Source organism: Pseudomonadota bacterium, from assembly GCA_041395565.1.
In the GTDB taxonomy this organism is placed as follows: Bacteria; Pseudomonadota; Gammaproteobacteria; order UBA9214; family UBA9214; genus UBA9214.
Window position 1 is genome coordinate 57,672 of sequence record JAWLAI010000006.1, and the last position, 115,343, is coordinate 173,014.

Here is a 115,343-nt window from a genome sequence, read left to right on the forward strand (position 1 = left end):
CGGCCTGCTTCGAACGGCTGGCGCAGCTGCGCGGTAGCGCGGCATGCGAGTTCCATGGTAGCACGCAGGCAGGGGCGCAGCGGCTGGCCGCCGGCGCCATCTATCACGACATGGCCGGACTGTTCGGATACGAAAAACGGGACACGCCCTTTCCCTATCGCTGTCCGCTGCAGGGGGAGCACGACCATGGCGCCTGTCTGCGCACGCTTGCGCGCCGGCTCGCCGCCTTCTTCTTCGGTGAACACCTGACCCGCAGGACGCTGTTCGCCTATGGCACCGGGTTTGCGGCGCTGACTCCCGCGCGCACCATCTATCCGGGCAATACCATCGCCAACTACGCGGGCCTGAAATACATCATCCCCTTCGGCCACCTGCGCCTGCGCATGTCCGGCCCCACCGCCGGGCGCCTGATCGCCGCGGAGATCCATGACCGTTTCGCCGCCGCCAACCTGCCCCACCTGCACCGGCGCACGAACGAAGCCGGCCTGGAAAGGGCCTTTCGCCCCGGCGTGGAACTGGCGGAGCACAGCGGCCGGGAGCGCATCGACCTCTCGAGCGAATTCGAACGCCAGTTCTTCGGCGACCTGATGCTGTTCACCACCGAGGCACTGGTCAACGCGGCCGCTATCGACCGGGCCTTTGCCGAGGATGACATCACGCGCGTCATGGCACGCAAGGAGCAGGAGTTACTGGAACTGTATCAACAGCAGCACGGGGCCATTCTGGCGCAGGCGCGGCGACTCGATAAACTCGTGTTCCACGCGGGTCACTGGTGGGTGGCCGACCCGTCCCTCGCCAGCGCGCTGCAACAGGTCCGGACCTTCATCGACAACATTCACCACAACTTCGGCGCAGACTCGCCCGCCTGGCGACAGCTCCGGTCGGACGAACACCGCGCCGAACGCAAGCAGCAGCTGGCGCGGGCATTGCTGGATTACCGCAGCGAGCGCGCCGCCTGGGACAGCCTGTTTGCCTGAAGCCCGCGTGCGCAGACGCGGGCTGCTGCCGCCGGAATCACCACCCATTGCGGACTATCCCCACTGACGCGGCTGCCGGCGTCGGCGCGCAACGCCTGCGCGAATCGGCGTCTGGCTCAGCGCCGTGCGCTGCCGTTTTCGCCCAGAACCAATGCGTCCGCCGCATGGGCAATGATGCGCGCACGGCATGCGGCATAGACCGCCCGCGCCCGCCCCAGGGCCGCCTCGGGAACGTGGACATGGGAATAGTCGGCCCGGACCCGCTCGATCCTGCCGCTGTGGATCAATGGCGATGAATCGCCCCGGCCGGGCCTGCCTGTCTGGCTGAAGATCTGGTATTGCGCCTGCAACGGCGTATCCAGTTCCAGCCACCGGGCCAGCCGTTCCAGCAATGCTTCCGGATCCGCCAGGAACAGCGCCGCGTCGTAATAGGTGTAAGGCCGGGTAAGCGAGGCACAGAATGCCGCCAGCCATTCGAGGCGCTCGATATAGTAGCCGGCCGCCGCTGCCGGGGAGGCATAACGCGCATCCGTCCCCTTCCGCGCAAACAGGTCGACGATGCTCCTGATCGTCTGCTCCGGTTCCAGCAGCGCGACCAGGATCTTGATTGCGGCCGTCCCGAGCCGCTCGACATCCAGCGGGTAATCGTTGTGCAGCAGCTTGTCGAACAGATAGCGACTATCGGGTTTGAGTGTTTCGTAGGCACGGTACACCTCGAGTTGCCGCTCCAGCGCGGCGGCATTCTCGTAACCGAGGTGCAGCTCGAAATAGCCATTGATCGCGGGGTGCGAGCCGAGGATGTGCCCCGCCAGGCTGGTATAGGCCCGCATGTGGCTCAGCAGGAAGATTCTTGCGAAATGTTCTGGCATAGCGTCAGCACCGGGGGCGCGACGGCCGACGCAGGGTGCTCCGGTGATTCCGCGCCAGCGGACGGTGTACGCGACGGCCTGCCGCAGGGTCTAGTGTATGACAAAAGGGCGCCGCGAGCGCCAGCCCCGTGATCCTGCGCAGCCGGATCCTGACTGTCTAGCGCATGTCGTCTGCAGTGCGCGGGATGGTCCAGTGCCCGGATCGCGCCGGAATACCCCAGCGTTTGCTGACCGACGGTATCGTCCAGTGTGGCGTCGGTGCCGGTCTGTCCCACGGCCGGCTGAAGGACGGGATCGTCCAGAAGGCGTTAGCGGTGTCCTGCCCACCTGCATCAGCGGGATACGCAGGCGCCGCCTCTGCCGCGCTGGCGGCAGACGGCAGCAGGGACGACGCGGTCAGGAGACAGCCGAGCAACACGAGCACGAAATAGTTGTTCTTCATTTTTCCACCGTTTTTGTTGTTGTTCTCCACCACGCAACCGGCGTAATGGCTGGTGCAGTTTGCTTGATAGGCTACGGTAACGCGCAGCAGCTGAATATTGGCCGGAAGTACGATCCGGTCGAGGCCGGGTTGCCAATGGCGACCCGGCCGGCTCGTGCACGGTATTCCGAACGCGACCTCGCTTCCCCGGAGACTTGACGCCATCCTTTACGCGGGTGTAGCGTGGCCGGCACTGCGGATCAGACATCAATCCGATACGATGGTCCCTGGGTTATCCGGCTTGCCCGCTGTTCCTGCGGATCCGGAACGGGCGCGGATTCTGGCATTCTGTCCTAATGGGTGTCGCACATGTTCGAAACCGGTCGCATCGATAAGGGCAATCCGCCGTCGAGGTACCGGAACGGGCCGTGCTGTTTTGCGGCAATCGGAACACCGTCGCTTGCGCTTCACCGCCCTGCGCCCGATTCCCAGCAACGTCTGCCTGCATCACGCCCTGACGCCGAAATCGACAGCACCCTGAGCTGGATGTCCTTGCGCCTGTAGCGCCTGTCACGATCTTGCCACTCACGGTGCCAGCCTGCCCGGGCTGCGCACCCGCCACCTGCAACGAACACCCCGCCCCGAGCATGGCGGATATACGCTTGCATACCGTCCTGCCGCAGGCAGGCGCCCAATCACGGAGGAAGAACATGAACAGAATTTCGCTGCAGCGGTTGCGTCCTTTCCTGGCGCTAGCGGGTATATTGAGCGCGGGTTCGGCAAACGCCGCCATCATCACGGGCGCAGGCGTCGACACCACGACCACACACTACGTCATCGATGCCGCGAGCAGTGCGGTGACCCATGACCCGGGCCTGTTCGCCGGGACTGGCCCCGTGGCGGAAACCTATCCGGTATCCGGCGGGTTCGACGCGAATCTTTCGCGTTACTGGTGGAGTTATTATCTCGACGGCGATCCGAGCGGACTCCAGGGAGAATATCTCTTCGAATCCACCTGGCTGACGTTCAGCAATGCACACGTCGCAGGACCGACTGCGCTGGCAGGCTTCGTGTTCCCTGACTATTTCGTCCTGGTCAACGGCGATCAACTCTCAGGCGGCGGCGCCTGCAACATTCCGCTCGGCCCCAACGATTTCTGTTCCGGCGGTACGCTGGCGGGCGCGGCCTCCCTCACCGGGGAGTTCGCCGGCGGCGGGATTTCGCTGCACGGTTGGGACCCGGTCGTCGGTGGCGCCCTGTTCGAGGGATACAGTTACAGTATCGCCGCCAGCGCGGTGCCGCTGCCGGGCGCGTTCTGGCTGTTTTTGTCCGCTAGCGGTCTGCTCGGTATTTTGTCGCGCGGCAAAGGTGCGGGAACATGCCATCGCTGCGCGGCTGGATAGAGCGGGAAGCTATCTCAAGATTTGACAGTCCGGCATCGCCGAACCTGGCGTCATTCCGGCGCAGGCCGGAATCCGTATGTTACGGGTTTTCCGGATGCCCGCCTGCGCGGGCATGACGATGTTAGGCCACCTTAGGCCATTTTTAGCCCGGCTCTAGGACCTGGCGCATCATGCCCTGCGGCCGCGACCATTTGCGGTGTGCTTGCCTGGCGCACTACCAAGGGATCGGCTTGCCATCGCGGAAGAAACCGCCGCTGGGACCGTCGTCGGCAAGGCACGCCGCCCAGACGATACCGGCGGCACCTTCCTCGACGCTGCGCTCGGCATGCTCCCCGCCCATGTCGGTGCGCACCCAGCCGGGACAGACGGCATTGACCTTGATGGCCGTGTCCTTGAGTTCATCGGCGAGGATGCGGGTGACCGCGTTCAGCGCCGTCTTCGACAGCCGGTAACCGGGGCAGCAGCCGTTCATGTCCGACAGTTGGCCCATACCCGAGGAGACGTTGACCACCGCGCCACGCCCCTGCATCAGGGGAATCAACCCACGTGCAACACGCAGCGCGCCATAGGCATTGGTCTCCATCGATTGCCGTATCCGCTCGAAATCGGCATCGAACACGCTGGAACCGGCTGCGGGTGGGTAGGCATCGACGAAAATGCCGGCGTTGTTCACCAGGATGTCCAGCCGCCCGTAGGCTTCCCCGAGGTGGCGCGCCAGGGCAGCCACGGCAGCGCCGTCGGTGACGTCGAGCACGTGCGGGTGGACATCGAGTCCCTGCGCCTGCAAGGCACGCGCGGACGCAGCGGCCTTGTCGGCCGCACGCGCGGTCAGGATGACCCGCATACCCTTGCCGGCGAGCTGCCGGCAGGTCTCCAGTCCGAGCCCGCGCCAGGCGCCGGTGACGACGGCGAGACGTGACGTATCTGTCATGGCATACCCCCTACCGATTGATATCGAAAGCTGATCTAACGCGCATGCCCGTTAGGGAAACGCCGAACACACCAGAAATCCCCGTCGTAGCGCGCAGCGAAGCAATCTCATGCCATGCATCAGTCAGGCAGTGATTGCTGCGTCACCGTGTTCCTCGCGATGGCGAGGTCGTCAGCGGTTCGCTAACTGTAAACAGGGTCCGGCGCTGTCTGCAGACGGATCATACCCGTTTGCCGGGGGGGCGGTCCGGGTCAGCGAATTTCCGGAGACACAAGGTCGGGGCAGCATAGCCTCCGCCCGCAGCGCATCCGGTATCCCCCCGCTCATTGCCGTAACCGATATCCGGTTTTGAACATCCACCACACGACGAGCAGGCAGGCACCGAGGAACACCAGCACCATGGCAAGACTCAGGCCCACGCTGACGTCGGCGACTTCGAAGAAGCTCCAGCGAAAACCGCTGATCAGGTACACGACCGGGTTGAACAGCGTGACCGTCTGCCAGGCCGGCGGCAGCATGCTGACCGAGTAGAAACTGCCGCCGAGGAATACCAGCGGCGTGATCACCAGCATCGGGATGAGCTGCAGTTTTTCGAAATTGGTCGCCCACAGGCCGATAATCATGCCGAACAGGCTGAACGTTATGCAGGTGAGCACCAGGAAACCCAGCATCCAGACGGGGTGCGCGATATGCAGCGGCACGAAGAACCCCGCCGTCGCCAGGATGATCAGGCCGATGATGAACGACTTGGTCGCGGCCGCCCCCACGTAACCGATGACGATTTCGACAAACGAGATCGGCGCGGACAAGAGCTCGTAAATGGTGCCGGTGAACTTGGGGAAGAAAATGCCGAAGGAGGCATTGGCGATGCTCTGCGTCAACAGCGCGAGCATCATCAGGCCGGGTACGATGAAGGCGCCGTAGGTGACACCCTCCACGGATTCGATGCGCGAGCCGATCGCGGACCCGAACACCACGAAGTACAGCGCCGTGGAAATCACCGGCGAAGCGAAACTCTGGGCGATGGTTTCGAAGGCGCGCAGCATTTCAAATTTGTAGATGACGCGTATCGCGTAAATATTCATGACTTTGGTTTCACCAGGCTGACGAATATCTCTTCCAGCGATGTCTTGGTCGTATGCACGTCCTTGATCGCGAGCGCCGCATCCCGCAGGGCCTGCAGCAGATCGTTGATACCCGTATGGTTTTTATGCGGATCGTAGGTATAGGTCAGCGTGCAGCCATCCGCCGACAACTCCAGTGCCATCGGCACTAACGCCTCCGGCAAGGCAGCAAGGGGGGTCTCGAGCTCGATGATCAGCTGGCGCTTGCCGAGCTTGTGCATCAACGCCGCCTTGTCATCGACCAGCAGCAGCTCGCCATGGTTGATGACGCCGACTCGGTCCGCGATCGCCTCCGCCTCCTCGATATAGTGCGTGGTGAGAATGATGGTGACGCCAGACTCGCGCAGCCGCCGCACCAGTGCCCACATGTCCTTGCGCAACTCCACGTCGACACCCGCGGTCGGTTCGTCCAGAAACAGCACCACGGGTTCATGCGCGAGCGCCTTGCCGATCAGCACCCGCCGCTTCATGCCGCCCGACAGGGCCATGAGCATCGTGTTTCTCTTGTCCCACAGCGACAGGTCCTTCAGCACCTGCTCGAGGTAGGCAGGGTCCGGCTTCCTGCCGAACATGCCGCGGCTGAAACACAGGGTATTCCACACCTTGTCGAAGGCACCGAGCGTGAGTTCCTGAGGCACCAGTCCGATCATGCCGCGCGTGATGCGGTAGTCCCGGACGGTGTCATAGCCGCCGACGGTGACCGCTCCGCCGCTGGCGTTGACGATGCCGCAGATGATGGAGATGAGCGTGGTCTTGCCCGCGCCATTGGGACCGAGCAGGGCCAGGATCTCCCCGCGCCGGATGTCCAGGCTGACGTTCTTCAGCGCCTGGTAACCCGAGGCATAGGTCTTGGACAGGTTCGATACGGAAACGATGGGTTGCAATTCGCTATCCCGGGTCTGCTCGACATCAGGGGGCGCAGGAACAATGCCTGTCCCGGTTCAGGGTCAAGGCACAGTGTACTCAAATATTCCGAATGCGCACCTGGCGCGTTGTCCCCCCGGGATCACAATCCTATGTAGGAGCGGACGGCGTCCGCGTATCACCAACACACATGCCACCGAGGCGATAGCCAATAACTGAGACTAGAACTCCATCGAAAACATCGGCTTCACGGTAAAACCCTAGCCCGCATTCCGCTCAGCGGCGGCACCGCAATAGGCGACCGGGTCCTCAACACCGCCATCGACGCCCTGGATGCCGCAAGCAGCATTGAAACGGTGATAGCGACAGGCCTGTTACTAGACGCACTGAACAAGAAATATGGAAGCAATCTCCAACGGGCTGATTCTAGGGCATGAGATTGCTTCGCTGAATTACTATGACCAATATTTCAGTTTTATCCTGGTATCCGCTAATATAATCTAATCTTTTCCCGTTAATTCGCTTTCGTTATTGATCCCCTGCCAACAACTCCACAAATTCGGTCTTCTTATCACACGTCATTAACAGCTTGTCGGTAGAGCGCGTCATAGCAACGTAGAGCAGCTTGGCCTCTGCTGCAAGATCATGCTGTTTACCAGGCATATAACCGATACCTGAGATAGCGACCAAAGGAAATTCAAGACCCTTGCTACTGTGCATTGTCATCAATTTGACGCTGTCTTCGCCTGGTCTGAAGGATTTCTTTTCCTGCTGGGAATCCAGCCATTGTGTGGGAATACCTTGGGCATACAACGCCTGCTGCAGCTTCTCCCCCATCCAGCGTTGCGGATAGAGTACGCACATATCCAACCATGGCTTACCCTCATCGTGGATGCGTTTGATATTTTTAGCTACATACCGCGCCTCTTCGTTGAAGGATGAAAGTTGCTTTAAAAATGGCCTGTAGCCATGACGACCCGCCGACTGTGGCTCGATCAGTGGGATGTGATCCTCATCGGAATCGGCTGGCATTAGGTAATGCTTGGCAAAGTTGTAGGCATAACTAAGGATTTCATCGGTATTTCGATAGTTCAATCTTAGAATTGTGGTCCGCCCTCTCGCTTGAACACCGACGCTCGACAGACTGAAGTCCAATGCATTGCCTTTTTTGTAGATCGATTGCGCATCATCATAAAGCAGCAATAATGAATTAGTTTCCGGGTCAACCATTTGCACGATCAGCTGTAACCATTCGGCTTCAAAATCATGCCCTTCGTCTACTAATAACGCACCATACTGACCCTTGGGAATATAACCATCTTTAACAGCCTGAATGACTTGTGCAACTAGCCTGTCAATATAGCCAGGCCCCGATTCTGGTTTCTTGATGTGGTAGCGTTTAAGCATCTCACCGCACCAGTCATGAAAATGGTATACATGCACACGGTCATTGATCTCCTTATCCTGCATCAATGCTCTCAATCGCGCAGCCAGTGTAATATTGAAACACAGCACCAAAATCGGTTGAGGCAAAATGTTGGCGAGATAAAGACAACGATACCCAAGAATTAGCGTTTTCCCCGAGCCTGCCACACCATGAATGATGCGATGCCCCTCTCCCAGACTACGCGCCAGCTGTTCTTGCTGTATATCCATTACCTTGATGAGATCTGGCAGCATTCCTGATTCTGGCTGTACTTTATCAGCCTCCTCAAAGAGTGATATCTGCCCATTCCCAATACGCACCTCAGGGAACAGATGCCAACGTATCCGGTCGATTTGCGGCAAGGTCAGTTGACAGTTAAATCCAACATTGAACATATCCCACAGGCGTTTCTGAAATTCCTCCGCTTCAGCGGATTCAGTCATCTCGTCGCGGCAGATGACCTGATGCCAGGGCAATACGTCTACCAGACCATGAGCTTCAAATTGGCTACGGGTAATATTTGACAGTACAACTCCGTATCCGTATGGAAAGATAAGCCTGCCCTTGTAACTTCCACTATGCCTGACAAGCTGTGAATCTTGTTTCAACTGATTGACCAGTTGTTGAGTACACTGACGTGCCTGTTCAAGGGGGTTGCTAGAAGTGACAATTCCTTTGCTCGTATGTAACGTGACCGATACCGGGTCGATGCTTTGGATGGTGTCGAGCTTCCAGTCCTTCACCTCAAGCAGTAGCAGGCCTCTACCGGGATGAAGAATTACGAAATCTGTATAACGTTGCCGCTTGCCGACAGGCAGCTCGTACCAACAAAGGTAATCATCTTCCAGCAAGGCTTCCAGGCGACGCGCGAAGCGTTTCTCACCAGCCTGCATTTTTCCGAGACAACTATTAAGTGATGGAACAAGCGTAGCCATATCAATCTGAAATCTAGTTCCGTGAGAGACAAGTCATTGCTCAAAGCAGCGCAGGCCTGCATCTCGTACATGATGTACGTATATCGGACGGATTTTAATTTACTGAATACAATTAGTTATGCCAATCAAGCAAGAATAGATACTTAGGATCTGAGATGATTAAGATCAGGCCTCTACGCGCCTGCTGGAAAAACTCTGAATAATTGGGTAATTCCCGTCATTGCGAGCGGATTAACGCAATCTCTCCCTATCGAATCAGTCGGATGTAGATTGCAACGTCACTACGTTCATCGCAGTGACAAGTTTGTAGATGCGCCTGAGTAATTGGATTATTTAGCAACCCCTCCTTAACTTGCATATCCAGGTTGGCTCATCAAGCAGGCCTGATACAAGTAGAAATGCGCTCAAATCTACTGGCACACACGGTATGGGAATATGGGCAACTCACGGAAAGGGTATTGGGGTGCACCTGGAGGAGCAGGTCTAGTCCGTGAATAGAGTGACATAACTCGACTTGTTCACGGACGCCCTCCACTGCTACAAGAGTTGTACACAATTTTGGAAATGACGAATTCTGAAAGTCTGAGATAAATAATTCGGATTCGGATGCGCCGCCATTGCCCAGCAAATAACGGCGCTACAACAACACCCGCTCCACGCCGCCGTTTTTCACACGCTCGACGAAATCCCGCTGCCACTGCTCGCCGAGCAGGCGGCTGGCCAGTTCCACCACGATGTAATCGGTCTCCAGGCCGGTATCGTCGGCGTAGCGCGCCAGGCCCTGCTGGCAGGCCGGGCAGCTGGTGAGCAGCTTCACCTTGCCGGCGCCGACGGCGCGGTCGGCGCCGGTGAGATCCCGTATCCCCTGCCGCAACTCCTCCTGCTTGCGGAAGCGCACCTGCGTCGAGATGTCCGGCCGCGACACCGCCAGGGTGCCGGCCTCGCCGCAGCAACGGTCCGACAGCGTCACCGGCTGGCCGAGCAGTTTCGCCGCCACCCCGGTGGGACTGTAGGTCTTCATGGGCGAATGGCAGGGATCGTGATAGAGGTACTGCACCCCGTCCGCGCCGGCGCTGCTGATACCCTTCTCCATCAGGTATTCGTGGATGTCGAGCAGCCGGCAACCGGGAAAGATCCGGTGGAACTCGTAATCCATCAGTTGATCCATGCACGTGCCGCAGGAGACGATCACGGTCTTGATGTCCATGTAATTGAGCGTGTTCGCCACCCGGTGGAACAGCACCCGGTTGTCGGTGCTCATCCGGCGGCCACGCTCGGCATCACCGCCGGAGGTCTGCGGATAGCCGCAGCACAGATAACCCGGCGGCAGCACGGTCTGGGCGCCCGCCTCGTAGAGCATGGCCAGCGTCGCCAGGCCGATCTGGCTGAACAGCCGCTCCGAGCCGCAGCCGGGGAAATAGAACACCGCATCGGATTCATCGGTCACCCGGGCCGGGTCGCGCAGGATCGGCACCAGCTTGCTGTCCTCTATTCCCAGCAGGGCGCGCATGGTCTGCCGCGGCACGCCGGCGGGCATCGGCTTGGCTATGAAATTGACGACCTGCGCCCGCACGGGCATGGCGCCGGTGGTGGCGCGGGGCACGCCGCCGCGGCTGCGGCCACCGAGACGCCGGGCCAGCCCATAGGCGAGCCGCTGCCCCCGGTAGCCCCATTCGATCATCGCCTTGCGCATCAGCTTGATGGTGCGCGGATCGGTGATGTTGAGAAAGGCCATGGCCGCCCAGGTCATGGGGCTGGAACGCTTCTGGCCGCGTGCGCGCAGGATATTGCGCATGCGGATGGAAACGTCACCGAAGTCGATGTTGACCGGGCAGGGACTGAGGCACTTGTGGCAGACCGTGCAGTGATCGGCCACGTCGTTCATTTCATCGAAATGGCGTATGGAGACGCCGCGGCGGGTCTGCTCCTCGTAGAGGAAGGCCTCGATGATCAGACCGGTGGCGAGAATCTTGTTGCGCGGCGAGTACAGCAGGTTCGCGCGCGGAATATGGGTGTTGCACACCGGTTTGCATTTGCCGCAGCGCAGGCAGTTGCGGATGTCGTCGTTGAGCCCGCCCAGCTCGCTCTCCTCCAGCAGCAACGCCTCCTGCTGCACCAGGCGCAGCGAGGGGGTGTAGGCATTCTCCAGGCCGGCGCCGGCCAGCAGCTTGCCGGCATTGAAGCGATGCTGCGGATCGACCCGCTGCTTGTAGGCGGCGAAGGCGTCGATGACCGCCGTATCCAGGTAGCGGAGCTTGGTGATGCCGATACCGTGTTCGCCGGAGATCACCCCGCCGAGCGCGGTGGCCAGCGCCATTACGCGGTCGACGATCTGTTCCGCCTCGCGCAGCATCTGGTAATCGTTGGAGTTGACCGGGATATTGCTATGCACGTTGCCGTCGCCGGCGTGCATGTGCGTGGCCACGAACAGGCGGCTGGAACGGATACGTCCGTGGATCGCGGCCAGCCTGGCCGTGACACCGTCCCATTCGCGCCCGGCGAAGATTTCCTGCAGGGGGCGCTCCACCTCGCGGCGGTAGGAAATCCGGAGTTCGCGACGCAGCAGCAGGGCCAGCAGGGTATCCCCGGCCCGCACCTGTTCGAGCAGGCCCTCCGGCAGCAGCGGCGCATGCGTCGCCGCCGGCGCGTCCAGTTGCTCCAGCAGCGCGCGCCAGCGCGCCGCGACAGCGTGCAGGTGGCGACGCGCGGCTTCGATCTTGGCGCTGGCGATGGCACGGTTCTCCGCGCTGTCCTCGGCGTCCGTGGCGGCGTGGAGCTCCGGCAGTTCACCGCCGAGATAGTCGAGCACCGCGTCGATCACCGCCAGCTTGTTGCGCGTCGACTGCTCGATATTGATGCGCTCGATGCCCTCCGCGTATTCCGCGAGACGCTCCAGCGGGATCACCACGTCCTCGTTGATCTTGAACGCATTGGTATGCGCCGCGATGGCCGCGGTCCTGGCACGGTCCAGCCAGAAGCGCCGCCGCGCCTCCGGGCTGACGGCGACGAAGCCCTCGGCACCGCGCGCATTGGCCATGCGCACGACCACCGAGCAGGCATCGGCCACGGCGTCCTCGTCGTCGCCCGACACGTCGACCAGCAACAGCATCTTCGGCAACTCGCGCCGCGGCGCCTTGGTGCTGTAGCTCACCGCCCGGATATAGCGCTCGTCGAGGTGCTCCAGCCCGGATAGCAGGACATCGCCACGCGCGTCCAGGTAATCCTTGGTTTCAATGATCGCCGGGACCGCGCGGCGCAGGTCGCTGCCGAAGAATTCCAGGCACAGGGTGCGGGTGAACGCCGGCATGCGGTGCAGCAGGAACACCGCCGAGGTTATCAGGCCATCGCAGCCTTCCTTCTGGATGCCGGGCAGGCCGCCGAGGAACTTGTCGGTGACGTCCTTGCCCAGACCCTGCTTGCGCAGTGCGGTGCCCGGCATGCTGATCAGCTCGGGCGCGCCGACGGGCGTGCGACCGTCGCAGGCGTAGCGGGTGACCCGGAAGGTCACCTGTTCCTGCTCGTGGATCTTGCCGAGGTTGTGCCCGAGGCGCTCGACCTCCAGCCACTCTGCCTGCGGCGTGACCATGCGCCAGGACACCAGGTTGTCGAGCGTGGTGCCCCACAATACGGCCTTCTTGCCGCCGGCGTTCATGGAGATATTGCCGCCGATGGTCGAGGCATCCTGCGAGGTCGGATCGACCGCGAACACGTAGCCGGCCGCCTCGGCCCGCTCCGCGACACGGCGGGTCACCACCCCCGCGCCGGTACGCACGGTAGCGACCTCGCGCTCGATACCCTCGATACGGCGCAGCTCCACCCGGCCCAGGCTGTCGAGCTTCTCGGTGTTGATCACCGCACTCGTGCCGGACAGCGGTACGGCACTGCCGGTATAGCCGGTGCCGCCGCCGCGCGGGATGATGGTCAGCTCCAGCTCGATGCAGGCGGCGACCACGGCACAGACCTCGTCCTCCGTATCCGGACTGACCACGACGAACGGCATTTCGACACGCCAGTCGGTGGCATCGGTCGCATGCGACACCCGCGCCAGGCCGCCGAAGTCGATGTTGTCGGCACGGGTGACCCGCCCCAGGCGCCGGCGGATCCGCCGGCGCAACTCGTGCGCCCGCGGGAACCACGCCTCGAAACGCTGGACCACCGCGCGCGCCCGCGCGACCAGCGCGAGCGCCTGGGCATTGCCCTCGGCGCGCGCGACGATCTGGTCCAGCCGGTGATGCAGCGCGTGCACCAGCGAGCCCCAGCGCTTCCTGTTGTCGAGCAGATCGTCCTGGATATAGGGATTGCGGTCGATCACCCACATGTCGCCCAGCACCTCGAACAGCATGCGCGCCGAGCGGCCCGTCTTGCGCGAACCGCGCAACGCGTTGAGCACGTCCCACATATCCACACCGAGATAGCGGATCACGATCTCGCGATCCGAGAAGGAGGTGTAGTTATAGGGGATTTCGCGGATGCGAACGGGTTGCTGGGTCATGCGCATCGAACTGGCATCGGTTACGGGGTACCGCGCAACTCGTCAAGGGAAGCAGGCGGCCATTCTAGCACTGCTCGGCAGCCACTACCTGACGTCCGCCTGCAATATTCAAACCCCTTGATTACTAAGGAACCAGCTGCATCCAGCGCTCGGTTTGCGGAGTCGACCGTAGCGCCGGGCTGCGCACTGGCGCTGAATGTGTATCCGGTCCGATCTGCCCACCCATGCGGGACGCAGCGTCAAGCGACCAGACACGCGTGTACCGAACCGCCAGCTGGCCACAACCGCCCGGCCGCCGTCAGAATTCGAGGCGCAGGCTCAGCCAGCCCCGGGTGTCGAATTCGTTGCGCTTTTGCGGGTCGGTCTCCCGGTACAGGAAATCGCGATAATCACCGAACAGGTTCTGTACCACGCCGGATAACTCGGCGCTCTTGCCGCCGAGCCTGAATGCATAGGCCAGCCGCAGGTCGACCCGGTGATAGGCGGGTATCCGGTCGCCGTCGCCGAGCCACAGCTGATCATCGGTATAATACCAGGCGGCGCTGCCGCTGCAGCGCTCGTTGAAGCGGTGGCTGCCCAGCAGGCTCAGGGTATGCCGGGGGCTACTGGCCTTCAGCTCGGGTGAGTCGCTGTTCACGTCGGCCCAGGCGTAGCTGACCATCAGCAGGTTGCCCGGAGCAGGCCGCCACTGCAGTTCGGATTCGAACCCCGTGACGATGGCCGAGTCGTAATTGATGAAGGTCTGGGTGGTCGGCAGCGGGGACGGCAGCGCGCCCGGATAGTCAGCCTGGGTGATCAGATTGTCCATCGAATCGCGGTACAGACGCAGATCCAGGGTCAGGTGGGTCGCAGGAAACTCGCCGATGTAGCCGAGCTCCACGGATCGAATGCGCTCCGGGTCCAGGTTGCCCAGGCCCTTGAAACCCTGAAAAAGGGTACCCGGTGGCGCGGGAGGCGCCAGCGGAACAAGCAGGTCGGCATCCTGCTCGAAGAAGACCGGCGTGCGATAGGCCTGGGAGACGGCGCTGCGCAGGGTCTGTGTCGGACTCAGCCGATAGTTCAGCGCCAGTCGCGGAGACAGCGTGTCCCCGCTGATATCGGTGTATTCCCACATGGCGCCCAGATTCAGCAAGAGGGGCGTCGCCAGTCGCCACTCCAGGTTGCCGAACATCCGGTAGGTGCCGTTACTCCGCGTGTCAGCGTTACCGAAATAGAACGTACTGGTAATCTCGTCGCGCCGGGCGCCCAGCCCCCAGACCGCACGCAGATCCTTGCCATGCCGCCGCGTCCGATACAGTTCCAGGTCGAAGCGTTCGGGTGTGCCGTTCGCATTGACGGGCAGGATCATTGTACCAGCACGGGTCTCGATCAGCTTGTCATAATTGTGGGAGAACTGTAGCGACCACTCGTCATCGGACGTCGCTATCCGGCGCCAGCGGAGCTGTTCGAAGTGACTGCGCTTGCGGGTGGTGTTGAGCTCCTGGAATGGATCGTTGCTGAAGCCTTCCGCGCGCGGTCCCGCGCTGTAACCGAGCTGCACTTCCAGGCGGTCCTGCAGGTTAAGCTGGTGATTGGCCGCCAGGTTGACCATGCGCACGATCTTCGAATCGTGGCGGTCGTCGAAACCGTCGTCTGCCATGTAATCCAGGGTGAGGCGGTAATCGAGCTGCTCCCCGCTGCTGCCGTGGCGGTACAACGCGTCCTCGATGCCGTTGCTGCCCTTGCTGATCCGTAGGGTGTGGTCCGGGACCACGATCGGGTCCTGGGTGATGATGTTGATGACCCCGAGGAAGGAGTTGGACCCGTGAGTGGCGGCATTCGGGCCGCGTATCACCTCGATGCGATCGATATCATCGATGGCCAATGGCAGGTCGGTCCATTCCACGCCGCCGATGGCGGTATTGTAGACCGAGCGCCGTCCACCAGCACCTGCATGCGCCGCGAGAACTGGTCACTCAGGCCATGACTGGTCACTGAGTGGGTATGGCCGCTGGGTGAGCCGACCTGGAAACCGGGAACGAGTCGCAGCAGCTCATAGACTTCACGGGCACCGCTGGCCTCGATCATCTCGCGGTCGATTACCGTAATCGCCGCCGGAGCGTCATGCAGTGACTGGTGCAACCGGGTGCCGGACAACACGACTGGAATTTCGGAAAAGAAATCCGCCTCGTCCTGCGACCACGCCACGGCTGCCGGCGTCAATAGGCAGCACACGGTAAGTACCGCGTGCTGGAACAGGAAAGACCAAATCCGCAAGCTGATTTGCCTCATCGCTCTTATCGGCTAATGGCTGACGAGCGATCTATGGTAGCGCACAGGGAAAAGAAAAGCCCATATCCTGGCGGCGGTGAGCTAACGCACAGCAAGTCCTATCTTGAATACCTCTTGGGCTTTAGCCCAGGCATCCGGGCTTCCTCCTAAGGGTTCTACTTCAACCATTCGCGCGCGGTCGCGGTGACCGCCGATACGGCCGGATGTGAGATCCGGCGCTCGGTCGAGATCGCGTAGTACTGCTCGCGCACCGCCTCCGTACTGCCGATGAGACGCACGCCGTACTGCTTCGCCACCTCCGCCGCGATCGGGGTGGATATGATGAAGATCCCGGTTCCCGCCTGGCCGAATACCTTCATCAGGGCACTGTCGTCGAATTCCCCGACGATGCGCGGGTAGATACGCAACCCGTCCAGCCACGCCAGCAGTTTCGCCTGCACCAGGTTGGTCTCGCTCGGTATCAGCAGTGGCGCGCCATCGAGGCTGCGTGGAAAATCCTTGCGCATGGTCTGCGCCAGTTGCGGCACGGCGAGGAAACTGATGCCGCACTCGCCGAGCACGTGGCTGAACCCGCGCACGTTGATACCCGGCGGAATCGGACCGTCCGCGATCACCATATCCACCCGGTGCAGTGCCAGTTCCGCCAGCAGGCTAGCCAGGTTGTTCTCGCGGCAGATGATCCGCACCGGTTCGGACAGGGACAGGGCGGGCGCGAGCAGTCGATAGGCGATGGTCTTGGGCACGACATCGGCGATGCCGACCTTGAAAATCATCTGCCGTTCCGTTGGCAGATGGCGCAACGTGTCCTCGAGTTCGCCACCGAGCGAAAATATCTCGTCGGCATACCGCAGCACCAGGCGACCGGTCTCGGTCAGTTCCAGGCCGCGCCCCGCCTTGCTGAACAGCGCCTCCCCGATGCTTTGCTCCAGCTGGCCGATCTGGCCGCTGATGGTCTGGGGCGTAAGGTGCAGGCGTTCGCTGGCGCGCGCGATGCCGCCCTGCTTGGCCACCACCCAGAAGTAATGCAAGTGCTTGTAGTTGATCATGGCCCGTCGATAGTTCGTTTTTTTCGAATATTTAACAAATTATATTCGACTTTTTCTGGGCTTCAACCGACGCTACGCTGTGCAACGTACCCACTGACGAACGCCACCTGGAGGTGACCATGCAGATCGAGATACAGGCCCGGGATTTTCCCCTGACCCCTGCCCTGCGCACACACACGGAACGGCGGTTGGCCTTCGCGCTGAGCAAGTGCTACCGCCACGTCAGGCGCATCCTGGTGCGTCTGTCCGATATCAACGGACCGCGCGGCGGCGACGACAAGCGCTGCCAGCTGGAGGTGCAGTTGCCGGGCCAGGCGGTGGTGGTCGTGGACACCGGGTCCGACCTTTACCGCGCCATCAGCCGCGCCGCATCCCGCGCCGGGCAGACGGTGGTGCGCCGGCTCGGACGTCGGCGCGACAGCAAGCGGCTGCGGCTGCCTGCGCCGCGCGCGGTACCGGAACACGGCGACTGAACCTCAAGCAACTACCATTAACTGATCTGGAGAAGGATATGAACGCGAATACACCGATCATGCAATCGGCCAGCGCGATCCGCACGGATGTGCTGGCCACCAACCGGGTGCTGCGCAACACCTATGCCCTGCTCGCCATGACCCTGCTGTTCAGCGCGGGCACGGCGGGCGCGGCGCTGGCCCTGCAGCTGCCACACCCCGGTCTGCTGCTGACGCTGGCCGGCTATTTCGGCCTGCTGTTCGCAACGGTAAGATTCCGCAACAGCGGCCTTGGCCTGGTGTTTGTTTTTGCGCTGACCGGCTTCATGGGCTACACGCTGGGCCCGCTCCTGAGCGCCTACCTCGGCCTCGCCAATGGCGGCCGGATCGTGCTGACCGCCATGGGCGGCACGGGCATCATCTTCCTCGGCCTGTCGGCCTATGCGCTCACCAGCCGCAGGGACTTCAGCTTCATGGGCGGCATGCTCATGGCCGGCGTCCTGGTGGCGTTCCTCGGCGGGCTTGCCGCGCTGTTCCTGGAACTGCCCGCCCTGTCCCTCGCCGTGTCCGCGCTGTTCGTGCTGCTGATGGCCGGCATGATCCTGTTCGAGACCGGCAACATCGTGCACGGCGGCGAGACCAACTACATCATGGCGACTGTGAGCCTGTACGTTTCTATCTTCAACCTCTTCACCAGCCTGTTGCACCTGTTAGGCGCCACGGGCGGGGATGAATGATCGCGGGCTTGCACCGAGTCGCCGTGAGCCGCAGCTGCGGGTTCACGACGTGACCCCTGTCGCTGAAGGGGCAGATTCTGGTTCCTGCAGTCTGACGGCCGGCCTGCCACGCCGGCTACCAGAGCGGACCTGATCGGTTTCCTCGGCCAGTGTGCAGTAAAATCCCGGCACACTGGCCGACGGCACGACGGACCGCAACAAAGTTTTAGGCACGCCAGGAACACGAATCCGCAGGTCCCGGGGTATGGCAAAACCATCCAGCCGCACAGGCCGGCAGCACCGGATCTTGCAGAATCTCTCGGCAGTCGCAGTAATGACACCGGCCGTTGCATGACGACGTGCAGGCGCGATTCGCTCGTGCTTGCCGGAGGTGCGGCGCAGCGGCTGCAGGATACACCGCAGAGTAACCCGACGTAGCGGTCATGACTGACCCGCTGCCGCAACTCTATATCTCGCGCAGACCCTCGGAGGGTTCGATACGCGCCGAGCGTGTACCCGCCAGCCCCGCCGCAATCACCGCGGCACCGCAGGTCAGCGCCAGGGCGATGATATAGTGGATGTCCAGCAGCCGGCAGACCTGCTGGCCCGCCTCCAGCTGGTCGGACATCATGCCGTTGATGACCACCGCGGTTGCATAGTAGATGGCCACGGCCAGCGCCCAGCCCAGGATGGCGGTAAAGAGCGACTGCACCATCGGGAACCAGATGATGTCGCGGGTGCGGAACCCCACCAGCCGCAGGATCGACAGCTGCTTGCGCTTGCGCTCGACATTCGCCCACAGACTCGCACCCAGCGACAGCGAGAATCCCACCATGCCGATCGCCGCGATGGCCCAGTAGATGGCGGTCAGGTTACGGTCCATGCGTTGCACCGTTTCGATTTCCGCCGCACGGGTATGCACCTCGACGCCGATGGCCGCGAAGGCATCGCGCAGGCCCGCCACGTCATGGATGGAACGCGCGTAGAGCCGGAAGCCGGGGTAGCTGCGCTGGGCGTCTGCCGGCTGGCCGCCCCAGTCGAGTTCGGGCACCGCCCGCCCGTCGCGGAAATCCTCCAGCGCCTCCAGCAGCTTGACCGAGACGAAGGCACCGTCGCGCTCGAACACCCCGTCCGGGGCAATGGCCGCGACCTTCAGCTGCAGGTGCACGCGCTCGAGCTCGCCCTGGAAACGCCGCGCCAGACTGCCATCCAGCACGTCGCCCGCGCGGACGGCCAGCTTCTCGGCGCTGCCGCGCGTGAGCACCACCTGCTCGTAGCCCTCCGGCAACGGCGCGCCCGGCGCCAGCAGCGGATCACCCTGACCTGACGCGATCAGTTCCACCGGCAGGATGCGGGAGACCCGCGGGCCGGTGAGTTCGATGGTCGCCGCGATGCTGCGGGTACGCGGCACCAGGAACACGACCTCGGGCTTGCGGCGAACATCGTCCAGCCATGCCTGCTCGAAACGCCCGCTGCCCACGGGACGGATTTCGCGGTTGATCGGGTCTTCGATCAGGCGCTCGGTCATCGCGCCGACGATCCCGAACTTGAGTCCGAACAACACCAGCATGGGGCCGAGCACCGCCGCCAGTCCGAGCACGAAGCACACCGACATCTGCCACTCGTGCAGATAGTCCCGGCTTGCCAGCCGCAGGATCCTGAACTTGTTCCTGATCATGATTCGGCGCGGCTATCCGGCCGGGACGCGGCCTTGCCTGCACATGGGTTTGCATCTCGCGTATTCATCTCTGCCGCACCTGTCCCTGCCCTTGCATCGCTGCCCGCTGGTCCGCACGCCTCGCGGTCTAGCCGCTGACCACCGTCTCGGTCGTCTTGCCATCCTTCGAACGGGTGGTGCGGTGGGACAGACGCCGCAATCCGAGCTGCTTGACGTTGCGCCAGGCATGGCTGGCGAGGATGACCGTCGAATTGAACTCCTGCGCCACCGAGAGAAACAGCGTCATGACCTTCTCCGCGGCGAACGGATCCAGTGAGGCGGTCGGCTCGTCGGCGATCACGATCGCGGGGCGGTGCGCGAGCGCACGGCCGATGGCCACGCGCTGGCGCTCGCCTGTGGACAGGTCGGATGGCAGCTTGCGCAGATGGCCGGCGATGCCCAGCATCTCGGCGAGGTGTTCCACCGTGCCGTCACGCTTCATGCCGAGCACGTTGCGGCTGAGTCCGATATTGTCGCGGACCGTCAGGAACGGCAGCAGACCGCCGGTCTGCATCACGTAGCCGATATGGCGCTTGCGCAGGTCACCCAGCAGGTTCTGCCTGCCGTGCTGCCAGCACTCGACGACATCGATGGGATTCCCGGCTTCCTGCGGGCGGAACCGGAAGGCACCCGCCTCGGACGGCTGCAGCACGAAGGCCAGCATGTCCAGCAGGGTCGACTTGCCGCTGCCCGATTCGCCGATCAGGGCGATCTGCTCGCCCTGGTTGATCCGTAGGCTGGGTACCCGGAGGCGGAAGCCCACGCCCCGGGACGCGCGCTCCTTCACCACGTCGTGCAAGAGATAGATGGTGGTGTGCTGGGGTTCAGTTACCGGCTCTCGCACCTTCTTTAACCCCGTCAGCGGCCACGGCATCAGGGCAGCTGTTCCAGTTTGATCGGGTAGACCGAATCGCCGTTGACCGGCCCGCCGTCCAGACTGATCCAGAGATCGGTGTGGTCGTGCAGGGCGCGGTAGTAGCTGACCTTGTCCTCCAGGCGATTGAGGAAGGCGATCTGATCCTGTGTCGACCAGCTCTGCCAGTCGTCCAGCGACATGCCCATCACCTCGCCGGTGTAGGGCAGGTCCTCGATGTATTCGCGCATGAATCCGAGATCCGCGAGACTGTCGCCCGTGCCCGCCGTCGTCGCCGTGGTCGAGCCCAGGCGCTCGGGATCGCGCGCGGCGGTCGCGGCGAGGCTCTGCAGCTCGCTGAGGAAGTTCTGCGGCGACAGCAGGCCCTCCTCCGCCGCCTCGAGCACCTGCATGAGCACATCGCTCAGGTCCGAGAGCTGGTCGCGGCTGAGCAGTACCCGCACGTCCAGGGCGCTGCGCTGCGGATCGCGGAAGTCGCGGTCGAGCAGCCAGGCATCGAACATGGTGGGCAGCTTGCCGTCGGTGCTCTTGCGCAGGTAGCGCATGCGCAGCGCATAGCCCAGCTTGGCCACCCGCGCCTGCAGTGCGGCGAGCTGCGCGTCGTCGCTGGCCGGCACCGGGGCAGGCGCCGGGCGGTGCGTGGCGGCCATCCGCACCTGTTCGGTGATCTGGCCGGCCAGCGCATCCAGCACCCGGCCGAATTCGTCGACATCGCCGGTGGGCACGCCGTAGTAGAGGCTGCCGACACCCGGGAAGTCCGCCAGCTGCCGGTACTGCGCAGCATCCGCCGCGTGATCCGCCATGGTGGCGTCGGTCAGCAGGTGCAGCACGAAGATGGCGATCCCCTGTTCCTGCGCCAGTTGCCGCAGGCGTTCGGCATCCAGCCCGGTGCTGGAGAGCGGGTCATCGGCATCGCGTGCGCCGGCGTCGGTCACCAGCACGATGTAGCGGGCATCGTGCCCCGCCCAGTCGATCCCCTCGATCGCCTGTTTCACGCCGGCATAGGCATCCTCGGTGAAATCGCGGCTCGACACCCTGGCATCGCGCAGCGTTTTCAGGCGCGAGAGAAAACCCTTGGCATCGCGCCCCTCGTCGAGATCGACATAGGTCCGCACCAGGTAGTCCAGCCCGGGTGCCGCGGCGAGGTTGTCGCGGTAGGCCACCAGGCCGAAATTCATCTGTCCGAGCAGGTCGGCCGAGCGCAGGGTGTCGAATATGGTGCTGACCGCCGCGCGGGTGCGCTCGAGGTAGGGCTGCATCGACAGGGTGGAGTCGATGACGAACACCAGGCCCGCCGTGTAGCCCCGCTTCGCCTTGCCGTTGCCGGCGCCGCTGCCGGCGTCGGCGCTGGCCAACGGCACGCTGGAGACCTCCAGCATGCGCGCCTTCACCCCGCCGAGATAGACGTCCTCATAACGGTGAATGGGCACGAGGTAGAAATCCTTGCGGATATCGATGTGCCCGGCCGGCTGGATGGCGACCACGGGGGAATCGTCGGCGATCGCGCCCCGCACCGCGTCGTCGTACAGCCGCTGGTAGGCGGCGAGGTCGTTCTGCTCCGCGAGCCGGCGCAGGGAATCGCTGTCCCGGAACAGCAGCACCCGGTCGTGTCCCGCCGGGTCCTCGAACGCGGCGGTGAGGCCGTGGTTCCACTCGATGGTCTCGGCAGCGGGCAACCAGCCCGCGCGATCGCCGAAGCGGTTCGTACCGACCTCGAGCCATTCCCGCTCGCCCTGCTGCGCGCGGGCATAGACGTAGAAGGCGGTGAACGGCACGACCGGCTTGTCCGCCGTGCCGCCCGGACTGCCCGCGAGCCGGGCGCCCGGCACTGCGAGCACGCGCTGGTACAGGCTGTGTTTACCCGCAATCAGCAGCGGCCGGTCGGCGCCCCCCTCGGCCGCGGCGGTCACCGCCTGGCAGGCCAGCATGGCCATCACGAGCACAAGCAATGCGTTCCTCATCGTCACCTTCTCCCGGCAGCTCAGCGCCACTGTAGCAGCAGGCGCGCCGCCTGCTCATCCCCGGCGGCGGCGGCCCGCTCCAGACGTCCATGCAGATCTTCCAGGCGCTGATCGGCTTCCGTGTTGCCGGCGGCAGCGGCCATGCTGTACCACTTGCGCGCCTGGCCGGGATCCGGCTCCGGCAGGTAACTGGTGGCTGCCGAGTGGAAGGCCGGATCGGCCGCCGTGCCGAGCAGCATGGCCGCCTGCGCGTGGCCATGACGGGCCGCGTAGCGATACAGCAGGTAGGCATCTTCCAGTTCACCCCCACCCTGCAGGCGTTCGGCCTCGGCGAAGACCACCGCCGGGTCGGGCTGTCCGCCGCTGGCGCGCAGCTTATAGAGGAAGGTACGTGCACCCTCGCCGCCCTCGGTGACGGTGGCGACCCCGCCCGGCGGCAACGGCAGGTCGAGCGCCACGGATTCACCCGTGTCAGACGACGACTCCATGGCGGTCGCAGATGCGGGTGATTCAGACAGGCCAGGTGACTGCTGCGACGTTTCCTTGACTCCCGGGAGCGATGGCAGGGACGTCGGTGCCTCCTTGTCGTCCACCGGCACCAGCCAGACGGCGATGATGGTGATGATAGCGACCAGTGCCATCAAACCCCAGGTGCCGGGCCCCGGCCCGTGCCGTCTGGTCTCGCCTGCACTCTCTTCTTCGTAGTCCATGCAGTTCCCGTGTCCCCTGTTCGATTTATGGGAACGGGATTATCCCGAAACTCCGGTCCGGTTTAAACCTCACCGATGCTTCGCCGGAAGCCCTTGCCATACGCAGCGCTTGCTGCTAAAGACGGGCGCGAACAGCAAACGTCATGACAGGCCGAACCCGCTATTGACAAACCGGAACTGAAAGGCGCTACGGTGAACACGCTACGGCCGGCGCCACACGACGGGCGGCAAGCTGTGGGATGCGAGCATGTCCATTCAGCTTTACCAAGGTACCCTCGACCAGTTTGAGCAAGGTCTGCTGTACACCCTTGCCCGATACATCACGCGTGGCATGGGCCAGCTCGCACGCGCGGGCCAGCGTGCCGGCGTCCGCCCGCAGACGCTTGTAAAGGTTGTATTCCGCGACCGCCAGGGTCTGCTTTGCCGCGTCCTGCCCGATCACATACGCGTCGAGCTGCCGCTTGATCTCGTGCGGCACGGGCAGGATCTTGAGCGGTTCGAGCACCGAGCGACGGCTGCCCCAGCTGTCTATCACCCGCGCCGCCAGCCGCACGCAGCTCTCGCAGAGGCGCTCGTCCATGCCCGCTATCAGCGGAGTTTCACCGGATCGCGGTTCCCGGCAGAACGAACACCGCACCGTTTCGTCCGAGACATGCGACCGCCTGTGGCGAGTTCCTGCCAGATCCGTTTCAGCCATGCCTTCTACCGTGTGAACCGCGCCGCAGCCTGCAGGATGCGCCTGGCGCCCGCAGGGCGGTGGCACCGCTATCCCGGCGCCTGCGCCCTGTCGCGAACCGGGGCTTGTCGATAGAATCGGGTTTTGCCAACAACTGCCACATGGGTGTAACTGCAGGGCAACGGTTGCCGGGCGCGCATTCAATGGACAAGTCACTGCTGCGAATTTCCCTGCTGGGCGCACTCACCGGCCTGATGGCCGGGGTTCTGGTCACCGTCTTCAGGTTCTGCATCGAGTGGAGCCAGCAGTGGCTGCTGCCCAGCGGACGGATCGGTGACTACGAGGCGCTGCCTGGCTGGCTGCGTTTCCTGTTTCCCGTTACCGGGGCGCTGGCGCTGGCCTTGATCTTCGAGCGCCTGCCGCCGGGCCGCCAGACCGTCGGGATCGTGCACATGCTGGATTACCTGCGCTTCCGCAAGCAGGCGCTGCCGGTTTCCAACGCGGTGGTGCAGTTCTGTTGCGGCCTGCTGGCGATCGTTTCCGGCAACTCGGTCGATCGTGAAGGGCCGGGCGTGCACCTCGGCGCGGCGACCTCCAGCCTGCTCGGAATGCGGATCAGGCTGAGCGAGGATGACAGCTATCTGCTGGCGGCTGCCGGGGGCGCCGCGGCCATTGCAGCCGCTTTCAACACCCCGCTGGCCGGGGTGATATTCGTCATCGAGGTGCTGCGGTTACGCTATGCCATAAACAATATCGTGCCGACCATCGTCGCCGCGGTCGTCGGCGCGATAATCAGCCACATCGTCTACGGTCCAAGCCCGGCATTCGATATGCCGCCGGTGTCGATCGGTTCGTTACTTGAATTACCGGTGATGACGGTGATGGGTGTATTGACCGGCCTGCTGGCCGCCGGCTTCATACTGGCCGTGGAGTACACGGCAAGAATGACCGTCAGCTGGCGCCCTTTTCAGGCCTTTGTTACAGCCGGAGTCCTGACCGGCCTGCTGGCACAATGGGCCCCGGAGATCATGGGCCTGAGCTATGACGCTCTGAGCCGGATCTTCAAGAACGAGCTGGGTATGCAGACATTGCTGATACTCGTGCTTGCCAAACTTGTCGCCACGGCGTGCTCCATCGGCATGCGTCTTCCCGGCGGCCTGATCGGGCCGTCTCTGGTCATGGGCGGGTGTGTCGGCGGGTTTACCGAGCTGGTGCTGTCCGAGCTTCATACCCAGCAAGCCGGGTCCACCGGCTTCTACTCCATCATCGGCATGGTGGCGATGATGGGCGCTGTCCTGCGTGCGCCGTTGGCCGCACTGGTCGCATTGATCGAGTTGACCGGCAATCTGAATATCATCCTTCCCGGGATGATTGCAGTGGTATCCGGCGAGATTGCCGCGCGCGCGCTGATAGGCGATGCCTCTGCCTTTACCGCGATGCTGAAGGTCTTGCATGCACGCGAGGCGACCCAGGCGCAGCCTGCCGAGCAACTGCCAGCGGGGGATGATGACACGTATGCTGCGTCGGCAAAATGAACCGGAATGCTGCCAATGGCTGCGCCAGCCAGGCGTATTGCAAGCACCCGCCCAGTCAGGTGCGACGTGCGCCGTACGGGATAAACCAGCAGGCGGCCATCACTCCTCGGGCCCAAAGTACGCGCCATAGTCGGTGCATACCTGGCAGGTGGGCGCGCGGCAAGTGTAGACACCCTCGGTCATGCTGAGCTGCTTGTACAGGAACTTCTTCCACTTCAAGTCGTGCACGTTTTTTTGCCACCAGCGCCGCTCGACCAGGCGGCGACCGCCTGATCGGCCTAACGGAGGTCAGCGACGATGAATATCGGTGTCGCCTATGCGGACAAGTTCAGGCAGGTGTGGGTGAAACTGGATGTTCCGGAAGGCAGTACGGTGCGGGAAGCCATCGAACGCTCGGGGCTGCTCGCGCAGTTCCCGGAAATCGACCTGGAAAGGCAGAAAATCGGCATCTTCGGCAAGCTCACCAAGCTCGATGCCGTGCTCGAGGAAGGCACCCGCGTGGAGATCTACCGGCCCATCACGGCGGACCCGGAAACCGTGGAACGCCGGGACAGGGAGTAACTGCCGGATGTATCCAGACCGGCCAGCGTGTGGCTGGAAGCGCCGGGCGCGCGAGCGGTAGCGCGGCCCGCTGCTTCAAATCGAACGCCATCCCCGGGCAGCCGCGCAGGATCGGCGCAGGAAGGATCTGCTTCATCCCTGTATCTGTAATTCAGTTTTACCGCCACGCCGGCGCATATTTCTGTAGGTATAACAACGCCTTGAATCTGACCCGCGCGGCATGGATGCCATGACCCGGAAAGTTATGGTAAATAATTAAACTGATTTGAACGATGGCGCTTCACTGATGTTTCCCCAGCCCCACGGCAGACCCGGTGCAACTTCACAACCGCAGGGCGTCAAAGGCGCAGCCGACGTGACGGTACCGACAGGCAGGAACGCAGGCGACGGAGAGCAGCAAGACGGCATGATCTAACCGTACCTTCCCGAAGGGATCGAGTGCGTACGATCCTGCAAGGAATACGCTGGTATACAGAAGCAGTATGAAGTCCGATAGCCCGCAAGCCCCCGGTATCAGTCCGACACCCGCCCCGGTCCGTCTCCAACCCCGCACGGTTCGCCCCGCGACAGCCAATCCCGGCACGCGGCAGGTGCCGGCACAGCGCACGGCGCTGCTGGTGGCCGGGATGCATCGTTCCGGCACGTCTGCAACGACCCGGGTGATCAGCCTGCTGGGTGCCGATCTGCCGTCCAATCTCATGCCCAGCATGGCCTGCGTCAACGAAACAGGATTCTGGGAGTCACTCGATTTCTACGATCTCAATGAGCGGATCCTCGCCACGCTGGACTCCGGCTGGGATGACTGGCGCCGACTCGATCCGCAGACATCCCTGCCCGGGCTGAAGGCGCAGGCCAGGGAAATCCTCGAGCGGAATTTCGCGGAATCCGAACTGTTCGTGTTCAAGGATCCGAGAGTCTGCCGGTTGCTGCCCTTCTGGCTCGAAAGCCTCAGGCAGTTCGGTGCCGAGACGAAATGCATCCTGCCGTTCAGAAACCCGGTCGAGGTCGCGTCCTCGCTCGAGCAGCGTGATGGCTTCAGTCCGACCAAGTCCTACATGCTCTGGCTGCGCCATGTGCTCGATGCGGAACTGGGCTCGCGTGGCATACCACGCGCCTTCCTGAGCTATGCCGAACTGCTCGATGACTGGCGCGGCACCGCTGGCCGTATCGCCGAGCAGCTCGGCTTGTCATGGCCGGGTCGTCATGCGGACGCCGAGGGCGGGATCGACCGCTTCCTGGAGCATCGGCTACGCCACCATGTGACGGACGCAGCCAGCCTGCTGCGCAACGCCGGGATCATGGCCTGGATCAAGGACACCTTCAGGCTGCTGCAGGACCTCGTGCGCGATCCGGACTCGGCGACGGTCCAGGCGGCACTGGACCGGATCCGTAACGAATTCGACCAGGTTGACACTGCGTTGGTCGAGGCCCTGCAGAGCAGGGACACGGCCCTGCAGGAGGCGCGGCAAGCGCTCGTGCAACGCACCGCCGCTGCGGACGCGGCAACGGCACGACTCCAGGCGCAGGACCAGCGCATGGGCGAGCTGGAAGAGACTGCCAGCACACAGTCGGCCAGGATACGGGCCCTGGAGGCGGCGGTCGAACGCATGGAGGCCCGCAACGCCGAACTGGTGCGCAGGCACGACGCTACGGCACTGGAAATAAAGGAATACACGACGCGGCTCAGCCGGCACGACCGGCGCATCGCTGAACTGAACCGCTCCCTGAGCGAGCTCCAGGCCGACACGGCGCGGCAGGCGCAGGTGGCGCTGCGCTACCGGGACAGGTACGCGGCCCTGGAACAACTGAGCAACGGACTCCTGCAGCGTCTCAATGCCCTGCAGACAGCGCGTGCCTGGCGTTGCGGCCCGCTCGTCGTGACGCGACAGCAGCACGCGCATTCCACCGCATGGCGCGCGCGCGGCATGCCGCCCCGTCTCTGTGCCGGCAGGAGCCTGCAGCCCGCCATGCGGCGCCGCTTGCAGCGGGAAGCCGACAGGGTGCTCGCTGCCGGGCTGTTCGACGAACGCTGGTACATCGAGAACAACCCCGCTGTCGTCCTCGCCGGAGACGACCCCCTCTGGCACTGGCTCGTGTCCGGATGGCGGGAAGGCAGGAGCCCCAATCCCGTCTTCGATACCGGCTGGTACCAGCGGAAGTATCCGGATGTCTCCGCAGCGGACCTCAATCCGCTGCTGCACTACCTGGATTACGGGGCGGCCGAGGGCCGCGATCCCGGCCCGCTGTTCGACAGCGACTGGTACCTGGCGCAAAACCCCGATGTCCGCGCTGCCGGGGTCAATCCGCTGGTGCATTATCTGAACTTCGGCAAAACCGAGGGACGCGATCCCGGCCCGCTGTTCGACGCGGCCTGGTACCGGGAGCAGTACCCGCAGGTCGCCAGCTCGGGCGCAGACCCGCTGCAACACTACCTGCAGTGCGGCGCTGCCGAGGGCTGCAACCCCAACCCCCTGTTCGACAGTGCCTGGTACCTGCAACGGTATCCGGATGTGGCCATGGCGGGACTCAACCCGCTGGCGCACTACCTGAGCAGCGGGGCAGCCGAGGGCCGGGACCCGGGCCCGCGCTTCGCTACCACCTGGTATCAGTCGCGCTACGACGATGTCGGTCCGTCCGGACTGAACCCGCTGCATCACTACCTGCAGTACGGCTGCAGGGAAGGACGCATGCCACAGCCGCCGGCGTTCGACCCCGCCAGGGCCTGGCCGTCCGGCGCCATGGGTCTCCTGCTCATGGCCGCCTATCACAGTGACCCGGCCTGCGCCGCCCGGAGCTGGCAACGCTGGCGCGACGAACACCCGGACCTGGCCAGCATCGACTGGCAGTCGGCCCGGGTCATCGCGCAGGCGTCAGCCGCGCTGTCCAGGCACGAGACGGCAGCGGTCGATATCACGTCATGCAGCGGCATCAGTCAGTTTGACTGGACGCGCTTCGACCATCATGTCGACAATGCCGGCCCCTTGCTGCTGGCCCTGGAACAGGCGGGCATCCGGGTCATGCTGAGCAAGGGGGCTGCGATCCACCTGTCCGGCGTCGCGCCTGGCAGCGTCCGCCGGATGACGGATATCGATATCCTCATCGATCCGGAACAGATCGACCCGTTCATGGATGTAGCGGAAGCCTGCGGATGGAACAGCAAATGGCCGCTCGCGCGCAGCGAACTCAGGGCGTGCCTGCGCTCGTCCCGCCACTCGGTGCCGCTGAGCAACGGGGAGCGGCTGGAGGTCGACCTGCACACCTCCGCACTCCTGCTCAACCGCTGCCCCGATCACGACGCACCGATGTGGCAACGCGGCACGGAGGCCCGCTTTGGCGCCGCGTCCGTATTCCTGCCAAGCGTGACCGACATGCTGGTGCTGACACTCGGGCACGGCCTGCTCTACACGCCCCGCCCCATGGGCATCTGGGTCGGCGACGCCATCGCACTGATCGAGAGCGGCGCCGTGGACTGGGACGTCTTCCTGGATGAAATCGAACGCCGCGACATCGCGGTGTTCGCCTACACCGGCCTCGAATACCTCCGCGCCGCCCTGGCGCGGCCGGTACCGGCCTACGTGCTGGATCGTCTCGCCGGCCTGCTGCGCGAACCGTTCATCGGCGAGTTCCTCGGCCATGTCATCGCACCGCATCCGACGTCGCGGACGATCCGCCAGGACTGGGGGGCGGCGGCCTGCGCCCGCGCCGGCAAGTGGCGGTCACGGACGGATCCAGCGCGACAGGCGCAGGCTGCGGCGCCCCCCGGTCAGGCGGCGTGCCGGGAATGGCAGGACGCGGCGCGCCGCGCCAACGGCCGTTTTACGATCACGATCCCGGAGGATCTGCAGCAGGCGGGTGGGCAGGCGACCCTCGAGATCGGCCTGCCCACCGGGCTGATACCGCCGGAACAACCGGTCAGCGTCGCACTCACCTGCTTCGATTATCACGTATGCGAACTCGACCATTGGGAAGCGTCGGCCGACTTGCCGGCGCACGGCGCCGCGTTGCCCGACGGGCAGATCTGCCTGCGCGTCGACACGGCGCTGCTAGCGGCGTATTCGCTGCGCGAACTCGGCATTGAATGGCTCGTGCCGGGTTCCCTGGATGCGGCACCCGCCGGTGCCGCCACCGTCGCATACCGCTGGCGTGCCGCCAGCGATCGTCCGGCGTGCGCTGGGCAGGCGCGGACCTTGTCATCCGCGCCGCGCGCCGCGCGCACGACCGAACCCGGCAGGACCGGCTTCGACCTGGTCATGACCCTGCTGGTTCGGGACGAGGAAGATATCATCGCCGCCAATATCGACTATCACCGCGCGCAGGGGGTCGATTTTTTCATCGTGATGGACAACCTGTCCACGGATGCCACGCCGGCAATCCTGAAAGCCTATGAACGCGAGGGCATCCTCCATTACATCCCGCAAACGCGCGACGACTACAGCCAGGGCAAATGGGTCACCACCATGGCGCGACTGGCGTATCTTCGCTACGGCGCAAAATGGGTGATCAACAGCGATGCCGACGAATTCTGGTGGCCGTTGACGGCGACTTCCCTGGGCGAGCTGTTCCGGGGCCTGCCGGAGCACTGCAATATCGTGGAGGCCAGGCGCCACAATTTCGTAACGGTCGCGGGATCGGCGCGGGAATTCTATGACAGGATGATCTACCGCGAACGGGATTCGCTGAATCCGCTCGGGCAGCCGCTGCTTCCCAAGCACTGCCACAGAGGCCTGGAAGACATCGTCGTGGCCCAGGGAAACCACGCGGTCAGCGGTTTCGCGGCACCGCATGTCGCGCACCGGGAAATCGAGATCCTGCATTTCCCGTTCCGGAGCCTGCCGCAATTTCAAAACAAGATCGTCAAAGGCGGTGCAGCCTATCGGCGCAACACGGAGCTGCCGCCGGAAATCGGCAGCACCTGGCGCAATCTGCACGCAATGCTCAGCAACGATGGCCGCCTTCCGGACCAGGTGACAGCGCAGGTAAAGCATGCCGGCGAGATCGAGACGGGCCTGCGCCAGGGAGGCATCGTCGAGGACAGGCGCTTGAGCGAATACATGGCAGGCATCAGGTCGGCGCTGTCCCCGTCCTCACCCGGCAGCGGGAACGACGCCGCCACGCCTCGCCCGCGTCGCACCCCCGGCGGGTGAACCGGGCCAGCGCCGGGCGTCAATCCTCCCGCGGCTGCGCTGCCGTCACCCAGCGCGCGCCGGCCGGCGTAGCCTCCTGCTTCCAGAACGGTGCCCGCTGCTTGAGTTCATCGATCAGATAGGCGCAGGCCTGGAACGCGGCCTGGCGATGCGCACTGGCCACGGCAACGAACACGATGCGCTCGTTCGGCTTGAGCGGCCCGACACGGTGGATGATCACGCTCCCGACCAGTGACCACTGCGCGGTGGCGTACGCGGCCAGTTCTGCGAGCACCTTTTCCGTCATGCCGGGATAGTGTTCCAGGCGCAGTTCCGACACCCGCGCACCGTCGTTGAGATCGCGCACCAGGCCGGTAAAGCTGACCAGCGCACCGGCCCGCCCGCCACAGTCACGCCGCAGCCGTTCCAGCTCCGCGCCCGGGTCGAAGTCCACGGTCTGCACGCGCACCGCGTCCATCTCAGCCTCCCGTCACCGGCGGAAACCAGGCGATCTCGTCGCCGTCCTGCACGATCGTGTCGCGCGCAACCAGCGCATGGTTGCGCGCGGTCAGCAGCTTCGGCACGGCCAGCGCGTCGCTCCAGCGCGGCCCGCGCGCGCGCAGCCACTCGGTCAGTTGCGCTATCGTCGCAACCCCTGCCGGCAGCTCGATCCGTTCATCGGCAAGGCCGAGTTCCTCGCGCAGGCTGGCGAAGTAGCGCAGCTGCAGCATCAGGCAATCTCCGCATCCCACGCGCCGCTGCGCCCGCCGGACTTGTGCAGCAGCCGCACCTCCCCGATCACCATGCCGCGATCCACCGCCTTGCACATGTCGTACACGGTCAGCGCGGCGACGGCCGCGGCGGTCAGCGCCTCCATCTCGACCCCGGTCTCCGCGCTGACACGGCACTCGCTGTCGATGCGGACGCGGTTGCGCTCCGGCTCCAGCACCAGCTCGACCTCGATGCCGGTCAGCGGCAGCGGATGGCACAGCGGGATCAGCTCCGCGCAGCGCTTCGCAGCCTGGATGCCCGCGATGCGTGCCACGGTGAGCACGTCGCCCTTGGCATGAGCGCCGGCCGCGATCAATGCCAGCGTGTCCGGCTGCATGGTGACGCAGGCCCGGGCGCGGGCCACGCGCCGGCTGGCGGGTTTGTCGCTGACATCGACCATCCGTGCCCGGCCCTCCGCGTCGAGATGGGTCAGCCGGCTCATTGCTGCCACTGTGCAAACGGCAGGTAGCGCACGCTGTCACCGGGCTGCACGGTGGCGTTTTCGGCGATCTCCACCAGACCATCGGCCCAGGCCACCGAACTGAGGACGTCGGAGCCCTGGCGCGGGTAGGCCTGCGCCACCGGACCCTCGGCCGAGGCGCGCACCTGCACGCGCACGTATTCGCGCCGCCCTTTCGCGCGGCAGGAGAAATCCGCCCGCACCGGATAGCTCACCGGCACGGTATCGCTGCGCCCCTGCAGCCGGCGGATGACCGGCAGCGCGAACAGCAGGAAGGTCACGAACACGGAAACCGGGTTGCCGGGCAGACCGATGAAGGCCGACTTGTGTACGCGGCCGAAGGCAAGCGGCTTGCCGGGCTTCATGCGGATGCGCCAGAGCGTCATTTCGCCGAGCGCCTGCAGCGCGGCCTTGACGTGATCCTCCTCGCCGACCGACACGCCCCCGCTGGAAATGATCAGGTCGGCGCGCGCCGCGGCGCGCGTGAGCGCCGTGCGCGTCGCGGCGGGTGCGTCCGGTACGGTGCCAAGATCGATCACCTTGCAGCCCTGCGTGATCAGCAGCTCGTGCAGGAGATAGCGGTTGCTGTTGTAGATCCGGCCGGGCGCGAGCTTGTGGCCGGGCTCCACCAGCTCGTCGCCGGTGGAAAACACCGCCACGCGCAGCTTGCGGTAGATGCGCAGGCGGTCGACACCGACGGCGGCAACCAGGCCTATGTGCGCGGCACGCAGCACGCAACCGGGCTCCAGCAGGGTGTCGCCGGTCGCGATATCGTTGCCGCGCGGGCGGATGTTGGCTCCGGCCGACACCGCTGCGTCTGCGTCGAGCACCATGCGCGCGTCCTGTTCACGACAAACCTCCTGCATCACCACCGTGTCGGCGCCTGCCGGCACGGGGGCGCCGGTGAAGATGCGCGCGCACGTGCCGGCGATGAGCGGCACGCCCGGCATGCCCGCAGTGATGCGCTGGCTGACCGGCAGACCGCCGGCACGCGCCGTGGCGAGGTCCGCGCTGTTCAGCGCGTAGCCGTCCATGGCGCTGTTGTCGAAGCCCGGCACGTCCAGCGGCGCCGTCAGCGCCTCGGCCAGGATGCGCCCGCCCGCATCGGCCAGCATCGCCTTGCGCGTGCGGACGACCGTGCCGGTCTGTGCGAGCATGCGCTCGATGGCCTCCTCGACCCCGAGCAGCGGGACGGCTGGTGCGAAACAGGGATCGGCGGATGTGTTCATATCAACGCTCGCGCAGACGCGGCAGCAGCTCGGTCAGGTTGCAGGGACGGTTGCGTGCATCGAGTTGCGGCCCGATCAGCCGCGACCAGCCGGTCCTGCAGGCATTGGTCGAGCCTGGCAGACAGAAGATGAAGGTGGCATTGGCGATGCCGGCTACCGCGCGCGAGGCGATGGTCGAGGTGCCGACCTCGTCGTAGGACAGCCAGCGGAACAGCTCCCCGAAACCCTCGATGGTGCGGTCGAACAGCGCGCTGGCCGCCTCGGGCGTACCGTCGCGGCCGGTCAGTCCGGTGCCGCCCGTGGTGATGATCGCCTGCACGTCTGCATCCGCGATCCAGCGCGACAGCTCGCGGCGTATCAGGTAGATGTCGTCCGGCACGATCTGCCTTTCCGCCAGCGCATGTCCGGCAGCGGTGAGACTCTCGATCAGCGCCTGCCCGGAGGTGTCGTTCTGCTCGGTGCGCGTGTCGGAGACCGTCAGTACGGCGATACGCAGCGGCCTGAACAGGGCCCCGTTCTCGTGTGTTTTCATATGTTCGCTTGCCTGTTGCGGAATATCGGCGCCCGGGATCACTCACCCGCCCGTCTGGGCCATGAAGCGTACCACCTGTTGCGGCCGCTCGCTGAATTCATGGCGCTCGGGCTTGAGTGCGATGGCGCTGTGGACCGCCGCGCGCAACCCGGCGTCGCTGACACCGCCCCGCAGCAGGCCGCGGAAATCGAAGCTGTGTTCCTGCCCCAGGCACAGGTGCAGGCGGCCGTCCACGGCCAGCCGCACCCGGTTGCAGCTGGCGCAGAAATGCTGCGACAGCGGCGTGATGAAACCGATGCGCAGGTCGGTACCGGCGACCTGCACGTAACGCGCCGGGCCGCCGCCCGGCATGACGCCCGGCAGCAGCGTGTATTCCCGCTCGAGGCGGGCGCGCACCTGCTGCAGGCTGAGGTAATGATCCGTGGCGGCCTGGCCGGTGGTGCCGACCGGCATGGTCTCGATGAAGCGCAGGGTGAAACCGTGCGCGATGCAGAAGCGCACCATGGCGACGGTCTCGTCGTCATTGACGCCGCGCATGACCACCATGTTGATCTTGATCGGGTCGAATCCGGCGGCCTGCGCCGCCGCCAGGCCGTCCAGCACCTTGTCGAGCCGGCCGCGCGTGATGTCCCGGAAACGCGCCGGTTGCAGCGTGTCGAGACTGACGTTGATGCGCGTGATGCCGGCCGTGCGCAGCGCGACGGCCTGGCGCGCCAGTGCCACGGCATTGGTTCTGAGCGAAAGGTCCGCGATGCCCGGCAGCCGGGCCAGGCGCGCCACCAGCCGCGGCAGCTCCCGGCGGACCAGCGGCTCGCCGCCGGTGATGCGCACGCGTCGCACACCCAGCGCAGCGAACGCGCCGACCACGCGCTCGATCTCGCCGAAATCGAGCCAGTCCGCCGGTTCGCTCACGCCGCGGTAGCCGTCCGGGAGGCAGTAGCGGCAGCGCAGGTCGCAGCGGTCCGTGACCGACAGCCGCAGGTAGTCGATACGGCGTCCGTAGGGATCGGTCAGTACGGGGGCCATGGTTACAGGTCGCGCAACCGCTGGAACGGCTGGCGCAGGCTGCGATGCTCCGACACGGTCGGGTGCCGCTCGCGGCAATCGCGCAGACGACCCGCGTCAGCGCCTGCGGGGATGACCGGGTTCATGTGATGTCCTCCTCAGAGCCCCATTCAAACTAGCAAATCGAGTGCGCCCCCACCCTCCCCCGTTCGGGCAGGCCGGCATCAATCCCCTGAGAACCTTGGGGATGAGCGGCCGGCGGTACTCGCAGCCCCGCGCGGTTCGGCAGCGTCCAACCAGCCGACGATGAAGTCCGCGACCCCGGCCGGATGGTTGATGTCCAGCACGGGCAGAGCGCCGCATTCAGGCGCCGCGTCGCTGGCCACGGCGATGATGCTGCGGTCCTCGCGGCACAGCAGCGGGTGACCCAGTGCCGGGCGGTGCAGCTCGATCTTGGGAAACGGCAGATGCCGGAAGCCCTCGACCAGCACCAGATCGAGCGTATCCTGGTCGAGCGCCGCGACCAGTTCAGCCAGGGCCGGTTCGCGCGGCGGGCTGCATTCCGAGATCAGTGCGCGCCGCCGGTCGGAGGCGACCAGCACCTGGCGTGCGCCGGCCCGGCGCAGCTCGTAGCTGTCCTTGCCGGGAATATCGATGTCGAAGTCGTGGTGCGCATGCTTGATCATGGCGATGCGCAGGCCGCGCCGTGCGAGCAGCGGAATCAGCCGGATCAGCAGGGTGGTCTTGCCGGTCCCGCTGCAGGCTGCGAAGCCGAGGACCGGGACAGGACTGCCAAGCATGCGATCTGACGGGTCTGTATTCATTGATATCGGATTCAGCCGGAAAGGGGGGACAGACCACGTTTTCGCCCGGGTGTGTGCTTCAGGTGGCATCCAATGACGCAAACGTGGTCTGTCCCTAATTACCCTTCATACCCCTACTCAATGCCCCTCCGGCAGCACACCCACCTGCGGCAGTTCGGCCAGGCCGGTCTCGCGGGCATGCGCCTCGAAGGCGCGGTTGCGCCAGAAGAACGCGCCCGGCATGGTGGTGGGTATGACCAGCACATAGAACAGCGCACGTCCGAGTATCGCCGCGACCACGGCCAGCGGTGCCAGCAGCAACAGCGGCAGCGTACTCCCGGTTACCGACAGCCACAGCGCCAGCAGCAGGCTGGCGGCCAGCAGGCCGTTGCGCAACCGGTAGGGCCAGCCGTAGCGGGTGGTCTGCTGAAAGTGGGAAACGACACCCTCGTGTTCGGCGCAACCCATGTCGCGCGCGTGCACGAACAGACCGACTCCTTCCACCGTAAAACCGGCGGCCATGACGCTCCCCAGCGTCGCTGCCAACGCCGGGGACAGCAGGCCCTGCGCGAGCGCCAGCAGCCCCAGCAGCAGGCCGCCGAGGGCCAGGCCGGCGCCGATGAAGGCGGCGCCCGTGTGCCAGTGATCCCAGAACGGGCGCGCCTTGATGCGGTACAGCCGGTACATGTAGTAACCGCCCACGGCCAGCCCCAGCAGTCCTGCCGCCATGCTGGCGGACTTGAGCAGCCCGGCAAACGGGAACGTCGGCAACAGGGTGAAGCACGCATACCCGGACAGTCCGGCAAAAAACAGCGAGACACCGGCGATTTCCCGGCTCACCGGCGACAGGCGCCAGTTGTTGAAGCCGCGGTAGAAGCGGTGCGGCTTGCCCAGATGCATGTTGAGCCGGAACAGCCCGAAGCCGATCAGCACCAGCATGACGGTCAGGCTGGCCAGGGTGTCGAGCACGGCAAGGCCGGGCAGCGTGACCAGCAACGCGAACGCGCCCATGACCGCCTGCGTCGAGAGGGTGAACGCGACATGGGCGTTTTCATGCGAACCGAGCAATGACTTCAGGTTCCACGCGCACGCGGCACCCTGCTCGGGATCCAGCTGCGGCACGAACGTGTCGCTTGCATCATCCTTGTGATATTTCAGCGGCATGCTGTCCACGCGCCGCATATCCCGCTGCGTCACCCGGGTCTGCTGGAAGCGGATGTTCGGATGGGTGATGTCGGTACGCGGAAAACCGGGGATGCTGGTCTTCGCCTGGCAACGGCCCTCCGGGATGTTCTCGATCACGCCGAAATCGAGCGCCTTGCCGAGGCAGGCCGTCACGCAGGCCGGTTTCAGTCCCGCCTCCAGCCGGTCCACGCACATATTGCACTTCGTGACCTGGCCCTTGACGGGATCCAGCTGCGGCGCGTTGTACGGGCAGACCCAGGTGCAGTAGCCACAGCCGAAGCAGATGTCCGGGTCCTGCAGCACGGCGCCGTACTCGGCGAACTTGGTATAGGCCCGGGTCGGGCAACCTTTCAGGCACACCGGGTTGTCGCAATGGTTGCAGGCCATCGAGATGTTGATGCGCTGGTAGTCGGGATAGGTGCCCCCCTCGACGAAACCCACCGAGCGGAAGGCGATGTGCGCCGGGTTGTCGTTCTTCTCCGAGCAGGCGGCCTCGCAGGCATGGCAGGCGATGCAGTTGTCGGCGTTGAAGAAGAAACCGTGCTGCCGGTAGCGGTTGGGATTGTCGCCGATGCCGTCGTCGCCGTTGATGGCGAGGCTCTGATTGCGCAGCGCATGGCCTTCCGGCACCGTCTCGATCGGCTTGCCGTAACGGTTGGCACTCTGGCTGGTCGGATCGTGCAGCCGGGCGTAGGCAGGTTCGTCGGGGCGTACGGGGAACATCGCTGCGCGCTCAGAAAGTGCGCCGTTCCATCGACAGGCGTGCCGCCGCCCACTGGTCGGCAAGCTTCTCGATGCGCACGGCAGACTGCTTGAAGGCCGGCTGACGCGAATAGGGATCGAGCAGGCCGAGGGTCAGCCGGTTGGCGCAGTCATGGTAGTGGAACGGCAGGAACACCATGTTCCGCGGCACCCGCTGGGTCGGCTGCACCATGGCCACCGCATCACCGCGGCGCGACACGAGGCGCACGTACTCGCCGCGCCGGATATCCAGCTCGGAGGCCAGGTCGGGATTGATCTCGATGAAAGGGATCGGACTGAACTTGTTGTTGTTGGCGATCTTGCCGGTCTTGGAGCGGCCATGCCAGTGTTCGATGAGACGACCCGTGTTGAGCCATACCGGATATTCGGCGTCGGGCACCTCGTTGTTGTCGACGAAGGGCAGCGGGATCAGCCGGGCGCGGCCGTCCGGGTAGCTGAAGGTCGCAGCCTCGGTATAGAGGCGTTTGCCCCCCCGCGGCGGCGCCTCGCCCTGTGCGCGCTGCGCGGCGGTATACGGCCACTGGATGCCGCGGTTGCGCTCGATCAGGTCATGGTCCATGCCCGAGATGTCCGCGAGCCGGCCGCGCGAGATCTGGCCCATTTCCAGGAAGATCTCTGCAGCGGTTTCCGGGAATTTCACCCTGCCGTCCCGGTTGAAGCGCTCCGCCACCCGGTTGAAGATCCACAGGTCCGGCTTTGCCTCCCCCGGCGGGCGGGTGACGGGCCTGACGCGGTTGATGCGCCGTTCGGTGTTGGTCATCACGCCGTCCTTTTCCGCCCAGGTGCCTGCCGGCAGGTAGACATGCGCATACTGGGCACTCTCCGTGTCCTGATAGCAGTCCTGCACGCAGCAGAATTCGAGCTGCTCCATCGCGCGGCGGATGCGGGCGGTGTTCGGCAGCGAGGACATGGGGTTGGTCGCGATCAGCCACAGCCCCTTGATCTGCCCCGCCTCCATCGCCTGATAGATGTCGGTCTGGAACATGCCGCGTTGCTTGGGGAAGAATTCCGGGTCGATATTCCAGAACCGGGCGATCTCCTCGCGGTGCTCGGGCACCTCGAGGTAGCGGTAGTTCGGCAGACCGGAACAGGACGACCATTCGCGCGTGCCCATGGCATTGCACTGGCCGGTGATCGACAGGCTCGTGCCGCCCGGCTTGCCGATGTTGCCGGTGATCAGGGCCAGGTTGTTGATGCCCACCACACCGTCCGAGCCGTGCGTCGACTGGTTGATGCCCATGGTCCAGATCTGCATGGCAGCACCGGCCCTGGCGAAGGTGCGCGCGACGACGCGAATGGTGTCCTCGTCGATGCCGCAGATCCTGGCGGCGGTCACCGGGTCGTACTTTTCCACCTCGGTGCGCAGCGCCTCGATGCCCGTCGTATTGGCGTCGATATAGCGCTGGTCCTGCAGGCCTTCCCGCAGGATCACGTGCATCATGGCGTTCATCAGCACGACATCGGTGCCCGGCGTGATCGGCAGGTGGATGTTGGCGTTCTGCGCCAGCATGGTCACGCGCGGGTCGACCACGATCAGCGGGAAGCCGCGCTGTTCCTGGGCTTCCTTCAGCCGCCAGTAGATGATCGGGTGCTGTTCCGGGAGATTGGAGCCCCAGGCGATCAGGCAATCGGTGTGTTCGAAGTCCTCGTAACAGCCGGGCGGACCGTCCGAGCCGAAGGAGCGCTTGTAGCCGGATACCGCCGAGGCCATGCACAGCGTGGTGTTGCCATCGTAGTTGTTGGTGCCGATCAGGCCGCGGGTGAGCTTGCCCAGCGTGTAGAACTCCTCGGTCAGCATCTGGCCCGTGGAGATGATGGCGAATGAATCAGGGCCGTGCCGTTCCTGTACCCCACGGATCCCGTCGTGCAGCCGGTCCAGCGCGGTATCCCAGGCGGCCGGCTGCCACGCCTCATGCCACCGGTCCCGCAGCAGGGGTTGCAGGCCCCGCCCGGCGGAGTCGAACAGTTCGTGTTCGAAGATTCCCTTCAGGCACAGCTTGCCGCGGTTGACGTCGGCATCCGCAACGCCGCGCGAACTGACGGGAACGCCCTCAGCGTTCAGCCCCACCTCGATCGAACAGCCGGTGGAACAGTAACCGCAGGTGGCATAGCGCCACTCCTGCACACCCTTGTCGGCGATCCGGATGGGGTTCTTGTTACCGCGCCCGAACAGCATGCGCTAGCACGTCGCGTGCCGGTTCATGGGACCGGCCGTCATGCAGCGGGCTGCCGTGCTGCCCACTGGCCACACCGGGATGCAGCACAGCACTTCAGTGCACGCGCCGGGTGGCAACCGCCGCGGGGCCGGCAGGCCTGGGTTCGTGCAAGCCGGGCAATGCCGTCTGCTGCAGGCGCAGGGGAATCTCCGGCTGCCGCTTGCCGGTCTGCTCCGTGACGAATTCCTGCAGGCCCAGTTCCAGGTTGAGCTCGACTCTGATCTTCATCGCTGTATCCTCTGTGCGTTCAACAAGCCCTGATCGGCGCTACACCGGCACGGCCAGGCTGCCTTAAGCGCTGCAATCTCTGTACCAGAACCGGTCCACCACCGGGGATGCCTCTAAGCTGCTGAATTGCAGCGGTCGTCATGCCGGATCGCACGCGTGTTGCGGATCCGGCTGCGCGGCGCGCGCACCATGTCGGCGCAAGATACGGGTCGACGCACCGCTTTGAATCCAGCCGGCGCTCCGGCCCCGCGACCGCCGCCACACGGCTGCATCATTAGAGTCGGGCACTGCGTACCGGACCGCGAGCACGCGCCCGGTTCGCAGCCGGGCGTCCGCACCGCACGGGTGCGGGACGATGGCGCGCCGGCGCGCTGCAGGTTCGCGTCGGCCGCGGGTCGCCCCGACCATGCGCGGGTACCCCTGCCCGCGCGCAGCCGCCGCCGCTGGCGGCACGGACGCGATCGCAGCGTGCCGCGCTGCGGACGTCGCTCGCTGTTGCGTACGCCGGCATGCGCAGCGCCGTCGCGCACGCTGTCTGACTGTCATCCCGGGTGTCATCCGCAGTCGAACAGCCGCACTGTTCCCGTGCGCTCGCGCGACCATGCGGCACCAAACCAGCACAACAAGCGGTGGTGAGCTGGCGTCGTGCAATGCCATCTGCCTGTAATACTGGAATTAAATTTCCTGGCATGTTTCGTGCTAGCCAGGCAAGCGACAGGCTGCATCCGGCCAATGCCGGTCGGGTGCAATGAGGCGGCGTAACTGCCGGCTATCGAACAATGGCGTTCTGCGCAGCGGTTCCAACCGCTGCGAAGTGCGCCATTTTTTTTGGCCATGACGCGGACGGAGACACCAGGCAGCAGGACCGGGACGGATACCGTGCAAGGGACACCTGCAGAGCCGCCACCCGGTCGACCGCCACCCGCCTGTCACGCGACACCGTACCAACACCACACTCAGAGAGAGATGATCATGCACACCCCGCTATGCACACGCCACACGCCGGTACTGACCGGCATCATTTGTACGGCACTGACCTGCCCGGCCGGCGCCGCCACGTTCACCGAGGCCCTGGTCTCCGGCAAGCCGGAACTCGACCTGCGCCTGCGCTACGAGAACGTCGACCAGGACAATCCCCTTGAGAATGCGGACGCGTTCACCCTGCGGACACGGCTGGGATACCGGACCGGGACCTTCCGCGACTTCGCTGCCTTCGTGGAAATGGAAAACACCACCGCCATCCTGGGCGACGACTACAACAGCACGCGTAACGGCAAGGTGCAGTACTCCACCGTCGCCGACCCCGAAGTCACGGAGGTGAACCAGTCCTATCTCGACTATTCGGGTTTGCGCGACACGCTGATACGTGCCGGGCGGCAGCGCATCGTGCTGGACAATGCGCGTTTCGTGGGCAACGTCGGCTGGCGCCAGAACGAGCAGACCTACACCGGCGCCCTGCTCAGCAACCAGTCGCTGCCGGACACCGTGCTCACCTATGCCTACCTCGACGAGATCAAGGACATCTCGGGCAACGCGACCGACGTCCACGCCCACCTGCTCAACGCCAGCTATGCCGGCCTCGGCTTCGGCACGCTGACCGGCTACGGCTATCTGATCGAGTTCCGCGACAGCCCGCTGCTGTCCCAGCAGACGTGGGGCCTGCGCCTGGCGGGGGCCACGGAGCTCTCCGGCTTCAAACTGCTGTACACCGCCGAATTCGCGCGGCAGTCCGACTACAAGGACGGCAACGATGCCATCGACGCCGACTACCGCCTGCTGGAAATCGGCGCCGAAGTCTCCGGCATCACCGGCAAGGTCGGTTACGAACTGCTGGGCGCCGACAACGCCTTCTCCTTCGAAACGCCGCTGGCCACCAAGCATGCCTTCAACGGCTGGGCCGACGTCTTTCTCAACACCCCTGACGGACAGGGGCTGGAAGATATCTACGTGCTGGCCAGCGGCGGCATCGCGGGGGTGAAGCTGACCGCCGTGTACCATGATTTCCAGGCCGACACCGGCGGCGCCGACTTCGGCACGGAACTCGACCTGCTGGCGGCGAAGAAGTTCGGCAAGCACTACGCGGCCGGCATCAAATACGCGAGCTATGACGCGGACACGTTCGCGGTGGACACCGACAAATTCTGGCTGTGGGGCGAAGTCAGCTTCTGAACGCGCCCTGCCTGGTACCGGCGCGGCCGTGGTGCGGGCGGCAAGCGGTCAGCGTGTGCCGCCCGCGCACTGCACCGACAGGATGCACGGAATGCACGGGCGGCGCCTGTTCATGCACTGTCCATGTGCAAATACACGGCGCATACGCTCCCGGCTATGGTGATTGTCGCTGTAAATCAGCGCATTGCCGTTATGGCACGGAAACTGCAAATTAACGAGTCGATACCGGCCGCAATGTCGCTGCCACGGGTATCACAGACTGAACAGTTTCAAATTGGAGGCAGCCAATGGCGGCTGCCGCGGACAACGGAGTCCACAGGATCGCACCCCGGGCGGCGGGGCGGGTCATGTGGGCTTTTTTTTTGATCAGAGCACGACAAGGAGCGAGCATGAAACACAGCAATCCCTTCCGGCGGCTGGCCGGTGCAGTCCGGTCATTGCAGCGTATCGGGACATATTGCATGGCGGGCGCCATGCTCGCCGCGGCGACGGCCACCCCGCTGTCCGCCGCTGCCGGCAAGCTGGAGAAGGAGGACCTGAAATTCGGCTTCATCAAGCTGACCGACATGGCACCGCTGGCCATCGCCTACGAGAAGGGATTCTTCGAGGACGAGGGGCTGTACGTCACGCTGGAACCGCAGGCCAACTGGAAGGTGCTGCTGGACCGGGTCATCGACGGCGAGCTCGACGGCGCGCACATGCTGGCCGGCCAGCCGCTCGGCGCCACCATCGGCTTCGGCACCAAGGCACACATCATCACCGCGTTCAGCATGGACCTGAACGGCAACGGCATCACCGTCTCCAATGACATCTGGGAACAGATGAAGGCGCATGTCCCGCACGAGAACGGCAAGCCGGTACACCCGATCAAGGCCGACTACCTGAAACCGGTGGTGGAGAAGTACATCAAGGAGGGCAAGCCCTTCAACATGGGCATGGTCTTCCCGGTTTCCACGCACAACTACGAGCTGCGCTACTGGCTCGCGGCGGGCGGCATCCACCCCGGCTTCTACGCACCCGAGAAGGGCGACATCACCGGCCAGATCCAGGCCCAGGCACTGCTGTCGGTCACGCCGCCGCCGCAGATGCCGGCGACGCTGGAAGCCGGCACCATCTACGGCTACTGCGTGGGCGAGCCGTGGAACCAGCAGGCCGTGTTCAAGGGCATCGGCGTGCCGGTGATCACGGACTACGAAATCTGGAAGGACAATCCCGAGAAGGTGTTCGGCGTCTCCAGCGAATGGGCGCAGCAGAACCCGAACACCCACAAGGCGGTGCTCAAGGCGCTGATCCGCGCCGCCATGTGGCTCGACTCGGGCGGCCTGGCCAACCGCAAGGAAGCGGCGAAGATCATGTCCCGTCCGGAGTATGTCGGTGCGGACTACGAGGTGATCGCCAACAGCATGACCGGCACCTTCGAGTACGAGAAGGGCGACAAGCGCTCGGTACCGGATTTCAACGTGTTCTTCCGCTACAACGCGACCTATCCCTATTACTCCGATGCGGTGTGGTACCTGACCCAGATGCGGCGCTGGGGCCAGATCGCCGAGTACAAGCCGGATGCCTGGTACATGGAAACCGCGAAGCAGGTCTACCGCCCCGACCTGTACGCCGAGGCGGCCAAGGAGCTGATCGCCGAGGGCAAGGCGAAAGCCGAGGATTTCCCCGATTTCGCCACGGAAACCGGCTTCCGCCCGCCGCAGACCGAGTTCATCGACGGCATCACCTACGACGGCACCAAGCCGAACGCGTATCTCGCGCAATTCCCGATCGGCCTGAAGGGCAAGGACAAGGTGAACTGAAACGGACGGTGCGTGACCGGCCGTACACAGACGAGGTAATAACCATGACGACGATTACACTGAAGACCTTCCGCAGGGAGGACTACCAGGAGGCCGTGCGGATGTTCGTGCTGCCACTCATCGCTTTCGCGCTGTTCCTGGCACTCTGGGGTGCCGCCGCGGCACGCATCGAGACCTCGCTGGGCCAGGTGCCGGGCCCGGTCGAGGTCTGGCGGCAGGCGCTAAACCTGGTCGACGAACATCGCGCGGAGCGGGCCAAGGAAGCCGCCTTCTATGAACGGCAGGAACAGCGCAACCGCGAGAAGCTCGCCGCCGATCCCCAGGCCGAGGTGCGCATCCGCCCGTACACCGGCAAGCCGACCTTCCTGGACCAGATCTTCACCAGCCTGAAGACGGTGTTTACCGGCTTTCTGCTCGGTTCCATCATTGCCGTGCCGATCGGCGTGATCTCCGGGCTCAGCACCAACGTGTACCGGGCGATCAACCCGATCGTACAGATCTTCAAGCCGGTCTCGCCGCTGGCCTGGCTGCCGATCGTTACCATGCTGGTCAGCGCGCTCTATGTCACCGACGACCCGATGTTCTCCAAGTCCTACCTGACCTCCGCGATCACGGTCACGCTGTGCTGCCTGTGGCCGACGCTGATCAACACGGCCGTCGGCGTATCGTCCATGGACCGCGACCTGGTCAATGTCGGCAAGGTGCTGCGCCTGGGCTGGTTCACCACGGTCTGGAAGATCGCCCTGCCCTCCGCGCTGCCGATGATCTTCACCGGCCTGCGCCTCAGTCTCGGCATCGGCTGGATGGTGCTGATCGCCGCGGAGATGCTGGCGCAGAACCCCGGGCTCGGCAAGTTCGTCTGGGACGAATTCCAGAACGGCAGCTCGAACTCGCTCGGCCGGATCATGGTCGCGGTATTCACCATCGGCATCATCGGCTTCCTGCTCGACCGCGGCATGCTGATGATCCAGCGCCGGGTATCCTGGGACAAGGATGCCGTGCTGCGCTAGTAACCGCGATAACCAAGGATCAACCAGGAGAGCAACATGTCAGGCGAACATCTCAACATCGATCACGTGTCCATGGTGTTCGATACACCGGGCGGCAGCTTCACCGCGCTGGACAACGTCAACCTGGTCATCGGCAAGGGCGAGTACGTGTCGCTGATCGGCCACTCCGGCTGCGGCAAGTCGACCGTGCTCAACGTGGTCGCCGGCCTGCTGCAGGCGACCACGGGCGGCGTCGTGCTGGACGGCACGGAAGTCGACGAGCCGGGCCCGGACCGCGCGGTCGTGTTCCAGCACCACTCGCTGCTGCCCTGGCTCACCGCCTACCAGAACGTCGAATTGGCGGTGAAGACGGTGTTCCGCCGTCAGAAGAGCAAGGCCGAGATGAAGGACTGGATCGAACACAACCTGCGCCTCGTGCACATGGAGCACGCCATGGACAAGCTGCCCGGCGAGATCTCCGGCGGCATGAAACAGCGCGTGGGCATCGCGCGCGCGCTGGCGATGCAGCCCAAGGTGCTGCTGATGGACGAACCCTTCGGCGCCCTCGACGCGCTCACCCGCGCCCACATGCAGGACTCGCTGATGGAGATCCACGCCGAGCTGGGCAATACCGTCATCATGATCACGCACGACGTCGACGAGGCGGTGCTGCTGTCGGATCGCATCGTCATGATGACCAACGGCCCGGCCGCCACCATCGGCGAGGTGCTGGACATCCGGCTGGCGCGGCCGCGCGATCGCGTCGCGCTGGCCGACAGCGCGGAATACAACCATTACCGCGCCGCCGTGCTCAAGTTCCTCTATGAACGCCAGCGCCGGCCGGGCGGCGGCGCGTCCGTGAAACAGGAAAAGGAACCCGCGGTAGCAGAGGAACCGGAGAAAACGCTCCGGGTGGTGGCCGGCACGGCGACGGGCTGACGGTCGCGTACCGTAACCGCCTCCTGCCCTGCTGACGGCATGCAGCGCCACGTCGCCGCTCCCCCACCCGTCACCGGTGTCATTCTGGCCGGCGGCCGCGGCCGGCGCCTGGGCGGCCGGGACAAGGGCCTGATCGAGTTCGCCGGGCAGACGCTGGTGGAACGCATCGCCGCGGCACTGGCGCCACAGGTAAATGAGCTGCTCATCAGCGCCAACCGCAATCTCGAACAGTACCGGCGCACCGGCTATCCCGTCGTTACCGACCGCTGGCCGGATTTCCGCGGCCCGCTCGCCGGCATGCTCGCCGGACTGGAACAGGCGTCCCATGAACACGTTGTGTTCGTACCCTGCGATACCCCCACCCTGCCGCCCGGCCTAGTCTCGCGCCTGGGCACCGCCATGGCGCGGGGCGACCGGCAGGCCGCCATGGTTCATGACGGCATGCGCGCACACCCGGTTTACTCGATGCTGTCCCGCGACTGCGCTGCCACCCTGCGCGCCCGCCTGATCGCGGGGCACTATCGCGTCGAGGACGCCATGACCCAACTGGATGCGGTAACCGTGGATTTCTCGGACCGGCCGGAGGCCTTCTTCAATATCAACGAACCGGACGACCTGCGGGAATTGGCGCGCACCGGTGAGACACCGTCCTGCATGCCCTGAGGGTCGCAACAAAGAGCAGTCGGCCAAATGATCGAATCGGCATCGGACCCCATTTCAAATCCCCACAAGAAAATCTCAGGCTGTATCCGCTCAGAAGGACTAGACGAAGCCCATTCACCCCACTCCTCGCCTGGCTGCATCCCTGGCAGCACTGTGGCTACCACAACAGATACACGCAAGCTGTGTGCTATGAGCCAGGTTTCCTGGAGTCGAGGTCATTTCGCCTCAGCCAAATGAATTCCAGATAATTTGAATTAATCCATTAAAACAAAAACTTATACATCGAAGAGACAGCTTCACCGGTGTCTCGATCTATCCCGTCATGGATAGCCATACTCCCCCGATTAATACTTGACTGTTTTACTCAGGTTTTTAGAATAATTCCCGAGTATTTTAGTCAGGCTTTTATCGCTTGCTATGTCAATACAAGGAGGATGGTCATGCCGAATGCTGAACTGTTGACGCCGTATGACACCCGCGAAGCCATGTATCACGAGGCACTGGAGGCATTTATCAGGACCAGCGCCGGGTACATGGATCTTGAGATACCGGAGATACCAGCGGTCTTGCTGACCGAGACAGCGCGTGCGCGTTGGCCGGCCGTTAATGTCAGGAAGTCGGCCTGAGCCGGTTTTGGATTGAGCCGTGCAGGAGAACAGCATATGAACAGCACGAACCAGGCAGTTGAAGCATTCGTTCGTGACGAGTACGAACACGGATTCATCACGCCAATTGAAGCCGACACCCTGCCACCCGGTCTCGACGAAGCGATCATCCGTGCCATCTCGGCGCGCAAGCACGAGCCGGATTGGATGCTGCAGCGTCGGATCGCGGCCTACCGGCATTGGCAGACCATGACCGAGCCGGACTGGGCCCACCTCAAGCATCCGCCCATCGATTTCCAGGGTATTTCCTACTACTCCGCACCGAAGGGCCGGAATGATGGCGCGAAAAGCCTGGACGAAATCGATCCCGAACTACTCGAAACGTATCGCAAGCTAGGTATACCGCTGGACGAGCAAAAGGCGCTCGCCGGCGTCGCTGTCGATGCGGTATTCGACAGCGTCTCGGTAGCCACCACCTTCCGAGCGAGTCTTCAGGAAGCGGGTGTGATTTTCTGCTCCATGTCGGAGGCGGTACGCGAGCACCCAGACCTGGTGCAAAAATACCTGGGTTCCGTCGTGCCGCATACCGACAACTTCTTTGCCTCGCTCAACAGCGCGGTGTTCAGCGATGGGACATTCGTGTACGTACCCGCCGGTGTGCGCTGTCCGATGGAACTGTCTACCTATTTCCGCATCAACGAGGCGCGAACCGGCCAGTTCGAGCGCACCCTGATCGTGGCCGAGCCCGGCAGCTACGTCAGCTACCTGGAGGGTTGTACCGCACCGATGCGCGATGAAAACCAGCTGCATGCCGCAGTGGTCGAGCTGGTGGCAATGGAGGACGCGCAGATCAAGTATTCCACGGTGCAGAACTGGTATCCGGGCGATGCCGAGGGCCGCGGCGGGATTTACAATTTCGTCACGAAGCGTGGCGATTGCCGCGGGGACCGTGCACACATCTCCTGGACCCAGGTAGAAACCGGTTCCGCCATCACCTGGAAGTACCCCAGCTGCATCCTGCGCGGCGACGGCTCGGTCGGTGAGTTCTACTCGGTCGCTGTTACCCGCGGCCGGCAGCAGGCCGACACCGGCACAAAGATGATCCACATCGGACGTAACACACGCAGCACCATCGTCTCCAAGGGCATCTCGGCCGGCGAGGGTCAGAATGCCTATCGCGGCCTGGTACGCATGACACCGAAGGCGGAGAACGCACGCAATCATACCCAGTGCGATTCACTGCTGATTGGAGGACGCTGCGGCGCGCATACCTTCCCGTATATCGAGGTGCGCAACCCGACGGCCAGTGCGGAGCATGAGGCCTCCACCTCGAAGATCGGGGAGGACCAGCTGTTCTACTGTCGACAGCGCGGTCTCGCCGAGGAGGACGCCGTATCCATGATAGTGAACGGTTTTTGCAAGGAAGTCTTCAACGAGCTGCCGATGGAGTTTGCCGTGGAGGCGCAGAAGCTGCTCAATGTCACCCTCGAAAATGTCGTCGGCTGAACACATTACTGATCAACGGAGCAAGCACATGCTGAATATAGACAAGCTGCAGGTAAGCGTGGAAGACAAGCCCATCCTCAATGGCCTGGACCTGAAGGTCGGGCCAGGTGAGGTGCATGCCATCATGGGCCCGAATGGTTCCGGCAAGAGCACGCTCGCCCATATCCTGGCCGGCCGCGATGGTTACCGCGTCGACGGTGGCAGCGTGACATTCGCGGGTGAGGATCTGCTTGCACTGGCGACCGAGGAACGAGCCCAGCGCGGACTGTTCCTCGCACTTCAGTACCCGGTGGAGCTGCCCGGCGTCAACAACATGGTATTCCTGAAGGCTGCTCTCAATGCGGTGCGCGCCGCACGCGGCGAACCGGCGCTCGATGCGATCGCCTTCATGAAGCGGGTGCGCGAGCGGCTCGCGCTGGTGCAGATGGATGAGACGTTCCTCAAGCGCAATGTCAATGCCGGCTTCTCGGGCGGCGAAAAGAAACGTAACGAGATTCTGCAGATGGCCGTGCTGGAGCCCCGTCTGGCGATTCTCGATGAAACCGACTCGGGGCTGGATATCGATGCCCTGCGTGTGGTCGCCGACGGCGTCAACGCCCTGCGCAGCCCGGAGCACGCCATGATCGTCGTGACCCATTACCAGCGCCTGCTGGACTACATACAACCCGATTTCGTGCACGTGCTCGCGGGAGGCCGCATCGTTCGATCCGGCGACAGGAAGCTGGCGCTGGAACTGGAGAAGAAAGGTTACGGCTGGCTGGATGAGGAGGAAGCGGCATGAGCGCAAACACTGCCATGACCCTGGATCGTTATCGCGAGACCCTGGCACAGGATCAGCCGCAGCTTGCCGCTGACAGCCCGCCCTGGCTGGCCCAACACCGTCGTGATGCGGCGCATAGCCTGCGAGTGCTCGGCTTTCCGCAACGCCGCCAGGAGGCCTGGCGTTACACCAGTATCGACCGGCTGCTGCAGCATGATTTCGTTCCAGACGCCGGTTTAGCCGAACCGGTCATCGACATCGAGCGTTGGCGACTGCCGCGGCTTGATGCACATCGGGTGGTATTGGTCAACGGCCGGTTCGTGCGCGGTCTGTCCAGCCTTGCAGAACTGCCCCCCGGGGTGACGGTAGGGGGCCTGAAGCAGCAGATCACAGGCAATTCCATGCTGCCAGCATGCTGGCTCGGTCTGACAGCCGGTGAACCGGCACATATTTTCAATGCACTCAACAGCGCAGCCATGGAGGACGGCCTGTTCATCCACTTAGGACGAGATCAACGGCTGGATCGACCCATAGAGGTTCTGCACCTGACGGATGTACCAGGCGCTCCTGTCGTGGCCCACTCGCGCAATCTGGTGCTGCTAGAGCCCGGCGCACAAGCTACGCTGGTCGAGCGTTTCGCGGGCATGGATGGCTCGCTGTATTTCAGCAACGGACTGAGCGAAATCGTTCTACTGGACGGTGCCGGCCTGGAGCATTACCGGCTGCAGGAGGAAAGCCATACGGCCTTTCACCTGCACAGCCTCTTCATCAAGCAGCACGAAGGCAGCCACTATCGCAACAGCGGTTATGTGCTAGGTGGCACCTGGTCGCGGACCGAGCTGACGATTGACTTCGCCGGTACGGCAGCAGCCGCCGAACTCGACGGCCTGTATCTTGCCGGCGAGCAACAGCTATCGGATGTGCATATCGACATCCGTCACGGCGTGCCAGGCTGCACGAGCCGGAGCCGCTACAAGGGTCTGCTGCATGGCAGGGGACGCGCCGTTTTCGATGGCCGCATCGAGGTCAGTGCGCATGCCGGTAAAAGTGATGCACACCTGCACAACGACAACCTGCTGCTCAGCCGCAACGCCGAGGTAGACACCAAGCCGCAGCTGGTAATTCATGCCGACGATGTGCGGTGTAGCCATGGCACCACTGTGGGCCAGCTGGATCAGGCACAGCTGTTCTACCTGCGCTCGCGTGGCATCGAAACAGCCGATGCGCGACGCCTGCTTTGCCTGGGCTTCGTTGGCGAGATCCTGGAACGCTGCAGGATCGCGCCGTTGCGCAAGCGGATCGAGGCCGGCATTTCGCGACGGCTGCTAGATGCAGGCGACATTATTGCGGAGCATTCAAAATGATCACGCAGCCTGCACAGAAACAGGGTACAGCATCCGCGACAGATCACACGGAGAAGGCAGTCATCGAGGCACTGCGCGCGATTCAGGATCCCGAGATTCCCGTCAATATCTATGACCTCGGCCTGATCTACGGGCTCGATCTTCGAGAAGATGGTCATGTCGATATACGCATGACCCTGACGACACCGGCCTGCCCGGTCGCCGAGTCGATACCGGGACAGGTAGAGTGCGCTGTGCGCAATGTGGCCGGCGTCAGCTCGGTTCGGGTCGAGCTGGTCTGGGATCCGCCATGGTCCCGCGATCGGCTGGATATGTTCACGCGCCTGGAACTGGGCTTGCTTTGACGACAGGAGGATAACGAATGGCTATACAACTCACCCAGGGCGCTGCGGCGCATCTTCGCAGGATACTGGAACAGCAGGAAGGCAGTGTCGGTTTGCGTCTGGGTACACGCAAGAGCGGCTGCAGCGGCTTTTCCTATGTCGTCGAGACTGTCGGCAGGATCGATGACGACGACACGGTATTCGAAAGCTGCGGGGTAACGGTAGTGGTCGACCGCAGCAGTCTCCCACACCTTGACGGCATGACGGTAGACTATGTCAGGGACGGACTGCTCAACGAGAGGCTGGAATTCATTAACCCGAATGCCCGGTCTACCTGCGGGTGCGGTGAATCCATCGCCTTCGGGGAAACAGCATGACTGCACTGTCCGACATTGTCTCGACCTTCGAGCTGCTGGGAGACTGGGATACGCGCTACCAGTACTTGGTCGAACTCGGGGAGCAGCTTCCACCACTAGAGGATCGGGCGCGTATCGAGCCAAACCGGGTCAAGGCCTGCATGAGCAGGGTCTGGGTGCATGCCTGGGAGGATCCTGCAGCACCGGGACACATACGCTTTGGCGGTGACTGCGATACCGGCATTATCAAGGGTGTACTGGCCCTCTTGATCCGGCTCGCCGACGGCAAGACAGTGAACGAGATCGACGCCATCGACATGGATGAGTTCTTCGGGCAGCTGCAGCTAGCCGAGCATCTTTCACCCAACCGCCATGTTGGCGTCTATGCGATGGTTGATCTCATGAAACAGCAGGCTGCTGCTGCCGCGACCAGGCTGCGCCGCGCCATCCCTGTTTAGGCATTCTTCCGCATCTGCGACCAGCACCCGACCCAACAATGCAGCAAGCAAAGCAGCACTTGTCACCTCCCGCTTCAGGCCCGCAAGGAAGCGCTGCATGAAGCTATAGCCACGTCTACAACTGACTCGAGTCATTCCTTGACATTGCCAACTTGGAGTTGAAGACCTGCCCGTGGAGGCGTGAGCGCACACGATGGAATGGTCCCGCGACGCTGGGAAGCTGATCGGCAGTACCGATGCGATCGAACGATTGCGGGCTTAGGTCATTCCTGAAGAGGGATGCCTGGCATGATGCGGCACGACCAGCCCCAGCGTCGCAACAATAACCAGTGTGCTCACGACCTCCCTGTGCCGGCATCCACAGGAAGCGATCAAGCCCAAGCAGCAGGCAGATATACCATCCCTGCCATTGGCAGGGACCGAACCGCCTCCGGCAATGATCAGGTTTTTCCGATCTATTTTTCAATTTATTCGAATTTTCCAGATGCCCGCCCGGGATTAGATTGTAATCAAGCCCCGCTGGCGAAGCCGCAGAGACTGAGGCGGCAAACGGCGCTCGTGGGGACAGACCTGACGTAATGGAGGCGCAACCATGATCTTCCGTCAACTGTTCGACAGAACATCGAGCACCTTCAGCTACCTCCTGGCGGAACGCCTGGGCGGCGAGGCGCTGCTGATCGACCCGGTGCTGGAAAACACAGATGACTACGTGCGTCTTGCCAGTGAACTCGACCTCCGCCTGGTACTCGCGGTCGACACCCACATACACGCCGATCACATCACGGCACTGGGGGCACTGCGCGCGCGAACGGGCTGCGCGACCGCGCTGGGTGAAATGACCCGGGCTGAATGTGTTTCGCTGCATTTGCGCGAGGGTGAAAGGCTTGCGGTGGACAACCTGCGACTCGATGTCCTGTACACGCCCGGCCATACGGACGATTCCTACAGCTTCCTGATGCACGACCGCGTGTTCACCGGTGACACCCTGCTGATCCGCGGTACCGGGCGCACCGATTTCCAGAACGGAGACCCGGCTGCCCAGTACCACAGTTTGTTCGGCAAGCTGCTGCGTCTGCCGGAAGATACGCTGGTGTATCCAGCGCATGACTACAACGGCATGACCGTAAGTACGATCGGCGAGGAGATGCGCCACAACCCGCGCCTGCAGGTGAGGGGTAAGCAGGAGTACATCGATATGATGAATGCGCTTGTACTCGACACCCCGCGACTCATGGACATCGCGGTCCCCGCCAATCGCGCATGCGGAGTACGCAATGCCGCATGATCCCGCGGACCAGAACCACGACCGGGAGCTGTTTCGCACTGCTGTCAGACAAGAGGAGTAAGTGAAATGAACATTCTCGACTCGGTATTTTTCGGCATGCTTGCCGGCCTTTTCACGCTGAAGGTGTTGCTGCTGGCAACTGCGGCGGTACTGCTGGTACACGTACTGGCAAAGCGTCCGGTGCTGAGCAGGGCCACGCCGGCACCGCCCCGGACCCAGCGCAGCCGGCCCCGGGTGGACGTCCATGCCTGACCGGCTTAGCGGCATGCAGGCTGTGGCAGCAATGATACTTCCAGCTCCGGCGGCAACGATGCGTTTAGCAGCAAACACGACGCTGCTGGCCGGCCTCTGGTGGCTTTTCGTCCAGGGCCGGCCAGATGCCTGGCTGGTCGGAGTGCCAGCGGTCGTCTTTGCAGCTTTCGTCAGCATCAGGCTCGGCTCGCCCGTCTGGCCAGGAATCAACCTGCGCGCCCTGCCCGCCTTTGTCGCCCTGTTCCTGCACGAATCGCTGCGCGGCGGGCTGGATGTCGCGCGCCGTACACTGGGACCGAAACTGGACATTACACCGGGCTTTTACAGCTATCGACTGCAGACCACGCATCCCGCGGCTCGTGTGCTGCTCGTTAACTGCATAGGCCTGTTGCCCGGCACGCTGGCAGCCGATCTCGACAGCGACCGTGCCGAACTGCACCTGCTCGACACCAGCCAAAATGCGGAGCCGCAACTGCGCCGCCTCGAACAGGCAATCGGGAGGCTGTTCGGCCTGACCACGGAGATCTCCGATGACTGAACTGCTCGCGCCGGCCTTGCTGGCCCTCATGCTCACCCTGCTTCTTGGCCTGGTGCGAGTGCTGCGCGGCCCACGCACCGGCGACCGGATGCTGGCCGCGCAACTTGTCGGCACGACCGGGGTTGGCATACTGCTGCTGCTCAGCCGGCTACTGGGACAACCCGCGCTGATCGATGCCGCGCTGGTATTGGCTCTGCTTGCGGCGGTTGCAGTGGCGGCCTTTACCGGCCGGAACGTGGAGGCGCGTGATGGTTGATATCCTGTCCGGCATCCTGATCCTGGCCGGCCTGTTTTTCTTCCTGGCCGGCAGCATCGGCCTGCTGCGGCTTCCCGACCTTTACTCCCGGTTGCACGCACTGACCAAGGCGGACAATCTCGGCCTGGGCCTGCTGGCGGCCGGCCTGGCGCTGCATGCGCTGGACGCATTCCTCGCGTTCAAGCTGTTGCTCATCTGGCTGGCCGTCCTGGCTGCCAGCGCGACCGGCGCCCACCTGATCGCGCGTCAGGCACGTCGCGGGGAGGCGGGATGAGTAGCCAAAGTATGCTGGTCTTCGACGTCCTGTTGCTACTCTCGCTGACGGGGCTGGCCGCAGCAGCACTGGCCGGTACCGATGCACGGCGCAGCATCATTCTCTTCATCGCCTTCGGTTTGCTGCTGGCCGTTGCCTGGGGGCGGTTGCAGGCACCGGATGTAGCACTGGCAGAGGCCGCCATCGGTGCAGGCCTGTCCGGCGCACTGCTGCTGGCCGCGCTGCGCCGGCAACCGCGCAAGACGTCGGGCGCACACGCTGACCGGAATCCCCACACGACAGGCGCCACGGCAATGCTGCCCTGGTCGGTCACGCTGCTGTGCGCGGCACTGGCCGGCATGCTCGCCTGGGCCCTGGGGCACGCCCTGGGCAACCCGCCCGGCGATACACTGCCCCGGGCCATTGCCGCAAACCTTGCAACCAGCGGTGTCAGCAATCCGGTGACCGCGGTACTGCTGAACTTTCGCGCTTATGACACGCTGCTGGAACTGGCAGTGCTGCTGACCGCCGTGCTCGGCATCCTGGCCCTGGGCCGGTCGACACCCGGCTATCAGCCGGCCGGTCCGGTGTTCGACGGCCTGGCACACTGGCTGGTGCCTGTGCTGATCGTGATGGCCGGCTACCTGCTGTGGACGGGCGCCCATGCGCCGGGTGGCGCCTTCCAGGCCGGCGCCATGCTGGCGGCCGCCGGTGTCGTGCTGCGCCTCGCGGGCCGGACCCGTATCGGACTGCCGAACGGAATCTCGCAACGCGCGCTGCTGGCAGCCGGGGTGGCCATGTTTCTCCTGGTCGGCCTGGCCCAGGTTGCCCTGGGACGCCCCTTCCTCGCCTATCCACCGGCCTGGGCCGGCGCCCAGATCCTGCTGATCGAAACCGCCGCCATGTTGGCGATTGCCGCCACCCTGTTGCTGGCGTTCGTGGGCGGACGCACAACGACAACCGCAGCGAGCACACGCGGCGGTACATCCGGGGCCGACAAGCGCACTGCACAGGAGCACAAACCATGCTGACCGCCCAGTGGCTTTACGGACTGACTGGATGCTTGATCATCGCGCTCGGACTGCGCAGCGCACTGCTGCAGGCTGCGCTCCTGCAGCGGGTGATCGCCGTCAACATCATGGGCAGCGGCGTGTTTCTGATGCTGATCGCCGTAGCCTACCGTGGCCCCGGCACGGCACCGGACCCTCTGCCCCACGCCCTGGTGCTGACCGGGATCGTCGTCGCTGTGAGTGCCACTGCACTGGCCCTGGCACTGGCGCGCCACCTCCAAGCGGAGCAGGAACATGACTGACCTGCTGATCGGACCGGTCGCCATCCCCCTGGCCGGCGCGCTCGCAACGCTGCTGCTGCCGCGTTTTGCCACGGCGCTCGTCATCGCGGTTGGCGTGGCGACCGCTGCCGCGGCAGGCTTTTTGCTCCATGCCATCGCCAGCCGGGGTGCAATGCAGTCCGACCTCGGCGGCTGGACGAACGGGCTCGGCATCGCACTGCGCGCTGATGGACTGACCGCACTGCTGCTGCTAATGACCGCCCTGGTGGTACTGGCGGCCAGTGTCTACGCCAGTGCCTATTTCCGGTGCGCCAGGCGCGCCCGCTTCTGGCCCCTGTGGCTGTTGCTGTGGACGGCGCTGAATGCCCTGTTGCTTTCCGCCGACCTGTTCAACCTCTACGTCACGCTCGAACTGCTGGGGCTGAGTGCGGTAGCGCTGGCGGCTTTCGGTGGCCAGCCTGCGGCCTTGCAGGCGGCCCTGCGCTACCTGCTGGTCGGCCTGCTGGGCTCGATGCTCTTCCTGGCCGGCGTCAGCCTGCTGTATGCCGGCTACGGGACGCTGGACATGGCGCAGCTGGCGCACGCCCTTACCGCCGGGCCGGTGGCCTGGACTGCGCTCGCCCTAATGACTGCCGGCCTGCTGCTGAAGACGGCCCTGTTCCCGCTGCATTTCTGGCTGCCGCCGGCCCACGCGAGCGCACCGGCACCGGTGAGCGCCGTGCTCTCGGCCCTGGTGGTCAAGGCGGCCTTCTATCTCGTAATGCGCCTGTGGCTCGATGTCTTTGCACCCGTGGTCACCCCTGCGGCTGCCACACTGCTCGGCCTGCTGGGCGCCGGTGCAGTATTGTGGGGATCTTGGCGCGCCGTGCGTGCAGAACGGCTCAAGCTGCTGGCGGCTTGGTCCACCGTCGCCCAGCTTGGCTACCTGTTCCTGTTCTTTCCGCTGCTGCAGGCCCTGCCACCCGGTGTGGCCCGCGAGCTCGCAGCAGGTGGCCTGGTCATGCTGGCCCTGACCCACGGCTTCGCCAAGGCCGGCCTCTTCCTGGCGATCGGCGTCATCCAGCAACGCTCCGGTCATGACACCATCCGCGAGCTGGACGGCACGGCACAGCGCCTGCCGGCCACGACCTTTGCCATCGCGCTGGCCGGTGTCGCCCTGATCGGCCTGCCGCCCAGCGGCGCATTCCTCGGCAAGTGGCAGTTGCTCGCCGGCGCCGTCACCACGGGCCAGTGGCTGTGGCTCGCGGTGACCGCCATCGGTTCGTTAATGGCTGCCGCCTATGTCTTCCGCGTGCTCGGGCATGCCTTCGGGCACCGGCCCTATCCGCAACAGCCGGTCACGGTGGCGCGTGAGGAATGGCCGGCCCTGCTGCTTACGGCCATGGCGGCGCTGGGACTGGGTCTTGCCGGTGCTCCGGTTTGGACACTGCTCGGGAGCGGGATATGAACTGGGATGCCTGGCTGCCGGCACTGGTGGTGGCGAGCTCATTGCTGCCGGGGCTCGTCATTTTCTTCCTGCGCGAAGGCAGCCACCGATTGCGCACCGTGCTCAACCTCTCCGGTGCCGTGCTCAAGCTGGTGCTGGTCGCCATACTGATTTGGGGCGTGTTTCACGAGCAGGTCTACGCGAGCCGCTGGACGCTGGCCCCCGGCCTGGAGCTGGTGCTGCATGCCGATACGCTGTCGGTACTGTTTGTCACCCTATCCACCGTGCTCTGGCTGGTCACCACCGTATACGCCATCGGCTACCTCGAGAACTCGCCGCACCGCAGCCGTTTCTTCGGCTTTTTCAGCCTGTGCGTGTCGGCCACCGTCGGCCTGGCGCTGGCGGGCAACCTGTTCACCTTCGTCATCTTCTACGAACTGCTAACGCTGGCGACCTACCCGCTGGTGGCCCACCGCGGCACGCCCGAGGCGCTGCGCGGCGCGCGCATCTATCTCGGCTACACCCTGGCCGGTGGCATGCTGCTGCTGATCGGCACGGTGTGGCTGCACGTGCTCGCCGGTGCGACGCCTTTCGCCGAGGGTGGCGTGCTGGATCGCCTGCCAGCCTCATCCCACCCGCAGCTGCAGGCAATCTTTCTGCTGCTGCTCCTGGGTCTCGGCGTCAAGGCGGCACTGGTGCCACTGCACGGCTGGCTGCCGCAGGCCATGGTCGCCCCGGCACCGGTCAGCGCCCTGCTGCACGCCGTCGCCGTGGTCAAGGCCGGCGCCTTCGGCATCGTGCGCGTGGTCTACGACGTATACGGCGTACAGTTCGCAGGCGAACTGGGGCTACTGGCCGTACTGGGCGGTGCCGCCGCCGTGACCATCGTGTACGGCTCGGTGCGGGCGCTGTTCCAGGATAACCTCAAGAAACGCCTGGCCTGGTCCACCGTCAGCCAGGTGTCCTACATCGCACTCGGTACTGCCATCCTCGGTCCGATCGGCACGATCGGCGGCGTCGTGCACCTCGTGCACCAGGGCATCATGAAGATCACGCTGTTCTTCGGCGCCGGCAACTATGCCGAGACACTGGGCATCCACAGGGTCAGCGAGATGAACGGGGTGGGCCGGCGCATGCCTGCCACCACACTCGCCTTCAGCGTGGCCGCGCTCGGCATGATCGGCGTGCCGCCGGTGGCAGGCTTTGTCAGCAAGTGGTACCTCGGCCTCGGTGCACTGGAGGCCGGCATGGCGGTCTGGGTCATGCCGGTGCTGCTGGCCAGCAGTGCGCTCAACGCGGCGTATTTCCTGCCCGTGCTGTACCGCGCCTGGTTCCGCACGCCCGGCCCCGCCTGGCCGGACGAGGCACCACGCAGTACGCGTCTCGAAACGCATGCGTCGCTGCTCTGGCCACCGGTGATAACCGCCACGCTGGCCCTGGCGGCCGGATTGTTTGCTGCCGCTCCCTACAGCCCGCTGGCCTGGGCAAGCCTCGTCGCCCACAGGGAGTACGGCCTGTGAATGCCATACTCCTGATCCTCGTCTGGTCCTGGCCGCTGCTGCTGGCGAGCCTCGCCGGCCTGCCCCGGGCCCGCTGGCTGGTGCCGCTCGCACCACTGCCCGCACTGGTCGTGGCCCTTGCCGTGCCGGACGGCACCCGGATCCCGTTACCCTGGCTGCTGCTCGGCACGGAACTCGGTCTGGATGCGACCGGCCGCATATTCCTGCTGTTCAGCGCGCTGCTATGGCTGATGGCTGCCATCTACGGCACCGGCACTGCGGGGCCAGACCGGCATGCCGGACGCTACCGGGTCCTGTTCCTGCTGGCCATGGCCGGCAATCTGGGCCTGATCGTGGCCGGTGATACGGTCAGCTTCTACCTCGGCTTCACCCTGATGGGCCTGGCGGCCTATGGCCTGGTCGTCCACACAGGCACGCAGCGGGCACAACGGGCAGCACGGCGTTACCTGGCCTGGACCATCGCCGGGGAACTGCTGCTGTTTGTCGCGCTGGTCACGCTGTCGCTGCAGCATGGCGGTGCACTGGTCTTCAGTGCCCTGCCGTCGAGCCCGCCGTCCGGTTTCACGGTGCTGCTGCTGATCATCGGCTTCGGTATCAAGCTGGCGCTGCCCGGACTGCATCTGTGGCTGCCGCAGGCCTACGCGGTCACACCGGTGCCCGCCGTCGCCGTACTGAGTGGTGCGATGATCAAGGCCGGCCTGCTCGGCTGGCTGCGTTTCCTGCTACCCGGTGACGCTGCACTCACCGGCTGGGGCGAAGCACTGATCGTGACTGGCGCCATCGGCATCGTCTACGGTACCGCGGCCGGATTGCTGCAGCAGCGGCCGCGCCTGCTGCTGGGCTATTCCAGTATCAGCAAGATGGGCGTGCTGACACTCGGCATGGGCGCAGCGCTCGCCTGGCCAGCCGCCGCACCCGCCATAACCGCTGCACTGACGGTTTACGCAGCGCACCATGCGCTGGTGAAGGGGGCACTGTTTCTCGGCGTCGGCCTCGTGGAACGCAGTGGACTGCGGCTGTGGCTGCTGGTGGGGCTGGTCCTGCTTGCCCTTGCCCTGGCGGGCGCACCACTGACGAGCGGCGCACTGGCCAAGTCTGTCCTTGCAACATCGTTACCGGCGGCAGCACATAATCTCGTGACACTGCTCGGCGCCACGACGGTCGCAACCACGCTGTTGCTGGCACGTTTCCTGTTCCTGGTCTGGCGACACCATGCCGGCGCTACTACACCACACGACAACCTGGCGGCGGGCTCATGGCTGATCCTGCTGGCCATGATCGCTGCGTTGCCTTTCGTAACGTCCGGAACCATTGCTGTCCCGGCCGACCCTATGCCGGTGCTCCTGGGTATGATCCTGGCCGCGGCGGCAGTGTGGATCTCAGTCCGCCTGCCCGGCCGCAACGCGTTGCGCCGGCGCCTCGCCGATGCGCGACACCATGCCAGGCGCATCCCCGCACAGGGTCGCCGTCTGCTGGTTCGCAGCATGCTGCACGTCTCGGATGCGGCACAGTCATGCTGGCAGTCCGCCGGTGTCGCGCTGCACAACTGCCTGCAGGCAGCCGAGACGCCGGCCCGGCCGGACGATGACGTGCGTGCCTGGACGTCGACCGGACTGGTCTGGTTGTCAGTGGGTGGCCTGTTGTTGCTTGCATTGATTACGGCGGCCTGAGCTGCGCCGCGCAGGAGGTCGGTAATGAAACGCTTCAGGAACATTCTGTTTGTCGCGGATCGCAGCGATGGACTCTCCATAGCGCTCGACAGGGCGGTCGCCCTGTCACAGTCCAACGATGCACGCCTGACTATCATGGACGTCGCACCGGATGCAGGCCTCGCCGGGCTCGTCCAGCAGGCCTACGACATCGATCTCAACGCGCAGCTAAGAAGGCAGCGTCTCGAAATCCTGGAGACACTGGCGGCGAGTTATACAGATGCCGGAATACCGGTCTACACAACCGTGGTTACGGGCACACCCTTTATCGAAATCGTGCATTCCGTGCTGCGCAACGGTCATGATCTGGTAATGAAGGTGGCGCAACAGGACAGTGGTCCCGCACCCTGGCTGTTCGGCAGCAGCGACCTGCACCTGCTGCGCAAGTGCCCGTGCCCGGTCTGGATCGATCACCCGGGCGCCGCAGCGTCCTACCGTCACCTGCTCGCCGCGGTCGATCCGTTCGATGACGAGTCAGGCGACCTGCAGCACCTGATCCTGGATCTCGCGACTTCCCTCGCCGCACGCGAACAGGCAAAGCTGGACGTACTGCACGCCTGGGAACTCCCTGGCGAGTCCATGCTGGCGAACGGCCGCGGACGCATCCCGCGCCTGGAACTCGAACTGATGCTGCAGCAGCGCGAACAGTGCCACCGCGCGGCGCTGGATGCCCTGTTGCAGTCCTACGGCCTCAGCAGTGCTGCTGACAATGTGCACCTCGTCAAGGGCAGGCCCGCCAGAATCATCTCAGCTCGGGCCAGGGACTGGCGCAGCGACCTGATCGTGATGGGCACGCTCGGCCGTACCGGCATTCCCGGGCTGATCATCGGCAACACGGCGGAGGATGTCCTGCGCCAGACGCAAACGGCGGTGCTGGCGGTGAAGCCGGGCAGCTTCATATCACCGGTGGCATGACCACGGATGACACGGCCTGCAACTATGCGTTGCCCGCGATTTCGCCTATAGTCCCGTGCATGCCTGAAGCCCAGCCCAGATCACCGGGATGTCTAACCTGAATTTGAAGAACCTCAGGTACTTCTGGGCGGTGGCCACGCACGGCTCCATCGCCCGCGCCGCCGAAGTCCTGTTCATTACGCCGCAGACCATTAGCGGCCAGCTGCGCGAACTCGAGGAACAGCTCAATGCCAGGCTGTTCCAGAAGACCGGCCGTAATCTGGTCCTTACCGATACCGGGCGTGTCGTCTTCTCCTATGCCGACGAGATGTTCCGGCTCGGCGACGAGATGCAGGATGTCCTGGCGGGTCGCAGTCCCGGTGCGGCACTCACCCTCACGGTGGGTATCGCCATGGTGGTACCCAAGCTGCTCGCCTATCGTGTGCTGGCGCCGGTCCTCGACATGGAGGAATCGGTACGGCTGGTATGCCTGGAAGCCCCGCTCACGGACCTGCTGGCTGAACTCTCGGTACACAAGCTTGATCTCGTGCTGGCCGACAGCCCGATCAGTCCGGCGCTGAACATACGTGCGTACAATCACCTGCTCGGCGATTCCGGCATCAGTTTTTTCGCCACCCGCAAGACTGCCCGCCGGTATGCGGCGCGGTTTCCGCAATCCCTGGACGGTGCTCCCATGCTCATGCCCACCGCCAGCAGCGCCCTGCGCCGCTTGCTGGAACTCTGGTTCGAACGCCAGCAGCTCAAGCCGCGGGTGGTCGCAGAATTCGAGGACCGCGCACTGATGAAGGCATTCGGGGAGGCAAATGCCGGCGTTTTCACCTCTCCCACGGCCGTCGAGGATGACGTGATCGCCAAGTACGGCGTGCAGGTGATAGGCCGCAGCGAGGAAATCAAGGAAAGTTTCTACGCCATCTCCGCCGAACGCCGTATCAAGCACCCGGCCGTATCGATGATTACCGAAATGGCCCGCAACGAACTCTTCACCACCGCCTGAATCTGGCGTAGGTCCGCCCTCGGCGGAACTGGCTGCCGCCCGCCCGGAACCCGCTCTTCCTTCGATTATTCCGATGTCTTGCCGGGATATTCCGACTGTATGCGTAGTCGCCGGCAGGGTAGTTTATTAAGCAATACCATCTCCGACGACGAGGTTCAGCGATGCAGATCGTAATTCACTGCAGCGGCTTTCCCCTGACCGACCCGCTCGCCGCGCATGTGCAGAAAAGACTCGGTTACGCACTGGGACGCAGTGCCGGCAAGGTGCGGCGAGTCGAGGTCAGGCTCTCCGATCTCAACGGTCCACGTGGCGGCATCGACAAGCGCTGTCTCGTCGAAGTCAGGCTGGACAAACAATCACCCGTCGTGGTCGAGGACGTCCAGTCCGAGCTGTACGCGGCTATTGACCGCGCGACCGGCCGTGCCGGCCGCGCGGTCATACGCCGCGTGGCGCTGATCAACGACAGGCGGCGCCAGCATACACCGCAGGATTTACGGCACTGGAACCATGGCTTGTGAGATGTCTGCAGGCAGTTAGACCTTAAGCCATTATCAAGTATCCATTGAGGCAACCTGAGATGAACACTTATGCTACCGGCGCTGTCAGCACCCGCACAAGCGCAATCAGTACCATACGCGTCCTGCGCAATACCTATGCGCTGCTCGCGCTGACCCTGCTGTTCAGCGCGGTCACCGCCGGTATCACGATGGCGCTGAACCTGCCGCACCCTGGGCTGCTTCTGACGCTGGCCGGCTACTTCGGTCTGCTGTTCCTGGCCACCCGCTTCCGCAACAGCGGTACGGGCCTGGTCATGGTGTTCGCCCTGACCGGCTTCATGGGTTACACCCTTGGGCCGCTGCTCAATGCCTACCTGGGCACGGCTGCCGGCCCGCAGCTTGTGATGACCGCACTCGGCGGCACCGGCGTTACGTTCCTCGGCCTGTCGGGCTACGCCCTGGCCAGCCGCAGGGACTTCAGCTTCATGGGCGGCTTTCTGATGGCGGGCATGCTAGTGGCTTTCCTGGCCGGCCTGGGCGCCCTGTTCTTCGAACTCCCCGGCCTAGCACTCGCCGTTTCCGCGATGTTCGTACTGTTGATGTCCGGCCTGATCCTGTTCGAAACGGGCAACATCATCCGCGGCGGCGAGACAAATTATGTCATGGCGACCGTGACACTGTACGTCTCGATCTACAACCTCTTCACCAGCCTGCTGCACCTGATCGGTGCCGCAGGCGGACAGGAGTAAGCCGCAATCGGGGTCTGCAAAGCTGCTGCCACCCGTATCATAGGGACAAGAACCTGCAGGGTACCCGTGATTGCGTGCCGCATACACGTGCAAACAGCGCAGCGCGATACCGGGCATCGGGTGATCTGTGCATTGCACCTTGTTCATTTAATGAGAAGATGGCCTGCATGATCTCACCCCGGCTGCAGGAACGTTCCGGCACAGGCTGTCCCTTTCGGGCACACGAATTATTGTCAAACCTGATTGCTCAGCTTTCCCGGCTGCTTTGACGCCATTCCAGCAGAGCCGTTTCCACAGCATGCAGTCCGGCCAGCTGTTCCACCCCTTCGGGCATTTCGATTATCCCGTCGAATGCCCCGCCCCGACCCAGATACGCACCTTCCTATCAACGATCTGGCGCAAGCCGCTCAGCATCACGAGCGCGTCCTCGGGCTTAAACCCGGCACTGAATGAGAGACCGATGATTTCGACCTGGTGGCTGAGGGCGGCCTCCCGGATATCCCGGAAAGGCATCTCGACACCGAAGGTGATCACCTGTGCGCCGCCGAGCCGCAGGAGGGCTTCCACCATCAACAGACCGAGGCTGTGCTTCTCTCCAGGCACCGTAGTCAGCATCACTCGCGGCCCTCTGTTCTCGAGCTGCTGTTCGCTGAGTGATTGGCGGATCAGGTTCTTCATCAGCTCGGTATAGAGATGCTCCTCGAAGATTGCCATCTCTCCCTGCGACCATGCCTCTCCCACCAGCTTGTTGGCCGGCACCATGATGCGGTGGATGAAGGACCGCAGCCCCAGTGCCAGCAGCTGTTCGCGTAACCAGCTGCTCAACTTGCCGGCATCGCCCGCCTTGAGCAGAACGGCCAACCGCTCCAGATCTACGCTGGGCGCAGGCGCCTGCCGCAGGGCTTTGAGCTGGCTGATGTCGAGCTGCATCAGCTTGCCCGGACGCTTGCCCTGCTCCTGCAGCTGCCGGATCAGGATCAGCTTCTCGAGCTGCTCGTCCGTATAGATACGGTCGCCGTGGGAATTCCGCAACGGTTGCGGATAGCCGTAGCGACGTTCCCACATCCGCAGCAGATCCTTGGGGATCCCCGCGATGCTCGAGACCTCGCTGATGCTGTGATTCCCGTTCATTGTTCGTTATGACTTTTCATCGGACCCCGGTGTTCGGTCTCATCCTACCTCTGACCAAACGTACTATTCTACCCACCAGTGGCAACTCTGCTAACAGCCGCGAGGCATCCCAATAATCCAGGTGCTCGATCACCCGGCCATCATCCGCAAAATCGAGACGCGTGACGCCCTCGATCGCAAAATCCCTGCGACGCAGCCTGCCGCTGAACACCCAACTGACCCAGGCGGTGGCACCCGTTTGCTGGCTGTCCGTAACCAGGAATGCCGGCTGCCCGGTATTTTCGAACATATGCCGGAATACCGCGGCAATGGCGGCATGGCCGCTGACATCATTGAAGGGATCGTGAAAACGCGCCTGCTCATGGTAGATCTCGGGCAGCTCAGCCAGGCTCTCCGGAGTCAGGCGCTGGTACCAGTCGATCACTCGCTGCAGTGTCATCAGGCCACCGCCCGGCGCAGCAGGTAGAGCCGGAGCCGGTCCGGCAGGCAGCTGAGCAGCTTCATCCAGCGGGTGAAACGCTTGGGAAAATGAATCTCGAATCGGCCCTTGCCAACACCCTCTATGATCTCCCGAGCCGCCTGCTCCGGGGTGATCAGGGCCGGCATTGTGAAATCGTTCTGACGGGTCAGGCGGGTGTCGACGAAACCGGGATTGACCAGGTAGACACCGATACCCCGGGGCGAAAGATCGGTATGCAGAATTTGCGCAAGATTGATCAGTGCCGCCTTGGTGGGCCCATAGACCAGGGCCTTTGGCAGTCCGGTGTAACCCGCCACGCTGCCGACCAGACAGAGATTGCCGCCGGCTTCCAGAAAACGCGGAATCACCGCTGCAAGCAAGTTGAAAACCCCCTGCAAATTGATCTCCAGGGCCTCCCGCACCCGTTCCGGATCCAGTTCCCAGCTGCGCATCGGTGAATAGACACCGGCGCAGTAGATGACCATGTCCACTTCCCCCTCCTCCAGCGCAAGTCCCATGGCCTGCTGCAGGCTCGACAGGTCTCTGACATCAAGCGGTGCAATCAGATCACCCGGCGCGGAAACCTCGCGCAAAGCCGGTTCATGGCGGCCGCTTAACATGAGCCGGGCCCCTGCCTCCCTGAGTTGGGTCGCCAATGCCGCACCGATGCCACTGCCGGCGCCGATGATCCAGACGCGAACGCCTTGCCAGTCCTTGATTTTGGGATTCACGCTCATGACCTTTTCCTGAAGAACAGCGTAACCTCACCCAGCTCGACACCGAACTTGCGCATGCTGGAACGATTGATCAGCACCCCGTCGGTCTGCAGATACATCCAGTCGTCGAATTGCACCTCGTATACCTTGTCATCCACAGGGAGTCGCAGCGTGTAGACCCAATGCAGGGTATTGCCTGAAACACGCCCCCTGGCGATTCCCACCACGTCATCCGCCCTGCCGGTATATTCACCCTCACCGGTGCGGGTGAGATGCCACACCCGCTGCTGGGTGGTACCGTCACTGTAGGTAAAACGTTCATCCAATACCCCATGGTCGCCCTGCCACTCGGCCTCGATCACGACCTTGAAGCGTTTCATCACAGCGCCATTGCGTTTCTGAAACATCCCCCAGGCATCCAGTGTACCGCTGAAGTACTCTTCCATCGTCAGCTCTGGCTGCTGCCCCCGATACTGAGTCACATCGACCCCGGCACAGCCACTGAGCACGGACAGGCTCAACAATAGAACGGTCTTAGCATGCATGATTAACCTCCAGAGTCTCACGCCAGAGCAACAGCAAGCCGGCTGTGAACAACTTGATGACACAGGGTATCCCGGCATAAAAAAACGCCAGCGCCGTCAGTCCCGTTCTGGTGCCCGGTTCGTAGCCGAGCACAGCTAGCACTGGCAGTACCAGGCCAGCCGCCAGCGCCAGCACCAGCTTGCCGATCAGGCTCCAGATACCGAAATAGCTGGCGGTCCGGCCATGGTCACGGGGGGGAATGATATCGGCGGCTATCGCAGCGGGCAGTGCCAGGTCGGCGCCAAGGGCGGCGCCGGAGATGATGCAGATCAGCGCGTAGGCAACAAGATCGCCCGCTCCGAGCTGTGTTGCCCAGACAAAACCCGTCACGGCGATCAGGGATCCCAGCAGCCAACTCAGGGTTTTGCCCCAGCGCCGCGCCAGCCTCAACCAGAGCGGAAGGGAACAGGCGCCACTGAGAAAATACAGCGCCAGGAAAGCTCCGCTATAGGAATCCAGCACCAGGACGTCATCGATATAGAACAGAGAAAGAGTGGCGGCTATCGCAATCGCCAGACCGTTGAGCAGGAACAGTATCGCCAGCCTGCGAAAAGGCGCATAACGCAGGGGTTGCAGTATTCCCAGTGCCGGGGATTGTATCCGACTCGCGAGCGGCGCATGCCGCAAGAGTATCCAGACCGAGGCAATCAGCAGTGCCGCGAAGCAGAGACTGAACGGCAGCCAGGTCAGCCACATTGGTAACAGGCTGGCCAGGATGACGCCAAGCAGAGCGAAGCCTTCACGGAAGGCCACGAGACGCGTGCGTTCATGGCTATCCTCACTGGCCCTGGCACCCCAGGCGAGATAGGTGATATTCATGGCGCTGTGGGCGGTATAGACCAGGATCAGACTGACCGTGAACCAGGCCGCCAGTATGTGGGGATGCAGTGCCGGTGGGTTGAAAAGGGCCAGATAGGCCAGCCCAAGGACGCCTGCCGCGATGTAGATGAGCTGCTGCCAGCCCCCGGGTCGCTGCTGCATGAAGTCTGACAGGCGACCAAGCCAGGGGTCCTGCAGGGTATCGACCGCGCGCGAGCCCAGCAGCAGCACCCCGGTCAGGGCCAGGCCCAGGCCGAATTCCTCCCCGTAGAGTTTTGGAGTGTGTATATAAACCGGCAAGGCGGCCATCGCCAGGGGCGCGCCCAGCAATCCGTAGGCCAGTTGCTGGCGTATGTTCACGGCGCAAGCCCCAGCAACTGTTTTCGCAGGTCCGGCTCGCGGGTGCGAGGGTCGAGCCAGATATCGAAGAAGGCGCTTGCCAGGACCGGATCATCGAGACGTCCCAGTAGACTTTCTGTACTGTAAAAGACAGCCCCTTCTCCAGGGTGGTGCACACCCGTGATCTGATCCCCTTTGCCCACATCACGAAACACAGCACTGAGACGTTGGACCAGCTGCGCGCCAGCCCGTAGCGTGCCGTGCATGCGCTCAATCTCCTGCAGGGTGGTGCGGGCAAGACTTTCACGGCTGAAACTGAATTCGTAGCGGATGCGCAGGGCGTGCGGCCGTTCCGGTTGATAGACGCCATCCGGCGCGTAGAGGGTGGCCTGGTAGACCGTCATGCCGAGCCAGGTCAACTTGCCAGTACCCACCGGTTGGGCACCGGGGAGCTCCGCAAGCGGATCGAAACCGGCGTTTGCCGCGAATGCAGCCAACAGCAGCCAAAGACCCATCAGGGATCCCATCCCTACGCCTCCCGCACCAGCTGCAATTGCGCGACATCGATACGCCCCTCGTCAAAGCCTGCCTCGCAATAGGCAAGGTAGAAACGCCAGAGACGTATGAAGGCGGTATCGAATCCCAACTGGCGCACGGCCCCAAGACTTGCCTCGAAAGCACGCCGCCAACGGCGCAGAGTCTCCGCATAGTCAGACCCGAAGGCCTCATAGCAGCCAATGCGAAAGCCAGCGGCACCGGCCAATTCCTGCAACCTGCCAGGTGCCGGCAGCATGCCGCCAGGGAAAATGTATTGCTGGATAAAGTCGGTGCCCTGACGATAACGGGCGAAATGTTCATCGCCAATGACTATGGTCTGAATCGCCACCCTTCCCTGCGGCTTCAGCAAGCTCTGCAGTTTATCGAAGTAGGTGGGCCAGTAGGCTTCACCAACCGCCTCGAGCATTTCGATGGAGACGATGTGGTCGTAGGTCTCATTGAGATCGCGGTAGTCCCGCAGTTCGAAACTCGCCAGCGCGCCCAGGCCAGCCCGGCCGATGCGCTCCCGAGCATAGGTGAGCTGACGACGGGATAGGGTCACACCATGCACCCGGATACCCTGCCTGGCGGCATACACGGCAAATCCGCCCCAGCCACAGCCGATCTCCAACAGTGAATCACCGGGGCATGCCCCGACCAGATCGATCATGCGCTGATACTTGGCTTGTTGAGCCTGGAGCAGCGTAATCCCGCTGCCCGCATCAAAGCGCGCAGCGGAGTAAGTCATGGACGGATCCAGCCACAACTCATAGAAATCGTTACCCAGGTCATAGTGGGCGCTGATATTGCGGGCACTGCCACGGCGTGAATTGCGCCGGAGCACATGCTTGAGCCTGTAGACCAGATTGAGAAGCGTGCTGCCATGGATGGCCCGTTCCAGCACGTCCTGATTGCGAATGCCCAGGCGGATGAGTGCGGCTGGATCGGAGGTATCGATGGAACCGTCCCGATAACACTCAGCCAGCCCTATATCGCCGTGGCGAAAGAGAGTGCGTAAGGCAGCCCAGTTTGACAGTTGCAGATCGGCATTTGGCCCTCCGCCCTCACCAAACCGCCAGATCTGTCCAGTGGGCGTGGTAAGCGTCAGTGTACCCTCTGCGATGCGGTCCAACAGTGATACCCACGGTTTGGCGATCCTTGGCAGCATGTGGATATCCAAGGTGGTTGAGATGCTGTTCATCTGGAAATCTCCTTGGCGGATGTTGCGCGGCGTTCGCATAGAGACAGACCGGCGCGCCAGAGCCTGAATGCCTGCCAATGGATGCGGAAAATCACCCCGAGTGTGAGCAAGGGTTGGCGCAGCAGGGCGGACAACAGGCTGCGGCTGGTGAGCGGCCTGGACTTCCCCCAGATGGCGGTATTGAGCTGCAGTTTTCCTTCGTTGAAGTAATCAATGGCCACCCGTGGCGTCTCGAAGTCGGTGTTGATCCTGAAGTCATAACCGCCCGCGACCGGATAGAAGGGGGAGACATACAGCACTTTTTCCGCATAAACTCCTTCGAAACGGCCGCTCTCCCGGTCAGGACGCAACAGGTAGCAGTGTCTCTCGCCAAAGGTGTTGTTGACCTCGGCGAGGATTGCGCCGACGCTGTCGTCGTCCCGCTGGCAGTACCAGAAGCTGACCGGGTTGAAGAGACAGCCGAAGACCCGGGGAAAGGTCTGCACCCAGATCGGTCCGTTGCAGTCTTCTACGCCTGCCTGCGCCAGCTGCGCCCCGACCCAGAGCCGAGGATCCCCGCCATCGCCGTGATCGGACTGGAGAAAGGCCAGAGGTCGCCAACGGTTGACACCGAACAGCCAGGAATCGAGCCGCTCGAGCTCGTCCAGCTTCAGCAGCAGGAAGAAGACCGGATAGACGAAGCGGTTCTGCACCGGATGGTGGCGATGGTGCATTACCCTGCCACTGACGACACGGCTCATAACACCACTGGCCATGGTGCCTCCACGCCGAAATCACCGGCGATACGCAGGGCCGATTTCAGACCATCCTCATGAAACCCGTAACCGCACCAGGCCCCGCAGAACCAGCTCCTGTTGTTACCCTGGATCCCGTCGAGGCGGGCCTGGGCATCGATGGCCTGCTGATCAAAAACCGGATGGTCGTAGTGAAAGCGGCGAAGCTCCTGGCGCGGCATTTGATCGGGCGCTGGATTCAGCGTCACCATCAGCGGCGTCTTGAAGGGCAGCCGCTGCAACCGGTTGAGAAGGTAGGTCACACAGACCGACCGTGACGCATCCCCCTGGGAGAGATAGTTCCAGGCCGACCAGAGGGATTCACGCCGCGGCAGGAAGCGCCGGTCCGTGTGCAGGATCGCCAGATTGGGCTGATAGCGCACGGCACCAAGGATCTCGCTCTCCCGGGCGTCCGGCTGCTTCAGGATTCGCAGCGTATCCGGCGCATGGGTCGCGAATATCACCGCATCGTATTCCGCGGTGCCATCCCTGCAGCGTACCTGCACCACGCCCTTGTCGCGCACCACCTCCCGCACCGGCTGATGGAGCCGAACATCCAGCCCGGACGCCATCTTCTCCACATAGCTGCGGCCGCCGCCTACGATGCTGCGCCACTGCGGCCTGCCTTCGATCTGCAACAGCCGGTGATTCAGACAGAAGCGTAAAAAGGTGGCGGCGGGGAAGCGCAGGATCTCCCACGGCGAGGCTGACCATATGGCGGCAGCCATAGGCAACAGATACGAGTTGCGGAAGAACTCGGAGTAACCGCGCACATCGAGCAGTTGGCCCAGGGTCGCGCGGCGTTGCTCGGACCACTGCAGCATCTGCGGGGCCCTGCTGTTGAATCTGATTATCTCCTGCAGCATGCGCCAGAAATGCAGGCGCAGCAGATTGCGCTTCTGACCGAAGACCGTGGCGATATTCGAGCCGGCCCATTCGATATCCTGGTCCGGCAGTCTGACGCTGAAGGACATGTCGCTCTCGTAAGTCTCGACCCCGAGGTGCTCGAACAGGCGGATGAGATTGGGATAGGTGAGGTCGTTGTGAACCAGAAACCCGGTATCCACCGGGTGACTCGCACCGTCCAGTTGCACATCCACCGTGTTGGTGTGACCTCCCAGATACCCGGCGGCCTCGTAGAGGACAATCTGGTGTCTCTGCTGTAACAGCCAAGCCGCCGACAGGCCGGCGATACCCCCTCCAATGACAGCGATTCTCATGGCCGACCCCGAATTTGTCCTATACAATTCTTGCTATTTTAACCTCCATTAGGGATTTTACAAGAGTTTGTACTAGACATTTATGCGGTTCTTGGCTAGAATAGTTTCCAACGGCCTTACTGAGAGACCGTTTTGTAGAGTACAAAATGAATCCACAGGAGAATTGCCATGTCAGCCTATGAACAGCAGATCCTTGCGACCGAACGCCTCTACGACAATCTGATCAGCGAGATCGAACAGCAGGATCCCAACATCCTGCATTCGGTGGTCACAGGCAGCCGGCTGCATCAAATCATCCACAATCCGGTGACCGAGGGTATCGACGAGGGGTAAGCAACATCGCACCTGAATGCCGTTGAGGGAATGGGGATGGTTACCCCATCCCCTTACCTCATGGCCCGGTCAGGGAGGCGTAACAGTCGTAGCTCGACTCACTCCGCAAGTACGCCGAGCGACAATAACCTCATGACACGCAGATAGGCTGCTGTTGTTTACACGGCGGGTTGATCGTGGATATTCCACCTGACGTTCACAGAGTCGTGCAAACAGCGAGCGAGTCTGCCCTGGCAGAGTTAAACGAGTGGGCATGCAATTCGTATGCGGACCATGCTTACCAAGCACTGAAAGTCCCGTTGACGCCGGCTTCGAATAAGCCACGCCGGAATTCATGATGACTGCAGACTATAATGGTGGGTCGTGTTGGATTCGAACCAACGACCATCGGATTAAAAGTCCGGTGCTCTACCAACTGAGCTAACGACCCGTATCTGGATGGCTGCTGCCGCGGGCGTCCTGAACAGGACGAGGGCATGATACCTTGTGGCGGGGAAATGGCAAGTGGTAGCCTGCATTTTCAAGGGGTTGCGGATCTCGTTCATTCACTTCGCCACTTCCGCACCGGAAATCAGCCCATTTGCACTTCTTGGGGCTGGGTCCCCTGGTCGCTCCAGGCATCCTCGGCAACTGCTCCTGCGCTGCTCTACCTCCTGCGACACTCGTACATCCCTGTACGTCGGTCGCTCCGGGCATCCTGCCCTCCTGCGACACTCGTACATCCCTGTACGTCGGTCGCTCCGGGCATCCTGCCCTCCTGCGACACTCGTACATCCCTGTACGTCGTGCGCGGGGACGACGGGTATCAGACCTTGTCGAGCTGGCGCAGGCCGTTGGGCAGCAGGCGCAGGTCGGCCAGGGTGGCGACCAGGGCTTTCGCGAAGGTCGCCTCGTCCTCGTACACCATCTTGTAGTAGGTCACCTTCATGGTCGCGGCGGCGCCGAGCACGATCGCGCCGAAGGTGAGGAACGAGCCGAGCGCGAGCGTGGAGATGCCGGTGATGGCCTGGCCGACGGTGCAGCCGAGCGCGAGCACGCCGCCGAAACCCATCAGGACGGCGCCGATGAAGTGGGCGAGGAAATCGTTGAACGAGCTGAACCACTCGATGCGGAAGCTGCGCGAGAGCAGTGACCAGAGCAAGGAGCCTGCGACCACGCCGAGGAAGGCCATCACGCCGAAGGTCAGCAGGCCGGTATCGAACTTCGCCGCTGCGTAACCGACGGTCTGACCCATCGGGCTGATGAAGGTGAACGACTGCGGGCTGAGCGGCCGCCCCTGGGCGGGCTTGCCCGCGTTCGAGTCCGCGTACATGTCCCACTGGTCGTAGTAGCCGGGCAGCGAGAGCAGTTCGCCGTCGGCGTCGATCTGGACGTTGCTGGTCACGTACCAGGCGGCCAGCACGGCGAGTCCGACGGCGAGCCCGCCGAGGATGTTGTCGAAACTGCCGCGGAACTCCGTGGACCGGAAGACGACGGCAAGCAGCACGAGCCCGATACCGGCACCGATCACCAGCCGTGCCATGCCCGCCGCCTCCGCACCGACCAGCGCGCCGAGGTCCTGGCTCGCGCCCACATTCACGACGAGCGGGTTCAGCCACTTGTAGAACAGCACGGTGTAGAGCGTCTGGTCGCTGCCCGGGAAGGGGTTGATCATGAAATACGCGATCACGCCGATGACGAGCATCACCATGATGGACTTGAGGTTGCCGCCGCCGATGCGGATCAGGCACTTGTTGCCGCAGCCGCTGGCCAGCGTCATGCCGATGCCGAACATCAGCCCGCCGAGCAGGTTCTCGGCCCACGCCAGCTGCCCGGCACGGTAGGGCGGGAAGGCCTTGCCCGGCTGCGCGAGCCCGAGCTGTTCCAGCACGACCACGCCGATGACGGCCACGGCGATCGCCAGCAGCCAGGCGCGGAAGCGCCCCGAGTCGCCCATGTTCACCAGGTCGGATACCGCGCCCATGGTGCAGAAGTTGGTCTTGTTGACGATGGCGCCCATGAGCAGGGCGATCACGAACGTCGACCACAGGAAAAAGGCTTGCGCCTCGGCGAAGGATTCGAAGGTCATGTATCTCTCCCGCGGGTGACCGGCTTGTGCGCTGCCGGATGGTCCGGCGTCACCCTTTATGTGTTGTCCTGCACCCCTGCCCCACACCTACCGGTAACAGGGTTTTATCTGCTTGATACTGCCGGGAAAGTGTATCCGCTTCGGGGTCGGGTGGCCAGCCGCCGGTGCGTGGATGCGAACTAAAAAAGGGGTCGGATCCCTTTTTCTTTAACCACTGCGTAACATGCAGTAACTCGCATAGAAAAAAGGATCCGACCCCTTTTTACGCCTACAGGTATCTCACGCGTCTTCAGGCTTATCGGTAGCGCGTGGGATCGGGCACGCCGGCGGCACGGAAACCCTCGGCACGCAGGCGGCAGGCGTCGCAGCGGCCGCAGGCACGGCCTGCTGCATCCGCCGCGTAGCAGGAGACGGTCTCGGCGTAGTTCACGCCGAGACCCACCCCGGTCCGGATGATGTCGGCCTTGCTCATGTGGATCAGCGGGGCATGGATATGGAAGGTGCCGCCTTCCACCCCGCCCTTCGTGGCGAGCTGCGCGAGCTTTTCGAAGGCGGCGATGTACTCGGGCCGGCAGTCCGGGTAACCAGAGTAGTCCACTGCGTTCACGCCGATGAAGATGTCCCAGGCGCCGAGCACCTCGGCCCAGCCCAGCGCCAGCGCGAGGAACACGGTGTTGCGTGCCGGCACGTAGGTGACTGGGATGCCCGCGCTCTCGCGGTCGGGCACGGCGATGGTGTCATCGGTCAGCGCCGAGCCGCCGATGGCATCGAGCCCGATGGGCACGACCTTGTGCACCACGCCGGCACCGGCTGCGACACGCTGCGCCGCCGCGAGCTCGGCATCGTGGCGCTGGCCGTAGGCGAGGCTGAGCGCATGGCACTCGAAGCCCTGCGCCTGCGCCAGGGCCAGCGTGGTGACGGAATCGAGCCCGCCGGAGAGGAGCACGACGGCCTTGGGCTTGTTGCTGAGAGATTCGAGCATAGAAGAATGATACCAAAGGAGAAAACATGTTCGGACACCATATCACGGCATTTGCTGATGACCTGAACGGGGATCTCAGGATAGTTACACCCGGTATTACGGATGCCTGATCGGTCGGACCAAGCGGAAGCCGGTATCCGGATATAACAAACCGGGGCGCACTGGATTCCGGCATGCGCCGGAATGACGTGTGGACAGGTGCGTTCCTGGCGCTAACCGACTTCGCCCGTCATTCCGGGCGGAGCGCAGCGGAGACCCGGAATCCACAGGCATAACTCCGGCTGCAACTGGATCCCGGCATACGCCGGAATGACGCATGACGATTCACAGGCCCAGGCTATCCGATTTCCGGCATGCGCCGGAATGACGTGCGGAGAGGTGCGTTCCTGGCGATGAACGACTTCGCCCATCATTCCGGGCGGAGCGGAGACCCGGAATCCACAAGCATAAATCCGGCTGCAACTGGATTCCGGCATGCGCCGGAATGACGCAAGATGATTCACAGGCTCAGGCTATTCGATTTCCGGCATGCGCCGGAATGACGTGTGGATAGGTGTGATCCTGGCGCTAACCGACTTTGCTCGTCATTCCGGGCGGAGCGCAGCGGAGACCCGGAATCCACAGGTATAAATCCGGCTGCAACTGGATTCCGGCATGCGCCGGAATGACGCAAGACGATTCACAGGCTCAGGCTATTCGATTTCCGGCATGCGCCGGAATGACAAAAATTCCGGATGTGTTCGCTGTGCGATACGATTATCCCTCACCGCCCCGGCGCTTCGCCCCAGAGATACTTGTGCAGCTGCACCTGCATCCGCACCGGCAGCTCGTCCGCGAGGATCCACTCGGCGAGTTCGGTCGCGTCCTGCTGGCCGAAGCTGGGCGAGAACACGATCTCGCAGCGGCTGGCGAGATCGTATTTGTGCAGCATCTCCACCGCCCAGTTGTAGTCGGCGCGATCGCAGATGACGAACTTCACCTGGTCGTGCGGCAGCAGCCGGTCGATGTTTTCGTAGCGGTTGCGTTCGACCTCGCCGGAACCGGGGGTCTTGAGATCCACGACCCGGATCACGCGCGGGTCGACGGCGCCGATATCGAGCGCGCCGCTGGTCTCGAGCGAAACGTGATAGCCGTAGTCGCACAAGCGCTGCAAAAGCTTCAGGCAGTCCTTCTGCGCCAGCGGCTCGCCGCCGGTGACGGTGACGTAGCGGGTACGGTGGCGGCGCACGCGCGCGACGATCTCATCGAGGCTCATCCACCCCCCGCCCTGAAAGGCGTATGTCGTGTCGCAGTAGCCGCAGCGCAGTGGGCAGCCGGTCAGGCGCACGAACACCGTCGGCCAGCCGCTGGTCGCCGACTCACCCTGCAGGGAATGGAAGATCTCGGTAATGCGCAGGCGCGGGGTGTCGGTCATGGGTTCCGGGACGCGGCACCGGCCGCGGGTGATATTCGGGAGGGAGATTCTAGCAGGCCCGGCGGGCGGGGGTGACGGGTCAGTCAGGATTCGAGCCAGGACCCCGGATGCCGTTCGCAGGCACGCCACATCCTGCCGTCCGACGGTCCGCAGGTGGCAAACAGGAGGAAGATACCAGCCGGCCCGGCGCGCAGGGATGATGGCAAGGCGGCAGGGTGCGGGCTGGATCCCCGCCGGCGCGGGGATGACTGTTCCGTTGTGTCAGGTACGTCAGGAAAGTCCGGGAATACGGTTAGATCATGAAGACAACGGGCAATTGCGCCGTGCACGCAGCCCCGGGCGCTGACCGCCCCCTCCCGCGAGGGAGGGGGCAGACATCTCTCTGTGTACGCTGCGGCGGCTGTTCTTTGCGCCTTGGCGCGAGACCTGTCAGTGTCCTTCCTTCTTCATGCGCGCGAGACGGTCGTTCGCGAGCCGTGCGGCGGTCGCGGCCGGATAGGTGCTCACCAGGCCCTCGAGTTCGGCGCGCGCCTTCTTCCAGTCCGCCTGTTCGTAGTAGATATAGCCGATCTTCAGGCGGCTGTCGGCCACCTTCGGGCTCTGCGGGTAGTTCGACACCAGGGCGTTGAAAGTCGACAGCGCCTGGCTGAAATCGCGCGTGACGTAGTAGGTCTCGCCCAGCCAGTAATAGGCATTGTCGGCAAGCGCGCTGCCCGGATGGTTGCCGATGAACTGCTTGAATGCGAGTGCGGCATCCGAATAACGCCCCTCGCGCAGGATCGCCAGCGCGGTATCGTACTCGGTCTGGGCCAGCGCCGGATCCACCGCCGCCATGGCCGGCGGCGGGCTGGTCGGCGGCGCGACGGGCGGCGGCGCACTGGTCGCCGGCGGCAGCAGCGCCGGAGACATGCTCTCCGCACCGCCCGGCAGGGTCGCTGCCGGCGGCAGCCCGACCTGTCCGGTTTCGAGCTGCTGCAGGCGGCGGTCGATATCCATGTACTGCTCGCGCTGCTGGCGCTTGATCTCTTCCAGGGTATTGGCCTGCAGCTCGATGCTGCCGCGCAGCTGCTGCAGGTCACGCTCCAGCTGATCGATGCGATTGAGCATGTCCACCAGTCCGCGTGCGTCCAGCTTGCGTTCGATGTTGTCGAGCCGCTCCGAGACCGACGCGGCCAGCGCGGCACCACCGCCACTGGTGGCGGCCGTGATCACGGCCGCCACCAGCAGGGACTTTACGGTCTTTTCAGCACGTACACGCATCACTGATACACGATTTCGACGCGGCGGTTCAGACGCCAGGCGGCATCGCTATGACCCTCGGCGGCCGGCTTTTCCTCGCCGTAGCTCACCACGGACAGCTGGCCGGGGGTGACGCCGTTCAGTTCCAGCAAGCGCTGCACCGACAGGGCGCGGCGGTCGCCCAGGGCGATGTTGTACTCGCGCGAACCGCGCTCGTCGGTATGGCCCTCCAGCGCGACCATCTGCCCCGGATTGGCGGCCAGGTAGGAGGCATGCGCCAGCAGCGTATCCTGGTCGGCCGCGGAGATCTCGGCGCTGTCGTAGTCGAAGTAGATCACGCGCCGCGCCAGCGGACTGTTCGGATCGTTCAGCGAATAACTGGAGAAGCTGGTCGCGCCGGCCGCGCCGCTGGTCGCGACCCCGCCGTCACCGCCCATGCTGCGATCCTCGACCGAGGCGCCGCCCTGCACGCCGCCCTTGGAACTGCATCCCGCCAGTACGGCAACCAGCACCACGAAAAACAGCCTGCTCATCTTAGCCATCATTGCATTGCTCCCGGGTTGATACCCATCAAGTGAATTGAAACTCTGTTTTACACGCTGCTGCGCAGTACGCAGTTCGCGCACCGTACATGGACGTACCAGTGCCGCGAGAGGGCAGGAAGCCCGAAGCGGCCATGCGTTGCGCTGCTGCAGGATCCGGCACGTCCTCACTCCGCGTACGGGGACCACGCCGGTTCGCGCACGTTGCCGGCCGTCAGCGAAAACCGCTGTTTGAAGCGGCCGTCCACCGACACCGCGGCCAGCACCTCGCGGTTGCCGTAGCCGGTGGCGTAGATAATCATACTGCCGTTGGGCGCGAAACTGGGCGACTCGTCCAGGCTGCCGTCGGTCAGTACGCGCAGGCGCCGCGTCTGCAGGTCGTAAACGGCGATCTGGTAACGCCCGCCCTCCCCGTGCACCAGCGCGATCTTACTCCCGTCCGGCGAGACGTCGGCACCGGCATTGTAGTTGCCATCGAAGGTCAGGCGTTGCGCGCTGCCGCCGCTGACGGCCATGCGGTAGAGCTGCGGCGAGCCGCCGCGGTCGGAAGTGAACACGAGGCTGCGCCCGTCCGGCATCCAGGTGGGTTCGGTGTCGATGGCGGCATTGTTGGTCAGGCGCCGCAGGTTGCCGCCGTTCACATCCAGCACATAGATCTCCGGGTTGCCGTCGCGCGAGAGCGTCAGCGCCAGCTGCCGGCCGTCCGGTGACCAGGACGGCGCGCCGTTGATGCCCTTGAACGAGGCGATCTTGCGCCGCGTACCGGTGCCGACCTCCTGGGTGTAGATCTCCGCAGTCTTGTTCTCGAACGTCACGTAGGCCACGCGGCGCGCATCCGGCGACCAGGACGGCGACATCAGCGGCTGCTGCGAGGTCAGGATGGTCTGCGGGTTGTAGCCGTCGGAATCGGCGACCAGCAGGGTGTAGGTCTTGTTCTTGCCGCTGCCGCTGGCGGTGACATAGGCGATCTGGGTGTTGAACGCGCCGCGCTCGCCGGTGATCTCCTTGTAGATGAGGTCGCTGATGTGGTGCGCCACACGCCGCAGATCACGCTGCGCGGTCGGAAAGCTGAAGCCGATCAGCTGCTGGCCGCGGAACACGTCGAACAGCTGGAACTGGACGTCGAAATTGCCGGTGCCGGCGGGCACGATCTTGCCGATCACCAGGTAGTCGACGTTGACCATGCGCCAGTTCTGGAACTGCACCTGGGTGGCCTCGGTCGGGTGCGCCACCAGATCGCGGTCCGGCAGCGATTCGAAGCGGCCGCTGCGGTTGAGGTCGGCGCCGATAATGGCGGAGATGTTCTCCGGCGCCGGGCCGGCGCCGCTCCAGCCGAACGGCACCACGGCGATCGGCACCGCGCCTTCGATGCCCTGGGTGATCTCGATGGTGAGCGCGCTGCGCGCCGGTCCCGTGATGAGCGCTAACAGCAACAGTACCGTGATTCGTGTGACTCGCATGGCTGGTCCGGTTCCTATCGTCCTGGATTGAATTTGAAATTGATCTCGCGGAAATGCTTGAACAGGGTCGCATCGCTCGGCATGGGCAGCGGCGAGGCCTTGAGCACCGCCGATTCGACCGAGCGGTCGAACACGGGGTCGCCGCTGCTCTGCACCACGCGCGCGCCGACGACCTCACCACCCGGGATCAGGCGCACGTTCACCACGCACACCAGACCCTCGGGGCTGCCGGGCGGGCGGATCCAGTTGCGCTGCACCTTCTGCTGTATGTACGGAATGAATTTCTCCAGTTCACTCAGTGCCCGGCGCTGTTCCGCCTCTTCCGCCAGCTGGGCCTGCAGCGCGGCCTCCGCCTCGCGGCGCGCCGCCTCCTCGGCCTTGCGCTTCGCCTCGGCAGCCGCCTTGGCCTTGGCCTCCGCTGCCGCCTTGGCTTTGGCCTCCGCCGCGGCCTTCGCCTTGGCTTCCGCGTCCGCCTTCTGCTTTGCCTCCGCCGCGGCCTTCGCCTTGGCCTCCGCTGCCGCCTTCTGCTTAGCCTCGGCCGCCGCCTTGGCCTTCGCCTCCGCTGCCGCCTGCTGCTTCGCCTCCGCCGCCGCCTTGGCCTTCGCCTCCGCTGCCGCCTGCTGCTTCGCCTCCGCCGCCGCCTTGGCCTTCGCCTCCGCCTGCTGTTTCGCCGCGGCCTCCGCCTGCTGCTGGCGGAGCTGCTCCTGCCGGCGCGCCTCTTCCTGCTTGCGCTGCTCGATCTGCTTCAGCGGATCCTCGCTGACCAGCTCCGCCTCGATCGGCACCTTCACCCCGGGCGGGCGCGCGATCTTCGGCGTCCAGTCCAGGCCGATGATCAGCAGCGCCAGCAGCACCAGGTGCATCAGCACCGCATAGGTTACGGCGCGCGGGCTCTCGCGAATGGCCTTCCAGATTGCCAGCATAAACGGCGCTCAACGCTCCGGCGGTTCCGTCACGAGACCGACCTTGGGAATCTCCGCCTGCTGCAACAGCACCAGTGTCGCAACCACCGCGCCGTAGTCCACGCTGTGGTCGCCGCGCACCAGCACGCTCTTGCCGGGCTGGCGCCGCAGTACGGCCGCGATGTTGTTGACCAGCGTGGCGCCGTCGACGGGACGTTCGGGTGCATCGCCCACGTTGAGATACATGTTGCCGGCGGCGTCGACACTGACCACCAGCGGCTCGTTGTCCTGGTCGGGCACCGGCTCGGCATCCGCCTGCGGCAGCTCCACGCTCACGCCCTGGGTGAGCAGCGGTGCGGTCACCATGAAGATGACGAGCATCACCAGCATCACGTCGATGTAGGGCACGACGTTGATGTCGGCCATCGGCTTCTTGCGTACGCGGTTGCGGGCCATGGTCTACGCTCGGTCAGGCGGCCCGCTCGGGCTGTGCCTGGCGGTGCAGGATGGTGGAGAATTCCTCCAGGAAATTGTCATAGCGGTTGATCAGCCGTTCCACGTCGTTGGAATAACGGTTGTAGGCGATGACCGCGGGTATCGCCGCGAACAGACCCATGGCCGTGGCGATCAGCGCCTCGGCGATGCCAGGCGCCACCATCGACAGCGTCGCCTGCTGCGCGTTGCCCAGGCCGCGGAAGGAATTCATGATGCCCCAGACCGTGCCGAACAGGCCGACGTAGGGACTGGTGGAACCGACCGTGGCGAGAAAGGACAGGTGCGTCTCGAGGTCGTCGGTCTCGCGCGATAGCACCACGCGCATGACGCGCTGCGCGCCCTCCACCACGCTGCGCGAATCGCTGCCGGTCTGCTTGCGCAGGCGCGCGAATTCGCTGAAGCCGGCCTGGAAGATGCCGGCCATGCCGATGGCCTCGTCCGGCCGCGCCGAGATCTCGCGGTACAGCGCGGCCAGGTCGCCGCCCGACCAGAAGCGGTCCTCGAAGGCGTCTGCCGCGGCCTGCGCCGCCTTGAGCGCCGAGCGCCGCCGGAAGATCATGGTCCAGCTCGCCATGGACACACCGAGCAACAGCAGCATGACCAACTTGACCACCGTGCTGGCGCCCATGATCAGGTGGAAAAACGACATGTCCGTCGACATTCAGAGCTCCTTGAGGATGAAATCGGGTAGCGGTTTCGGCCGGAATGTGTCCGCATCGACGCAGGCGATCCGCACCGTGCCGCTGCACAGCAGACGCAGATCGTCGGCGTGCGTGATGTCCTGGCGGAAGGTCAGGCTGGCACGACCGACCTCCTGCACGACGACGCTCACGTCGAGCTGCGCGTTGAACCGCGCCGGCAGCAGATACTCGACATGTACGGAACGCACGGCGAACAGCAGGCCGTGCTCCGCCCGCAGCCAGTCCTGTTCGTAGCCGCGCGCGCGCATCCACTCGGTCCGCGCGCGCTCCATGAAGCGCAGGTAATTGGCGTAGTAGACCACACCGCCACTGTCGGTATCCTCGTAGTAGACGCGCACGCGCCACTGGAATCCGGTCACGGGTTCCCCTCGAACCAAACCGTTAGTGACACCGGAAAACCCAATAAATTCCGATGCGAGATGGTGTTGTCATGCAGGCGGTGTGTCAAGCTGTCGGGATACAGCGACAGAGCGGATTTCAACGTGCGCCGTCTCCGCTGGTGTTGGCCTCGAACAGTGCAAGCGCATCCCCAATCTGGTGCGCCGGCGGCGTCAGCCCGCAGTGCAGGTAGGCATTGCGCGTGGCAACGCGGCCGCGCGGCGTGCGCATGAGATAGCCCTGCTGGATCAGGTACGGTTCCAGCACGTCCTCGATGGTGCCGCGCTCCTCGCCGATGGCGGCGGACAGGTTGTCCACGCCGACCGGGCCGCCGCCGAACTTCTCGATGATGGTCGTGAGCAGCTTGCGGTCCTGGGTGTCGAAACCGGCCTCGTCGACATTGAGCAGATCCATCGCCGCCGCGGCCACCGCGCGCGTGATGAAACCCTCCGCCTTCACCTCGGCGTAGTCCCGCACCCGGCGCAGCAGGCGGTTGGCGATGCGCGGCGTGCCGCGCGAGCGGCGCGCCAGTTCCAGAGCGCCCGCGGCGTCGATGCCGATACCGAGGATGCCGGCGGCGCGCACCAGGATCGTGGCCAGGTCCTGCCTGTTGTAGAACTCCAGGCGCTGCACGATCCCGAAACGGTCGCGCAGCGGCGAGGTCAGCAGTCCCGCGCGCGTGGTCGCGCCGACCAGGGTGAATGGCGGCAGGTCGAGCTTGATGGAACGCGCCGCCGGCCCCTCGCCGATCACGATGTCGAGCTGGAAGTCCTCCATCGCCGGATACAGGATCTCCTCCACCACCGGGCTCAGGCGGTGGATCTCGTCCACGAACAGCACGTCGTTGGGCTCGAGGTTGGTCAGCAGCGCGGCGAGGTCGCCGGGGCGTTCCAGCACCGGCCCGGAGGTGTGGCGCAGGTTGGCGCCGATCTCGTTGGCGATGATGTGCGCGAGCGTGGTCTTGCCGAGCCCCGGCGGACCGAAGATCAGGGTGTGGTCGAGCGCGTCGCCGCGGCCGCGTGCCGCCTGGATGAAGATCTCCATCTGTTCGGCGACCTGCGGCTGTCCCACGTAGTCGGCCAGGCGCTGCGGCCGGACGGTACGGTCGAGCACCTCGTCCTCGCGCGAACCCTTGGGGGTCACCAGGCGGTCGGCTTCAATCATGATGGGCTAGTGTCCGTGAGGCTGCTGCAGTAATCAAGCCAGGGAAACCCGAGTCATGCGTCGTTGCACGGCGCTGCATTCCGCGGCGATCCCCAACTGGCTGGTTCATAGTATGAGATTGCGTCGCTGCGCTCGCAATGACGGGAAGTTCCGGTTTAATCGGCGGCCCCTAGGATACCGCCGCTTGCAGGGCACGGCGGATGAGCTCCTCGGACGACAAATCCTTGGCGTCTAGTGCCCGCACCATGCGGCTCGCCTCCTGCGGCTTGTAACCGAGCCCGACCAGGGCGCTGACCGCGTCCTCGACCGGGCTCGCCGCCACCGGCGCGGGCGTCCCCGCCGCGACTGGCAGCGTGCCGGCCTCGGCGGCCAGGCGGTCGCGCAGTTCGATGATCAGCCGCTCGGCGGTCTTCTTGCCGATGCCGGGCAGGCGCACCAGCGCCTGGGCGTCGCCGGCCTGGACGCAGGCGATGAACTGGCCGGCGTCCATGCCCGAGAGGATGCCGAGCGCGAGCCGGGCGCCGACGCCGTTGACCTTGAGGAGGTGGCGGAACAGCGTGCGGTCGGACAGCCGCGCGAAACCGTACAGGGTGTGCGCGTCCTCGCGCACCGCCAGGTGGGTGTAGAGGGTGACCTCGTGACCGATCGGCGGCAGCGCGAAGAAGGTGGTCATGGGCGCGTCGACCTCGTAGCCGACGCCCTGCACGTCGAGCAGCAGCGTCGGCGGCTGCTTGTCGAGCAGGCGACCGCAGAGCCGCCCGATCACGGTCGCACCTCGCGCAGCGCGGGCGCGGCCTGCAGCCGGCGCCGCGTCTGGCGGTGATGGCCGTGGCAGATGGCGATACCGAGCGCATCGGCGGCATCGCTCGGCGGCGTACCCCGCAGTGCGAGCAGCACGCACATCATGTGCTGCACCTGCTCCTTGGTCGCCGCGCCCGTGCCGGTGACGGCCTGCTTGATCTCGCGCGGCGCGTATTCGTCGACGGGCAGCGCATGCTGCACGGCGGCGCAGATGGCCGCGCCACGCGCCTGGCCGAGCTTGAGCGCGGAATCGGCGTTGCGGTTGATGAACACGCGCTCGATGGCCATTTCGTCGGGACGGTATTCGCTGATGATCTGCGCCACCCCGTTCAGGATGATGCCGAGCCGGACGGCCAGGGTGTCGCCCTTGGCGCGGATACAGCCACTGGCGACATAGGTCAGACGCTGGCCGTCCTGGTCGACGATGCCATAGCCCGTCACCCGGGAACCGGGATCGATGCCGAGGATGCGCGTCATGTCCGGCGCCCACGCCCCCGTGTGTGCAGATTGCCGTTTTGCATCAATGTCCCCCAGCCGCAATCGATGCCATCCGCAGGCACGGACCGTGTCCGCGCAGCCTGCTCCCGGGCTGACGCCGCGCCGCCTACGCCAGCTGTGCCAGGATGTCCTCGGCAATGTCGGCGTTGGAATAGACCGCCTGCACGTCGTCCAGATCCTCCAGCCGCTCCAGCATGCGCACCATTTTCTCCGCGTCTTCCAGCTCCAGCGCGATGGTGTTGTCGGCGCGCATGGTGATCTCGGCCTGCTCGGGCTCCAGCCCGGCGCCGACCATCGCCTCGCGCACCTCGATGAACTGGTCCGGCTGGGTCAGCACGTCGAAGGAACCGTCGTCGTAGCCGCGCACGTCATCGGCGCCCGCCTCCAGCGCGGCCTCCATGAGCCGGTCCTCGTCGGTGCCCTGCGGATAGCTCAGCACGCCGGACTTGGTGAACTGGTAGGCCACCGAGCCGTCGGTACCGAGATTGCCGCCGGCCTTGGTGAAGGCATGGCGCACCTCGGCCACGGTACGGTTGCGGTTGTCGGTCATGCAGTCGACCATGACCGCGACGCCGCCCGGGCCGTAGCCCTCGTAGCGCACCTCTTCGTAATTCTCGCCCTCCGCGGCGCCAGCGCCGCGCTTGATCGCGCGCTCGATGGTGTCCTTGGTCATGTTGGCGGTCAGCGCCTTGTCGACGGCCACTCGCAGGCGCGGATTGGAAGCCGGGTCCGGGTCACCCATGCGCGCGGCGACGGTGATCTCGCGGATGAGCTTGGTGAACAGCTTGCCGCGCTTGGCATCCTGGGCATTCTTGCGATGCTGGATGTTCGCCCATTTACTGTGTCCTGCCATGTAACTGCTACCTCATGCCGCAAATTGCCGGCATTCTAGCATTGCGCGCTGCCCGGCGGTATCGACGCCTCCGGCCCGGTCATGCGCTAACCCGGACAGCAGGCCGGACCGAAGCGCTGCGGATCGACCGAGTCGATCACGCCCCGGAACGGCAGCCGCAGGACCTGCCGCGCACTGAGCATGGCGATCTCCCCTGCCGGCCAGCCGTTCTGTTCGACGAACGCTTCCGACTTGAAGTACCAGAGTCCCTCGTCGTTGACCAGGCTCAGGTAGATCGAGTTGTCTTGCGCGTATCCGTACAGGCCGCGGGCCGGCGCCGGCACCATGCCGGCCACGGCAGCGGCCAGCGCGGTCCCGATCACCCGGTAGCCGGCCGGGAACGGGTGGCCGTTGGTGTCAGCGGGATACAGCGCGGCAGCGCCGAGCGCGGCCTGCTGCAGCGGCGCGACGACGTCGACGTAGCGGGCCCCCGCCACGGCCTGGAGCGCCGCGGCCAGGACGGCGATCCGGCCGGACTCGGCCGTGACCAGCGCCTGGTACGGCGCCGGCGCGGCCAGCTGCTCCGCTGCCACCTTCTGCGCGTAAACCAGCTCCTTGGTCGGAATGATGGTGAAGACCAGCTGCACGTCCAGCTTCCGTGCCCGTTCCGCCAGCAAGCGGCCGACCTCGGCCATCAGCGCATAGCCGGCCTCGACGCCGGGATGCTCCGTATTGGCGATCAGGCGCAGCTGCGGCGTGAACACGGTGCTGACCCCGTCGGCGAAGGACACCGGCCAGCGTTCCTCGGGCGGGACGTCGAGCGAGACTTCCGGCAACCCCGCCAGCGAAACGCCGGCGGCGATGCCGGCGCGCTCGCGCAGCCAGTGCCAGTTCTCGTTGCCCTGCACCAGCTGCAGGGTCTCGAGCGGGTCGTTGCCGGTATAGAAGGCGACCACGACGACATAGGGACGGAAGGCCGCCGCATAGCTCAGCATGTCCAGGTACTGCACCGCCGCCCAGCCGCCGGTGGACATGTTGTAGAGGTTCGCATCCTCGCGCTGCAGTGCCTGCAGCATCCAGGACGGCCAGTTCTCCTCCAGCGGCGCGTTGTTGCCGTAGGTCATGCTGTCGCCGATGGTGACGATGTCCGCCGCCACCGGCACCGCGGCATTGCGGAATCCCAGCACGTCGTGCGGACCGAGCGCGGGTTCGGGCGGATAAAACGGCAGCGCCCGCACCTTGGTCAGCGGATCCTTGAGCAGGAACTCCCGGCTGCCGGCCAGCCGGTCGCGGAACACGCCCCGGTAGAAGGCGGGCAGCTGTTCGTCGAGCTGCACCAGTTCGAGATCCACGGGCCGCCCGCCGAGCAGGCCGGGCGCCAGCTTGCGGATCAGGCCGAGGGCGACCAGCAACGTCACGGCGGTCACGGCCAGCAACAGCAGGAGGTTTTTTTTCATGTGTCAGCCTCGCGGTTACTAGAACCTATCTCAAAATTGGCGCAAGCATTCTTACATCGTCATGCCCGCGCAGGCGGGCATCCAGAAAACCCGCGAGATACTGGATCCGGGCCTGCGCCGGAATGACGAAAAACTTGGCCGCCGCAGGATGTTCCAATTTTGAGACGGGTTCTGCCGGATACAGGGATCCGCGCACACCGGTGCATCAGTCACCGGCCGGAAGCGCAATGCCGGCGCCTGCGGGCGCCCCGCGCGCGCTCAGGATTCCAGTGCCGGCGGCTTGCGCAGGTGGATGCCGAGCTCGATCAGCTGGCCCGGCGCCACGGCGGACGGCGCGTTGGTGAGCGGGCAGGACGCGGTCTGCGTCTTCGGGAAGGCCATCACCTCGCGGATGGATTGCGCACCGGCCATCAGCATCACCAGGCGGTCGAGACCGAAGGCGATACCGCCGTGCGGCGGGCAGCCGAATTTCAGCGCATCGAGCAGGAAGCCGAACTTGTCGCGCGCCTCCTGTTCGCCGATGCCGAGCAGGTGCAGCACCGCCTCCTGCATGTCGGTGCGGTGGATACGGATGGAGCCGCCGCCGAGCTCGGTGCCGTTCAGCACCATGTCGTAGGCCCGCGAGAGCACGCTGCCCGGCTCGAAGGCCAGCTCTTCCGGGTTCTCGAGCTGCGGCGCGGTGAACGGGTGGTGCAGCGCCATCCAGCGGTTGGCCTTCTCGTCACGCTCGAACATGGGGAAGTCGACCACCCACAACGGCCTCCATTCGCCCTCGAGCATGCCGAGGTCGTGCCCGAGCTTCACGCGCAGCGCGCCGAGCGACTCGTTGACGATCTTCGTCTTGTCGGCGCCGAAGAACACCAGGTCGCCGTTGACGACGCCGGTGCGCGCGACGAGTTCGGCGACCACCGCGTCGGGCAGGAATTTCAGGATCGGCGACTGCAGGCCCTCGCGCCCGGCCGCGACGTCGTTGACCTTGATGTAGGCCAGGCCCTTGGCGCCGTACTTGCCGACGTACTTGGTGTAGTCGTCGATGTCCTTGCGGCTGATCTCGCCGCCGCCCGGCACGCGCAGCGCGGCGATGCGCCCGTTCGGGTCGTTGGCCGGACCGGAGAACACCTTGAACTCCACCTGCTGCATCAGGTCGCCGAGATCGACCAGCTCCAGCGGGATGCGCAGGTCGGGCCGGTCGGTGCCGTAGCGACGCACGGCCTCGTGGTAGGTCATGCGCGGGAAGGCTGCGGGCAGCGTCACGCCGATCACGTCGCGGAACAGTCCGCGCACCATGGTCTCGGTGATGCCCATGATGTCGTCTTCTACTAGGAACGAAGTCTCGATATCGAGCTGGGTGAATTCCGGCTGGCGGTCGGCGCGCAGGTCCTCGTCACGGAAACAGCGCGCGATCTGGTAGTAGCGGTCGACGCCGCCCATCATCAGCAGCTGCTTGAACAGCTGCGGCGACTGCGGCAAGGCGAAGAACTCGCCCGGATGGGTGCGGCTCGGCACCAGGTAATCGCGCGCACCCTCCGGCGTGGAGCGTGTCAGCACCGGGGTCTCGACGTCGATGAAACCGTGCGCATCGAGATAGTTGCGCATGGCGCGGGTGATCTGCGCGCGCATGCGCAGGCGCTCCTGCATCTGCGGCCGGCGCAGGTCGATGTAGCGGTAGCGCAGCCGGTTCTCCTCGCTGACGTCGGTCTCGTCGAGCTGGAAGGGCGGGGTCTCCGCGCTGTTCAGCACGGTCAGGGCGGTGCCGAACACCTCCACCGCGCCGGTCGGCATGTCCGGGTTCTCGGTGCCCGCCGGGCGCCGCCGGACCCGGCCGGTGACCTGCAGGACGTACTCGCTGCGCACCCGCTCGGCGGTGGCGAAGGTCGCGGCGGCATCGGGATCGAAGACCACCTGCACCAGCCCGCGGTAATCGCGCAGGTCGATGAAGATCACCCCGCCGTGGTCGCGCCGGCGGTGCACCCAGCCGCACAGGGTCACCTCCCGGTCGAGGTGGGTCGTGTCGATTTCACCACAATAATGACTGCGCATGGCTGGCTTCCGGTGTCGCGGGCGTTGCAAAGCGTGAAATGGTACGGGCTTGCGCGTAAAGGCGCAATATCAGACTGATCCGATTCAGGTTTTGGGCTTGGGTTTGGACGTGCCGCCGGCCGCCTTCGCGCCGTCCTTGGACGGCTTGTCCGCGCCGCCCGCGGCCGGCTTCTCCGCCCCGGCCACGTTTTTCTTGCTGCCGGTCTTGAAGTCGGTCTCGTACCAGCCGCCGCCCTTGAGGCGGAAACCGGCGGGCGAGATCAGCTTTTTCAGCGTCTCCTCCCCGCACGCCGGGCAGCGGGTCAACGGCGGCTCGCTGATCTTCTGCAGGGTATCGAAGGTGTGCCCGCAGGCGGCACACTGGTATTCGTAGATCGGCATGAGCGTATTCCCGTACTCCGGCCCGGTATTCAGGCTGGCGCATTATATACAGGCCGTGCGCGGCCTGGAAACGGGCCGGGCCGCGGTCGCGGTACCCCCGGCGGCCCGATTCTGTGAGAATAGCCCCCGACTCCCCTGCGCCCGCGATCCTCATGCGTACCCGCCGACAGACCGACATGCCGGGCACCACCGGTTACGACATCCGCACCCTGCGTGCGCTGGCGCCGTTCCTGTGGGCCTACCGCGGCCGCGTGCTGCTCGCGCTCGGCGCCCTGGTGCTGGCGAAGGTCGCCAACGTCGGCGTGCCGCTGGTGCTGAAGGAGATCGTCGACAGCCTGGACAGCAGCAAGCAGGCGGCGCTGGCGCTGCCGCTGGGTCTGCTGCTCGGTTATGGCGCGCTCAAGCTCGCCAGCACGCTGTTCAACGAACTGCGCGACTCGGTCTTCGCCCGCGTGCGCCACGGGGCCATGCGCCAGGTTTCGCTCAAGGTGCTGGAGCACCTGCACCGGCTGTCGCTGCGCTTCCACCTGGAGCGCAAGACCGGCGGACTCTCGCGCGACATCGAGCGCGGCACCAGCAGCGTCAGCTCGCTGATGAACTACATGGTGTTCAGCATCATCCCCACCCTGGTGGAGATCGCCATGATCGCCGGCATCCTGCTGGTGCGCTACGACGCGTGGTTCGCCGTGGTCACCTTCGTCGCCGTGGTCGTCTACATCGCCTTCACCATGACCATTACCGAGTGGCGCATGAAGTACCGCATCAGCATGAATGCGCTGGACTCGCGTGCCAACACCCAGGCCATCGACAGCCTGCTCAACTACGAGACGGTGAAGTACTTCGGCAACGAGGCCTACGAGCTGCGGCGCTACGACGATACCCTGCAGGACTGGGAACAGGCGGCGGTCAGCAGCCAGACCTCGCTCTCGGTGCTCAACTTCGGCCAGGCCGCGATCATCGCCGCGGGCGTGACGCTGCTCATGCTGCTCGCGGCACAGGGCGTGGTCGCGGGCCGGATGACGCTCGGCGACCTGGTGCTGGTCAACGCCTTCCTGCTGCAGCTGTTCATCCCGCTCAATTTCCTCGGCGTGGTCTACAGCCAGCTCAAGCACGCGCTCGCCGACATGCACCTGATGTTCGAGGTGCTGGAGCGCACGCCGGAAATCACCGACCGCCCGGGCGCCCCCGCGCTCGACCCCGGCCGCGGCGAGATCCGCTTCGAGCACGTCTCCTTCGCCTACGATCCCGCGCGCCCGATCCTGCACGACGTCAGCTTCAGCGTCGCGCCGGGACAGAAGGTCGCCATCGTCGGACCGAGCGGGGCCGGCAAGTCGACCATCGCGCGCCTGCTGTTCCGTTTCTACGACGTCAGTGACGGGCGCATCCTGATCAACGGCCAGGACATCCGCAGGGTCGGCCAGGACAGCCTGCGCGAGGCGATCGGCATCGTGCCGCAGGACACGGTGCTGTTCAACGAATCACTGCACTACAACATCGCCTATGCCAGGCCGGGCGCGAGCAGCGCGGAGGTGGAGCGCGCAGCGCGCCTGGCCAACCTGCATGCCTTCATCACCTCGCTGCCGCAGGGTTACGATACCGTGGTGGGGGAACGCGGCCTGAAGCTCTCCGGCGGCGAGAAGCAGCGCGTCGCCATCGCCCGTGCCATCCTCAAGAACCCGCGCATCCTGGTGTTCGACGAGGCCACATCGAGCCTGGATTCGCGCTCCGAGCAGCAGATCCTGGAGGCGCTGCGCGGCGCGGCGGCGCACCACACCAGCCTGGTGATCGCGCATCGCCTCTCCACCATCGTCGACGCCGACCGCATCCTGGTCATGGAGGCCGGCCGCATCATCGAGGCCGGCGTGCACCAGGCCCTGCTGGCGCAGGACGGTGTCTACGCGAAACTGTGGGCCCTGCAGCAGGAAGAGCAGCGGGAACTGGAAGCGGCCGGGGACACCGGCGCCGGCTGAGGCCGCAGGGCAGCCCCGGAAAAACGAAACCCGCCGGGCGGCGGGTTTCACGGGAGTGCGTGACGCGGCGGCTAGAACTCCATGCGCATGCCGACGAAGAATTCGTTCGCCTTGGCGTCGTCGAGGCGGTTGTAGTTACCGACCAGCGCCAGGTTCTTGGTGATGTCGAAGACGGCGCCGACGCCGTAGCCGATATCGTCCTCGCCGTCGAGCTGCACGGCGGAGAGGGTCGCGTTCAGCTCCAGCGCCTTGGTCAGCATGGCGCGCACGCCGAGCTCGGCCAGGTAGCCTTCGTCGGAGTTCGTCGGCACGCCGTTGGAGTATTCGGCATCGAGATAGCTCACGGTGCCGAGCACGTCGATGGTATCGGTGATCCCGTAATGCATGCCACCGCCGATCTGGAAGAGGTCCGCGTCATATTTCAGCGACGAGCCGGATTCCTCGATGAACTCGCGCGCATAGCCGAACTTGAGGAAGATATGGTCCGTCACGCCGAAGGAGATATTCAGGCCGCCACCGTCGCCGCTGGTCTGGTCGGCATCCAGGTTGATGTAGCCGAGTTCGGCATAGGTGTATTCCGGCCCCTTGGCGGCGAGCGCCTGCTGCGCCATGGCGGCAAACAGGGTGCCCGCGAGCATGGCTGTCAAATGCTTGTTGTTCATTCACTCCCCTCCTGAAATTGCGTAGCCATCCGAATGCGGCGGATGATTCTTGTTGAATAACGCGGAGATACTAAGGAATGCGCCCGGTACAGACAAGTTTTTTCCTGCCCGCCGCCGTCGGCGGCCTGCCGCAAGGTCCGCTCGCATGGTTTATATTTTTCTGGATAATCAGTCGCCTGTAACGGCAACCCGGCAGGTACACCATGCAGGAACGCACCATACTCATCACCGGCTGCTCCTCGGGCATCGGCCTGTGCTGCGCGCGCGGTCTCAGGGCGCGCGGCTGGCGTGTATTCGCCAGCGCGCGCAAGCCGGCCGACGTGGAACGACTCGCTGCCGAGGGCCTGGAAAGCCTGCCGCTCGATCTCGCCGACAGCGGCTCGATCCATGCCGCGGTCGATACCGTGCTGGCACGCGGCGGCGGCCGGCTCGCCGCCCTGTTCAACAATGGCGCCTACGGCCAGCCCGGCGCGGTGGAAGACCTGTCACGGGACGTGTTGCGGGACCAGTTCGAAACCAACGTGCTGGGCTGGCACGAACTCACCCGCCGGCTGCTGCCGGTGATGCGTGCCCAGGGGCATGGCCGCATCGTCTACAACAGCTCGGTGCTGGGCTTCGTCGCACTGCGTTACCGTGGCGCCTACATCGCGAGCAAGTACGCCATCGAGGGCCTCGCCGATACCCTGCGCCTGGAGTTGCGCGGCAGCGGCATCCACGTCGCGCTGATCGAACCGGGACCCGTCGAGAGCCGCTTCCGCGCCAACGCCTTCGCCGCCTACCGGCGCAACATCGATGCCGCACAGAGCGTGCACCGGGACGCGTACGCGCGCATGGAACAGCGGCTGGAAAAGGCAGGACCGGCCGTACCCTTCACGCTGCCGCCGGAGGCGGTGCTGAAAAGACTGGTGCACGCCGTGGAAAGCCCGCGCCCGCGACCGCGCTACTACGTGACCTTCCCGACCTACCTGTTCGGCACCCTCAAACGCCTGTTGTCGACGCGCCTGCTCGACCGGCTGCTGTACCGGGTGTAGGCGCGCGTTCGCATGCGCGAACGTCGTGCCACCGGTGTTCGCCGCGGTCCGCGCCTGCCGACGTAATCCGGCTCTGTACCCCCTGAGAACTCCGAGGCGGGAGAATTTAAGATGTTCTTCGCGCCTTGACGCGAGCCGGGTTGTTACGCCGCCGACACCGCGGCACCGCCGCTGGCGGTGAAGCCCAGGCCCGCGCCGCTGACATCCACGTGCACCACGTCGCCGGGACCGAAGCGGCCGGCCAGGATCTCCTGCGCCAGTGGATTCTCCAGCTGGACCTGGATGGCACGCTTGAGCGGACGGGCACCGTACACCGGGTCGAAGCCGGCCTCGCCGATACGGTCGAGCGCGGCGTCGGTCAGCTCCAGGCCGATCTCGCGCTCCGCCAGCCGCCGCCGCAGGATGTCGATCTGCAGGTCGGCGATGGCGCGGATCTGCTCGCGGCCGAGCGGGTGGAACACGACCACGTCGTCGATGCGGTTGATGAACTCGGGCCGGAAGTGCCCGGCCACCACGTCCATCACCGCCGCTTTCATCCTGGCGTAGTTCTCTTCCCCGGACAATTCCTGGATCATCTGGCTGCCCAGGTTGGAGGTCATCACGATCACGGTGTTGCGGAAGTCCACGGTGCGCCCCTGGCCGTCGGTCAGGCGCCCGTCGTCGAGCACCTGCAACAGCACGTTGAACACGTCCGGATGCGCCTTCTCGACCTCGTCGAGCAGGATCACCGAGTAGGGCTTGCGGCGCACGGCCTCGGTCAGATAACCGCCCTCCTCGTAACCGACATACCCGGGCGGTGCGCCGATCAGGCGTGCGACCGAGTGCTTTTCCATGAACTCGGACATGTCGATGCGCACCATCGCCTCCTCGGTATCGAACAGGAAGGCCGCGAGTGACTTGGTGAGCTCGGTTTTGCCCACACCGGTGGGGCCGAGGAACAGGAAGGAGCCGTTCGGCCGGTTCGGATCCGAGAGCCCGGCGCGGCTGCGGCGGATGGCGTCGGAAACCACGCGTACCGCCTCGCTCTGGCCGACCACACGCTGCTGCAACATCGCTTCCATGCGCAGCAGCTTGTCGCGCTCGCCCTCGAGCATCTTGGAGACCGGGATGCCGGTCCACTTGGACACCACCTCGGCGATCTCCTCGTCGGTCACCTTGTTGCGCAGGAGCTGCATCTCGTGCGTCTCGGCGCCCTCGGCCGCGGCCAGCTGCTTCACCAGCTCCGGGATGCGGCCGTACTGCAGCTCGCCCGCGCGGGCGAGATCGCCCGCACGCTGCGCGGTCTCGAACTCCATGCGCGCGCGCTCCAGTTCCTCCTTGATGTGGCTGGCGCCCTGCACCGCCGCCTTCTCCGATTTCCAGATCTCTTCCAGGTCGGAGAACTCGCGCTCCAGGGTATTGATCTCGCCCTGCAGCGCCTCCAGGCGTTTTCTCGAGGCCTCGTCGGTTTCCTTCTTCAGTGCCTCGCGCTCGATCTTGAGCTGGATCAGGCGGCGTTCCAGGCGGTCCATCGCCTCGGGCTTGGAATCGATTTCCATGCGGATGCGGCTGGCGGCCTCGTCGACCAGGTCGATGGCCTTGTCCGGCAGCTGGCGGTCGGTGATATAGCGGTGCGACAGCGTGGCCGCGGCGACGATGGCCGGGTCGGTGATCTCGACGCCGTGGTGCACCTCGTAGCGTTCCTTGAGTCCGCGCAGTATGGCGATGGTGTCCTCCACGCTCGGCTCGTCCACCAGTACCTTCTGGAAGCGCCGCTCCAGGGCGGCATCCTTCTCCACGTACTTGCGGTATTCATCCAGCGTGGTGGCGCCCACGCAGTGCAGCTCGCCGCGCGCCAGCGCCGGCTGAGCATGTTGCCGGCGTCCATGGCGCCCTCCGCCTTGCCTGCGCCCACCATGGTGTGCAGCTCGTCGATGAACAGGATGATCTGGCCTTCCTGCTTGGACAGGTCGTTGAGTACCGCCTTGAGGCGCTCCTCGAACTCGCCGCGGAACTTGGCGCCCGCGATCAGTGCGCCCATGTCCAGGGACAGCAGGCGTTTGCCCTTGAGGCCTTCCGGCACCTCGCCGTTGACGATGCGCTGGGCGAGGCCCTCGACGATCGCGGTCTTGCCCACGCCGGGTTCGCCGATCAGCACGGGATTGTTCTTGGTGCGGCGCTGCAGCACCTGCACGGTGCGGCGGATCTCGTCGTCGCGGCCGATCACCGGGTCGAGCTTGCCCTGCTCGGCACGCTCGGTCATGTCGATGGTGTACTTCTCCAGCGCCTGGCGCTGGTCCTCGGCATTCGGATCGTCCACCTTCTGGCCGCCGCGCAGCTTGTCGATCGACTGCTCGATGAGCCCCTTGCTGGCGCCGGCCTTGCGCAGCAACTCGCCGAGACTGCCCTTGTCCTCCAGCGCGGCCAGCACGAACAGCTCGCTCGAGATGTAGCTGTCCTTGCGCTGCTGGGCCAGCTTGTCGGTCACGTTCAGCAGGCGGCCGAGATCGTTGGACACGTGCACGTCGCCGGCTGCGCCCTGCACCTGCGGCATCTGGTCCAGCATCTCGCCGAGCTTCGAGCGCAGCAGGTTGACGTTGACGTCGGACTGCGCCAGCAGGTGGCGGACGGTACCGCCCTCCTGGTCCAGCAGCGCCGTCATCAGGTGGGCCGGCTCGATGAACTGGTGGTCGCGCCCCACCGCCAGGCTCTGGGCCTCCGCCAGTGCCTGCTGGAACTTGCTGGTCATCTTGTCCATACGCATGAATGAATGCCTCCGCGGCTGTAATCGGTAGTTACCTCCCAGATTGGGGGGTTAGCGGCGGTTTTCAAGCCCGCCCGGCAGCGCTGCAGCACTCAGTGCAGGGTCGAATGGGTCGCGTAGATCAGCAGCACCCCGAGTGCGATCAGGGTCACCTGCTGCACCGTGGCCACACCCTCGACGCGCCGGTGCAGCGTTGGGATCAGGTCGGCCACGGCGATGTAGATGAAGCTCGAAGCCGCCACCGCGAGTACGTAGGGCAGGATCGCTTCCATCTCCTGCAGGGCGAACCAGGCCAGGACGCCGCCGACGACCGTCGTCAGACTGGAGAGGACGTTGTAGACGAAGGCGCGGCCACGCGTGAAGCCGCCATGCAGCAGCACCGCGAAATCCCCCACCTCCTGCGGAATCTCGTGAGCCGCCACGGCCAGGCTGGTGACGACGCCGAGGTGCAGGTCGGTGAGAAAGGCACCGGCGATGAGGATGCCATCGAGGAAATTGTGCAGGCCGTCGCCGATCAGGATCAGGGTGCCGGTGGAGCGGCGCTGGGCGTGGTCGTGCCGCTCATCGGGCACGTGCACTTCGCAGTGATCGGCATGGCAGTGGCGCCACAGCACCAGCTTTTCCAGCAGGAAGAATCCCAGCAGCCCCAGCAACACCGCCAGCGGAATGGCGTGGACATCACGGCCCGCGACACCTTCCAGCGCATGCGGCAACAGTCCGAGCAGTGCGGCACCGAGCAACGTGCCGGTCGCGAAGCTGACCAGGTGCGGCAGCAGTCGATTGCGCAGCGGCTCGCTGAGCACCAGGAACACCGCGGCGGCCAGCACGCTGAGGACCCCGCCGAGCAGACAGAATAGGACGATCCAGGTGAGCAGCGACATTAACCGGTCTCGCGGTAGCGGGAGGCGGTCATGATACGCACCCCCTCACGGACCCGCCAGCCAGACCAGCGTGGCCATGCGCCCGGTCGTGCCATCCCGGCGGTAGGAATAGAAGCGCGCGGCATCGCTGTAGGTACACCAACCACCGCCCTGCACTGCCGGCACCCCGCAGGCCGCGAGTCGCTGGCGTGCCAGCCCGTACAGATCGGCGTACCAGCGACCGTCCGCGCCCGGCGCGAAGGCGGCACCCGCCCGGGCATCCTGCGCCATGAATACATCGCGCACCTCCGCACCCACCTCGAAGGCCGCCGGACCGATGGCCGGTCCCAGCCAGGTCACCAGGTCGGCCGCCGGTACCGGCAACTGCGCCACGGTGGCCTCCAGCACGCCGGCGGCCAGCCCGCGCCAACCGGCATGCGCGACCGCCACGCAGCGCGCCCCGCGATCGGCGAAGACGACTGGCAGGCAGTCGGCAGTGAGCACGGCACAGACGACGCCCGGCCGGCCGGTCCAGGCGGCATCGGCCTCCGGCTCGACCCCGTCCCGCCCGGCCTCGACCACCCGGACCCCGTGGACCTGCCGGAGCCAGACCGGCTCACCCGGCAACCCCAGCGCCGTGCGCAGACACGCCCGGTTGGCCAGCACGGCCGCAGGATCGTCGCCGACGTGGCTGGCGGGGTTCATGCTCGCCCACAGACCGGTACTCACCCCGCCATGGCGCGTGGTCGTGACGGCATACACCGCTGGCGGCGCCTCCCACTCGGGCAGCAGCCAGTCATCCGACATCAGGTAGTTTCCGAGAATTGAATTTCATGTTTATGTAATTCATACGTTTTGTTGATAACAATTCGCACATTTCACTGGACGTCCCTCAGCCACCGTTGGCCAGTTCCTCAGCATCTTCACGTAACACATTGATAAGTCGCTCCATGTCCTGAGGCACCCCCACCTCCCAACCGACCCACGCCCCGCTGGCCGGATGCCGGAGTTCCAACCGGGTCGCATGCAGCGCCTGACGCCGGAAAGCCGTCAATGCCGCCTGCAGGGCCGTGCCGGCACTGGCCGGCAGGCGCAGGCGGCCGCCATAAACGGGATCGCCGACCAGTGGCGTATGCTGGTGCGCCATGTGTACGCGGATCTGGTGGGTACGGCCGGTTTCCAGGCTGACGCGGACCAGGGTGTGGGCCCGGTAGCGCGCCTCGACCCGGTAGTGGGTGACCGCCGGCTTGCCACCCGCGGTCACCGCCATGCGCTTGCGGTCGACCGGGTGCCGGCCTATCGGCGCGTCGATGGTGCCGCCGCCGGTGAGCACCGTGTTCACCACGCACAGGTACTCCCGGGTGACGTCGCGGGCGGCGAGCGCCTCGACCAGCCGCTTGTGGGCGGTGAGGTTGCGTGCGATCACCAGCAGGCCGCTGGTCGACTTGTCGAGCCGGTGCACGATACCCGCGCGCGGCAGCAGCGCCAGCCCCGGGTCGTAATGCAGCAGGGCATTGAGCAGGGTGCCGGCCGGATTGCCGGCCGCCGGGTGCACCACCAGGCCGGCCGGCTTGTTGATGACCAGCAGGTCCGGATCGGCATGCACCACCTCGAGTGCGATCGCCTCCGGCGCGGCGGACGTGTCCTCGGGCAGCGCTGCCGCGATGTGCACGGCCTCGCCGCCCCGGACCTTCTCGCGCACCTGTGCCACGCGCCCGTCCAGCATGACCTGACCGGCCCGGATCCATTGCTGCAGGCGCGCGCGGGAATAGTCGGGCACCAGCGCGGCCAGCGCCAGGTCGAGACGCTGGCCGCGCCGCGACTCGGGTATGATCAGCTGCAGCTCTACGGTCGACATCATGCGTTCGTCGATATTGGGTTATACTCTCGCGGCATCCGCTTCCGGAACATTCTGACATACACCACAACTCATGCGCCTGACGAGTCTGTTTCTCGCCGCCCTGCTGCTGGTCACCGGCGGCTGTTCGCTCCTGCCCGAGCAGATCGACAAGACCAAGGACTGGTCCGCCAACCAGCTCTACACCGCGGCCAAGGAGGAACTCGGTCAGAAGAACTACGAACAGGCGATCAAGTACTTCGAGAGCCTGGAGGCCCGCTACCCGTTCGGGCAGTATGCCCAGCAGGCACAGCTCGAGATCGCCTACGCCTACTACAAGTTCGAGGAACCGGACCTGGCCATCGCGGCCGCCGACCGTTTCATCAAGATCTACCCGCGCCACCAGAACGTGGATTACGCCTGGTACCTGAAGGGCCTGGTCAACTACAACCGCGGCCGCTCGCTGGTGGACAAGATCCTGCCGCAGGACCCGACCGAGCGCGACACCTATACCATGCGCGCGGCCTATGATGATTTCAACCAGCTCGTGCTGCGCTACCCGGACAGCATCTACACGCGTGACGCCGCCCAGCGCATGATCCATCTGCGCAACAGCATGGCCGAGCATGAACTGCACGTCGCAGATTACTATATGCGCCGCAAGGCCTATATCGCCGCGGCCAACCGCGCCAAGTACGTGATCGAGAACTACCAGCGGACACCGGCCGTGCCCGAGGCCCTGGTGTACATGGTGCGCGCCTACCGCATACTCGGGGCCAACGACCTGGCTGCGGACGCCCTCAAGGTGCTCCGTCTCAACTACCCCGAGCATCCGGAGCTCGCCCGGCTGGACGCGCCCGGCGGCTATCGGGCCGATCAGTCGCCCTCATTCTGGAAGTTCTGGTAACCGCTGGTGATCGGGTAGCGGCGGTCGCGCCCGAACGCCCGCTGGGTGATCCGCACCCCGGGCGGCGCCTGGCGGCGCTTGTATTCGTTGCGGTCGACCAGGGTGGCGACACGCCTGACCACCGCGGCGTCGAAACCGTCGGCCACGATGCGCTCCACGCTCATGTCGCGTTCGATATAACGCTCCAGGATCGGGTCCAGGATCGCATAGGGCGGCAGGCTGTCGCTGTCCTTCTGGTCCGGGGCGAGCTCCGCGGACGGCGGGCGGTCCAGCACCCGCTGCGGGATCACCGCGCCTTGTGCGTTGCGGTAACGCGCCAGCCGGTAGACGAGCAGTTTCGGCACGTCCTTGAGCGGCGCGAACCCGCCGGCCATGTCGCCGTAGAGGGTGGCATAGCCGACCGACATCTCGCTCTTGTTGCCGGTGGTGAGCAGGATGCGGCGCTGCTTGTTCGAAAACGCCATGAGGATGATGCCGCGGCAGCGTGCCTGGATGTTCTCCTCCGTGGTGTCCGCGGGCAAACCCGCGAATGCCGGCGCGAGCACCTCGAGAAAACTCGCAAAGGGCCGCTCGATGGGGATCTCCCGGTACTGCACGCCCAGAGCCGTGGCCTCGGCACGCGCGTCTTCCAGGCTCATCGCCGCGGTATAGCGTGACGGCATCATGACGGCCTCCACCTGCCCCGCGCCGATGGCGTCCACCGCCAGCGTCAGCGTCAGCGCCGAATCCACGCCGCCGGACAGACCCAGCACCGCCCCGTCGAAACCGTTCTTGCGGATATAGTCGCGCACGCCCAGGACCAGCACCTCGTAGACCGCCGCCTCCGTGACCTGGCGTGGCGCACAGGCCGCGGGAAGCGGCACCGCGGCAGCGGCGATGTCGACCGGATACAGTCCCTCCACGCAGGCCGGGGCATGCTGCGTGACCTGGCCTTGCGCATCGACCACGAACGACCCGCCGTCGAATACCAGTTCGTCCTGGCCGCCGACCAGATTGACGTAGATGATGGGCAGGGCGTTCTCCCGCGCGCGCGCGGCGAGCACCTGTTCGCGCTCGTCGCGCTTGCCGGCGTGGAACGGCGAGGCATTGAGGTTGATCAGCACGCGCGCGCCGGCCGCCGCGGCCTGGGCGGCCGGCGCCGCCTGCCAGATATCCTCGCAGATGGTAATGCCGACGGGCAGCTCGCCCAGCATGACGACACAAGGTTGCCCGCCCGGCGTGAAGTAGCGTTTCTCGTCGAACACGCTGTAGTTCGGCAGCAGCTGTTTCTTGTACTGCGCGACGATCGCCCCGTCGCGGCACACCAGCGCGGCGTTGTACAGCAGCCGGCCTTCGAGCAACGGCGCGCCGATGATGGCGGTGATGCCGTGGATCCGCCCGCACAGGCGCTCGAGCGCCGCCTGCACGTGTTCCATGAAATGCGGGCGGAACAGCAGATCCTCCGGCGGGTAACCGGTCAGGGCCAGCTCCGGAAACACCACGACGTCGGCTGCATGCCGATCACGCGCCTCCGTGCAGGCCGCCAGGATCCGGCGCGCATTGGCGTCGATGGCGCCGACCAGGAAGTCGAGCTGGGCCATGACGATGCGGAGGCCATTGGTTTGTTGTTGTGAACTCATGTATTGAATTGCCTCAACATCACGCAATCAATTCAAAATACAAGTTTTTAAATCATAGATGAAGCTTTCGCCCCACCGGGGCGAGGCACTTTTCTTTGCTCCGCCAAAGAAAAGTACCCAAAAGAAAGGCGGCCCGAAGGCTTGCCCGGAACGTCATCTGCGCTGACGGTCCGGGTGCCCTGCGCGGCTCGCCGCTTCGGGCGCTCGCCGAACTCGCAGGATTTGGCGCGCACCCTGTCCGAGGCAAGCCGGAGCGGGATCAACATCCCGCTCCGGCTCCGAGTTGTGCGCGCCCCCGGCCGGGCGAGGAACGCAGGGCACCGGCAGAGCCGGCGCGGCCAGCGGGTGCCCTTCTCTTTGGGGACTTTCTCTTGGGCACGCAAGAGAAAGTCCCTCGCCCGACAGGGCGAAACAGGCGAATCAGCAAAGCGGATATATTGATACAGCGGTCGGATTAGCGGATCAACCGGCCATCGCCCGCTGCATGGCAGCACCGATATCGGCGGGCGAGCGCACCACGGTCACGCCGGCGGCCTCGAGGGCGGCGATCTTGGCAGCCGCCGTGCCCTGCCCGCCGCTGATGATGGCGCCGGCATGGCCCATGCGCTTGCCGGGCGGCGCGGTGACACCGGCGATGTAGGCGACCACGGGCTTGCTGACCCGGTCGCCGATATATTCCGCGGCGCGTTCCTCGTCGGTGCCGCCGATCTCGCCGATCATGACTATGCCGCGGGTATCCGGATCGGCCTCGAACAGCTGCAGGCAGTCGATGAAACCCATGCCGCGGATCGGGTCGCCACCGATGCCGATGCAGGTGCTCTGGCCATAACCGATGCGGCTGGTCTGGAACACCGCCTCGTAGGTCAGCGTGCCGGAACGCGAGACGATGCCGATGCTGCCGGGCTGATGGATGACGCCGGGCATGATGCCGATCTTGCAGCCGCCGGGTGTGATGATGCCGGGACAGTTGGGCCCGATCAGGCGCGCATCGGTCCCGCGCAGCACGGCCTTCACGCGCAGCATGTCCAGCACGGGGATACCCTCGGTGATGCAGACGATGAGGCCGATGCCGGCGGCGGCGGCCTCCAGGATCGCATCGGCGGCGAAGGCGGCCGGCACGTAGATCATGGTGGCATCCGCGCCGGTTGCGGCGACCGCATCCTTCACGGTGTTGAACACGGGCAGCCCGAGATGGGTCTGGCCGCCCTTGCCGGGCGTCACACCGCCGACCAGCCGGGTACCGTAATCCAGCGCCTGCTGCGAGTGGAAGGTGCCCTGCGCCCCGGTGAAACCCTGGCAGATCACGCGCGTGCCGCTGTCGACGAGAACACTCATGCGCCACCGCCGCGGGCGGCCGCGACCGCCTTCTCCGCCGCCTCGGTCAGGTCGCTGGCCGTCTCCACCGCCAGACCGGATTGCGCGATCAGGTCCAGCCCCGCCGCGGCATTGGTGCCTTCCAGACGCACCACGACCGGCACGTTGACCGCCACCTCCGCGATCGCCTGCAGGATGCCCTCGGCGATGAGGTCGCAGCGCACGATGCCGCCGAAGATATTGACCAGGATCGCCTCGACCTGCGGATCGGACAGGATGATCTTGAAGGCCTCGGCGACCTTCGCCGCCGTGGCGCCGCCGCCGACATCGAGGAAATTGGCCGGTGCACCGCCGTGCAGCTGGATGATGTCCATGGTCGCCATCGCCAGTCCGGCGCCATTGACCATGCATGCGATGTTGCCGTTGAGGCGGATGTAATTCAGGCCATGCTGCCGGGCGACGTTCTCACGTGCGTCCTGCTGGCTGGCATCGTGCAGACTGGCCAGCTCCGCATGCCGGAACAGCGCGTTGTCGTCGATATCGAGCTTGGCGTCCAGCGCCAGCAGGTCGCCCGCGGCGGTCACCACCAGCGGATTGATCTCCAGCAGGCTGGCATCGCAGGCATTGACCAGCCGGCAGGCGGCATGGAGCAGCCGGCCGAAGGCACCGATCTGACTGCCCTGCAGACCGAGACCGAAGGCCAGGTTGCGGGTCTGGTAACCCTGCAGACCGACCGCGGGATGCACGCTCTCGGTGAGGATCGCAGCCGGATCGGTCGCGGCGACCTCCTCGATGTTCATGCCACCGGCTGCAGAGGCCATGAGCATGAGCCGCTCGCGCGTACGGTCGACCAGGATGCTGAAATAGATCTCGCGCGCGATGTCGACGACAGGTTCCACCAGCACGCTGTTGACGGGCAGCCCCGCGGCATCGGTCTGCGCGGTCACCAGCCGGCTGCCGAGCAGCGCGGCCACCGCGGCGGCCAGTTCGTCGCGACCGTTGACCAGCCGCACACCGCCGCCCTTGCCGCGACCGCCGGCATGCACCTGCGCCTTCACCACCCAGGCAGCGGCAGCAGCGTCGACGCTGTCGATCGCAGCGGTACGGGTGAGCACCCGGCCGTCGGGAACGGGTATGCCGAACTCGGCGAACAGCTGCTTGGCCTGGTACTCGTGCAGGTGCATTGGCGCAGTGTGGCAACCTTGCGGATATTGATCAAGTGATACCTGATCGGCATTACACGCGGACGGTTTAAAGGTAGTATGATCGCCGCATCGCCACATGCGCCGCGGCCCGGGCAGAGACGACACGAACCGATTCAATGCGCACCCTCCTGATCTTCATCGCGCTGGCGCTGATCGTCATGATCGGCAGGCAGCTGCTGCGCAAACCGCACATCAGCACACGCACACCCGCCAAGACCGGACAGATGGTCCGCTGCGCGCACTGCGGCATGTACGTGCCGCAGCACGAGGCCTGCATGCAGGACGGCGTCAGCTATTGCAGCGCAGAGCACCGCACCGCGGCGCGGGGCACCCATGACGTCTGAGGTCAGCGCGCAGGTACTGCAGCGGGGCCCGGCCGACCCGCCGGCCGCAGCCGCAGGGCCGGCATGGAAGCCGCTCCGACTGCTCACCTTCTACCGCACGATCCTCGCGGGGCTGCTCACGGTGCTGTATTTCACCACCGGCGGCGAAACGGCGCACGACCCGATGGTGCCGGGCCTGTACGGCTCCACCTGCCTCGCCTACCTGGCCTTCAGCCTGGTCGCGGGCTTTGCCGCGCGCCTGCGCTGGCCCGGCTTCGAACTGCAGGTCATCGCGCAGATCCTGGTCGACATCGGCTGCGTCACGCTGCTGATCCACGCCAGCGGTGGCCTGGCGAGCGGGCTCGGCATCCTGCTGGTCATCACGGTCGCCACCGGCAGCATCCTGATCCAGGGCCGCATGGCCTTCATGTTCGCCGCGGTGGCCACGCTGGCGGTCATGGGCGAGCATTTCTACAGCCGGATGCTGCGCAACTTGCCGCGGGAGACAGACTACACTCACGCCGGCCTGCTGGGCCTGGCGCTGTTCGCCAGTGCCGGCCTGACCTACCTGCTGGCGCGCAGGATCCGGGACAGCGAATCGCTGGCACGACGCCGGGCCGTCGACCTCGCCAATCTCGCCCGGCTCAATGCCCATATCGTGCAACGCCTGCAGGCCGGCATCATTGTCACGGACCACGAACACCGCATCGTCCTGATCAACGACACGGCCCGCAAGCTGCTCCACGCACCAGCGGCGGGCACCGGCCAGCCACTCGCCGATCTGTCGGAGGCACTGTACGGCAAGCTGCAGGCGTGGCTGCACGCCCCCGCCAGCCAGCCCAGCCTGCTCAAGGGCGCTGCGCACGGCGCCAGCCTCCTGCCGCATTTCACGCGCCTGGATTCCTCGAGCGGCCCCGGTGCGCTGATCTTTCTGGAGGACATGGCGGCCATGGAACGCCAGGCGCAGCAGATCAAGCTGGCCTCGCTCGGACGCCTAACGGCCAGCATCGCGCACGAGATCAGGAATCCGCTCGGCGCCATCAGCCATGCCGCCCAGCTGCTCAACGAGCAGGAGATCCTGGCCGCCGAGGACCGCCGCCTGGCGGCGATCATCGGTGACAACTCGGCACGGGTGAACCTGATCGTGGAGAACGTCCTGCAGCTGTCCCGTCCCAACTCGTCGATTCCCCAGGTCCTCGGGCTCGCATCCTGGGTCGAGCGGTTCACCGCCGAATTCGCGCACAGCGGCAGCATCGATCCGGCCCGGATCAGCTGCACGGTGGCACCGGACGACATCGAGATCAGCATGGACCCGAGCCTGCTGCACCAGGTGGTCTGGAACCTGTGCCAGAACGCCGTCCATCACAATCGCACGGAGCGGCCGGTACGCGTGCAGCTGGTGGGCGGCCTGACGGCTACCCCGGGTGTCGCACATCTTGATATCATCGACGACGGTTCCGGCATCGAACCCGACATGACCGACAAGATATTCGAGCCCTTCTTCACCACGCACCGCAGCGGCACCGGTCTCGGGCTGTACATTGCGCGTGAACTCTGCGAAACCAGCGGTGCCCACCTCGACTATCACACGGTAGCCACCGGCGGCAGCCGCTTCCGCATCACCTTCCCGGCCAGCGGTGTGACCGCACTGCCGGCACGGCGCATTTCATGAGCAGGCCACTGGCGCTCGTCGTCGACGACGAACCCGATATCCGTGAACTGCTCGAGCTGACGCTGGGCCGGATGGACATCGACACGCGCAGTGCGGCCGGCTACGCAGAGGCCCGTGCCCTGCTGGACACGACCCGCTTCGATATCTGCCTCACCGACATGCGCCTGCCTGACGGCGACGGCCTGGACCTGGTGCGCTACATACAGGAGCACATGCCGGAACTGCCGGTCGCGGTCATCACCGCCTACGGCAGCATGGATACCGCGGTGGAGGCCCTCAAGGCCGGCGCCTTCGACTTCATCTCCAAGCCGGTCAACCTGCCCGTGCTGCGCAATCTCATCACCAGTGTGCTGAAGCTGTTCGACGAAAGCCGGCCGCGTGAACGCCGCAGCCGCGACAGTCTGCTGGGCGATTCGGACGTCATGCGCGCCATCCGCTCCACCATCGAAAAGCTCTCGCGCAGCCAGGCGCCGATCTACATCTGTGGCGAATCCGGCACCGGCAAGGAACTCGTGGCCAGGCTGATCCACAGCAAGGGCCCGCGCGCCGACCGGCCGTTCGTACCGGTCAACTGCGGCGCGATCCCGTCCGAGCTCATGGAAAGCGAGTTCTTCGGGCATCGCAAGGGCAGTTTCACGGGCGCGAACAGCGACAAGGACGGCCTGTTCCAGGTCGCCGCCGGCGGCACCCTGTTTCTCGACGAGGTGGCGGAGCTGCCGCTGCACATGCAGGTCAAGCTGCTGCGCGCGATCCAGGAGAAGGCCGTGCGTCCGGTCGGGGCCCAGCGCGAGATTTCGACCGACGTGCGCATCCTCTCGGCCACCCACAAGGAACTCGCCGAGCAGGTCGCAAACGGCCAGTTCCGCCAGGACCTCTACTACCGCCTCAACGTCATTGCGCTCAAGGTGCCGCCGCTGCGCGAACGCAGCGAGGACATTCCCATGCTGGCCGCGCACTTCCTCGCCAAGCTCGCGCGCCAGAGCGCGCAGCCCGATCTCGCGCTCAGCGACGACGCCCTGCAGGCCCTCATGGCCTATAGCTTTCCCGGCAACGTCCGCGAGCTGGAAAACATCCTCGAGCGCGCCACCACCCTGTGCGAGGGACATGTCATCAGCCGCGCCGACCTGCACCTGCCGATCACCGGCACCCTGCCCGGGACGCTGGGCGGTGACGCGGCGCACCCGCTGGAGCCGGGCACGGTGCCGCTGGATACCTACATGGACAACATCGAGAAGGATGTGCTGATCAAGGCGCTGGAACAGACCCGATACAACAAGACCGCCGCCGCCAAGAAACTCGGGATCACCTTCCGCGCCCTGCGCTACCGGCTCAAGAAACTGGGACTTGACTAGCACCACTCCCGCGGCATCATGAACCCGGCGCACGGCGATAACGCCGGCTGGCGCACGGAATCCGGGTCACAAACTGACGCCCAGCGTCACAATCTGACCCGGACAGTGCGACGCCGCGCAAGGTTACGGCCGGCTCGAGGCAGGCAGTTTTCCTTGGCCGCATCGGCATACGGCCGCCACGACAAAAATAAGATACTGTTAAATAAGCATATTTTTATCCGCGGGCGGATAGGGCACAGCGCAGCCCCGTAAGCGGCAATTTTCTGGCACGGAAAATGAATAGCTATTGCCAGCCAAAGAAAGCGGGCGTTTGTCCGATACAAGGCTGTCAGGTGGCTCGGACCGGGCAACCACACAACTCGTTACCACTGTTCATGTACATGAGAGGAAACACCATGAAACTGCAAAAGGGTTTTACACTGATCGAACTTATGATCGTTATCGCGATCATCGGTATCCTGGCTGCCATCGCCATCCCGGCCTACCAGGACTACACCATCCGCGCCAAGGTGGGTGAGGGTCTGAACCTGGCCGGCGCCGCCAAGCTGGCGGTCTCCGAGACCTATGACTCCACCGGCAACTTCCCGACCAGCCAGGCGCAAGCCGGCCTGCCGTCGGCAGCCAGCATCACCGGCGCCTACGTCTCTAGCGTGACCCTGGCCGCCAATACCGGCGTGATCACGATCGGCTTCAAGAACAACCTGGGCGGCAACCCGACGGCGAATGCCACCAACATCGATCTGATCCCGAACACCAATGCCGGTTCGGTCGAGTGGGACTGCACCTTCGGCAACGGCACCAGCGGCAGCCAGACTCCGCAGAAGTACCGTCCGGCCAACTGCCGTTAATCACGCAGTATCTGCCGCAATATGGAACGCCCCGGTTCGCCGGGGCGTTCTTTTTTATTTGAACGCACGGTTGCCGACAGTACACTAGCGGGCGCGCGGACGGCGCGCCGGCCGCGTTTCCGCACTCACACAGCCGCCACGGGAGCCCCGGCATTGCAGATCCACCCGCCGCACAGCACCGACCGCACTGCCGCAGCCCTACCTGCCGGGTTAACTACCGTCGCAGCGACGCAGTGCACACCACTCCCGGGGGCTCGCCGCACGAATTGCCCGGCCCGCCCATGACCCGCTCACTGCCGCTGCTGTCACCCGCCGGCTGGCTCATCCTGCTGCTGTGCGCACTGACCGTCGCCATCTACTGGCCCGGTTTGTCGGGCGACTACATGTTCGACGACCGGCCCAACCTGCTGGAGAACCGGCAACTGGAACTGGAGTCGCTGGACCTGGACAGCCTGGCGGCGGCGGCCTGGTCGTCCAGTGCCGGCCAGCTGCGCCGGCCGGTCAGCATGGCGAGCTTCGCCCTGAACCGCTATTTCTTCGGGATCGCACCGTGGTCCTACAAGGTCGTGAACCTGTGCATCCACCTGCTGACCGGCCTGGGCCTGTGGCTGCTCGGACGCCAGCTCGTGCGTGCGTACCGGCAACACCGCGACCCGGCATTTCCCGCCGCGGCCGCAGCCTGGCTGCCGGCCGTGGTCGCCGGGCTGTGGCTGGTGCACCCGCTCAACCTCAGCACCGTGCTCTACATCGTCCAGCGCATGGCGGGCCTGTCGGCGCTGTTCAGCGTCGCCGGCCTGTACCTCTACCTGCACGGCCGGCTGCGCATGCGCGCGGGCAGGCCGGGACTGCCCTGGCTGCTCGCCGGGCTGCTGGGCTGCGGCAGCCTGGCCGTGCTCAGCAAGGAAAACGGCATCCTGCTGCCCGTGTTCATGCTGGTGCTGGAGTCCACCCTGTTCGGATTCCGCGACGCGCACGGTCGGCGCGACCGCCGCATCGTTGCGCTGTTCCTGCTCTGCGTGGCACTGCCCGCGCTGCTGGCGCTCGGCATCCTGCTGATCGAGCCCCGCATCATCGCCAACTACACCCACAAGACCTTCACCCCGTGGCAGCACGTGCTGACCGAGGCCCGGGTGCTGATGTTCTATCTCAAACAGATCATCATGCCCTCGCTCAACGAACTGGGGCTGTACCACGACGATATCGCCCTCTCGCACGGACTGCTGACGCCCCCCACCACCCTGCTGTCGCTGCTGGGCATCGCGGGCCTGCTGGCGCTGGCCGCCGCGCTGCCGGCGCGGCTGGCGCTGATCCGCCTGGGCATACTCTGGTTCTTCGCCGGCCACCTGCTGGAATCGACCGTCATCCCGCTGGAACTCGCCCACGAGCACCGCAATTACCTGGCCGACTACGGCATCCTGCTGGCGCTGGGCGCAGCGGTCTGCACGCTGCGCTTGCGCGACCATGCCACCCTCATTCGCGCGGGCAGCGCGGGGCTGTTCCTGCTGCTGTTCGCCTACACTACCTGGATCCGGGCGGGACAGTGGTCCGATAACGTGCAGCATGCCATCTTCGAGGCCCTGCACCATCCCGCGTCGCCGCGCGCGGTGTTCGCGGCCGGCCGCATCCATGCACGCCTGGCGCTGCAGGGCGTCAGCGCCAGCGAGACGGAGGCCTACCGCTACCTGGAACAGGTCCGCCGCCTCGATCCGCACAACATCATGCCGGAGGTCACGCTGATCCTGCTCGACGCCTACCTCGACAAGCCGGTCGATCCTGCGTATTTTGACGCCATCCGGCAGAAACTGGCCGCGTACCCGGTGTCGACGACGGATATCGTCAGTCTCAAGGAGCTGACCGAGTGCATCGACAAGCACTGCAACATCCCCCACCAGGAGATGGACGCGCTGCTCAGACTCGCGCTCGACAAGAGCCGGGCGTCGCAGCTACTGACGATCTACGGCTTCTTCCGCATCAACAAGCTCGGGGATTTCACTACCGGGCTCGCGCTGTTCCGCGAGGTGGTCGAGCGCTATCCGCGTGAAGCCCAGCACTGGATCAACCTGGTCAACCTGCTGATCGTCATGGAACGCTACGCGGAGGCCGAGCAGACGCTGGCCCGCTTCCGCGCCGCGGGTAGTTACGGCGGCAGCGACAGCCTGTACGATATGCTCGCTGACGAAATCAGGACAGCGCGCAGGGTGAATACGGCGCAAACCACCGGCACGGACCCGACAACCAGCGAGAACCTGCCATGAACCCGGAAATCAGCATCATCCTGCCTGCCAAGAACGAGGCCGAAAGCCTGAAGACGCTGCTGCCCGTGCTGCAGACGCGGTTTCCGCAGGCCGAGATCATGGTCGTCAACGACGGCTCGACCGACACCACCGCCGAGGTCTGCCGGGCGCAGGGCGTGCGCGTGGTCTCGCATGTCTATTCCATGGGCAACGGCGCCGCGATCAAGACCGGGGCGCGCAACGCCAGCGGCAACGTCCTGGTGTTCATGGATGCCGACGGCCAGCACGATCCCGCGGATATCCAGGCCTTGCTCGACGGCATCGACCGGGGCTACGACATGATGGTGGGCGCGCGGCACCTCGACAGCCATGCCTCGCTGACACGCCGGATCGGCAACATGTTCTACAACCGGCTGGCCACCTGGATGACGGGATATCCCATCCTCGACCTGACCTCGGGTTTCCGCGCCGCGCGGGCACGGCATTTCAAGAAATTCCTCTACCTGCTGCCCAACCGCTTTTCCTATCCGACCACGAGCACCATGGCATTCTTCCGCTCCGGGCTGTCGGTCGGCTACACACCCATCCAGGCGCAGCTGCGCAGCACCGATACCCGCAGCCACATCCGGCTGTTCCACGACGGTTTCCGCTTCCTGATCATCATCGTCAAGATCGGCGCACTGTTCTCGCCGATGCGCTTCTTCCTGCCCGTCAGCGGTGTCCTGTTGGCGACCGGCCTCAGCTACTATGCGTATACCTATTTTGCCTGGGGACGGCTGACCAACATGAGCGCGATCCTGTTCCTGTCGGCGCTGCTGACCTTCCTCATAGGCATCGTCTCGGAGCAGATCTCGGCACTGCACTACAAGGATATCGTCGAGACCAAACGCCGCACGGAGCGTGACGGCGAGTAGCGTGCAGCGGCATCCCGCGGTCTGCCGCCGCAGCGCCGCTAGGCCGTAGCCGGCCCCTGCACGGCAGCGAACAGTTCGAGGTGGGCCTGCACCGCCCGCTCGAGGCTGAATTCCCGCTGTATCAATTCAAAACCCGCCTGTCCCATCGCCGCCAGCCGGTCGCGCGGCAGCGTAGCGGCGGCGACGAGTGCGGTGGTCAGCGCGGGCGCAGCGTCGATCGCGACCGTCCAGCCGCACGCGGGTGTGATGAAGCGGTCGATGCCGCCACAACGGCTGACGATGACCGGCCGGCCCAGCGCCAGCGCCTCGAGTGCCACGTTGGCCATGCCCTCCCAGCGTGACGGCAGCACCAGCACATGCGCCTGCCGGATGCGCATGGCGACGTCCGCCGCTTCCAGCACGCCGTGAAAGCGCACGTGGGCCGCGATCCCGAGCCGCCGCGCCTGGTCCTGCAGCCGCTCCCGGTCGGGTCCGTCACCCACCAGGTCGAGTACGAGTGCCGCGCCCTGGCCACGCGCCGCGGCCACCGCGTCCAGCAGCAGGTCGACGCCCTTCTGCCGGCGCAGCCCGCCGATGAACAGCAACTGCAGCGGTTTGCCATCGGAGAGGGGTGCGGGTGCAGGCGCCTGTACGACACCGTTGTGAATGTGACTCCAGCGGCCCGGCCGGATTGCGAGACTCTTTATCTCCTCGGCGATCCCCGGCGAGATCAGGTTGATGGCGTCGCACTGCGCTGACAGCAGCGCGACCAGGGCACGCGAGCCGGGAAAGCGACGGATAAATTCGGCGTCGCCGCCGGGGCCGGAACTGGCCGGGCAGGCGACCAGCGGCCGGCGCACCAGTCGCAGCTGTTTCAGCAAGGCGACGGAACAGGCGCTGTCGGTCAGGAAGCGGCAGTAGATCACGTCGTACCGGCCGCGCTGCCGGAACAGGACACGGCAGACCGAGAGGAAGTAGCTGAGCGCGCGCCCGGCCCGGCCGAGCCCGCCCCGGACCGGCGCCCGGCACAGCCGGATCGTGGCGCCGTCAACGGTGATTGCGGTATCCGGCAGACACGATCCGGCCACCGTGACCTGGTGGCCCAGCCGTGCCCAGCCCTCGACCAGCAAGCGCACCTGGCGCTCCGCCCCGCCGGGGACATAGGGCGTCAGGTTGCCGAAGACGAGGATCCTCATCCGCCGTCTGCCGTGCGGGATGACAGCACCTGCCGCAGCGCGCGCCCCTGCCGGACGACGGCGCGGCCGCAGTGCGAGGCGAGCGCACGGAACAGGGTGCGGCGATAGCGCAGCCACAGCCTGCCCGTTTTGCTGTGCCATGCCGGTGCCAGTAGTTCGGTCAGCGCCTCCTCGCTGCGCGCGGCCAGCGCGCTGCAAACGTCGCCGACATCCGCATCGGTGTACGAACCCGTGCCCAAAGGCGCCTGGCCTGCCAGCACCGACTGTGCGCCCAGCAAGGCCAGCAAGCGGCGACGGTCACCCGCCCGCAGCCAGGTCGCGCGGATACCATCCAGCAGCTGCCACTGGAATCCGGCCTGGGCCGTGTCCAGCCACCGGCGCCGCGCCTGTACGATCTTGCTCGCCCGGTGCACGCCAAAGCGATAGGCCTGCAGCGGCGCCGGATCCGGCGAGTGTTCCGCCACCGGGGAAGGATAGCCGGTGATGACCGCTTTCCGGCCCGGCCGCTCCGGATCCGGGTCCACGAACAGCCCTTCGTCACCATGCCGCCAGCGCACGCGGTTGGAGAACGCATGCAACCCGGTAATCGGCAGATCCGACATCCAGTCATGCACCATGAATACCGCGTGATCGAGGTCGGGCGCGCGCTCGAACACCGCGACGATGCGCGCCAGCGCAGCCGTGGAGTTCAGCACCATATCGGCATCCAGCTTGATGAACATGTCGTAGTCGTGACGGTTCTCCATGAACCAGTCGTACAGCACGCGGTGCGCCTCCGCGTTGCCCAGCCCCGAAAATATCCGGTGCTCCCAGTTGCGGTAATCCTGGGCGGACAGTGCGGCGATACAGCTGTCGCGCTCCTGCTCGTCGACATGCAGCGTGCCGATCAGTATGCGCGGCTGCTGCCTCATGCCGGCTCCTGCAGACCATCCAGATAGCCGGCGATCGGCATGCGCGGCAGCGCCATCCGGTTCCGGTTGCCCGCGAGCGTGCCTGGCTGCGTGCCGAAACCGAGCCGGTAGCCGGCACGCCGGGCAAGCAGACGGGTCAGCGCGGTGTTCGCGCCATACGGATAGGCAACCAGATCCACCCTCCGTCCCAGTTCCCGCTCCAGCCGCGAGCGGCTGTGCCGCAGCTCGCCGTACACCTCGAGCGGATGCGGCCGGGACAGCAGGATGTGACTGCGGCCATGCGCACCCACGGTGACCAGGGGATGCCGATCCAGCTCACGGATGCGGGCCCAGTCGAGATAGCCCCCGTCCGCGGCGGCCGGTGCCGCGGGATTCAGCTGCCGCAGCGCGTCCATATAGCGTTGCCTTCCGCGCCGGCCTTGCGGGCGGAGCCACAGGCGCAGACGCCGGTACACGGCGCTGCGTGCGCTATCATCCGCCAGTGCAAGCGGACCCTCGTTCGGACAGACCAGTTCCCGGCGGCCGGCAAGCAGCGTGGCCAGCAGCGTCTCGTACGCTTCGAGCTCGCGGTCCGCAAAACCGGTCGTGATGAAGATCACACAGGGTACCCGGTACTGTTCCAGCAGGGGCAGCGCCTCGGTATAGATATCCGCGTAGCCATCGTCGAAGGTGAGCAGCACGCAACCCGGTTGCGCGGGCTGCCCGCTGGCCAGACGCGCCAGCCACCCGGCATCCGGCCTATGCGTCGCGATGGCGGCCAGCAGCCGCTCCAGGCCGGCGGGGGTCAGCGCGTCCGACCCGTCAGCGCCCGGGCCGCTCACCGCTTCACGCAGCACCCTGTGGCCATAGAGGATGACCGAGTTCATGGCGCCGGCGGCGGCTGCTTCCATACCGCCAGATCGAGACCCAGCAGCGTTTCCAGCCGGTTGATTTCCGGCGTGCAGATCTCCAGCAGTTCCCGGTACAGCGGTGCCGGTATGCCCTCCAGGTATTCCCTGCGCCCGGACAGCAGGCGGTAGGCGCCGCTGCGCTGGATGCCGCGTGCGGCCGGTTCCGGCAGGCTGCGCACCGCCTTTTCCGTCACCTCGCCCACCAGCCGGCCGACCAGCGTCTGCCGCGGGCTGGCGGCGTTGCGCCTGCGGTTCAGGATGGAAGGCTCGAAATCACGGTCCAGTGCGGCGAATGCCAGCAGCTCGTCGAGAAATCCGCGGGGATCCTGCTGCAGCTGCTCGAAACGCTGCACCAGCAGCGCCGAGCGTGGAAAATGATCGAGAAAGCGCGCGATGTGCTCGGCGTAGAAACCGGTCTCCAGGTAACTCTGGAACAGATCATAGTTGCGCAGGCAATCCGCGAACTCGAAACGGATCGTCAGCTTCTTCTTCTCGTGCCAGTAGTGCGAGAACGCCCGCTCGATCGGGTTGCGCAGGCAGAAGATGATGCGTGCCCCGGGGTTGTCAGCGGCCATGCGGCGCGGCGCCCAGGTCGACCTGAGATAGGTGGGCGTCGGATCGAACAGCTGCTGCCCCGGCCGCGCGTGGGCAAAGGCCTGCGCGTACCAGTCGGGGCCGCGCGCGTAGAACATGTCGTAGTAGTGGATGGTGTCCCGCGGCGGACAGCACACCCCGGCATGCTCGCGGAGACATTCGTAGATCCAGGTGGTGCCGCTCTTTTGCGGACCCACGTGGAAGATATCGACTTTAGGTGCAGCGCACATGCCTAGATTCCCATGCTCTTCGTCAATTTGATGCCACCCTGCAGGGCCCTGCCCAGGGTAACGACCAGTGCCGCGCACAGCAGTGCCAGCCCCTCTGCCGACCGGTCCGTGGCAACCAGGTAAATGCCCGCGTTGCCTGCCGTCATCACTCCCAACGCCAGCGGCCCGGTCGTGCGCAAGCCGTAGATCCGATAGCACTGCCACCAGTTCAGCAGATTGATCGCCACCAGGCTCAGCAGGGTGCCCAGCGCTGCGCCGACGATACCAAGCCAGGGGATGAGCACAAGATTGGTTACGAACAACAGCGCCAACAGCACCCAGACCGAGGCCAGCAATTGCGTGGCATGCCCGCCCATCTTCAGCGCGTTTCCCACCGGGCCGAAGCTGCAGGCGAACACATGCGTGGCGAGCAGCACGTACATGACGGGGAGTGCATCCGCATAGCTGCCGAATAGGCCGAGCAGCGCGGGGCCAAACAGCACGAGCAGCAGCGCGACGGCGAGGACGGCGAGGAGCGACAGCCAACGGTGGCGATCGTACTCGTACATCATGCCGGCCAGGTCGGACGCGCCGAGCGCCGCACCGATACGCGGCAGCGTCACCTGGCCGAGCAGCTGGTTGCCGAGCAGGGCGAACGCCGCCGCGCGCGAGGCCAGGGCATAGGCGGCAGTGGCGTCGAGGGTCGTGAGC

107 protein-coding genes, 1 tRNA gene and 2 pseudogenes (2 of these 110 cut by a window edge) are annotated in these 115,343 nt (G+C 64.9%); 43 read left to right on the plus strand and 67 right to left on the minus strand.

The annotated features are described in order from the left end of the window. On the plus strand, positions 1-977 hold the 3' portion of the coding sequence (locus R3F42_10010) for a hypothetical protein (protein MEZ5542368.1). It extends 883 nt beyond the left edge of the window; 977 of the gene's 1,860 nt are visible here — the last part of the coding sequence; its start codon lies off the left edge, out of view; its stop codon occupies positions 975-977. Between the two features lie 116 nt (positions 978-1,093). Here R3F42_10010 and R3F42_10015 read toward each other — a convergent pair whose 3' ends face one another. Together R3F42_10015 and R3F42_10020 are read right to left on the minus strand one after the other, a co-directional pair. Continuing rightward, positions 1,094-1,846: a hypothetical protein gene (locus R3F42_10015; GenBank protein ID MEZ5542369.1), complete on the minus strand. Its 753-nt coding sequence runs from the start codon at positions 1,844-1,846 to the stop codon at positions 1,094-1,096. Between the two features lie 157 nt (positions 1,847-2,003). After that, on the minus strand, positions 2,004-2,288 hold the full coding sequence (locus tag R3F42_10020) for a hypothetical protein (GenBank protein MEZ5542370.1): 285 nt from the start codon (positions 2,286-2,288) through the stop codon (positions 2,004-2,006). A gap of 689 nt (positions 2,289-2,977) precedes the next feature. On the opposite strand from R3F42_10020, the gene R3F42_10025 reads away from it, so the two are divergent. After that, positions 2,978-3,670, plus strand: coding sequence for a hypothetical protein (locus R3F42_10025; protein MEZ5542371.1), 693 nt, complete (start codon positions 2,978-2,980; stop codon positions 3,668-3,670). A gap of 214 nt (positions 3,671-3,884) precedes the next feature. Here R3F42_10025 and R3F42_10030 read toward each other — a convergent pair whose 3' ends face one another. From R3F42_10030 to nhaR (R3F42_10065), 8 genes are all read right to left on the minus strand, one after another. After that, positions 3,885-4,601 carry an SDR family NAD(P)-dependent oxidoreductase gene (locus R3F42_10030; protein MEZ5542372.1) on the minus strand — a complete coding sequence of 239 codons (717 nt, stop codon included), beginning with the start codon at positions 4,599-4,601 and terminating at the stop codon, positions 3,885-3,887. A 323-nt stretch (positions 4,602-4,924) separates the two neighbouring features. After that, positions 4,925-5,686, minus strand: coding sequence for an ABC transporter permease (locus R3F42_10035; protein ID MEZ5542373.1), 762 nt, complete (start codon positions 5,684-5,686; stop codon positions 4,925-4,927). After that, complete coding sequence (locus tag R3F42_10040; protein ID MEZ5542374.1) at positions 5,683-6,609, minus strand: ABC transporter ATP-binding protein; 927 nt, start codon at positions 6,607-6,609, stop codon at positions 5,683-5,685. Before R3F42_10040 ends, R3F42_10035 begins: the two co-directional genes overlap by 4 nt. 508 nt (positions 6,610-7,117) lie before the next feature. Then, entirely contained in the window at positions 7,118-8,950 is a 1,833-nt protein-coding gene (locus R3F42_10045) for a 3'-5' exonuclease (protein MEZ5542375.1), read from the minus strand. A gap of 637 nt (positions 8,951-9,587) precedes the next feature. Beyond that, positions 9,588-13,442 carry a DUF3683 domain-containing protein gene (locus tag R3F42_10050; GenBank protein ID MEZ5542376.1) on the minus strand — a complete coding sequence of 1,285 codons (3,855 nt, stop codon included), beginning with the start codon at positions 13,440-13,442 and terminating at the stop codon, positions 9,588-9,590. A 298-nt stretch (positions 13,443-13,740) separates the two neighbouring features. Continuing rightward, a complete protein-coding gene (locus R3F42_10055; GenBank protein ID MEZ5542377.1) occupies positions 13,741-15,327 on the minus strand; it encodes a TonB-dependent receptor in 1,587 nt (528 codons plus the stop codon). Next, complete coding sequence (locus tag R3F42_10060; GenBank protein MEZ5542378.1) at positions 15,273-15,713, minus strand: TonB-dependent receptor plug domain-containing protein; 441 nt, start codon at positions 15,711-15,713, stop codon at positions 15,273-15,275. Before R3F42_10060 ends, R3F42_10055 begins: the two co-directional genes overlap by 55 nt. A gap of 155 nt (positions 15,714-15,868) precedes the next feature. Further along, positions 15,869-16,759 (minus strand): transcriptional activator NhaR, encoded by an 891-nt coding sequence (gene nhaR / locus R3F42_10065; protein ID MEZ5542379.1) that lies wholly within the window; start codon positions 16,757-16,759, stop codon positions 15,869-15,871. A 119-nt stretch (positions 16,760-16,878) separates the two neighbouring features. On the opposite strand from nhaR (R3F42_10065), the gene R3F42_10070 reads away from it, so the two are divergent. Together R3F42_10070 and R3F42_10075 are read left to right on the plus strand one after the other, a co-directional pair. Then, complete coding sequence (locus R3F42_10070) at positions 16,879-17,232, plus strand: HPF/RaiA family ribosome-associated protein (GenBank protein MEZ5542380.1); 354 nt, start codon at positions 16,879-16,881, stop codon at positions 17,230-17,232. 38 nt (positions 17,233-17,270) lie between these two features. Then, positions 17,271-17,948 (plus strand): Bax inhibitor-1/YccA family protein, encoded by a 678-nt coding sequence (locus R3F42_10075; GenBank protein ID MEZ5542381.1) that lies wholly within the window; start codon positions 17,271-17,273, stop codon positions 17,946-17,948. A 445-nt stretch (positions 17,949-18,393) separates the two neighbouring features. Here the strand turns inward: R3F42_10075 and R3F42_10080 are convergent, their stop codons facing one another. From R3F42_10080 to R3F42_10100, 5 genes are all read right to left on the minus strand, one after another. Next, on the minus strand, positions 18,394-19,605 hold the full coding sequence (locus R3F42_10080; GenBank protein MEZ5542382.1) for an ABC transporter permease: 1,212 nt from the start codon (positions 19,603-19,605) through the stop codon (positions 18,394-18,396). Positions 19,606-19,732: 127 nt separating this feature from the next. Further along, a complete protein-coding gene (locus R3F42_10085; protein ID MEZ5542383.1) occupies positions 19,733-20,518 on the minus strand; it encodes an ABC transporter ATP-binding protein in 786 nt (261 codons plus the stop codon). Further along, complete coding sequence (locus R3F42_10090; protein ID MEZ5542384.1) at positions 20,518-22,479, minus strand: vWA domain-containing protein; 1,962 nt, start codon at positions 22,477-22,479, stop codon at positions 20,518-20,520. Before R3F42_10090 ends, R3F42_10085 begins: the two co-directional genes overlap by 1 nt. 20 nt (positions 22,480-22,499) lie before the next feature. Next, the gene (locus R3F42_10095; GenBank protein ID MEZ5542385.1) at positions 22,500-23,189 is read right to left on the minus strand and encodes a hypothetical protein; all 690 of its coding nucleotides are present in this window, start codon (positions 23,187-23,189) and stop codon (positions 22,500-22,502) included. Between the two features lie 187 nt (positions 23,190-23,376). Next, positions 23,377-23,886 (minus strand): ClpX C4-type zinc finger protein, encoded by a 510-nt coding sequence (locus tag R3F42_10100; GenBank protein MEZ5542386.1) that lies wholly within the window; start codon positions 23,884-23,886, stop codon positions 23,377-23,379. A gap of 182 nt (positions 23,887-24,068) precedes the next feature. Here R3F42_10100 and R3F42_10105 point away from each other — a divergent pair, with 182 nt between their 5' ends. Further along, the gene (locus R3F42_10105; GenBank protein MEZ5542387.1) at positions 24,069-25,400 is read left to right on the plus strand and encodes a chloride channel protein; all 1,332 of its coding nucleotides are present in this window, start codon (positions 24,069-24,071) and stop codon (positions 25,398-25,400) included. Positions 25,401-25,499: 99 nt separating this feature from the next. On the opposite strand, the gene R3F42_10110 is transcribed toward R3F42_10105, so the two are convergent. Further along, positions 25,500-25,628, minus strand: coding sequence for a nitrogen fixation protein NifQ (locus tag R3F42_10110; GenBank protein ID MEZ5542388.1), 129 nt, complete (start codon positions 25,626-25,628; stop codon positions 25,500-25,502). Positions 25,629-25,697: 69 nt separating this feature from the next. Here R3F42_10110 and R3F42_10115 point away from each other — a divergent pair, with 69 nt between their 5' ends. Together R3F42_10115 and R3F42_10120 are read left to right on the plus strand one after the other, a co-directional pair. Further along, positions 25,698-25,961, plus strand: a complete 264-nt coding sequence (locus tag R3F42_10115) for an RnfH family protein (GenBank protein ID MEZ5542389.1) — start codon at positions 25,698-25,700, stop codon at positions 25,959-25,961. Positions 25,962-26,551: 590 nt separating this feature from the next. After that, positions 26,552-31,105, plus strand: coding sequence for a nucleotidyltransferase family protein (locus R3F42_10120; protein ID MEZ5542390.1), 4,554 nt, complete (start codon positions 26,552-26,554; stop codon positions 31,103-31,105). Positions 31,106-31,124: 19 nt separating this feature from the next. Here the strand turns inward: R3F42_10120 and R3F42_10125 are convergent, their stop codons facing one another. The 11 genes from R3F42_10125 to R3F42_10175 form a co-directional block, all read right to left on the minus strand. Next, on the minus strand, positions 31,125-31,562 hold the full coding sequence (locus R3F42_10125) for a molybdenum cofactor biosynthesis protein MoaE (GenBank protein ID MEZ5542391.1): 438 nt from the start codon (positions 31,560-31,562) through the stop codon (positions 31,125-31,127). Between the two features lies 1 nt (position 31,563). Then, on the minus strand, positions 31,564-31,818 hold the full coding sequence (moaD, locus tag R3F42_10130; GenBank protein MEZ5542392.1) for a molybdopterin converting factor subunit 1: 255 nt from the start codon (positions 31,816-31,818) through the stop codon (positions 31,564-31,566). Continuing rightward, positions 31,815-32,297 carry a cyclic pyranopterin monophosphate synthase MoaC gene (gene moaC, locus R3F42_10135; protein ID MEZ5542393.1) on the minus strand — a complete coding sequence of 161 codons (483 nt, stop codon included), beginning with the start codon at positions 32,295-32,297 and terminating at the stop codon, positions 31,815-31,817. The genes moaD and moaC overlap by 4 nt, the downstream gene beginning before the upstream one ends. Continuing rightward, complete coding sequence (locus tag R3F42_10140; GenBank protein ID MEZ5542394.1) at positions 32,294-33,544, minus strand: molybdopterin molybdotransferase MoeA; 1,251 nt, start codon at positions 33,542-33,544, stop codon at positions 32,294-32,296. Before R3F42_10140 ends, moaC begins: the two co-directional genes overlap by 4 nt. 1 nt (position 33,545) lies before the next feature. Beyond that, a complete protein-coding gene (gene moaB, locus R3F42_10145; GenBank protein MEZ5542395.1) occupies positions 33,546-34,076 on the minus strand; it encodes a molybdenum cofactor biosynthesis protein B in 531 nt (176 codons plus the stop codon). A gap of 42 nt (positions 34,077-34,118) precedes the next feature. Further along, the gene (gene moaA, locus R3F42_10150) at positions 34,119-35,102 is read right to left on the minus strand and encodes a GTP 3',8-cyclase MoaA (GenBank protein ID MEZ5542396.1); all 984 of its coding nucleotides are present in this window, start codon (positions 35,100-35,102) and stop codon (positions 34,119-34,121) included. Positions 35,103-35,104: 2 nt separating this feature from the next. Beyond that, positions 35,105-35,227: a hypothetical protein gene (locus R3F42_10155; protein MEZ5542397.1), complete on the minus strand. Its 123-nt coding sequence runs from the start codon at positions 35,225-35,227 to the stop codon at positions 35,105-35,107. Between the two features lie 78 nt (positions 35,228-35,305). Next, positions 35,306-35,881 carry a molybdopterin-guanine dinucleotide biosynthesis protein B gene (gene mobB / locus R3F42_10160; protein MEZ5542398.1) on the minus strand — a complete coding sequence of 192 codons (576 nt, stop codon included), beginning with the start codon at positions 35,879-35,881 and terminating at the stop codon, positions 35,306-35,308. Between the two features lie 141 nt (positions 35,882-36,022). After that, complete coding sequence (locus tag R3F42_10165) at positions 36,023-37,792, minus strand: DmsC/YnfH family molybdoenzyme membrane anchor subunit (protein MEZ5542399.1); 1,770 nt, start codon at positions 37,790-37,792, stop codon at positions 36,023-36,025. 10 nt (positions 37,793-37,802) lie between these two features. Then, positions 37,803-40,007, minus strand: a complete 2,205-nt coding sequence (locus R3F42_10170) for a nitrate reductase (GenBank protein MEZ5542400.1) — start codon at positions 40,005-40,007, stop codon at positions 37,803-37,805. A 94-nt stretch (positions 40,008-40,101) separates the two neighbouring features. Then, positions 40,102-40,275, minus strand: coding sequence for a hypothetical protein (locus R3F42_10175; protein MEZ5542401.1), 174 nt, complete (start codon positions 40,273-40,275; stop codon positions 40,102-40,104). Positions 40,276-41,247: 972 nt separating this feature from the next. Here R3F42_10175 and R3F42_10180 point away from each other — a divergent pair. The 26 genes and pseudogenes from R3F42_10180 to R3F42_10305 all read left to right on the plus strand — a co-directional run bounded on the left by R3F42_10180 (position 41,248) and on the right by R3F42_10305 (position 63,894). Further along, positions 41,248-42,444: an alginate export family protein gene (locus R3F42_10180; protein MEZ5542402.1), complete on the plus strand. Its 1,197-nt coding sequence runs from the start codon at positions 41,248-41,250 to the stop codon at positions 42,442-42,444. Positions 42,445-42,917: 473 nt separating this feature from the next. Continuing rightward, a complete protein-coding gene (locus R3F42_10185) occupies positions 42,918-44,246 on the plus strand; it encodes a CmpA/NrtA family ABC transporter substrate-binding protein (GenBank protein MEZ5542403.1) in 1,329 nt (442 codons plus the stop codon). Positions 44,247-44,347: 101 nt separating this feature from the next. After that, complete coding sequence (locus R3F42_10190; protein ID MEZ5542404.1) at positions 44,348-45,256, plus strand: ABC transporter permease; 909 nt, start codon at positions 44,348-44,350, stop codon at positions 45,254-45,256. Positions 45,257-45,292: 36 nt separating this feature from the next. Then, positions 45,293-46,174 carry an ABC transporter ATP-binding protein gene (locus R3F42_10195; GenBank protein MEZ5542405.1) on the plus strand — a complete coding sequence of 294 codons (882 nt, stop codon included), beginning with the start codon at positions 45,293-45,295 and terminating at the stop codon, positions 46,172-46,174. A gap of 39 nt (positions 46,175-46,213) precedes the next feature. Then, a complete protein-coding gene (mobA, locus tag R3F42_10200) occupies positions 46,214-46,837 on the plus strand; it encodes a molybdenum cofactor guanylyltransferase MobA (GenBank protein ID MEZ5542406.1) in 624 nt (207 codons plus the stop codon). 440 nt (positions 46,838-47,277) lie between these two features. After that, positions 47,278-47,463: a hypothetical protein gene (locus tag R3F42_10205; GenBank protein MEZ5542407.1), complete on the plus strand. Its 186-nt coding sequence runs from the start codon at positions 47,278-47,280 to the stop codon at positions 47,461-47,463. Between the two features lie 36 nt (positions 47,464-47,499). Further along, positions 47,500-48,948, plus strand: a complete 1,449-nt coding sequence (sufB, locus tag R3F42_10210) for a Fe-S cluster assembly protein SufB (protein ID MEZ5542408.1) — start codon at positions 47,500-47,502, stop codon at positions 48,946-48,948. 28 nt (positions 48,949-48,976) lie between these two features. After that, complete coding sequence (gene sufC / locus R3F42_10215; GenBank protein ID MEZ5542409.1) at positions 48,977-49,729, plus strand: Fe-S cluster assembly ATPase SufC; 753 nt, start codon at positions 48,977-48,979, stop codon at positions 49,727-49,729. After that, complete coding sequence (gene sufD / locus R3F42_10220) at positions 49,726-51,072, plus strand: Fe-S cluster assembly protein SufD (protein ID MEZ5542410.1); 1,347 nt, start codon at positions 49,726-49,728, stop codon at positions 51,070-51,072. Before sufC ends, sufD begins: the two co-directional genes overlap by 4 nt. Next, the gene (locus R3F42_10225; protein ID MEZ5542411.1) at positions 51,069-51,416 is read left to right on the plus strand and encodes a DUF59 domain-containing protein; all 348 of its coding nucleotides are present in this window, start codon (positions 51,069-51,071) and stop codon (positions 51,414-51,416) included. Before sufD ends, R3F42_10225 begins: the two co-directional genes overlap by 4 nt. Positions 51,417-51,433: 17 nt before the next feature. Continuing rightward, on the plus strand, positions 51,434-51,772 hold the full coding sequence (locus tag R3F42_10230; protein MEZ5542412.1) for an iron-sulfur cluster assembly accessory protein: 339 nt from the start codon (positions 51,434-51,436) through the stop codon (positions 51,770-51,772). Continuing rightward, positions 51,769-52,209, plus strand: coding sequence for a SufE family protein (locus R3F42_10235; protein MEZ5542413.1), 441 nt, complete (start codon positions 51,769-51,771; stop codon positions 52,207-52,209). Before R3F42_10230 ends, R3F42_10235 begins: the two co-directional genes overlap by 4 nt. A 592-nt stretch (positions 52,210-52,801) precedes the next feature. Continuing rightward, positions 52,802-53,464: pseudogene (locus R3F42_10240) on the plus strand (MBL fold metallo-hydrolase). Positions 53,465-53,560: 96 nt separating this feature from the next. Then, entirely contained in the window at positions 53,561-53,746 is a 186-nt protein-coding gene (locus R3F42_10245; GenBank protein ID MEZ5542414.1) for a hypothetical protein, read from the plus strand. Between the two features lie 58 nt (positions 53,747-53,804). After that, positions 53,805-54,284: a Na+/H+ antiporter subunit E gene (locus tag R3F42_10250; protein ID MEZ5542415.1), complete on the plus strand. Its 480-nt coding sequence runs from the start codon at positions 53,805-53,807 to the stop codon at positions 54,282-54,284. Further along, a complete protein-coding gene (locus R3F42_10255; GenBank protein ID MEZ5542416.1) occupies positions 54,277-54,540 on the plus strand; it encodes a monovalent cation/H+ antiporter complex subunit F in 264 nt (87 codons plus the stop codon). The genes R3F42_10250 and R3F42_10255 overlap by 8 nt, the downstream gene beginning before the upstream one ends. Then, positions 54,530-54,814, plus strand: coding sequence for a monovalent cation/H(+) antiporter subunit G (mnhG, locus tag R3F42_10260; GenBank protein MEZ5542417.1), 285 nt, complete (start codon positions 54,530-54,532; stop codon positions 54,812-54,814). Before R3F42_10255 ends, mnhG begins: the two co-directional genes overlap by 11 nt. After that, entirely contained in the window at positions 54,811-55,824 is a 1,014-nt protein-coding gene (locus R3F42_10265; GenBank protein ID MEZ5542418.1) for a hydrogenase subunit MbhD domain-containing protein, read from the plus strand. Before mnhG ends, R3F42_10265 begins: the two co-directional genes overlap by 4 nt. Continuing rightward, the gene (locus tag R3F42_10270; GenBank protein MEZ5542419.1) at positions 55,818-56,105 is read left to right on the plus strand and encodes an NADH-quinone oxidoreductase subunit K; all 288 of its coding nucleotides are present in this window, start codon (positions 55,818-55,820) and stop codon (positions 56,103-56,105) included. The genes R3F42_10265 and R3F42_10270 overlap by 7 nt, the downstream gene beginning before the upstream one ends. Further along, positions 56,098-57,531, plus strand: a complete 1,434-nt coding sequence (locus R3F42_10275; protein MEZ5542420.1) for a proton-conducting transporter membrane subunit — start codon at positions 56,098-56,100, stop codon at positions 57,529-57,531. The genes R3F42_10270 and R3F42_10275 overlap by 8 nt, the downstream gene beginning before the upstream one ends. Beyond that, on the plus strand, positions 57,528-59,030 hold the full coding sequence (locus R3F42_10280) for a proton-conducting transporter membrane subunit (protein MEZ5542421.1): 1,503 nt from the start codon (positions 57,528-57,530) through the stop codon (positions 59,028-59,030). Before R3F42_10275 ends, R3F42_10280 begins: the two co-directional genes overlap by 4 nt. After that, positions 59,027-60,700 carry a complex I subunit 5 family protein gene (locus tag R3F42_10285; protein MEZ5542422.1) on the plus strand — a complete coding sequence of 558 codons (1,674 nt, stop codon included), beginning with the start codon at positions 59,027-59,029 and terminating at the stop codon, positions 60,698-60,700. The genes R3F42_10280 and R3F42_10285 overlap by 4 nt, the downstream gene beginning before the upstream one ends. A gap of 24 nt (positions 60,701-60,724) precedes the next feature. Beyond that, positions 60,725-61,654, plus strand: coding sequence for a universal stress protein (locus R3F42_10290; protein MEZ5542423.1), 930 nt, complete (start codon positions 60,725-60,727; stop codon positions 61,652-61,654). 88 nt (positions 61,655-61,742) lie between these two features. Continuing rightward, positions 61,743-62,648, plus strand: coding sequence for a transcriptional activator NhaR (gene nhaR / locus R3F42_10295; GenBank protein MEZ5542424.1), 906 nt, complete (start codon positions 61,743-61,745; stop codon positions 62,646-62,648). A gap of 161 nt (positions 62,649-62,809) precedes the next feature. Next, positions 62,810-63,166 (plus strand): HPF/RaiA family ribosome-associated protein, encoded by a 357-nt coding sequence (locus R3F42_10300; protein ID MEZ5542425.1) that lies wholly within the window; start codon positions 62,810-62,812, stop codon positions 63,164-63,166. Positions 63,167-63,225: 59 nt separating this feature from the next. Further along, entirely contained in the window at positions 63,226-63,894 is a 669-nt protein-coding gene (locus R3F42_10305) for a Bax inhibitor-1/YccA family protein (protein ID MEZ5542426.1), read from the plus strand. A gap of 339 nt (positions 63,895-64,233) precedes the next feature. Here R3F42_10305 and R3F42_10310 read toward each other — a convergent pair whose 3' ends face one another. The 9 genes from R3F42_10310 to R3F42_10350 are packed head-to-tail and all read right to left on the minus strand — an operon-like array spanning position 64,234 to position 71,675. Then, positions 64,234-65,025: a cobalamin B12-binding domain-containing protein gene (locus R3F42_10310; protein MEZ5542427.1), complete on the minus strand. Its 792-nt coding sequence runs from the start codon at positions 65,023-65,025 to the stop codon at positions 64,234-64,236. Between the two features lie 16 nt (positions 65,026-65,041). After that, positions 65,042-65,464, minus strand: coding sequence for a nuclear transport factor 2 family protein (locus R3F42_10315; GenBank protein MEZ5542428.1), 423 nt, complete (start codon positions 65,462-65,464; stop codon positions 65,042-65,044). After that, complete coding sequence (locus R3F42_10320) at positions 65,464-66,222, minus strand: SDR family NAD(P)-dependent oxidoreductase (GenBank protein ID MEZ5542429.1); 759 nt, start codon at positions 66,220-66,222, stop codon at positions 65,464-65,466. Before R3F42_10320 ends, R3F42_10315 begins: the two co-directional genes overlap by 1 nt. Further along, on the minus strand, positions 66,219-66,746 hold the full coding sequence (locus R3F42_10325) for a DUF3833 domain-containing protein (protein ID MEZ5542430.1): 528 nt from the start codon (positions 66,744-66,746) through the stop codon (positions 66,219-66,221). Before R3F42_10325 ends, R3F42_10320 begins: the two co-directional genes overlap by 4 nt. Further along, positions 66,736-67,965, minus strand: a complete 1,230-nt coding sequence (locus tag R3F42_10330) for an MFS transporter (GenBank protein ID MEZ5542431.1) — start codon at positions 67,963-67,965, stop codon at positions 66,736-66,738. Before R3F42_10330 ends, R3F42_10325 begins: the two co-directional genes overlap by 11 nt. Continuing rightward, complete coding sequence (locus R3F42_10335; protein ID MEZ5542432.1) at positions 67,962-68,471, minus strand: chalcone isomerase family protein; 510 nt, start codon at positions 68,469-68,471, stop codon at positions 67,962-67,964. The genes R3F42_10330 and R3F42_10335 overlap by 4 nt, the downstream gene beginning before the upstream one ends. Positions 68,472-68,473: 2 nt before the next feature. After that, the gene (locus R3F42_10340) at positions 68,474-69,682 is read right to left on the minus strand and encodes a cyclopropane-fatty-acyl-phospholipid synthase family protein (GenBank protein MEZ5542433.1); all 1,209 of its coding nucleotides are present in this window, start codon (positions 69,680-69,682) and stop codon (positions 68,474-68,476) included. Next, positions 69,679-70,437, minus strand: coding sequence for a DUF1365 domain-containing protein (locus R3F42_10345; protein ID MEZ5542434.1), 759 nt, complete (start codon positions 70,435-70,437; stop codon positions 69,679-69,681). Before R3F42_10345 ends, R3F42_10340 begins: the two co-directional genes overlap by 4 nt. Beyond that, complete coding sequence (locus R3F42_10350; GenBank protein MEZ5542435.1) at positions 70,419-71,675, minus strand: FAD-dependent oxidoreductase; 1,257 nt, start codon at positions 71,673-71,675, stop codon at positions 70,419-70,421. The genes R3F42_10345 and R3F42_10350 overlap by 19 nt, the downstream gene beginning before the upstream one ends. Before the next feature lie 168 nt (positions 71,676-71,843). Here R3F42_10350 and R3F42_10355 point away from each other — a divergent pair, with 168 nt between their 5' ends. Further along, positions 71,844-72,008: a hypothetical protein gene (locus R3F42_10355; GenBank protein ID MEZ5542436.1), complete on the plus strand. Its 165-nt coding sequence runs from the start codon at positions 71,844-71,846 to the stop codon at positions 72,006-72,008. 354 nt (positions 72,009-72,362) lie between these two features. On the opposite strand, the gene R3F42_10360 is transcribed toward R3F42_10355, so the two are convergent. From R3F42_10360 to R3F42_10445, 18 genes are all read right to left on the minus strand, one after another. Continuing rightward, a tRNA-Lys gene (locus tag R3F42_10360) sits at positions 72,363-72,438 on the minus strand. Between the two features lie 375 nt (positions 72,439-72,813). Beyond that, positions 72,814-74,076, minus strand: coding sequence for a YeeE/YedE family protein (locus R3F42_10365; GenBank protein MEZ5542437.1), 1,263 nt, complete (start codon positions 74,074-74,076; stop codon positions 72,814-72,816). Between the two features lie 295 nt (positions 74,077-74,371). Then, a complete protein-coding gene (queC, locus tag R3F42_10370) occupies positions 74,372-75,058 on the minus strand; it encodes a 7-cyano-7-deazaguanine synthase QueC (protein ID MEZ5542438.1) in 687 nt (228 codons plus the stop codon). A gap of 763 nt (positions 75,059-75,821) precedes the next feature. Next, a complete protein-coding gene (queE, locus tag R3F42_10375; protein ID MEZ5542439.1) occupies positions 75,822-76,472 on the minus strand; it encodes a 7-carboxy-7-deazaguanine synthase QueE in 651 nt (216 codons plus the stop codon). A 429-nt stretch (positions 76,473-76,901) separates the two neighbouring features. Further along, a complete protein-coding gene (gene ybgF, locus R3F42_10380; GenBank protein MEZ5542440.1) occupies positions 76,902-77,732 on the minus strand; it encodes a tol-pal system protein YbgF in 831 nt (276 codons plus the stop codon). Continuing rightward, positions 77,732-78,256 (minus strand): peptidoglycan-associated lipoprotein Pal, encoded by a 525-nt coding sequence (pal, locus tag R3F42_10385; protein MEZ5542441.1) that lies wholly within the window; start codon positions 78,254-78,256, stop codon positions 77,732-77,734. Before pal ends, ybgF begins: the two co-directional genes overlap by 1 nt. Positions 78,257-78,420: 164 nt before the next feature. Next, on the minus strand, positions 78,421-79,713 hold the full coding sequence (gene tolB, locus R3F42_10390; GenBank protein MEZ5542442.1) for a Tol-Pal system beta propeller repeat protein TolB: 1,293 nt from the start codon (positions 79,711-79,713) through the stop codon (positions 78,421-78,423). A 14-nt stretch (positions 79,714-79,727) separates the two neighbouring features. Then, the gene (tolA, locus tag R3F42_10395) at positions 79,728-80,636 is read right to left on the minus strand and encodes a cell envelope integrity protein TolA (GenBank protein ID MEZ5542443.1); all 909 of its coding nucleotides are present in this window, start codon (positions 80,634-80,636) and stop codon (positions 79,728-79,730) included. 9 nt (positions 80,637-80,645) lie between these two features. Next, positions 80,646-81,071, minus strand: a complete 426-nt coding sequence (gene tolR / locus R3F42_10400) for a protein TolR (protein MEZ5542444.1) — start codon at positions 81,069-81,071, stop codon at positions 80,646-80,648. Positions 81,072-81,084: 13 nt separating this feature from the next. Continuing rightward, positions 81,085-81,771: a protein TolQ gene (tolQ, locus tag R3F42_10405; protein MEZ5542445.1), complete on the minus strand. Its 687-nt coding sequence runs from the start codon at positions 81,769-81,771 to the stop codon at positions 81,085-81,087. Further along, complete coding sequence (gene ybgC / locus R3F42_10410; protein ID MEZ5542446.1) at positions 81,772-82,170, minus strand: tol-pal system-associated acyl-CoA thioesterase; 399 nt, start codon at positions 82,168-82,170, stop codon at positions 81,772-81,774. 118 nt (positions 82,171-82,288) lie between these two features. Continuing rightward, positions 82,289-83,353: a Holliday junction branch migration DNA helicase RuvB gene (gene ruvB / locus R3F42_10415; GenBank protein MEZ5542447.1), complete on the minus strand. Its 1,065-nt coding sequence runs from the start codon at positions 83,351-83,353 to the stop codon at positions 82,289-82,291. Between the two features lie 169 nt (positions 83,354-83,522). Beyond that, the gene (gene ruvA, locus R3F42_10420) at positions 83,523-84,119 is read right to left on the minus strand and encodes a Holliday junction branch migration protein RuvA (GenBank protein MEZ5542448.1); all 597 of its coding nucleotides are present in this window, start codon (positions 84,117-84,119) and stop codon (positions 83,523-83,525) included. After that, positions 84,116-84,631, minus strand: coding sequence for a crossover junction endodeoxyribonuclease RuvC (ruvC, locus tag R3F42_10425; protein ID MEZ5542449.1), 516 nt, complete (start codon positions 84,629-84,631; stop codon positions 84,116-84,118). The genes ruvA and ruvC overlap by 4 nt, the downstream gene beginning before the upstream one ends. Positions 84,632-84,758: 127 nt before the next feature. Then, positions 84,759-85,505, minus strand: coding sequence for a YebC/PmpR family DNA-binding transcriptional regulator (locus R3F42_10430; protein ID MEZ5542450.1), 747 nt, complete (start codon positions 85,503-85,505; stop codon positions 84,759-84,761). A gap of 86 nt (positions 85,506-85,591) precedes the next feature. Continuing rightward, entirely contained in the window at positions 85,592-86,941 is a 1,350-nt protein-coding gene (locus tag R3F42_10435; GenBank protein MEZ5542451.1) for an SGNH/GDSL hydrolase family protein, read from the minus strand. 258 nt (positions 86,942-87,199) lie between these two features. Further along, entirely contained in the window at positions 87,200-88,981 is a 1,782-nt protein-coding gene (gene aspS, locus R3F42_10440) for an aspartate--tRNA ligase (GenBank protein MEZ5542452.1), read from the minus strand. An 84-nt stretch (positions 88,982-89,065) separates the two neighbouring features. After that, positions 89,066-89,362, minus strand: a complete 297-nt coding sequence (locus R3F42_10445) for a zinc ribbon domain-containing protein (GenBank protein ID MEZ5542453.1) — start codon at positions 89,360-89,362, stop codon at positions 89,066-89,068. 152 nt (positions 89,363-89,514) lie between these two features. On the opposite strand from R3F42_10445, the gene R3F42_10450 reads away from it, so the two are divergent. Next, positions 89,515-91,332, plus strand: a complete 1,818-nt coding sequence (locus R3F42_10450) for an ABC transporter ATP-binding protein/permease (protein MEZ5542454.1) — start codon at positions 89,515-89,517, stop codon at positions 91,330-91,332. A gap of 71 nt (positions 91,333-91,403) precedes the next feature. Here the strand turns inward: R3F42_10450 and R3F42_10455 are convergent, their stop codons facing one another. Beyond that, on the minus strand, positions 91,404-91,994 hold the full coding sequence (locus R3F42_10455) for an outer membrane beta-barrel protein (protein ID MEZ5542455.1): 591 nt from the start codon (positions 91,992-91,994) through the stop codon (positions 91,404-91,406). A gap of 203 nt (positions 91,995-92,197) precedes the next feature. Here R3F42_10455 and R3F42_10460 point away from each other — a divergent pair, with 203 nt between their 5' ends. Beyond that, positions 92,198-93,025 (plus strand): SDR family oxidoreductase, encoded by an 828-nt coding sequence (locus tag R3F42_10460; protein MEZ5542456.1) that lies wholly within the window; start codon positions 92,198-92,200, stop codon positions 93,023-93,025. Between the two features lie 143 nt (positions 93,026-93,168). Here the strand turns inward: R3F42_10460 and clpB are convergent. From clpB to rluD, 4 genes and pseudogenes are all read right to left on the minus strand, one after another. Next, positions 93,169-95,762, minus strand: a pseudogene (gene clpB, locus R3F42_10465) (ATP-dependent chaperone ClpB). 98 nt (positions 95,763-95,860) lie between these two features. Continuing rightward, positions 95,861-96,649 (minus strand): ZIP family metal transporter, encoded by a 789-nt coding sequence (locus tag R3F42_10470; GenBank protein ID MEZ5542457.1) that lies wholly within the window; start codon positions 96,647-96,649, stop codon positions 95,861-95,863. 45 nt (positions 96,650-96,694) lie between these two features. Continuing rightward, the gene (gene pgeF / locus R3F42_10475; GenBank protein ID MEZ5542458.1) at positions 96,695-97,435 is read right to left on the minus strand and encodes a peptidoglycan editing factor PgeF; all 741 of its coding nucleotides are present in this window, start codon (positions 97,433-97,435) and stop codon (positions 96,695-96,697) included. 85 nt (positions 97,436-97,520) lie between these two features. Further along, positions 97,521-98,489 carry a 23S rRNA pseudouridine(1911/1915/1917) synthase RluD gene (gene rluD / locus R3F42_10480; GenBank protein MEZ5542459.1) on the minus strand — a complete coding sequence of 323 codons (969 nt, stop codon included), beginning with the start codon at positions 98,487-98,489 and terminating at the stop codon, positions 97,521-97,523. Positions 98,490-98,559: 70 nt separating this feature from the next. On the opposite strand from rluD, the gene R3F42_10485 reads away from it, so the two are divergent. Then, positions 98,560-99,372, plus strand: coding sequence for an outer membrane protein assembly factor BamD (locus R3F42_10485; GenBank protein ID MEZ5542460.1), 813 nt, complete (start codon positions 98,560-98,562; stop codon positions 99,370-99,372). Here the strand turns inward: R3F42_10485 and R3F42_10490 are convergent. The 3 genes from R3F42_10490 to sucC all read right to left on the minus strand — a co-directional run bounded on the left by R3F42_10490 (position 99,342) and on the right by sucC (position 103,489). Next, positions 99,342-100,991 (minus strand): NAD+ synthase, encoded by a 1,650-nt coding sequence (locus R3F42_10490; protein MEZ5542461.1) that lies wholly within the window; start codon positions 100,989-100,991, stop codon positions 99,342-99,344. The genes R3F42_10485 and R3F42_10490 overlap by 31 nt on opposite strands. Before the next feature lie 462 nt (positions 100,992-101,453). After that, a complete protein-coding gene (gene sucD / locus R3F42_10495; protein ID MEZ5542462.1) occupies positions 101,454-102,326 on the minus strand; it encodes a succinate--CoA ligase subunit alpha in 873 nt (290 codons plus the stop codon). Next, positions 102,323-103,489 carry an ADP-forming succinate--CoA ligase subunit beta gene (gene sucC, locus R3F42_10500; GenBank protein ID MEZ5542463.1) on the minus strand — a complete coding sequence of 389 codons (1,167 nt, stop codon included), beginning with the start codon at positions 103,487-103,489 and terminating at the stop codon, positions 102,323-102,325. The genes sucD and sucC overlap by 4 nt, the downstream gene beginning before the upstream one ends. Before the next feature lie 137 nt (positions 103,490-103,626). Between sucC and R3F42_10505 the strand changes: the two genes are divergently transcribed. The 6 genes from R3F42_10505 to R3F42_10530 all read left to right on the plus strand — a co-directional run bounded on the left by R3F42_10505 (position 103,627) and on the right by R3F42_10530 (position 110,853). After that, on the plus strand, positions 103,627-103,854 hold the full coding sequence (locus tag R3F42_10505; protein MEZ5542464.1) for a PP0621 family protein: 228 nt from the start codon (positions 103,627-103,629) through the stop codon (positions 103,852-103,854). Continuing rightward, on the plus strand, positions 103,844-105,505 hold the full coding sequence (locus tag R3F42_10510; protein ID MEZ5542465.1) for an ATP-binding protein: 1,662 nt from the start codon (positions 103,844-103,846) through the stop codon (positions 105,503-105,505). Before R3F42_10505 ends, R3F42_10510 begins: the two co-directional genes overlap by 11 nt. Then, complete coding sequence (locus R3F42_10515) at positions 105,502-106,857, plus strand: sigma-54 dependent transcriptional regulator (GenBank protein MEZ5542466.1); 1,356 nt, start codon at positions 105,502-105,504, stop codon at positions 106,855-106,857. The genes R3F42_10510 and R3F42_10515 overlap by 4 nt, the downstream gene beginning before the upstream one ends. 395 nt (positions 106,858-107,252) lie before the next feature. Continuing rightward, a complete protein-coding gene (locus tag R3F42_10520) occupies positions 107,253-107,705 on the plus strand; it encodes a pilin (GenBank protein MEZ5542467.1) in 453 nt (150 codons plus the stop codon). A 281-nt stretch (positions 107,706-107,986) separates the two neighbouring features. Continuing rightward, the gene (locus R3F42_10525) at positions 107,987-109,960 is read left to right on the plus strand and encodes a tetratricopeptide repeat protein (protein MEZ5542468.1); all 1,974 of its coding nucleotides are present in this window, start codon (positions 107,987-107,989) and stop codon (positions 109,958-109,960) included. Next, positions 109,957-110,853: a glycosyltransferase family 2 protein gene (locus tag R3F42_10530; GenBank protein MEZ5542469.1), complete on the plus strand. Its 897-nt coding sequence runs from the start codon at positions 109,957-109,959 to the stop codon at positions 110,851-110,853. Before R3F42_10525 ends, R3F42_10530 begins: the two co-directional genes overlap by 4 nt. A 38-nt stretch (positions 110,854-110,891) precedes the next feature. Here the strand turns inward: R3F42_10530 and R3F42_10535 are convergent, their stop codons facing one another. The 5 genes in view from R3F42_10535 to R3F42_10555 are tightly spaced (at most 2 nt apart) and all read right to left on the minus strand, a layout consistent with a single transcriptional unit that may run on beyond the window. Next, on the minus strand, positions 110,892-112,028 hold the full coding sequence (locus R3F42_10535; protein MEZ5542470.1) for a glycosyltransferase: 1,137 nt from the start codon (positions 112,026-112,028) through the stop codon (positions 110,892-110,894). Then, positions 112,025-112,939 (minus strand): hypothetical protein, encoded by a 915-nt coding sequence (locus tag R3F42_10540; protein MEZ5542471.1) that lies wholly within the window; start codon positions 112,937-112,939, stop codon positions 112,025-112,027. Before R3F42_10540 ends, R3F42_10535 begins: the two co-directional genes overlap by 4 nt. After that, complete coding sequence (locus R3F42_10545) at positions 112,936-113,829, minus strand: polysaccharide deacetylase family protein (GenBank protein MEZ5542472.1); 894 nt, start codon at positions 113,827-113,829, stop codon at positions 112,936-112,938. Before R3F42_10545 ends, R3F42_10540 begins: the two co-directional genes overlap by 4 nt. After that, on the minus strand, positions 113,802-114,653 hold the full coding sequence (locus R3F42_10550) for a sulfotransferase (protein ID MEZ5542473.1): 852 nt from the start codon (positions 114,651-114,653) through the stop codon (positions 113,802-113,804). The genes R3F42_10545 and R3F42_10550 overlap by 28 nt, the downstream gene beginning before the upstream one ends. 2 nt (positions 114,654-114,655) lie before the next feature. Further along, on the minus strand, positions 114,656-115,343 hold the 3' end of the coding sequence (locus R3F42_10555) for a polysaccharide biosynthesis C-terminal domain-containing protein (GenBank protein ID MEZ5542474.1). It continues 701 nt past the right edge of the window; 688 of the gene's 1,389 nt are visible here — the last part of the coding sequence; its start codon lies off the right edge, out of view; its stop codon occupies positions 114,656-114,658.

Bases quoted from the DNA above. Each gene is read 5' to 3' on its own strand.
- R3F42_10015 (MEZ5542369.1), bottom strand. From the start codon at position 1,846: ATGCCAGAACATTTCGCAAGAATCTTCCTGCTGAGCCACATGCGGGCC.
- R3F42_10020 (MEZ5542370.1), bottom strand. From the start codon at position 2,288: ATGAAGAACAACTATTTCGTGCTCGTGTTGCTCGGCTGTCTCCTGACC.
- R3F42_10025 (MEZ5542371.1), top strand. From the start codon at position 2,978: ATGAACAGAATTTCGCTGCAGCGGTTGCGTCCTTTCCTGGCGCTAGCG.
- R3F42_10030 (MEZ5542372.1), bottom strand. From the start codon at position 4,601: ATGACAGATACGTCACGTCTCGCCGTCGTCACCGGCGCCTGGCGCGGG.
- R3F42_10035 (MEZ5542373.1), bottom strand. From the start codon at position 5,686: ATGAATATTTACGCGATACGCGTCATCTACAAATTTGAAATGCTGCGC.
- R3F42_10045 (MEZ5542375.1), bottom strand. From the start codon at position 8,950: ATGGCTACGCTTGTTCCATCACTTAATAGTTGTCTCGGAAAAATGCAG.
- R3F42_10050 (MEZ5542376.1), bottom strand. From the start codon at position 13,442: ATGACCCAGCAACCCGTTCGCATCCGCGAAATCCCCTATAACTACACC.
- R3F42_10060 (MEZ5542378.1), bottom strand. From the start codon at position 15,713: ATGAGGCAAATCAGCTTGCGGATTTGGTCTTTCCTGTTCCAGCACGCG.
- nhaR (MEZ5542379.1), bottom strand. From the start codon at position 16,759: ATGATCAACTACAAGCACTTGCATTACTTCTGGGTGGTGGCCAAGCAG.
- R3F42_10070 (MEZ5542380.1), top strand. From the start codon at position 16,879: ATGCAGATCGAGATACAGGCCCGGGATTTTCCCCTGACCCCTGCCCTG.
- R3F42_10075 (MEZ5542381.1), top strand. From the start codon at position 17,271: ATGAACGCGAATACACCGATCATGCAATCGGCCAGCGCGATCCGCACG.
- R3F42_10080 (MEZ5542382.1), bottom strand. From the start codon at position 19,605: ATGATCAGGAACAAGTTCAGGATCCTGCGGCTGGCAAGCCGGGACTAT.
- R3F42_10085 (MEZ5542383.1), bottom strand. From the start codon at position 20,518: ATGCCGTGGCCGCTGACGGGGTTAAAGAAGGTGCGAGAGCCGGTAACT.
- R3F42_10090 (MEZ5542384.1), bottom strand. From the start codon at position 22,479: ATGAGGAACGCATTGCTTGTGCTCGTGATGGCCATGCTGGCCTGCCAG.
- R3F42_10095 (MEZ5542385.1), bottom strand. From the start codon at position 23,189: ATGGACTACGAAGAAGAGAGTGCAGGCGAGACCAGACGGCACGGGCCG.
- R3F42_10100 (MEZ5542386.1), bottom strand. From the start codon at position 23,886: ATGGCTGAAACGGATCTGGCAGGAACTCGCCACAGGCGGTCGCATGTC.
- R3F42_10105 (MEZ5542387.1), top strand. From the start codon at position 24,069: ATGGACAAGTCACTGCTGCGAATTTCCCTGCTGGGCGCACTCACCGGC.
- R3F42_10115 (MEZ5542389.1), top strand. From the start codon at position 25,698: ATGAATATCGGTGTCGCCTATGCGGACAAGTTCAGGCAGGTGTGGGTG.
- R3F42_10125 (MEZ5542391.1), bottom strand. From the start codon at position 31,562: ATGGACGCGGTGCGCGTGCAGACCGTGGACTTCGACCCGGGCGCGGAG.
- moaC (MEZ5542393.1), bottom strand. From the start codon at position 32,297: ATGAGCCGGCTGACCCATCTCGACGCGGAGGGCCGGGCACGGATGGTC.
- R3F42_10140 (MEZ5542394.1), bottom strand. From the start codon at position 33,544: ATGAACACATCCGCCGATCCCTGTTTCGCACCAGCCGTCCCGCTGCTC.
- moaB (MEZ5542395.1), bottom strand. From the start codon at position 34,076: ATGAAAACACACGAGAACGGGGCCCTGTTCAGGCCGCTGCGTATCGCC.
- moaA (MEZ5542396.1), bottom strand. From the start codon at position 35,102: ATGGCCCCCGTACTGACCGATCCCTACGGACGCCGTATCGACTACCTG.
- R3F42_10155 (MEZ5542397.1), bottom strand. From the start codon at position 35,227: ATGAACCCGGTCATCCCCGCAGGCGCTGACGCGGGTCGTCTGCGCGAT.
- mobB (MEZ5542398.1), bottom strand. From the start codon at position 35,881: ATGCTTGGCAGTCCTGTCCCGGTCCTCGGCTTCGCAGCCTGCAGCGGG.
- R3F42_10165 (MEZ5542399.1), bottom strand. From the start codon at position 37,792: ATGTTCCCCGTACGCCCCGACGAACCTGCCTACGCCCGGCTGCACGAT.
- R3F42_10170 (MEZ5542400.1), bottom strand. From the start codon at position 40,007: ATGCTGTTCGGGCGCGGTAACAAGAACCCCATCCGGATCGCCGACAAG.
- R3F42_10175 (MEZ5542401.1), bottom strand. From the start codon at position 40,275: ATGAAGATCAGAGTCGAGCTCAACCTGGAACTGGGCCTGCAGGAATTC.
- R3F42_10180 (MEZ5542402.1), top strand. From the start codon at position 41,248: ATGCACACCCCGCTATGCACACGCCACACGCCGGTACTGACCGGCATC.
- R3F42_10185 (MEZ5542403.1), top strand. From the start codon at position 42,918: ATGCTCGCCGCGGCGACGGCCACCCCGCTGTCCGCCGCTGCCGGCAAG.
- R3F42_10190 (MEZ5542404.1), top strand. From the start codon at position 44,348: ATGTTCGTGCTGCCACTCATCGCTTTCGCGCTGTTCCTGGCACTCTGG.
- R3F42_10195 (MEZ5542405.1), top strand. From the start codon at position 45,293: ATGTCAGGCGAACATCTCAACATCGATCACGTGTCCATGGTGTTCGAT.
- mobA (MEZ5542406.1), top strand. From the start codon at position 46,214: ATGCAGCGCCACGTCGCCGCTCCCCCACCCGTCACCGGTGTCATTCTG.
- R3F42_10205 (MEZ5542407.1), top strand. From the start codon at position 47,278: ATGCCGAATGCTGAACTGTTGACGCCGTATGACACCCGCGAAGCCATG.
- sufB (MEZ5542408.1), top strand. From the start codon at position 47,500: ATGAACAGCACGAACCAGGCAGTTGAAGCATTCGTTCGTGACGAGTAC.
- sufC (MEZ5542409.1), top strand. From the start codon at position 48,977: ATGCTGAATATAGACAAGCTGCAGGTAAGCGTGGAAGACAAGCCCATC.
- sufD (MEZ5542410.1), top strand. From the start codon at position 49,726: ATGAGCGCAAACACTGCCATGACCCTGGATCGTTATCGCGAGACCCTG.
- R3F42_10225 (MEZ5542411.1), top strand. From the start codon at position 51,069: ATGATCACGCAGCCTGCACAGAAACAGGGTACAGCATCCGCGACAGAT.
- R3F42_10230 (MEZ5542412.1), top strand. From the start codon at position 51,434: ATGGCTATACAACTCACCCAGGGCGCTGCGGCGCATCTTCGCAGGATA.
- R3F42_10235 (MEZ5542413.1), top strand. From the start codon at position 51,769: ATGACTGCACTGTCCGACATTGTCTCGACCTTCGAGCTGCTGGGAGAC.
- R3F42_10245 (MEZ5542414.1), top strand. From the start codon at position 53,561: ATGAACATTCTCGACTCGGTATTTTTCGGCATGCTTGCCGGCCTTTTC.
- R3F42_10250 (MEZ5542415.1), top strand. From the start codon at position 53,805: ATGCGTTTAGCAGCAAACACGACGCTGCTGGCCGGCCTCTGGTGGCTT.
- R3F42_10255 (MEZ5542416.1), top strand. From the start codon at position 54,277: ATGACTGAACTGCTCGCGCCGGCCTTGCTGGCCCTCATGCTCACCCTG.
- R3F42_10265 (MEZ5542418.1), top strand. From the start codon at position 54,811: ATGAGTAGCCAAAGTATGCTGGTCTTCGACGTCCTGTTGCTACTCTCG.
- R3F42_10270 (MEZ5542419.1), top strand. From the start codon at position 55,818: ATGCTGACCGCCCAGTGGCTTTACGGACTGACTGGATGCTTGATCATC.
- R3F42_10275 (MEZ5542420.1), top strand. From the start codon at position 56,098: ATGACTGACCTGCTGATCGGACCGGTCGCCATCCCCCTGGCCGGCGCG.
- R3F42_10280 (MEZ5542421.1), top strand. From the start codon at position 57,528: ATGAACTGGGATGCCTGGCTGCCGGCACTGGTGGTGGCGAGCTCATTG.
- R3F42_10290 (MEZ5542423.1), top strand. From the start codon at position 60,725: ATGAAACGCTTCAGGAACATTCTGTTTGTCGCGGATCGCAGCGATGGA.
- nhaR (MEZ5542424.1), top strand. From the start codon at position 61,743: ATGTCTAACCTGAATTTGAAGAACCTCAGGTACTTCTGGGCGGTGGCC.
- R3F42_10300 (MEZ5542425.1), top strand. From the start codon at position 62,810: ATGCAGATCGTAATTCACTGCAGCGGCTTTCCCCTGACCGACCCGCTC.
- R3F42_10305 (MEZ5542426.1), top strand. From the start codon at position 63,226: ATGAACACTTATGCTACCGGCGCTGTCAGCACCCGCACAAGCGCAATC.
- R3F42_10310 (MEZ5542427.1), bottom strand. From the start codon at position 65,025: ATGAACGGGAATCACAGCATCAGCGAGGTCTCGAGCATCGCGGGGATC.
- R3F42_10315 (MEZ5542428.1), bottom strand. From the start codon at position 65,464: ATGACACTGCAGCGAGTGATCGACTGGTACCAGCGCCTGACTCCGGAG.
- R3F42_10320 (MEZ5542429.1), bottom strand. From the start codon at position 66,222: ATGAGCGTGAATCCCAAAATCAAGGACTGGCAAGGCGTTCGCGTCTGG.
- R3F42_10325 (MEZ5542430.1), bottom strand. From the start codon at position 66,746: ATGCATGCTAAGACCGTTCTATTGTTGAGCCTGTCCGTGCTCAGTGGC.
- R3F42_10335 (MEZ5542432.1), bottom strand. From the start codon at position 68,471: ATGGGATCCCTGATGGGTCTTTGGCTGCTGTTGGCTGCATTCGCGGCA.
- R3F42_10340 (MEZ5542433.1), bottom strand. From the start codon at position 69,682: ATGAACAGCATCTCAACCACCTTGGATATCCACATGCTGCCAAGGATC.
- R3F42_10345 (MEZ5542434.1), bottom strand. From the start codon at position 70,437: ATGGCCAGTGGTGTTATGAGCCGTGTCGTCAGTGGCAGGGTAATGCAC.
- R3F42_10350 (MEZ5542435.1), bottom strand. From the start codon at position 71,675: ATGAGAATCGCTGTCATTGGAGGGGGTATCGCCGGCCTGTCGGCGGCT.
- R3F42_10355 (MEZ5542436.1), top strand. From the start codon at position 71,844: ATGTCAGCCTATGAACAGCAGATCCTTGCGACCGAACGCCTCTACGAC.
- R3F42_10365 (MEZ5542437.1), bottom strand. From the start codon at position 74,076: ATGACCTTCGAATCCTTCGCCGAGGCGCAAGCCTTTTTCCTGTGGTCG.
- queC (MEZ5542438.1), bottom strand. From the start codon at position 75,058: ATGCTCGAATCTCTCAGCAACAAGCCCAAGGCCGTCGTGCTCCTCTCC.
- queE (MEZ5542439.1), bottom strand. From the start codon at position 76,472: ATGACCGACACCCCGCGCCTGCGCATTACCGAGATCTTCCATTCCCTG.
- ybgF (MEZ5542440.1), bottom strand. From the start codon at position 77,732: ATGCGTGTACGTGCTGAAAAGACCGTAAAGTCCCTGCTGGTGGCGGCC.
- pal (MEZ5542441.1), bottom strand. From the start codon at position 78,256: ATGATGGCTAAGATGAGCAGGCTGTTTTTCGTGGTGCTGGTTGCCGTA.
- tolB (MEZ5542442.1), bottom strand. From the start codon at position 79,713: ATGCGAGTCACACGAATCACGGTACTGTTGCTGTTAGCGCTCATCACG.
- tolA (MEZ5542443.1), bottom strand. From the start codon at position 80,636: ATGCTGGCAATCTGGAAGGCCATTCGCGAGAGCCCGCGCGCCGTAACC.
- tolR (MEZ5542444.1), bottom strand. From the start codon at position 81,071: ATGGCCCGCAACCGCGTACGCAAGAAGCCGATGGCCGACATCAACGTC.
- tolQ (MEZ5542445.1), bottom strand. From the start codon at position 81,771: ATGTCGACGGACATGTCGTTTTTCCACCTGATCATGGGCGCCAGCACG.
- ruvB (MEZ5542447.1), bottom strand. From the start codon at position 83,353: ATGATTGAAGCCGACCGCCTGGTGACCCCCAAGGGTTCGCGCGAGGAC.
- ruvC (MEZ5542449.1), bottom strand. From the start codon at position 84,631: ATGACGCGCATCCTCGGCATCGATCCCGGTTCCCGGGTGACGGGCTAT.
- R3F42_10430 (MEZ5542450.1), bottom strand. From the start codon at position 85,505: ATGGCAGGACACAGTAAATGGGCGAACATCCAGCATCGCAAGAATGCC.
- R3F42_10435 (MEZ5542451.1), bottom strand. From the start codon at position 86,941: ATGAAAAAAAACCTCCTGCTGTTGCTGGCCGTGACCGCCGTGACGTTG.
- aspS (MEZ5542452.1), bottom strand. From the start codon at position 88,981: ATGCGCAGTCATTATTGTGGTGAAATCGACACGACCCACCTCGACCGG.
- R3F42_10445 (MEZ5542453.1), bottom strand. From the start codon at position 89,362: ATGCCGATCTACGAATACCAGTGTGCCGCCTGCGGGCACACCTTCGAT.
- R3F42_10450 (MEZ5542454.1), top strand. From the start codon at position 89,515: ATGCGTACCCGCCGACAGACCGACATGCCGGGCACCACCGGTTACGAC.
- R3F42_10455 (MEZ5542455.1), bottom strand. From the start codon at position 91,994: ATGAACAACAAGCATTTGACAGCCATGCTCGCGGGCACCCTGTTTGCC.
- R3F42_10460 (MEZ5542456.1), top strand. From the start codon at position 92,198: ATGCAGGAACGCACCATACTCATCACCGGCTGCTCCTCGGGCATCGGC.
- R3F42_10470 (MEZ5542457.1), bottom strand. From the start codon at position 96,649: ATGTCGCTGCTCACCTGGATCGTCCTATTCTGTCTGCTCGGCGGGGTC.
- pgeF (MEZ5542458.1), bottom strand. From the start codon at position 97,435: ATGTCGGATGACTGGCTGCTGCCCGAGTGGGAGGCGCCGCCAGCGGTG.
- rluD (MEZ5542459.1), bottom strand. From the start codon at position 98,489: ATGATGTCGACCGTAGAGCTGCAGCTGATCATACCCGAGTCGCGGCGC.
- R3F42_10485 (MEZ5542460.1), top strand. From the start codon at position 98,560: ATGCGCCTGACGAGTCTGTTTCTCGCCGCCCTGCTGCTGGTCACCGGC.
- R3F42_10490 (MEZ5542461.1), bottom strand. From the start codon at position 100,991: ATGAGTTCACAACAACAAACCAATGGCCTCCGCATCGTCATGGCCCAG.
- sucD (MEZ5542462.1), bottom strand. From the start codon at position 102,326: ATGAGTGTTCTCGTCGACAGCGGCACGCGCGTGATCTGCCAGGGTTTC.
- sucC (MEZ5542463.1), bottom strand. From the start codon at position 103,489: ATGCACCTGCACGAGTACCAGGCCAAGCAGCTGTTCGCCGAGTTCGGC.
- R3F42_10505 (MEZ5542464.1), top strand. From the start codon at position 103,627: ATGCGCACCCTCCTGATCTTCATCGCGCTGGCGCTGATCGTCATGATC.
- R3F42_10510 (MEZ5542465.1), top strand. From the start codon at position 103,844: ATGACGTCTGAGGTCAGCGCGCAGGTACTGCAGCGGGGCCCGGCCGAC.
- R3F42_10515 (MEZ5542466.1), top strand. From the start codon at position 105,502: ATGAGCAGGCCACTGGCGCTCGTCGTCGACGACGAACCCGATATCCGT.
- R3F42_10520 (MEZ5542467.1), top strand. From the start codon at position 107,253: ATGAAACTGCAAAAGGGTTTTACACTGATCGAACTTATGATCGTTATC.
- R3F42_10525 (MEZ5542468.1), top strand. From the start codon at position 107,987: ATGACCCGCTCACTGCCGCTGCTGTCACCCGCCGGCTGGCTCATCCTG.
- R3F42_10530 (MEZ5542469.1), top strand. From the start codon at position 109,957: ATGAACCCGGAAATCAGCATCATCCTGCCTGCCAAGAACGAGGCCGAA.
- R3F42_10535 (MEZ5542470.1), bottom strand. From the start codon at position 112,028: ATGAGGATCCTCGTCTTCGGCAACCTGACGCCCTATGTCCCCGGCGGG.
- R3F42_10540 (MEZ5542471.1), bottom strand. From the start codon at position 112,939: ATGAGGCAGCAGCCGCGCATACTGATCGGCACGCTGCATGTCGACGAG.
- R3F42_10545 (MEZ5542472.1), bottom strand. From the start codon at position 113,829: ATGGAAGCAGCCGCCGCCGGCGCCATGAACTCGGTCATCCTCTATGGC.
- R3F42_10550 (MEZ5542473.1), bottom strand. From the start codon at position 114,653: ATGTGCGCTGCACCTAAAGTCGATATCTTCCACGTGGGTCCGCAAAAG.